Annotated in this window: 99 protein-coding genes and 1 riboswitch; of the genes, 48 read left to right on the top strand and 51 right to left on the bottom strand. The window is 71.8% G+C overall.

The annotated features are described in order from the left end of the window. Positions 1–149 precede the first annotated feature (149 nt). Positions 150–2,717 (top strand): AAA family ATPase, encoded by a 2,568-nt coding sequence (locus tag AB0E98_RS01645; protein WP_361697416.1) that lies wholly within the window; start codon positions 150–152, stop codon positions 2,715–2,717. Positions 2,718–2,812: 95 nt separating this feature from the next. Here AB0E98_RS01645 and AB0E98_RS01650 read toward each other — a convergent pair whose 3' ends face one another. The 3 genes from AB0E98_RS01650 to panB all read right to left on the bottom strand — a co-directional run bounded on the left by AB0E98_RS01650 (position 2,813) and on the right by panB (position 5,684). Continuing rightward, positions 2,813–3,637: an ABC transporter permease gene (locus AB0E98_RS01650; protein WP_361697418.1), complete on the bottom strand. Its 825-nt coding sequence runs from the start codon at positions 3,635–3,637 to the stop codon at positions 2,813–2,815. Then, a complete protein-coding gene (locus AB0E98_RS01655; protein WP_361697420.1) occupies positions 3,634–4,674 on the bottom strand; it encodes an ATP-binding cassette domain-containing protein in 1,041 nt (346 codons plus the stop codon). The genes AB0E98_RS01650 and AB0E98_RS01655 overlap by 4 nt, the downstream gene beginning before the upstream one ends. Before the next feature lie 140 nt (positions 4,675–4,814). Then, positions 4,815–5,684 carry a 3-methyl-2-oxobutanoate hydroxymethyltransferase gene (gene panB, locus AB0E98_RS01660; RefSeq protein WP_361697422.1) on the bottom strand — a complete coding sequence of 290 codons (870 nt, stop codon included), beginning with the start codon at positions 5,682–5,684 and terminating at the stop codon, positions 4,815–4,817. 206 nt (positions 5,685–5,890) lie between these two features. On the opposite strand from panB, the gene AB0E98_RS01665 reads away from it, so the two are divergent. From AB0E98_RS01665 to AB0E98_RS01685, 5 genes are all read left to right on the top strand, one after another. Beyond that, complete coding sequence (locus AB0E98_RS01665; RefSeq protein WP_361697424.1) at positions 5,891–7,522, top strand: MFS transporter; 1,632 nt, start codon at positions 5,891–5,893, stop codon at positions 7,520–7,522. 59 nt (positions 7,523–7,581) lie between these two features. Then, complete coding sequence (locus AB0E98_RS01670) at positions 7,582–8,259, top strand: TetR/AcrR family transcriptional regulator C-terminal ligand-binding domain-containing protein (protein ID WP_361697426.1); 678 nt, start codon at positions 7,582–7,584, stop codon at positions 8,257–8,259. 303 nt (positions 8,260–8,562) lie between these two features. After that, complete coding sequence (locus AB0E98_RS01675) at positions 8,563–9,597, top strand: endonuclease/exonuclease/phosphatase family protein (RefSeq protein WP_361697428.1); 1,035 nt, start codon at positions 8,563–8,565, stop codon at positions 9,595–9,597. Between the two features lie 149 nt (positions 9,598–9,746). Further along, a complete protein-coding gene (locus AB0E98_RS01680; protein ID WP_361697430.1) occupies positions 9,747–10,982 on the top strand; it encodes an MFS transporter in 1,236 nt (411 codons plus the stop codon). Then, a complete protein-coding gene (locus tag AB0E98_RS01685; RefSeq protein ID WP_361697432.1) occupies positions 10,930–11,160 on the top strand; it encodes a DUF2277 domain-containing protein in 231 nt (76 codons plus the stop codon). Before AB0E98_RS01680 ends, AB0E98_RS01685 begins: the two co-directional genes overlap by 53 nt. 179 nt (positions 11,161–11,339) lie before the next feature. Here AB0E98_RS01685 and AB0E98_RS01690 read toward each other — a convergent pair whose 3' ends face one another. After that, the gene (locus AB0E98_RS01690) at positions 11,340–13,091 is read right to left on the bottom strand and encodes an NAD+ synthase (protein ID WP_361697435.1); all 1,752 of its coding nucleotides are present in this window, start codon (positions 13,089–13,091) and stop codon (positions 11,340–11,342) included. A gap of 246 nt (positions 13,092–13,337) precedes the next feature. On the opposite strand from AB0E98_RS01690, the gene AB0E98_RS01695 reads away from it, so the two are divergent. After that, positions 13,338–14,027, top strand: a complete 690-nt coding sequence (locus AB0E98_RS01695; protein ID WP_361697437.1) for a DUF4234 domain-containing protein — start codon at positions 13,338–13,340, stop codon at positions 14,025–14,027. 42 nt (positions 14,028–14,069) lie between these two features. On the opposite strand, the gene AB0E98_RS01700 is transcribed toward AB0E98_RS01695, so the two are convergent. Further along, entirely contained in the window at positions 14,070–15,677 is a 1,608-nt protein-coding gene (locus AB0E98_RS01700; RefSeq protein ID WP_361697439.1) for a multicopper oxidase family protein, read from the bottom strand. Between the two features lie 86 nt (positions 15,678–15,763). After that, entirely contained in the window at positions 15,764–16,252 is a 489-nt protein-coding gene (locus tag AB0E98_RS01705) for a hypothetical protein (RefSeq protein WP_361697441.1), read from the bottom strand. A 198-nt stretch (positions 16,253–16,450) separates the two neighbouring features. Between AB0E98_RS01705 and AB0E98_RS01710 the strand changes: the two genes are divergently transcribed. Both AB0E98_RS01710 and AB0E98_RS01715 read left to right on the top strand, forming a co-directional pair. Beyond that, positions 16,451–17,923 carry an APC family permease gene (locus AB0E98_RS01710; RefSeq protein WP_361697443.1) on the top strand — a complete coding sequence of 491 codons (1,473 nt, stop codon included), beginning with the start codon at positions 16,451–16,453 and terminating at the stop codon, positions 17,921–17,923. Positions 17,924–18,078: 155 nt separating this feature from the next. Further along, complete coding sequence (locus AB0E98_RS01715) at positions 18,079–18,921, top strand: alpha/beta hydrolase (RefSeq protein WP_361698121.1); 843 nt, start codon at positions 18,079–18,081, stop codon at positions 18,919–18,921. Positions 18,922–18,951: 30 nt separating this feature from the next. On the opposite strand, the gene AB0E98_RS01720 is transcribed toward AB0E98_RS01715, so the two are convergent. Next, positions 18,952–19,533: a Uma2 family endonuclease gene (locus AB0E98_RS01720; protein WP_361697445.1), complete on the bottom strand. Its 582-nt coding sequence runs from the start codon at positions 19,531–19,533 to the stop codon at positions 18,952–18,954. A gap of 224 nt (positions 19,534–19,757) precedes the next feature. On the opposite strand from AB0E98_RS01720, the gene glnA (AB0E98_RS01725) reads away from it, so the two are divergent. The 5 genes from glnA (AB0E98_RS01725) (at position 19,758) to AB0E98_RS01745 (ending at position 26,605) form a co-directional block, all read left to right on the top strand. Further along, entirely contained in the window at positions 19,758–21,119 is a 1,362-nt protein-coding gene (gene glnA, locus AB0E98_RS01725) for a type I glutamate--ammonia ligase (protein ID WP_361697447.1), read from the top strand. Positions 21,120–21,156: 37 nt separating this feature from the next. Continuing rightward, positions 21,157–24,258, top strand: coding sequence for a bifunctional [glutamine synthetase] adenylyltransferase/[glutamine synthetase]-adenylyl-L-tyrosine phosphorylase (locus tag AB0E98_RS01730; RefSeq protein WP_361697449.1), 3,102 nt, complete (start codon positions 21,157–21,159; stop codon positions 24,256–24,258). Between the two features lie 1,056 nt (positions 24,259–25,314). Next, the gene (locus AB0E98_RS01735) at positions 25,315–26,166 is read left to right on the top strand and encodes a helix-turn-helix transcriptional regulator (protein ID WP_361697451.1); all 852 of its coding nucleotides are present in this window, start codon (positions 25,315–25,317) and stop codon (positions 26,164–26,166) included. Positions 26,167–26,187: 21 nt separating this feature from the next. After that, positions 26,188–26,400, top strand: coding sequence for a DUF397 domain-containing protein (locus AB0E98_RS01740; RefSeq protein WP_361698123.1), 213 nt, complete (start codon positions 26,188–26,190; stop codon positions 26,398–26,400). Then, complete coding sequence (locus tag AB0E98_RS01745) at positions 26,390–26,605, top strand: DUF397 domain-containing protein (RefSeq protein ID WP_361697453.1); 216 nt, start codon at positions 26,390–26,392, stop codon at positions 26,603–26,605. Before AB0E98_RS01740 ends, AB0E98_RS01745 begins: the two co-directional genes overlap by 11 nt. Before the next feature lie 1,018 nt (positions 26,606–27,623). Here AB0E98_RS01745 and AB0E98_RS01750 read toward each other — a convergent pair. Next, positions 27,624–29,021, bottom strand: coding sequence for an alpha-amylase family protein (locus tag AB0E98_RS01750; protein ID WP_361697455.1), 1,398 nt, complete (start codon positions 29,019–29,021; stop codon positions 27,624–27,626). Positions 29,022–29,332: 311 nt separating this feature from the next. Here AB0E98_RS01750 and AB0E98_RS01755 point away from each other — a divergent pair, with 311 nt between their 5' ends. Genes AB0E98_RS01755 through AB0E98_RS01765 form a run of 3 tightly spaced genes read left to right on the top strand, consistent with a single transcriptional unit; the run spans position 29,333 to position 32,429 of the window. Beyond that, positions 29,333–30,634 (top strand): extracellular solute-binding protein, encoded by a 1,302-nt coding sequence (locus AB0E98_RS01755; protein ID WP_361697457.1) that lies wholly within the window; start codon positions 29,333–29,335, stop codon positions 30,632–30,634. A gap of 8 nt (positions 30,635–30,642) precedes the next feature. Next, entirely contained in the window at positions 30,643–31,584 is a 942-nt protein-coding gene (locus tag AB0E98_RS01760; protein ID WP_361697459.1) for a sugar ABC transporter permease, read from the top strand. Continuing rightward, entirely contained in the window at positions 31,581–32,429 is an 849-nt protein-coding gene (locus AB0E98_RS01765; RefSeq protein ID WP_361697461.1) for a carbohydrate ABC transporter permease, read from the top strand. The genes AB0E98_RS01760 and AB0E98_RS01765 overlap by 4 nt, the downstream gene beginning before the upstream one ends. A 176-nt stretch (positions 32,430–32,605) precedes the next feature. Here the strand turns inward: AB0E98_RS01765 and AB0E98_RS01770 are convergent, their stop codons facing one another. Next, positions 32,606–33,778 (bottom strand): transposase, encoded by a 1,173-nt coding sequence (locus AB0E98_RS01770; RefSeq protein WP_361697462.1) that lies wholly within the window; start codon positions 33,776–33,778, stop codon positions 32,606–32,608. Positions 33,779–33,961: 183 nt separating this feature from the next. On the opposite strand from AB0E98_RS01770, the gene AB0E98_RS01775 reads away from it, so the two are divergent. From AB0E98_RS01775 to AB0E98_RS01795, 5 genes are all read left to right on the top strand, one after another. Beyond that, positions 33,962–35,611: an alpha-amylase family glycosyl hydrolase gene (locus AB0E98_RS01775; RefSeq protein ID WP_361697464.1), complete on the top strand. Its 1,650-nt coding sequence runs from the start codon at positions 33,962–33,964 to the stop codon at positions 35,609–35,611. A gap of 25 nt (positions 35,612–35,636) precedes the next feature. Next, entirely contained in the window at positions 35,637–36,662 is a 1,026-nt protein-coding gene (locus tag AB0E98_RS01780; RefSeq protein ID WP_361697466.1) for a LacI family DNA-binding transcriptional regulator, read from the top strand. A 117-nt stretch (positions 36,663–36,779) separates the two neighbouring features. Beyond that, a complete protein-coding gene (locus AB0E98_RS01785) occupies positions 36,780–37,769 on the top strand; it encodes a phosphatase PAP2 family protein (protein WP_361697468.1) in 990 nt (329 codons plus the stop codon). Between the two features lie 294 nt (positions 37,770–38,063). After that, the gene (gene pulA, locus AB0E98_RS01790; RefSeq protein ID WP_361697470.1) at positions 38,064–40,616 is read left to right on the top strand and encodes a pullulanase-type alpha-1,6-glucosidase; all 2,553 of its coding nucleotides are present in this window, start codon (positions 38,064–38,066) and stop codon (positions 40,614–40,616) included. 987 nt (positions 40,617–41,603) lie between these two features. Next, on the top strand, positions 41,604–42,773 hold the full coding sequence (locus AB0E98_RS01795) for a helix-turn-helix transcriptional regulator (RefSeq protein WP_361697472.1): 1,170 nt from the start codon (positions 41,604–41,606) through the stop codon (positions 42,771–42,773). On the opposite strand, the gene AB0E98_RS01800 is transcribed toward AB0E98_RS01795, so the two are convergent. From AB0E98_RS01800 to AB0E98_RS01845, 10 genes are all read right to left on the bottom strand, one after another. Next, positions 42,746–43,486 carry a TetR/AcrR family transcriptional regulator gene (locus tag AB0E98_RS01800; protein ID WP_361697474.1) on the bottom strand — a complete coding sequence of 247 codons (741 nt, stop codon included), beginning with the start codon at positions 43,484–43,486 and terminating at the stop codon, positions 42,746–42,748. The genes AB0E98_RS01795 and AB0E98_RS01800 overlap by 28 nt on opposite strands. Positions 43,487–43,541: 55 nt before the next feature. Further along, positions 43,542–45,485, bottom strand: a complete 1,944-nt coding sequence (locus AB0E98_RS01805) for a hypothetical protein (RefSeq protein WP_361697476.1) — start codon at positions 45,483–45,485, stop codon at positions 43,542–43,544. 101 nt (positions 45,486–45,586) lie between these two features. Then, a complete protein-coding gene (locus AB0E98_RS01810; RefSeq protein WP_361697478.1) occupies positions 45,587–46,393 on the bottom strand; it encodes a tyrosine-protein phosphatase in 807 nt (268 codons plus the stop codon). Between the two features lie 51 nt (positions 46,394–46,444). Continuing rightward, positions 46,445–47,077 (bottom strand): rhomboid-like protein, encoded by a 633-nt coding sequence (locus tag AB0E98_RS01815; RefSeq protein WP_361697480.1) that lies wholly within the window; start codon positions 47,075–47,077, stop codon positions 46,445–46,447. Between the two features lie 4 nt (positions 47,078–47,081). Then, positions 47,082–47,729, bottom strand: a complete 648-nt coding sequence (locus tag AB0E98_RS01820) for a response regulator transcription factor (RefSeq protein WP_361697482.1) — start codon at positions 47,727–47,729, stop codon at positions 47,082–47,084. Then, positions 47,720–48,193, bottom strand: a complete 474-nt coding sequence (locus AB0E98_RS01825) for a cupin domain-containing protein (protein WP_361697484.1) — start codon at positions 48,191–48,193, stop codon at positions 47,720–47,722. The genes AB0E98_RS01820 and AB0E98_RS01825 overlap by 10 nt, the downstream gene beginning before the upstream one ends. Positions 48,194–48,227: 34 nt before the next feature. Further along, on the bottom strand, positions 48,228–49,487 hold the full coding sequence (locus tag AB0E98_RS01830; protein WP_361697486.1) for a sensor domain-containing protein: 1,260 nt from the start codon (positions 49,485–49,487) through the stop codon (positions 48,228–48,230). A 177-nt stretch (positions 49,488–49,664) separates the two neighbouring features. Then, positions 49,665–50,276, bottom strand: coding sequence for a winged helix-turn-helix domain-containing protein (locus tag AB0E98_RS01835; RefSeq protein WP_361697488.1), 612 nt, complete (start codon positions 50,274–50,276; stop codon positions 49,665–49,667). 357 nt (positions 50,277–50,633) lie between these two features. Further along, on the bottom strand, positions 50,634–51,566 hold the full coding sequence (sph, locus tag AB0E98_RS01840) for a sphingomyelin phosphodiesterase (protein ID WP_361698125.1): 933 nt from the start codon (positions 51,564–51,566) through the stop codon (positions 50,634–50,636). Between the two features lie 108 nt (positions 51,567–51,674). After that, the gene (locus tag AB0E98_RS01845; RefSeq protein WP_361697490.1) at positions 51,675–53,120 is read right to left on the bottom strand and encodes an MFS transporter; all 1,446 of its coding nucleotides are present in this window, start codon (positions 53,118–53,120) and stop codon (positions 51,675–51,677) included. A gap of 119 nt (positions 53,121–53,239) precedes the next feature. Between AB0E98_RS01845 and AB0E98_RS01850 the strand changes: the two genes are divergently transcribed. After that, positions 53,240–54,001 (top strand): helix-turn-helix transcriptional regulator, encoded by a 762-nt coding sequence (locus AB0E98_RS01850; protein ID WP_361697492.1) that lies wholly within the window; start codon positions 53,240–53,242, stop codon positions 53,999–54,001. A 4-nt stretch (positions 54,002–54,005) separates the two neighbouring features. Here AB0E98_RS01850 and AB0E98_RS01855 read toward each other — a convergent pair whose 3' ends face one another. The 3 genes from AB0E98_RS01855 to glnA (AB0E98_RS01865) all read right to left on the bottom strand — a co-directional run bounded on the left by AB0E98_RS01855 (position 54,006) and on the right by glnA (AB0E98_RS01865) (position 56,775). Next, entirely contained in the window at positions 54,006–54,377 is a 372-nt protein-coding gene (locus AB0E98_RS01855; protein WP_361697494.1) for an arsenate reductase family protein, read from the bottom strand. Between the two features lie 43 nt (positions 54,378–54,420). Continuing rightward, positions 54,421–55,191: an NAD(P)H-binding protein gene (locus AB0E98_RS01860; protein ID WP_361697496.1), complete on the bottom strand. Its 771-nt coding sequence runs from the start codon at positions 55,189–55,191 to the stop codon at positions 54,421–54,423. Between the two features lie 174 nt (positions 55,192–55,365). Beyond that, positions 55,366–56,775 carry a type I glutamate--ammonia ligase gene (gene glnA / locus AB0E98_RS01865; RefSeq protein ID WP_361697498.1) on the bottom strand — a complete coding sequence of 470 codons (1,410 nt, stop codon included), beginning with the start codon at positions 56,773–56,775 and terminating at the stop codon, positions 55,366–55,368. Positions 56,776–57,006: 231 nt separating this feature from the next. Here glnA (AB0E98_RS01865) and AB0E98_RS01870 point away from each other — a divergent pair, with 231 nt between their 5' ends. Next, a complete protein-coding gene (locus AB0E98_RS01870; RefSeq protein WP_361697500.1) occupies positions 57,007–57,474 on the top strand; it encodes an RDD family protein in 468 nt (155 codons plus the stop codon). 100 nt (positions 57,475–57,574) lie between these two features. Here AB0E98_RS01870 and AB0E98_RS01875 read toward each other — a convergent pair whose 3' ends face one another. The 4 genes from AB0E98_RS01875 to lipB all read right to left on the bottom strand — a co-directional run bounded on the left by AB0E98_RS01875 (position 57,575) and on the right by lipB (position 60,682). Beyond that, on the bottom strand, positions 57,575–58,261 hold the full coding sequence (locus AB0E98_RS01875) for a DUF4191 domain-containing protein (RefSeq protein ID WP_361697502.1): 687 nt from the start codon (positions 58,259–58,261) through the stop codon (positions 57,575–57,577). A gap of 10 nt (positions 58,262–58,271) precedes the next feature. After that, the gene (locus AB0E98_RS01880) at positions 58,272–58,532 is read right to left on the bottom strand and encodes a hypothetical protein (RefSeq protein ID WP_311613602.1); all 261 of its coding nucleotides are present in this window, start codon (positions 58,530–58,532) and stop codon (positions 58,272–58,274) included. A 206-nt stretch (positions 58,533–58,738) separates the two neighbouring features. Beyond that, complete coding sequence (gene lipA / locus AB0E98_RS01885; RefSeq protein ID WP_361697504.1) at positions 58,739–59,704, bottom strand: lipoyl synthase; 966 nt, start codon at positions 59,702–59,704, stop codon at positions 58,739–58,741. A 159-nt stretch (positions 59,705–59,863) separates the two neighbouring features. Further along, positions 59,864–60,682, bottom strand: coding sequence for a lipoyl(octanoyl) transferase LipB (gene lipB / locus AB0E98_RS01890; protein ID WP_361697506.1), 819 nt, complete (start codon positions 60,680–60,682; stop codon positions 59,864–59,866). Between the two features lie 301 nt (positions 60,683–60,983). On the opposite strand from lipB, the gene AB0E98_RS01895 reads away from it, so the two are divergent. Then, positions 60,984–62,438 carry a regulator gene (locus AB0E98_RS01895; RefSeq protein ID WP_311613605.1) on the top strand — a complete coding sequence of 485 codons (1,455 nt, stop codon included), beginning with the start codon at positions 60,984–60,986 and terminating at the stop codon, positions 62,436–62,438. Between the two features lie 194 nt (positions 62,439–62,632). Here the strand turns inward: AB0E98_RS01895 and AB0E98_RS01900 are convergent, their stop codons facing one another. The 3 genes from AB0E98_RS01900 to AB0E98_RS01910 form a co-directional block, all read right to left on the bottom strand. Further along, the gene (locus AB0E98_RS01900) at positions 62,633–63,955 is read right to left on the bottom strand and encodes an NAD(P)/FAD-dependent oxidoreductase (RefSeq protein ID WP_361697509.1); all 1,323 of its coding nucleotides are present in this window, start codon (positions 63,953–63,955) and stop codon (positions 62,633–62,635) included. A 176-nt stretch (positions 63,956–64,131) separates the two neighbouring features. Beyond that, positions 64,132–65,025, bottom strand: a complete 894-nt coding sequence (locus AB0E98_RS01905; protein ID WP_361697511.1) for a TIGR01777 family oxidoreductase — start codon at positions 65,023–65,025, stop codon at positions 64,132–64,134. Positions 65,026–65,027: 2 nt separating this feature from the next. Further along, positions 65,028–65,546 (bottom strand): DUF4240 domain-containing protein, encoded by a 519-nt coding sequence (locus AB0E98_RS01910; RefSeq protein WP_361697513.1) that lies wholly within the window; start codon positions 65,544–65,546, stop codon positions 65,028–65,030. A 193-nt stretch (positions 65,547–65,739) separates the two neighbouring features. On the opposite strand from AB0E98_RS01910, the gene AB0E98_RS01915 reads away from it, so the two are divergent. Beyond that, positions 65,740–66,669, top strand: a complete 930-nt coding sequence (locus AB0E98_RS01915; protein ID WP_361697515.1) for an SDR family oxidoreductase — start codon at positions 65,740–65,742, stop codon at positions 66,667–66,669. A gap of 301 nt (positions 66,670–66,970) precedes the next feature. Here AB0E98_RS01915 and AB0E98_RS01920 read toward each other — a convergent pair whose 3' ends face one another. The 6 genes from AB0E98_RS01920 to AB0E98_RS01945 form a co-directional block, all read right to left on the bottom strand. Beyond that, positions 66,971–67,936, bottom strand: a complete 966-nt coding sequence (locus AB0E98_RS01920; RefSeq protein WP_361697517.1) for a WYL domain-containing protein — start codon at positions 67,934–67,936, stop codon at positions 66,971–66,973. Positions 67,937–68,186: 250 nt separating this feature from the next. Beyond that, the gene (locus tag AB0E98_RS01925) at positions 68,187–68,810 is read right to left on the bottom strand and encodes a GntR family transcriptional regulator (protein WP_361697519.1); all 624 of its coding nucleotides are present in this window, start codon (positions 68,808–68,810) and stop codon (positions 68,187–68,189) included. Between the two features lie 126 nt (positions 68,811–68,936). Continuing rightward, the gene (gene sucB, locus AB0E98_RS01930) at positions 68,937–70,718 is read right to left on the bottom strand and encodes a 2-oxoglutarate dehydrogenase, E2 component, dihydrolipoamide succinyltransferase (RefSeq protein ID WP_361697521.1); all 1,782 of its coding nucleotides are present in this window, start codon (positions 70,716–70,718) and stop codon (positions 68,937–68,939) included. A gap of 50 nt (positions 70,719–70,768) precedes the next feature. After that, positions 70,769–72,157, bottom strand: a complete 1,389-nt coding sequence (lpdA, locus tag AB0E98_RS01935) for a dihydrolipoyl dehydrogenase (RefSeq protein WP_361697523.1) — start codon at positions 72,155–72,157, stop codon at positions 70,769–70,771. 309 nt (positions 72,158–72,466) lie between these two features. After that, on the bottom strand, positions 72,467–73,999 hold the full coding sequence (locus AB0E98_RS01940; protein ID WP_361697525.1) for a leucyl aminopeptidase: 1,533 nt from the start codon (positions 73,997–73,999) through the stop codon (positions 72,467–72,469). 133 nt (positions 74,000–74,132) lie between these two features. After that, a complete protein-coding gene (locus AB0E98_RS01945; protein ID WP_361697527.1) occupies positions 74,133–74,936 on the bottom strand; it encodes an adenosylcobinamide-GDP ribazoletransferase in 804 nt (267 codons plus the stop codon). A gap of 81 nt (positions 74,937–75,017) precedes the next feature. Between AB0E98_RS01945 and AB0E98_RS01950 the strand changes: the two genes are divergently transcribed. Beyond that, positions 75,018–75,755 (top strand): hypothetical protein, encoded by a 738-nt coding sequence (locus AB0E98_RS01950; protein ID WP_361697529.1) that lies wholly within the window; start codon positions 75,018–75,020, stop codon positions 75,753–75,755. Here AB0E98_RS01950 and AB0E98_RS01955 read toward each other — a convergent pair. The 7 genes from AB0E98_RS01955 to AB0E98_RS01985 form a co-directional block, all read right to left on the bottom strand. After that, complete coding sequence (locus tag AB0E98_RS01955; protein ID WP_361697531.1) at positions 75,715–76,473, bottom strand: hypothetical protein; 759 nt, start codon at positions 76,471–76,473, stop codon at positions 75,715–75,717. The genes AB0E98_RS01950 and AB0E98_RS01955 overlap by 41 nt on opposite strands. Continuing rightward, positions 76,470–78,245 (bottom strand): phosphatidylglycerol lysyltransferase domain-containing protein, encoded by a 1,776-nt coding sequence (locus tag AB0E98_RS01960; protein ID WP_361697533.1) that lies wholly within the window; start codon positions 78,243–78,245, stop codon positions 76,470–76,472. Before AB0E98_RS01960 ends, AB0E98_RS01955 begins: the two co-directional genes overlap by 4 nt. Positions 78,246–78,323: 78 nt before the next feature. Next, on the bottom strand, positions 78,324–79,370 hold the full coding sequence (gene cobT, locus AB0E98_RS01965) for a nicotinate-nucleotide--dimethylbenzimidazole phosphoribosyltransferase (protein ID WP_361697535.1): 1,047 nt from the start codon (positions 79,368–79,370) through the stop codon (positions 78,324–78,326). A gap of 114 nt (positions 79,371–79,484) precedes the next feature. Next, complete coding sequence (locus tag AB0E98_RS01970) at positions 79,485–80,171, bottom strand: response regulator transcription factor (RefSeq protein WP_361697537.1); 687 nt, start codon at positions 80,169–80,171, stop codon at positions 79,485–79,487. Next, positions 80,168–81,472 carry a histidine kinase gene (locus AB0E98_RS01975; RefSeq protein ID WP_361697539.1) on the bottom strand — a complete coding sequence of 435 codons (1,305 nt, stop codon included), beginning with the start codon at positions 81,470–81,472 and terminating at the stop codon, positions 80,168–80,170. Before AB0E98_RS01975 ends, AB0E98_RS01970 begins: the two co-directional genes overlap by 4 nt. 174 nt (positions 81,473–81,646) lie before the next feature. Next, complete coding sequence (locus AB0E98_RS01980) at positions 81,647–81,925, bottom strand: hypothetical protein (protein WP_361697541.1); 279 nt, start codon at positions 81,923–81,925, stop codon at positions 81,647–81,649. 43 nt (positions 81,926–81,968) lie between these two features. After that, complete coding sequence (locus AB0E98_RS01985) at positions 81,969–82,763, bottom strand: PspA/IM30 family protein (protein ID WP_311614372.1); 795 nt, start codon at positions 82,761–82,763, stop codon at positions 81,969–81,971. 277 nt (positions 82,764–83,040) lie between these two features. Between AB0E98_RS01985 and AB0E98_RS01990 the strand changes: the two genes are divergently transcribed. Both AB0E98_RS01990 and AB0E98_RS01995 read left to right on the top strand, forming a co-directional pair. Next, the gene (locus AB0E98_RS01990) at positions 83,041–83,634 is read left to right on the top strand and encodes a DUF3043 domain-containing protein (RefSeq protein ID WP_361697543.1); all 594 of its coding nucleotides are present in this window, start codon (positions 83,041–83,043) and stop codon (positions 83,632–83,634) included. An 83-nt stretch (positions 83,635–83,717) separates the two neighbouring features. After that, positions 83,718–84,425, top strand: a complete 708-nt coding sequence (locus AB0E98_RS01995; RefSeq protein ID WP_361698127.1) for a methyltransferase domain-containing protein — start codon at positions 83,718–83,720, stop codon at positions 84,423–84,425. A 38-nt stretch (positions 84,426–84,463) separates the two neighbouring features. On the opposite strand, the gene AB0E98_RS02000 is transcribed toward AB0E98_RS01995, so the two are convergent. Beyond that, positions 84,464–84,679 carry a hypothetical protein gene (locus tag AB0E98_RS02000; protein ID WP_361697545.1) on the bottom strand — a complete coding sequence of 72 codons (216 nt, stop codon included), beginning with the start codon at positions 84,677–84,679 and terminating at the stop codon, positions 84,464–84,466. Between the two features lie 109 nt (positions 84,680–84,788). Here AB0E98_RS02000 and AB0E98_RS02005 point away from each other — a divergent pair, with 109 nt between their 5' ends. Then, positions 84,789–85,994, top strand: coding sequence for a bifunctional adenosylcobinamide kinase/adenosylcobinamide-phosphate guanylyltransferase (locus AB0E98_RS02005; RefSeq protein WP_361697547.1), 1,206 nt, complete (start codon positions 84,789–84,791; stop codon positions 85,992–85,994). Positions 85,995–86,050: 56 nt separating this feature from the next. On the opposite strand, the gene nadA is transcribed toward AB0E98_RS02005, so the two are convergent. Then, the gene (gene nadA / locus AB0E98_RS02010) at positions 86,051–87,238 is read right to left on the bottom strand and encodes a quinolinate synthase NadA (protein ID WP_361697549.1); all 1,188 of its coding nucleotides are present in this window, start codon (positions 87,236–87,238) and stop codon (positions 86,051–86,053) included. 258 nt (positions 87,239–87,496) lie between these two features. Here nadA and erpA point away from each other — a divergent pair, with 258 nt between their 5' ends. Further along, positions 87,497–87,853 carry an iron-sulfur cluster insertion protein ErpA gene (erpA, locus tag AB0E98_RS02015; RefSeq protein ID WP_121798529.1) on the top strand — a complete coding sequence of 119 codons (357 nt, stop codon included), beginning with the start codon at positions 87,497–87,499 and terminating at the stop codon, positions 87,851–87,853. A gap of 71 nt (positions 87,854–87,924) precedes the next feature. Here erpA and AB0E98_RS02020 read toward each other — a convergent pair whose 3' ends face one another. Then, positions 87,925–89,490 carry a hypothetical protein gene (locus tag AB0E98_RS02020; protein WP_361697552.1) on the bottom strand — a complete coding sequence of 522 codons (1,566 nt, stop codon included), beginning with the start codon at positions 89,488–89,490 and terminating at the stop codon, positions 87,925–87,927. A 118-nt stretch (positions 89,491–89,608) separates the two neighbouring features. Beyond that, on the bottom strand, positions 89,609–89,836 hold the full coding sequence (locus tag AB0E98_RS02025; protein WP_229351237.1) for a hypothetical protein: 228 nt from the start codon (positions 89,834–89,836) through the stop codon (positions 89,609–89,611). Positions 89,837–90,017: 181 nt separating this feature from the next. Here AB0E98_RS02025 and AB0E98_RS02030 point away from each other — a divergent pair, with 181 nt between their 5' ends. Next, positions 90,018–90,992, top strand: a complete 975-nt coding sequence (locus AB0E98_RS02030) for a carbohydrate kinase family protein (protein WP_126913794.1) — start codon at positions 90,018–90,020, stop codon at positions 90,990–90,992. A 133-nt stretch (positions 90,993–91,125) separates the two neighbouring features. On the opposite strand, the gene AB0E98_RS02035 is transcribed toward AB0E98_RS02030, so the two are convergent. Beyond that, on the bottom strand, positions 91,126–92,514 hold the full coding sequence (locus AB0E98_RS02035) for an aminotransferase class V-fold PLP-dependent enzyme (protein WP_361697554.1): 1,389 nt from the start codon (positions 92,512–92,514) through the stop codon (positions 91,126–91,128). 338 nt (positions 92,515–92,852) lie between these two features. On the opposite strand from AB0E98_RS02035, the gene coxB reads away from it, so the two are divergent. The 4 genes from coxB (at position 92,853) to AB0E98_RS02055 (ending at position 97,316) form a co-directional block, all read left to right on the top strand. Continuing rightward, the gene (gene coxB / locus AB0E98_RS02040) at positions 92,853–93,824 is read left to right on the top strand and encodes a cytochrome c oxidase subunit II (protein ID WP_361697556.1); all 972 of its coding nucleotides are present in this window, start codon (positions 92,853–92,855) and stop codon (positions 93,822–93,824) included. After that, positions 93,821–95,548 (top strand): cytochrome c oxidase subunit I, encoded by a 1,728-nt coding sequence (gene ctaD / locus AB0E98_RS02045; RefSeq protein WP_361697558.1) that lies wholly within the window; start codon positions 93,821–93,823, stop codon positions 95,546–95,548. Before coxB ends, ctaD begins: the two co-directional genes overlap by 4 nt. Then, positions 95,545–95,943 carry a cytochrome c oxidase subunit 4 gene (locus AB0E98_RS02050; protein ID WP_229351300.1) on the top strand — a complete coding sequence of 133 codons (399 nt, stop codon included), beginning with the start codon at positions 95,545–95,547 and terminating at the stop codon, positions 95,941–95,943. Before ctaD ends, AB0E98_RS02050 begins: the two co-directional genes overlap by 4 nt. Before the next feature lie 119 nt (positions 95,944–96,062). Next, complete coding sequence (locus AB0E98_RS02055; protein ID WP_361697560.1) at positions 96,063–97,316, top strand: Ig-like domain-containing protein; 1,254 nt, start codon at positions 96,063–96,065, stop codon at positions 97,314–97,316. A 19-nt stretch (positions 97,317–97,335) separates the two neighbouring features. Here the strand turns inward: AB0E98_RS02055 and AB0E98_RS02060 are convergent, their stop codons facing one another. Beyond that, positions 97,336–97,737 (bottom strand): hypothetical protein, encoded by a 402-nt coding sequence (locus AB0E98_RS02060; RefSeq protein WP_361697562.1) that lies wholly within the window; start codon positions 97,735–97,737, stop codon positions 97,336–97,338. Positions 97,738–97,953: 216 nt separating this feature from the next. On the opposite strand from AB0E98_RS02060, the gene AB0E98_RS02065 reads away from it, so the two are divergent. From AB0E98_RS02065 to AB0E98_RS02090, 6 genes are all read left to right on the top strand, one after another. After that, positions 97,954–98,574 carry a heme-copper oxidase subunit III gene (locus AB0E98_RS02065; protein WP_311614361.1) on the top strand — a complete coding sequence of 207 codons (621 nt, stop codon included), beginning with the start codon at positions 97,954–97,956 and terminating at the stop codon, positions 98,572–98,574. 67 nt (positions 98,575–98,641) lie between these two features. Then, on the top strand, positions 98,642–99,451 hold the full coding sequence (locus AB0E98_RS02070) for a cytochrome c (RefSeq protein WP_311614360.1): 810 nt from the start codon (positions 98,642–98,644) through the stop codon (positions 99,449–99,451). Further along, positions 99,448–100,500, top strand: coding sequence for a Rieske 2Fe-2S domain-containing protein (locus AB0E98_RS02075; RefSeq protein ID WP_361697565.1), 1,053 nt, complete (start codon positions 99,448–99,450; stop codon positions 100,498–100,500). The genes AB0E98_RS02070 and AB0E98_RS02075 overlap by 4 nt, the downstream gene beginning before the upstream one ends. Next, complete coding sequence (locus AB0E98_RS02080) at positions 100,497–102,125, top strand: cytochrome bc complex cytochrome b subunit (protein ID WP_361697567.1); 1,629 nt, start codon at positions 100,497–100,499, stop codon at positions 102,123–102,125. The genes AB0E98_RS02075 and AB0E98_RS02080 overlap by 4 nt, the downstream gene beginning before the upstream one ends. A gap of 148 nt (positions 102,126–102,273) precedes the next feature. Further along, entirely contained in the window at positions 102,274–103,335 is a 1,062-nt protein-coding gene (gene trpD / locus AB0E98_RS02085) for an anthranilate phosphoribosyltransferase (RefSeq protein ID WP_361697569.1), read from the top strand. A 94-nt stretch (positions 103,336–103,429) separates the two neighbouring features. Continuing rightward, positions 103,430–103,546, top strand: a riboswitch (SAM riboswitch). A gap of 120 nt (positions 103,547–103,666) precedes the next feature. Then, entirely contained in the window at positions 103,667–104,962 is a 1,296-nt protein-coding gene (locus AB0E98_RS02090; protein ID WP_361697571.1) for an aminotransferase class V-fold PLP-dependent enzyme, read from the top strand. 88 nt (positions 104,963–105,050) lie between these two features. Here AB0E98_RS02090 and AB0E98_RS02095 read toward each other — a convergent pair whose 3' ends face one another. Together AB0E98_RS02095 and AB0E98_RS02100 are read right to left on the bottom strand one after the other, a co-directional pair. Then, on the bottom strand, positions 105,051–105,332 hold the full coding sequence (locus tag AB0E98_RS02095) for an Lrp/AsnC ligand binding domain-containing protein (protein ID WP_311614355.1): 282 nt from the start codon (positions 105,330–105,332) through the stop codon (positions 105,051–105,053). Next, positions 105,329–106,048, bottom strand: a complete 720-nt coding sequence (locus AB0E98_RS02100; protein ID WP_361697573.1) for a rhomboid family intramembrane serine protease — start codon at positions 106,046–106,048, stop codon at positions 105,329–105,331. Before AB0E98_RS02100 ends, AB0E98_RS02095 begins: the two co-directional genes overlap by 4 nt. A gap of 146 nt (positions 106,049–106,194) precedes the next feature. Here AB0E98_RS02100 and AB0E98_RS02105 point away from each other — a divergent pair, with 146 nt between their 5' ends. The 5 genes from AB0E98_RS02105 (at position 106,195) to AB0E98_RS02125 (ending at position 111,692) form a co-directional block, all read left to right on the top strand. Continuing rightward, positions 106,195–106,437, top strand: coding sequence for a hypothetical protein (locus AB0E98_RS02105; protein WP_361697575.1), 243 nt, complete (start codon positions 106,195–106,197; stop codon positions 106,435–106,437). 22 nt (positions 106,438–106,459) lie between these two features. Next, positions 106,460–107,830, top strand: coding sequence for an NYN domain-containing protein (locus AB0E98_RS02110; protein WP_361698129.1), 1,371 nt, complete (start codon positions 106,460–106,462; stop codon positions 107,828–107,830). 218 nt (positions 107,831–108,048) lie between these two features. Next, positions 108,049–109,125 (top strand): NlpC/P60 family protein, encoded by a 1,077-nt coding sequence (locus tag AB0E98_RS02115; protein ID WP_361697577.1) that lies wholly within the window; start codon positions 108,049–108,051, stop codon positions 109,123–109,125. A 280-nt stretch (positions 109,126–109,405) separates the two neighbouring features. Next, positions 109,406–110,479, top strand: coding sequence for an NlpC/P60 family protein (locus tag AB0E98_RS02120; protein ID WP_361697579.1), 1,074 nt, complete (start codon positions 109,406–109,408; stop codon positions 110,477–110,479). A 118-nt stretch (positions 110,480–110,597) separates the two neighbouring features. After that, positions 110,598–111,692 (top strand): hypothetical protein, encoded by a 1,095-nt coding sequence (locus tag AB0E98_RS02125; RefSeq protein ID WP_361698131.1) that lies wholly within the window; start codon positions 110,598–110,600, stop codon positions 111,690–111,692. 104 nt (positions 111,693–111,796) lie between these two features. Here the strand turns inward: AB0E98_RS02125 and AB0E98_RS02130 are convergent, their stop codons facing one another. Beyond that, a complete protein-coding gene (locus AB0E98_RS02130) occupies positions 111,797–113,038 on the bottom strand; it encodes a glycosyltransferase 87 family protein (RefSeq protein WP_361697581.1) in 1,242 nt (413 codons plus the stop codon). A 123-nt stretch (positions 113,039–113,161) separates the two neighbouring features. Here AB0E98_RS02130 and AB0E98_RS02135 point away from each other — a divergent pair, with 123 nt between their 5' ends. Beyond that, the gene (locus AB0E98_RS02135) at positions 113,162–114,304 is read left to right on the top strand and encodes a glycosyltransferase family 4 protein (RefSeq protein ID WP_361697583.1); all 1,143 of its coding nucleotides are present in this window, start codon (positions 113,162–113,164) and stop codon (positions 114,302–114,304) included. The last annotated feature ends 39 nt before the right edge of the window (positions 114,305–114,343 follow it).

Below are 114,343 nucleotides of genomic sequence, written 5' to 3' on the forward strand. Positions count from 1 at the left end.
GTACTGCCGATGCGCCGCGCCGACGGCACGGGCGACGACGGCGTACGGGCCGGGGCCCGGGGGGCCTGCCCCCCGGGAAACGGGAAGGGGCGGGACCGGGGCACCCCTCCCGCCGCGCCGGCGCGGAACCCGCACCGGCGGGCCCGGCGGTGCCGAACCCGCCGCGACCCGTCCGCGCCGTCACCCCCGCCCGCGGCAACCTCCGCGCCCGCCTCACCTCCTTCGTCGGCCGCGAGGACGACCTCGTCCTCATCCGCGAGGACCTGACGCGGCATCGCCTGGTCACCCTCCTCGGCCCCGGCGGCGCCGGGAAGACGCGGCTGTCGCAGGAGGCGGCGGAGGCGGCGGACGGGCCGTGGCCCGACGGCGTATGGTTCGCCGAGCTCGCGCCCGTCGAGGACCCGGAGAACGTTCCCGAGGCCGTCCTCACCGCCCTCGGCGCCCGCGAGACCGTGGTGCGCGGCACCGCCGCCGAGGGGCTGCGGGCGGCCACCGACGCCACCGCGCTCGACCCGCTGGCCAGGGTCGCCGAGCACTGCGAGCGGCGCCGGATGCTGCTCGTCCTCGACAACTGCGAGCACGTCGTCGACGCCGCCGCCCGGCTCGCCGAGACGCTCCTCGCCCACTGCCCCGGCGTCACCGTGCTCGCCACCAGCCGGGAACCGCTCGCCGTGCCCGGCGAGCTGGTGCGGCCCGTGGAGCCGCTGCCCGACCCCACGGCGTTGCGGCTGCTCGCCGACCGGGGCGCGGCCGCGCGGCCCGGCTTCCGGGTGGCGGACGACCCCGAGGCCTGCGCCGAGATCTGCCGCCGCCTGGACGGTCTGCCGCTCGCCATCGAGCTGGCCGCCGCCCGGCTGCGGCTGCTCAACCCCCGCGGCCTCGCCGACCGTCTCGACGACCGCTTCCGGCTGCTGACCTCCGGGAGCCGCACCGTGCTGCCGCGCCAGCAGACGCTGCGCGCGGTCGTCGACTGGTCGTGGGACCTGCTGACCGGCACCGAACGGGCGGTGCTGCGCCGGCTGTCCGTGTTCGCGGGCGGCTGCGACCTCGCGCTCGCCGAGGAGGTGTGCGCCGCCGGCGACGTCGGCGCGCGGGACGTGGCCGCGCTGCTCGGCTCGCTCGTCGACAAGTCACTGGTGGTCGCCGCGCCCGCCGCCGACGGCCAGATGCGCTACCGGCTGCTGGAGACCGTCGGCGAGTACGCGGGCGAGCGGCTGGACGAGGCCGGCGAACGGGCGGACACGACGGGCCGGCACCTGGTCGCCTTCCGGGAACTGGCCCGAACCGCCGACCCCTTGCTGCGCGGCCCGGAACAGCGCGCCTGGCTGGAACGGCTGGAGCTCGAACACGACAACATGCGGACCGCCCTGCGGCACGCCGTGGCGGTCCGGGACGAGCAGGAGGCCCTGTGCATGGTGCTCTCCCTGGGCTGGTTCTGGCAGCTGCGCGACCATCGCGTCGAGGCCCGCAACTGGGCCGAGGCCGCCGCGGCCCTGGGTCCGGACCCCTTCGCGGAGCCCGTGGAGCTCGCTCCGCCGCTGTTCGTCTCCTGCACCGACGCGCCGCCGCCGATGCCGCCGGACCTGCTGATGGAGGCGCGGCGCGGCGTCCGGCTGTTCGCCGTCATCCACAACGACGCCGACCTGCGCGGCATCGGCACCCCCGAGATGCAGCGACGGCTGCGCGGCATCATCGAGGCCTACGGCGACGGGCAGCCGCAGAACCTCCGGATGCCCGGGATGATGTGGTTCTTCGCGCTGCTGCTGACGAACGCCGTGGACGATCTGTGCACGGTCGTCGACGCCGCCGTGGAGCGCTGTCGCGAGCTCGGCTACTCCTGGGAGCTCGCCACCGCCCTCCAGTTGCGCGCCAAGCTCCTCAACGAGATTCCCGAACGCGCGGCCCTGGGCAGCCGGGACGCCGACGAGAGCCTGGAGATCTTCCGTCGCATCGGAGATTCCTGGGGCGTCGCCGAGGCGCTGTCGGGGCGGGCCGAGGCCCATGAGCGGGCCGGGGAGTTCGCGGCGGCGGCCGACGACTACCGCGAGGCCATCGAACGCGTCCAGGAACTGGGCTCACACGGGCAGGTGCCCCATCTGCGGTCCCGGCTCGCCGAAGTGCTCCTGGAGAGCGAGGCGATCAGCGCGGAGGAGGGCGAGCGGATGCTCACCGAGGCGCTCGGGGAGGCGGAGCTGTCACACCCCGACGGGGCGGCCTTCACCCGTGTCCAGCTCGGCATCCGGCTCGCCCGGGCCGGGCGGATCGCCGAGGCGAGAGAGCATTTCGACCTGATGGCGGAGGAGTTCGCGCAGCGGGCCCTGCCCTTGTTCGAGTGCATGATGCTGGGGCTGATGGGCTGGCTCGACACCCTGGAGGGCCGCCCGGCCGACGGCCTGGTCAAGCTCCGCGGGGCGATGGGCCTGGTCGACGACCCGCTCGTCGGGCTCGTCGCCTCGCACCTGCCGATGGTCCATATGCAGCAGGCCGCGCTCGCCCACGCCGTCCTCGGCGGCGAGGAGGACGCGCTGACGGCGGCCCGGCTCATGGGCGCCGCCGTGACGGCGCGGCCGGAGGGCCACTTCGTCGTCTCGCAGGAACGGGAGATCCGGGAGCGGACCGAGGAGCTGGCCCGGGCGGCGCTCGGCCCCGAGGCGTACGAGCGCGCGTACGCCGAGGGCGCCCGCCTCTCCCCCACGGAGGCGGCCGCCCTCGTCTGAGCCCGCGGTGGATCCGGACCGGCAACGCCCGGATCCACCGCCGTATGAGCTGTATGAGCTGTATGAGTCGTATGACGCGACCGGTGGACGCGCCGTCAGGTTTTGCGGCGGAACTTCGACACCGCCAGCGGAGCGGTCACCAGCGTGATCGCCGCCGCCCAGGCCAGCGTCATCCACACCGAGTGGGCCACCGGGCCGCCGTTGATCAGATTGCGGGAGGCGTCGGCGAGGTTGGAGAGCGGGTTGTACTCGGTGAAGGACTCCAGCCAGCCCGGCATCTTCTGGGTCGGGGCGAAGATGGAGCTGCCGAATTGCAGGGGCATGAGCACGAGCATGGCGACCCCCTGGACGGCCTGAGCCGTCTTCATGGTCAGACCCAGCAGGATGAAAATCCACATCAGCGAGGCGCCGAAGACCATCGCGAGCGCCACGGCGGCCAGCAGGTGGAACACGGAGGTGTGGACGGTCAGGCCGATGGCGAAGCCCATCCCCAGGAGGATCGACGTCGCGACGAGCATCCGGCCGACCTCGACGACGATCTTCGCCAGGAGGACGGAGGACCGGGCTATCGGCATCGTGCGGAAGCGGTCCATCACCCCCTTCTTGAAGTCGTCGTGGATGCCCGTGCCGACGGCCATGGCGATGTTCATGCCCATCATCGCCATCAGGCCCGGCACCAGGTAGTCCACGTACTCCTGCTCATGGCCCTTGCCGGCGATGTTGCCGCCGAAGACATAGGTGAACAGCAGGATGAAGATGATCGGCATCAGGACGGCGTCGAACATCGACTCCGGGTCCTGCTTGATCTGGAGCAGATTGCGGCGCGCGAGCGCGCCGATGTGCCGCAGATTGGCCCGCAGACCGATCCGTCCCTCGTCGGCGTGCGCCGCCGCGGGCGCTTCGATCGTCGCCGCGCTCATGCCGCGACCTCCTGGGGCTCGTCGGTACGGGTGGTGCCGGTGGCGTCGAGGGGCTCGGCCCCGATGGACGTCTTCTGGCCGGTGACGGCCAGGAAGACCTCGTCCAGGCTGGGCAGATGGGTGCTGATCCCGGCGATGGCGAAGCCGTGCCCGCCCAGCAGCCCGACCACGGCGGTCAGCTGCTCGTCGCTGACGATCGGGACGTTGACCACGCCCTCCGCCTCGTCGGCGGTCGCACCCGCGATCCCCGCCAGCCCGGCCAGCTCCACGGCCTCGGCCATCCGCGCCAGCTCGGCGCGGTCGGAGGGGCGTATCTGGAGGGTGCGGCCGCCGACCTTGGCCTTGAGCTCGTCGACCCGGCCGCCCGCGATCACCTTGCCCCGGTCGACGACCGTCAGCTCGTCGGCGAGCTGCTCGGCCTCTTCCATGTACTGGGTGGTGAGCAGGACGGTCGCGCCCTCGCGCACCATCCGCTGGACCTCGGTCCACACCTCGTTGCGCGTGCGCGGGTCGAGGCCGGTGGTGGGCTCGTCCAGATAGAGCACCGACGGCTGCCCGATCATGGAGGCGGCCAGGTCGAGACGGCGGCGCATACCGCCCGAGTAGTGCATGGCGGGGCGCTTGGCGGCCTCCGTGAGCGAGAAGCGCTCCAGCATCCCCTCGGCCCGGCGCCGGGCGTCCTTGCGGGAGAGGTCGAGCAGCCGCCCGATCATGTAGAGGTTCTCCAGGCCGGAGAGCTTCTCGTCGACCGAGGCGTACTGGCCGGTCAGCCCGATGACCCGGCGCAGCTGTCGGGGCTGGGTCAGCACGTCGTACCCGGCGACCCGGGCGCTGCCGGCGTCCGGCCGGAGCAGCGTGGACAGGCATCTCACGAGAGTGGTCTTGCCGGCGCCGTTGGGGCCGAGGACACCGAGGACGGTGCCCTCGCGTACGTCCAGGTCGACCCCGTCGAGGGCCTTGGTGGCACCGAAGTGCTTGACCAGGCCCCGTACTTCCACCGCGTTGCCGCCGCGGCGGGGGATGTCGTTTCGCGTCATGCCGTCCACGGTGCCAGGGGGCACTGACATCGGGCCGACAGCCTGCCGACGCCCCTGGTGGGGCGCCGACAGATCACCGACAGATCGCCGACACGGACCGCCGACAAGGGGGGCCGGAGGCGAAGCCCCCGGGAACGCTCCTAGTGGAAGGAGTGCTCCTCCGCCGGGTAGGCGCCGCCGACGACGTCCTCCGCGAAGGCCTTCGCCGCGTCGCCGAGCGCCTCGCGCAGCTTCGCGTACTGCTTGACGAAGCGCGGCATCCGGCCGGGCGTCATGCCGGCCATGTCCGTCCACACCAGGACCTGCGCGTCGCACTCCACGCCCGCGCCGATGCCCACGGTGGGGATGTGGAGGATGCGGGTGACCTCGGCGGCGAGCTCCGCCGGGACCAGCTCCAGGACGACCGCGAAGGCGCCCGCGTCCTGGACGGCCTTGGCGTCGCGCAGCAGCTGCTGGGCCGCCTCCTCGCCGCGGCCCTGGACCGGGTAGCCCCCGTAGGCGTTGACGGACTGCGGGGTGAGGCCGACGTGGGCCATGACCGGGATGCCGGCCTGGACCAGCAGCTCGATCTGGTGGGCCGAGCGCTCGCCGCCCTCCAGCTTGACCGCGCCGACCCCGGCCTCCTTCACCAGCCGGGTGGCGTTGCGCAGCGCCTGGACCGCGCCCTCCTGGTACGAGCCGAAGGGCAGGTCGCCGACGATGAGGGCCCGCTTGGTGCCGCGTACGACGGCCGCCGACAGCAGGGTCATCTCGTCCATGGTGACCGGCACCGTGGACTCGTAGCCGAGGTGACAGTTGCCCATGGAGTCGCCGACGAGCATGACGGGTATGCCGGCCTCGTCGAAGACGGAGGCGGTCATCGCGTCGTAGGCGGTGAGCATGGGCCACTTCTCGCCGCGCTCCTTGGCGGCGGCGATGTCGCGGACGGTGATGCGCCGGGAACTCGTACCGCCGTACAGCGCCTTGTTGCTCTTCTGGCTGCTGTCGGGGGTCTTCAAGGCATGCGTCATGGCGGTGGCTCCTGTGTTCGTCGTCTCGAGGCGCCCTGACGGCGTCCCCGGATCACCTCCCATGCTGACACGCCCTTTCCGGGGGCGGTAGTGACCCCCCGGGAAACTTCTTGTACGACACATGCGGTGTGCCGCGCCCCGCTCACGGGCGTAAAGACTGCTCAATACGGAACGGGTCCGTCTCGAAATAACCGTAGGGTGTGTGCATGGCAACCCCAGAGGCCGCGCCGTCCCCCTCCCGCCGGGTCCCCGAGGCCGTCCACCGCAGACGCTGGGCGGTCCTGGCCGTGCTGCTGCTCAGCCTGCTCATGGTCGTCCTGGGCAATTCCGTGCTCAATGTGGCGATGAAGACGATCGCCGCGCCCGCCCCCACCGGGCTCGGTGCCACCCAGGGCGAGCTGGAGTGGGCGATCAACGCCTACACGCTCGTCTTCGCCGGAATACTGTTCACGGCCGGCCTGCTGGGCGACCGGCTGGGCCGCAAGAAGGTCCTGCTCTTCGGCATGGTGGTGTTCGGCGTCGGCTCCGCCCTCGCCTCCATGGCCGGCTCGCCCGGCGAGCTGATCGCCTACCGGGCGGTGATGGGCTTCGGCGGCGCGTTCGTCATGCCCGCCACCCTCGCGATCATCATGAACGTCTTCGAGCGCGAGGAGCAGCCCAAGGCCATCGGCATCTGGGCGGGCGCGGTCGGCCTCGCCATCGCCATGGGGCCGATCGCGGGCGGCCTGCTGCTGAGCCGGTTCTGGTGGGGCTCGGTCTTCCTGATCAACATCCCGATCGTGGCCATCGCCCTCGTCGCGATGACGATCCTGGTCCCCGACTCCAAGGACCCCCGCCCGGGCCGGCTCGACCCGCTCGGCGTGCTGCTGTCCGTCGTCGGGCTCGTCCTGCTGGTGTACGGCATCATCAAGGGCGGCCAGCTCGCCGACTTCACCGTCCCCGAGGTCTACGGCACGGCGGTCGCCGGCCTGCTCGTACTGACCCTGTTCGTGCTGCACGAGCGGCGCAGCGAGCACCCCGCCCTGGACGTGCGCTACTTCCGCAACCCGGCCTTCTCCGCCGCGGTCACCTCGCTGGGGCTGGTCTTCTTCGCCCTGATGGGCGTCACGTTCCTCATGGTCTTCTACCTCCAGAGCGCCCGCGGCTACAGCCCGCTGCACAGCGGACTGCTGATGCTGCCGCTGGCCGCCGCCCAGATGGTCTTCGCGCCGCGTGCCCGGCTGGCCGTCGCCCGCTTCGGGGCCCGGGCGGTGTGCGCCGCCGGCATGGTGATGATCGCGATCACCATGGCGGGCTACGTCCTGCTGGACCGGGACGGGCCGGTCTGGCTGATGGAGGTGCTCTTCTTCTGCCAGGGCACCGCGATGGCCCACATCAGCCCGCCCGCCACCGTTTCGATCATGCAGTCGCTGCCCCGGGAGAAGGCCGGCTCCGGCTCCGCCGTGAACAACACGTTCCGGCAGCTCGGTGCCGCGCTCGGAGTGGCCGTCCTCGGCTCGCTCCTCTCCACCGTCTACCGCTCGGGCATGCGCGACCGGCTCGACGCCGTACCCGGCCTGAGCGCGGAGGCCCGGCACGCCGCGGGCGAGTCCATCGAGGCCACCCTGACCGCCGCCCGGCGGCTCGGCCCGGCCGGGCACGAGCTCGTCGGCCCGGCCCGCGACGCCTTCGTCCACGCCATGCACGTCACCGTCCTCGGCGCCGCCGCCGTCGCCCTGCTGGGCGCGCTCGTCGCCGTGCTCTTCCTGCCGCCGGGGCGGCCGGGGCGCCCCGGCGGGGGCGGTGCCCGGCCGGGCACCGCGGAGAAGACGGAAGAGGGCGCGGGGGCGGGCCAGTGAGCGGCGTGTCCGGGGCGTCCGGGACGCCCGGGGCCCGCCGGGATCCCGGGTCTGCCGGGGTGTCCGAGGCGGCGTCCGCGCAGGTGGTGGCGCCCTCGCCGGGTCCCGCTTCCGCGACGGGTCGGGCTTCCGAGACGGGTCCCGCTTCCGCACCGGGGGAGCGGCGCGGGCGGCCGCGCAGCGCCGCCGTCGACCGGGCCGTCATCGAGACCGTGCTGCGGCTGCTCGAGGACGGGGTGACGGTCGCCGAGCTGTCCATGGAACGGATAGCCCGCGAGGCGGGCGTCGGCAAGGCCACCGTCTACCGGCGCTGGGCGGGCAAGGAGCCGCTGATGCTCGACGTGCTGCGCTCCCTCGACGACAGCGCCCCCGAACTCGCCGGCGGCCCGGCCCGCGACGACCTCGTCGCCCTGCTGGAGTTCCTGCGCCGGCGCGGCCTGGCCAAACGCTCCTCGGCCGTGCTGCGGACGGCCATCGCGCAGGTCCGCGCCCACCCCCGGCTGTGGCAGGAGTACCACGACACGGTCGTCGCGGCCCGGCGCCGCGCCTTCCACGAGGTGCTGCGGCGCGGCATGGCGGCGGGGGAGATCCGGGCCGACCTCGACGTCGACCTCCTCACCGACCTCTTCGTCAGCCCCATGCTCTCCCGCGCGATCCTCCACGACTGGCAGGAGCTGCCGGAGGGCCTGGCCGAGCAGATCGTCGACACGGTGCTGGACGGCGTGCGCGCCCGGTAGACGGCCCTCGCCCGGTAGACGGTCCAGGCGGTTCGTCCAAGCGGTTCGTCCAGGCCGTACGACCCCGCCGTACCGGGCCGGAAGTCCTGGTTCCAGGGGGTTCCGGGTGGCCTGGGACGTCCTCATGTGCCCGTTCTGTCACAGCACCCCGTGCCGGGCCCGTATCGAGGAACCCGGTGGGACCGGACGGTCGTCCTCCCACCCGACGCCCCCGCCAGGAGCGTTCCGGTCAGCCCCGCGTGCCATGATCACCTATCGTCCGGTACCGGGGGCGAGCAGCAGATGAAGCAGTGAGGACAGCCGATGCCGCAGGCGCACATGGAGGAGACGGGCCTTGAGGGAGCGGGCCCCGCGCGGACCGATTCCGGGGCCCCGGCGCTCCGGAGCCGGCTGGATCGCTGGCGCGGCCAGTGGCAGGGCCCCGGCATCTGGCGGCGCGGCGCCGTGCTCGCCGTACTGGCCGTCCTGCTCGGCCTGCTGATGCTGATCCACGCCGACCTGCCCAACAAGGTCGGCAACCTCGGCAGCCTCACCGAGACCTTCCTGCCGTGGCTGGGCCTGTTCGTCCCGGTGCTGCTGGGCCTGGCGCTGCTGCGCCGCTCGGCGACCGCGCTGATCGCCCTGCTGCTCCCCGCCGTCGCCTGGGTCAACCTCTTCGGCGGGCTGCTGACCGACAAGTCCGGCAAGGGCGGCAACTTCACCGTCGCCACCCACAACGTCAACGCCGAGAACCCCGACCCGGCCCGTACCGCCCGGGCCGTCGCCGCCTCCGGCGCCGATGTCGTGGCCCTGGAGGAGCTCAGCGACGCCTCGCGCTACGAGAAGGCGATGGCGGGCACGTACAAGTACCACTCCGTGCAGGGCACGGTCGGCGTGTGGAGCAAGTACCCGCTGACCGACGCCGGACCGGTCGACATCAAGATGGGCTGGACCCGCGCGCTGCGCGCCACGGTCCAGACGCCGCAGGGCCCGGTGGCCGTCTACGTCGCCCACCTGCCCTCGGTGCGGGTCAAGTTCAACGCCGGTTTCACCGCCGGGCAGCGCGACAACAGCGCCCAGGCGCTCGGCCAGGCGATCGCCCACGAGCCGGTGAAGAAGGTCGTCCTCCTCGGCGACCTCAACGGCACCATGAACGACCGCTCCCTCGCCCCCGTCACCTCCCAGCTCCGCTCGGCCCAGGGCGCGGCCGGCGACGGCTTCGGCTTCAGCTGGCCCGCGAGCTTCCCCATGGCCCGCATCGACCAGATCATGGTCCGCGGCGTGGACCCGGTCTCCGCGTGGACCCTCCCCGCGACGCCCAGCGACCACCTTCCGGTGGCGGCACGCGTCAAGATCTGAGCCACAGGATCTGAGTCACAAGATCCGACGCCACCGGAATCCGACCCGTACGGGCCCGTACCCGGGGAGTTCACCTCCCGGGCACGGGCCCGTCCGCGTACCCCGTAGGCTGGAAGGCTGCTCCGTACACCCTTTCCGAAAGGCCTCTCATGCCTCTGGCGCTGCTGGCGCTCGCCGTCTGTGCCTTCGGCATCGGAACGACCGAGTTCGTGATGATGGGCCTGCTGCCCAATGTCGCGGACGACCTCGGCACCTCCGTCCCCACCGCCGGCTACCTGGTCTCCGCCTACGCCCTCGGCGTCGTCTTCGGCGCGCCCCTGCTCACCGCGCTCGGCTCGCGCATCCCCCGCAAGCGGATGCTCGTGCTGCTCATGGCGGTCTTCACGGTCGGCAATCTCGCCTCGGCCCTGGCCCCGAACTTCGGGCTGCTCGTCGCCGCCCGGGTGCTGGCGGGGCTGCCGCACGGAGCGTTCTTCGGCGTCGGCTCGGTCGTCGCCGCCCGGCTGGTGAGCGAGGGCCGCCAGGCGCGGGCCGTCGCCACGATGTTCCTCGGCCTGACCGTCGCCAACATCATCGGCGTCCCCACCGCCACCCTGCTGGGCCAGCACCTGGGCTGGCGCGCCACGTTCCTGGTCGTCACCGTCATCGGGCTGGTCGCCATGGCCGCCCTCGCCCGCCTCGTCCCCGACCTCCCCCGGGAACGGAACGGCGGCCTCGGCCAGGAGTTGCGCGCCCTCGGCGGCCGCCAGGTGCTGCTGGGCCTGCTCACCGCCGTCTTCGGTTTCGCCGGCGTCTTCGCCGTCTACAGCTACCTCGCCTCGATGAGCACCGAGGTCACCGGCTTCTCCGAGACCTCGGTGACGGTCGTCCTCGCGCTCTTCGGCACCGGTATGACCCTCGGCGCACTCGTCGCCGGCCCCCTGACGGACCGCGCGCTGCGCCCCACCCTGTACGGCTCGCTGGCCGCGCTGGCGGGGGTGCTGGTCCTCTTCGACTTCACCGTCCATGTGAAGTGGGCGGCGCTGGCCACGGTGGTGCTGCTCGGCGCGCTGGGATTCATGACCACCACCCCGCTCCAGATGCTGGTGATGAACAAGGCCCGGCACGCGCCCACCCTGGCCGCCGCCTCCAACCACTCGGCCTTCAACCTCGCCAACGCGGGTGGCGCCTGGCTCGGCGGCGTCGCCATCGCGGCGGGCTGGGGCTGGACCTCACCCACGCTGGTGGGCGCGGCCCTGGCCGTGGTGGGACTGGCGATCGCGGTCCTCGCGGGCCTGCTCGACCGGGGCGGCGACGAGGCCTCGCGGGTGGTTGCGGGGGCACACTTGGAGCATGTGCCGCAGCATCAAGACGCTCAGACCGCCGGTCACGCCCGAGGCGACTGAGGCCGACGTCCGCGCCGCCGCCCTCCAGTACGTCCGCAAGATCTCCGGCTTCCGCGCCCCCGCCGCCCACAACCGTGCCGTCTTCGACGAGGCCGTGGACGCGGTGGCGGAGGCGACGGCCCGGCTGCTGGACGGGCTGGTGGTGCGGGGCGCGCAGCGAGCCGCCCCCACCGACTAGCGGACGCGGCCGTCCCAGCGCCGGCCCACGCGGCGCGGCCGACGACGCCACCCTCGAGACCCGCCTCGAGGCCCTCAAGTACCTCGCGTTCCAGAAGCCGCAGGCGTAACGCCTCACGGTCGCAAGGCCTCGGAGGGTCCACGGCAGCACGCCGTGGACCCTCCGGCCGTTGACGTGGATCAGGCCTCGCGCCAGCCGTTGGTGATGGGGAGGCGGCGGTCCTTGCCGAAGCCCTTCGCGGAGATCTTCGTGCCCGGCGGGTACTGGCGGCGCTTGTACTCCGCCGTGTCGACCAGCCGCAGGATGCGGGTGACGAGCTCCGGGTCGTAGCCCGCCGCGACGATGTCGGCGCGGCCCCGGTCGCGGTCGACGTAGAGCTCCAGGATCCGGTCGAGGACGTCGTAGTCCGGGAGGGAGTCCGTGTCCACCTGGCCGGGGCGCAGCTCGGCGCTCGGGGGCTTGGTGATGGAGTTCTCCGGGATCGGCGGGGTCTCGCCGCGCTCGGCCGCCGCCCGGTTGCGCCAGTTGGCGAGGCGGAAGATGCCGGTCTTGTAGACGTCCTTGATCGGGCCGTACGCGCCGACCGAGTCGCCGTAGAGCGTGGAGTAGCCGCAGGCCAGCTCGGACTTGTTGCCCGGGGCCAGGACGATGTGGCCCTCCTGGTTGGAGACGGCCATCAGCATCGTGCCGCGCAGCCGGGACTGGAGGTTCTCCTCGGCGAGGCCGGTGAGGCCCAGCGAGCCCATGTACGCGTCGAACATCGGGGCGATCGGCACGGTCCGGAAGTGGAGGCCCGTCCGGCGGGCGAGCTCCTCGGCGTCGGCGATCGAGTGGTCGGAGGAGTAGCGGGAGGGCATGGCCACGCCGTACACGTTGTCCGCGCCGACCGCGTCGCAGGCGATGGCGGCGACCAGCGCCGAGTCGATGCCGCCGGACAGCCCGATGAGGACGCTCCGGAAGCGGTTCTTCTCCACATACGCGCGCAGGCCCGTGACCAGCGCCTTGTAGACCTCCTCGTCGTCGCCCAGGTGGGGGGCGAGGCCGCCGGTGAGCTCCGGCTCGTAGGCGGGCAGGGGGGCGTCGGAGAGCGTGACGTGCTCGATGCGCAGGCCGTCGTCGACGACGCCCGAGGGGGCCGCCGCCGGGGCGGCCGGCAGGTCCAGGTCGAGGACCAGGCAGGTCTCCTCGAACTGCGGGGCGCGGGCGATGACCTCGCCGTCGCGGTCGACGACGATGGAGTCGCCGTCGAAGACCAGCTCGTCCTGGCCGCCGGTGGTCGCGAGGTAGGCGGTGACGCAGCCCGCCTCCTGGGCGCGCTTGCGCACCAGCTCCAGACGGGTGTCGTCCTTCTCGCGCTCGTAGGGGGAGGCGTTGATGGAGAGCAGCAGCCCGGCCCCGGCGGAGCGCGCGGCGGGCACGCGGCCGCCCTCCTGCCAGAGGTCCTCGCAGATGGCCAGCGCCACGTCCACGCCGTGGACGCGCAGCACGGGCATCGTCTCGCCGGGCACGAAGTAGCGGAACTCGTCGAAGACGCCGTAGTTCGGCAGGTGGTGCTTGGCGTAGGTCAGCACGGCCTCGCCCCGGTGGAGGACGGCGCCGGCGTTGCGCGGGGCCCCGGCGGGGCGGCCCAGCCGCGGACGGGCCTCCTCGCTGCGGTCCAGATAGCCGACGATCACGGGGAGCTCGCCCAGGCCCTCGGCCTGGAGGCGGGCGGCCAGCGCGTGCAGCGCGTCCCGGCTGGCCGTGACGAAGGAGGAGCGCAGGGCGAGGTCCTCGACGGGGTATCCCGTCAGCGCCATCTCGGGAAACGTCACCAGGTGGGCGCCCTGCTCGGCGGAGCGCCGGGTCCAGTGGACGATCCGCTCGGCGTTCCCGGCGATGTCGCCGACGCGGGAGTCGATCTGGTTCAGGGCGAGACGAAGTTGAGCCACGCGCCTCAGTGTAATCGTCTGACTGACGCGATGTGGTGTGAGGGCCGCCACGGAGGGCCGGGACGGATGCGTGCGGATCTGGCCACGGAATGTGATCTTGTGACAAGCTGCGCGATCTGCCCATGGGGTGTGGTGCCGTGGGTTTTGGTGATGTCTTGTCAGCAATGATCCCAAGGAGATCCGTTGAGTACGCAGCCGCCGCAGTGGGGTCCACAGCCTTCCGACAACGGCCCCTACCCCCCGGCAGTGCCCGCTCCCCAGGGTGCTCCCAGCCCGTACCAGGGCGGTTACCCGCAGCAGCAGCCCTATGGCGGGCAGCAGCCTTACGGTGGCCAGCAGTCTTATGGTGGCCAGCAGCCTTACGACGGGCAGCAGCAGCCCTACGGTGGTCAGCAGGCGTACGGCGGCCAGTCGCCCTACGGGGAGCCGCAGCCCTACGGCGGCCAGCCGCAGCCCTACGGCCAGCAGTCCGGCTCCGGCTACCCGGCCGCCGCCCAGCCCCCGGCCCCCTACGGCCGGCCGCAGGGCGCGGCCCACTACGGCCTGGCCATGAAGCGCCGCAACATCTTCGGCGTCTGGCTGGGTCTGCCGATCATCACCTTCGGGATCTACCTTCTGGTCTGGTACTACAAGATCCATAAGGAGATGGCGGAGTTCGACAGCCGCCGCAAGATCAGCCCGGGTGGCAGCCTGCTCACCATCATGTTCGGCGGCATCCTGCTGATCCCGCCGTTCGTGTCCATCTACAACACCGGCAAGCGCATAGCCGACGCCCAGCGCGCGGCCGGTCTCCAGCCCAGTTGCAGCGGCGGTCTCGGCCTGCTCCTCATCTTCGTCTTCGGCCTGTGGCCGCTGTACTACCAGAACGAGCTCAACAAGATCGTCGACCACTACCAGGGGGCCGCGCCCGGCACCCAGGTGCCGCTGGCGGTCTGAACCGATGAGGGGGAGGGCCCGGTGCGGGCCCTCCCCCTTCCGCTACGCGCGGTAGCCGAGGACCGCCATCATCCCCGACTCCGCGTGGTAGACGTTGTGGCAGTGGATCATCCACAGCCCCGGGTTGTCCGCGTCGAAGTCGACCTCCAGCCGCTTGCCCGGCAGCACGATGGCCGTGTCCTTGCGCGCACCGCCGCCCGGCAGCGCGAACGTGTGCCCGTGCAGATGCATGGGGTGCCACATCGTGGTGGCGTTGACGAAGGCGAGCCGGACCCGCTCGCCCGCCGCCACCGGATGGCGGTACGAGGGCGAGTACGTCCGCCCGTTGATCGCCCAGTCGTACTTCGCCATCGAGCCCGTCAGCTTCAGCGTGAGCGTGCGGTCGGGCCGGCGCTCCTTGAGCGCGACGCCGCCTGCGGCCTTCAGCCGGTCCGCGGTCAGCGGGGCGTTCTCCAGCTCCCGGGGGCGTACGTCCGCCCCGGGCGCCGAGCCGCCGCCCGTCCGCAGCAGGGCCAGCGCGGTGCGCTTCTTGCCCTCGGCCAGGGCGGTCAGCGGGAAGACGCCGTCCTTGACCTCCACCAGGACGTCATAGCGCTCTCCCATACCGAGCAGGAGCGCGTCCGTCTGCATGTGCTCGACGGGGAAACCATCCGTATGGGTGACGGTCATCCGGTGATCGCCGAGGGCGACGCGGAAGGCGGTGTCACCGCCCGCGTTGATCAGCCGGATCCGGACCCGGTCGCCGGGCTTGGCGGTGAAGGTCTCCGGATTCTCCGGCGTCCGCCCGTTGACCAGGTAGTACGGGTAGGCGACATCGCCGGCGTCACCGCCGAGGACGTCACTGGTGGCGCCCATCAGCATCCGGGGCGGGCCGGTGGGGGAGGGGGAGGAGGCCGTCGTCATCGACATGTGCGACATGTCGTGGCCACCCCCGCCGTGGCTCATACCGCCTCCGCTGTTGCCTCCGCCGTGGTCCATGCCGCCCATGTCCATGCCCTTGGCGAGCTCCGCGAGCACCGCGTCCGGAGTGCTGCCGTCGACCCCGTCGACCCAGTCGTCGAGCACGACGACCCACTCCTTGTCGTACGACAGCGGCTCCTTCGGGTCCTCGACGATCAGCGGCGCGTACAGCCCCCGGTCCTGCTGGGTGCCGGAGTGGGGGTGCAGCCAGTACGTGCCCGGGTGCGTGACCGCGAAGCGGTAGTCGTGCGACGCCCCCGCCGCGACCGGGCGCTGCGTCAGCCCCGGGACGCCGTCCATGTCGTTGCGCAGCGCCAGCCCGTGCCAGTGCACGGACGTGGGCACGGGCAGGTGGTTGGCGAGGGTGAGCGCGAGGGTGTCACCGGCCGTGACACGGACCTCCCGGCCGGGCAGCGCGTCGCCGTACGCCCAGCTCGCGACGGTACGGCCGCCGCCCAGGTCCAGCCGCGCGGGGGTCGCGGTGAGCCGCACCTGGCGGACCGGTCCCGTGCCGCGCCGGGCCTCGGCGGCGGCCACCTCGCGGCCGTCGGGGGAGACGAACCCGGCGGGGGCGCCGGAGGGAGAGGCGGAAGGGCCGTCGCCGGTGCCCTTCGAGCAAGCGGCCAGCAGTCCGCTTCCGGCAGCGGCGATCCCCGCGCCGAGCACGGCGCGGCGGGTGGTTGTGCGCATGGGAGTGCACCTCTGTGGTGTCGGTGGGTGTGCGTGATGACGAGCGCGTGCGCTGCCGCCGACGAGGCGGGCAGCGGAACGCGCCCCTATACGCGCAGCACCGACAGCCGGGCGAGGGCCTTGTGCCGTGGCGGGGGCGGGATCGGCCACAGCGCGCGCGAGAACCACGCGCGGGCGGCCACCGGGCCCGTACCGGGCCGGTCGCGGAAGCGGGCGACGAGGGAGAGGAGGAAGGCCGCGGCCCAGCCCGCGCCGAGCACGGCGAGGCAGACGGACAGCGGGTCCATGCCGCCGTGACCGCCGCGGTGGGTGGTGGACGCGGCCGGTCCGGAGAGGTGGTCGTCCAGGGCGGAGGCGGACGCGTGCGTACCCGGCATGGCGTCCGGCATGGCGTGTGCGACGGCCTGCGCGTGCCCGGCCGTCATCGCGTGAACCCCCGGCGCGGCATCGGCCGTCACCCCCGGCGCGTGGTCACGAGGGTGCCCGAGTGTGTGCATCGTCACGATGCCGAGCAGCAACGCGGCGAACAGCAGCAGCCGGCCGCACCACGCGGCGACCCTCCGCGGTCCGTGCATCGCCCGCCTCCACAAGCCCGTTGACCTTCGGGCACCCTACCCCCACGGGGTATCCGCCCTCCAGGCGGGCGGAGGAACGGGCGAACGGACCGGATGTGCGAACGGCGGCGCGAAGCCCCGATTATGGGACGAAAACCCTTGACGTAAACCTTGACGAACATTCTTGACGCACAGCCCTGAAGGACGCTCTCCCCAACAATGACCATCACGGAACAGGTCCGGGACGAACGTCCCCCCACGGCTGCCCCCGCCCCCGGAGCCGGCGCCACCCGTACGCAGTTCATCTCGTGGGCGACCCTCGCGATGATGACCACGGCCTCCGTGGCCAACCTCCGCCCGGCCCCCTCCATGGCCCTCTACGGCCTCGCCGCCGTCTTCCTCTACCTCCTCCCCGCCGTCGTCTTCCTGCTGCCGACGGCCCTGGTCTCGGCCGAGCTGGCCTCCGGCTGGACCGGCGGCATCCACCGGTGGGTGAGCGAGGGCCTGGGCAAGCGGCTCGGATTCCTCGCCGTCTGGTGCCAGTTCGCGATGACCATCGCGTACTACCCCAGCCTGCTGGCCTATGTGGCGAGCACCTTCGCCTACGTCATCGACCCGTCGCTGGCGAACAACGGCCTCTACGTCGCGCTCGTCATCGTCGTCGTGTACTGGGCCGGGGTACTGATCTCCACGCGCGGCACCAAGGCCGTGGCCGGGCTCTCCAGCGTGGGCCTGGTCGTCGGCACCCTGATCCCGGGCGTCGTGCTCGTCCTCCTGGGCATGGTCTTCCTCGCCCAGGGCAACCCGTCGGCCGCGCCCATGGACACCGGCCACGTCCTCCCGCCCTGGACCGGGCTCGCCAGCCTCGTGCTGATCGTGGGCAACTTCCTGTCGTACGCGGGCATGGAGATGAACGCCGTGCACGTCTCCTCGCTGCGCGAGCCCGGCAAGGAGTACCCGCGCTCCGTCTTCGCCGCCACCGGACTCGTTCTGCTGATCTTCATCCTGCCCGCGCTGGCCATCAGCTGGGTGATGCCGGGCAAGGACCTGAGCCTGACGGCCGGCGTGATGCAGGCCTTCCAGGGCTTCTTCGACCACTTCCACGTCGGCTGGCTGACCAAGGTCGTCGGCGTCCTGCTCGTCGCCGCGGCGCTCGGCGGAATGCTCACCTGGCTGGCCGGACCGTCCCGGGGCCTGCTGATGGTCGCCCGCCAGGAGGGCTATCTGCCGCCCGCCCTCCAGAAGCTGAACAAGAACGGCGTACCGCGCAACATCATGGTCGCCCAGGGCGCCCTGACCACGCTGATCGCCCTGCTCTACGCCTTCATCCCCGATGTCTCCAGCGCGTACTGGATCTTCTCGGTGGTCACGACGCAGATCTACCTCGTCGTCTACCTGCTGATGTTCGCCGCCGCCCTCCGGCTGCGCCGGACCCGTCCCGACCAGCCGCGCGGCTTCAGGGTCCCGGCCCTGGGGCTCGTCGCCGGCGTCGGCTTCGCCGCCTCCGTGGGGGCCATGTTCATCGGCTTCGTACCGCCGGAGCAGTTCGGCGGCCAGCCGCTGTGGCGCTATCTGCTCATCGTCGGCGGCGGGCTGCTGACGCTCGGCTTCCTCGTGCCGCTGGCCTTCCTCGCCCTGCGCAAGCCGCACTGGGTGACGGCCGGGCACCGGGAGACCACCCCTGTCGAGTAGCTTGTCCGTGCTCTCCGAAGCCGGCCGACGACGACGTCGGCCGGCGGGGACGGACCGAGGGGGACTCGATGAGCGCTACGGGCGGCGACACGCACGGCACGGAACGGCCACCGGGACAGCCACCGGGGCAGCCACCGGGGCAGCCACCGGGCCGGATGCTGCGGGTCGGCGGCGTGCCCCTGCACGTGCTGCGCGAGGGCTCGGGGCCCGTGTGCGTCCTCAGCGCCGGCCTCGGCATGGGCTGGTTCGACTGGGAACCGGTCGTCCCCCTGCTCACCCCGCACCGCACGGTCGTCCGCTTCGACCGCCCCGGGCTGGGCTTCAGCGCCGCCCCGCTGGAACCCCCGACCGCCGCCGCCGAGGCCGCCCGGATGACGGGCGTCCTCGACGCGCTGGGCCTGCCGGGCCCGGCCACGGTCGTCGGCCACTCCCTGGCCGGCTTCCACGCCGAGGCCTACGCCCGGATGTACCCCGAGCGCACGGCCGGGCTCGTCCTCGTCGACGCGAGCGTCGTACCGGACGCCCGGCCTGTGCCCGGCCGTGAACTGCGCACCGCCGCCGCCCGGGTACGCGGCCGGGCCCTCGCCGCCGCCGGGCTGCCGCGCGCCCTCGGCCCCGTCCTGCGCCGCCTCGCCGTCCGCGCCGCCTCCGTCACCCGCCTCGACCCCGCCCCCGAGGACCTGGTGCGCCGGACGTACGGCACCGCGCGCGTAGCGCGCGCCATCGTCATGGAGAACGCCCGCTACCGCGACGTCGCCGCCGAACTGGAGGACCTGCGCGCCCACCACGGTCTGCCGCCCGTCCCCGTCACCGTCCTCGCCGCCTCCCCGGGCACCGGCTCCGCCGAGGAACGCCGCTGGCTGGAGCGCCAGCGCGCCCTCGCCGACCGCCTCGACGGCCGCTTCGAGGCCGTCGCTCCGGCAGGCCACCTGCTGATGTACGACCGCCCGCAGGCCATCGCGGCGGCCGTGCTGGCGACCCCGTTCATACGGGCGTGACACCCGGTCGGCGGAGGCCGACCGGTCGGCTCAGCGCACCCAGTCCTTGAGGGGCTCGGTGTCCAGCTCGATGCCCACCGGGTCGGGGAGGGCCAGCGGCTTGCCGAAGGGGACGGTCCGGGTCTGCTCGTAGCGGACGCCGTCGGGGTCGCTGTACACGACGGCCTCGCAGGTGTCCCGGTCGATCAGGAGATACACCGGGATCCCGGCCTCGGCGTAGGCGCGGGGCTTCTCGGTGCGGTCCCGCCGGTCGGTGTCCGAGTCGTAGGAGGTGACCTCCACGACCATGAGCACGCCCTCGGTGGAGGCCCACTCGCCCTGGCCGACAAAGGCGTCGCTGGGCGCGAGGGTGCCGTCCGGGCGGGCATTTCCCTTGCGGTAGGTGGAGAGCTTCAGCCCTTGGCCGTGCAGGAACAGCTCGGGACGCGCCTGGATGCAGACGCGCGTCAGCCACTGGACGATCCGGCCGTGGTCGCCGTCCGGCACGGGCTTGACGCCCAGCTTCCCGTTGATGAACTCCAGGCGTGGCCCCTCTATGGTCCGGGCGGCCAGGCGCGCCAACTCCTCGAACTCCTCGGGCAGCATCTGCGGCCGGTCGGAAATCGCGGTCATCAGGCGTCCTCCCTTGCTCCGTCTCGGACGATAGCGGACTGCATACCGGTATGCGCTCGCCGGCGGCATTCTTCGTACAGGCATAAGTACGATGACCGAAGGAAGCCGAAGGGCAAGCGGCGTCGTCCGGAAACCCACAGGTAACCCGGGGACGTGATACTCAAGGTCCAGCCCGTGCCCGCACCCGGTGAAACGAGCCGTCTGACCTGCAAGGATAGGTAGCTATGGATAAGCAGCAGGAGTTCGTGCTCCGCACGCTCGAAGAGCGCGACATCCGGTTCGTCCGGCTGTGGTTCACCGACGTCCTCGGCTACCTGAAGTCCGTGGCCGTGGCCCCCGCCGAGCTGGAGCAGGCCTTCGACGAGGGCATCGGCTTCGACGGCTCCGCGATCGAGGGCTTCGCGCGGGTGTATGAATCGGACATGATCGCCAAGCCGGATCCGGGCACCTTCCAGATCCTGCCGTGGCGCGCCGAGGCCCCCGGCACCGCCCGGATGTTCTGCGACATCCTGATGCCGGACGGGTCCCCGTCGTACGCCGACCCGCGCTACGTCCTCAAGCGCATCCTGGCCAGGACCTCCGACCTCGGGTTCACCTTCTACACCCACCCCGAGATCGAGTTCTTCCTGCTCAAGGACAAGCCCGTCGACGGCACCCGCCCCGTGCCCGCCGACTCCTCCGGCTACTTCGACCACACCCCCACCGGCGTCGGCATGGACTTCCGCCGCCAGGCCATCACCATGCTCGAATCCATGGGCATCTCGGTCGAGTTCAGCCACCACGAGGGCGCCCCCGGCCAGCAGGAGATCGACCTCCGCTACGCCGACGCGCTCTCCACCGCCGACAACATCATGACCTTCCGCATCGTGATGAAGCAGGTGGCGCTGGAGCAGGGCGTCCACGCGACGTTCATGCCCAAGCCCTTCTCGGACTTCCCGGGCTCCGGCATGCACACCCACCTCTCCCTCTTCGAGGGCGACCGCAACGCCTTCCACGAGTCCGGCGCCGAGTACCAGCTGTCCAAGGTCGGCAAGTCCTTCATCGCCGGACTGCTGAAGCACGCGGGCGAGATCTCCGCCGTCACCAACCAGTGGGTCAACTCCTACAAGCGCATCTGGGGCGGCTCCCAGCGCACGGCCGGTGCCGGCGGCGAGGCCCCCTCGTACATCTGCTGGGGCCACAACAACCGCTCCGCGCTCATCCGTGTGCCCATGTACAAGCCCGGCAAGACCGGCTCCACCCGGGTCGAGGTCCGCTCCATCGACTCCGGCGCCAACCCCTACCTGACCTACGCCGTCCTCCTCGCGGCGGGTCTCAAGGGCATCGAGGAGGGGTACGAACTCCCCGCGGGCGCCGACGACGACGTGTGGGCGCTGTCCGACGCCGAGCGCCGGGCCATGGGGATCGAGCCGCTGCCGCAGAACCTCGGTGAGGCCATCGAACTGATGGAACGCAGCGAGCTGGTCGCCGAGACCCTCGGTGAGCACGTCTTCGACTTCTTCCTGCGCAACAAGAAGCAGGAGTGGGAGGAGTACCGGTCGGAAGTGACCGCGTTCGAGCTGCGCAAGATGCTGCCGGTGCTCTGACCCCGGCCGCCCCGCACCACCAGCGAGAGGACCGGCGATGACCGTGCCCGACGGGCGGCGGAGCAGTACCTACAGCCGGCTGCTGCGTTGCGGGTTCACCGCCGTGCCCGAGGCCGAGCGGCTCCTGGGGACCCCCGCGCTGGGGTCCCTGGGCGTCGGCCCGGTGCTGCTCGACGCCCTCGGCACCACGGCGGACCCCGACCTCGCGCTGCGCGGGCTCGTCCGGCTTGCCGAGTCCCTCGCCGCCAGGGACGACGCCGACCGGCAGGCCCTCCTCGACACCCTCGCCGCCGCCAAGCCGCTGCGCGACCGGCTGCTGGGCGTGCTCGGCACCTCCGAGGCCCTCGGCGACCACCTCGCCCGGCACCCCGGCGACTGGCACGCCCTCGACAGCTTCGAGGCCACCGACCTCCACCCCGCGGTCCCCGAGTTCGAACGGTCCCTCGCCACCGGGGCCCGCCGGGGCCGGGAGGCCGGGCTGCCGCCCGCCGACGCCCTGCGCGCCGCCTACCGGCGCGCCCTGCTCGGGATAGCGGCCCGCGACGTCAGCGGCAGCACCGACGTCGCCGAGGCCGCCGCCGAACTCGCCGACCTGGCCACCGCCACCCTCCGCGCCGCCCTCGCCATCGCCACCGAGGAACAGCCGGCCGACGCCGCCGCCTGCCGGCTCGCCGTCATCGGCATGGGCAAATGCGGCGGCCGCGAGCTCAACTACGTCTCCGACGTCGACGTCATCTTCGTGGCCGAGGCCCGCGACGGCACCGCCGAGGCCACCGCCCTGCGCTCCGCCACCCGCCTCGCCTCCCGGATGATGCGGATCTGCTCCGACGTCACCCCCGAGGGCACCATCTGGACCGTCGACGCCAACCTCCGCCCCGAAGGCCGCAACGGCCCCCTGGTGCGCACCCTCTCCAGCCACCTCGCCTACTACCAGCGCTGGGCCAAGACCTGGGAGTTCCAGGCCCTCCTCAAGGCCCGGCCCGTCGCCGGCGACCTCGCCCTCGGCCAGGACTACGTCGACACCCTCTCCCCGCTCGTCTGGCAGGCCGCCGAGCGCGACAACTTCGTCACCGACGTCCAGGAGATGCGCCGCCGCGTCGTCGACTCCATCCCCGCCGCCCAGGTCGACCGCGAGATCAAACTCGGCCCCGGCGGCCTGCGGGACGTGGAATTCGCCGTCCAGCTCCTCCAATTGGTGCACGGACGCAGCGACGCCACCCTGCGCTCCGGCTCCACCCTCGACGCGCTCGACGCACTCGCCGCCGGCGGCTACGTGGGCCGCACCGACGCCAAGTCCCTGGGTGACGCCTACCGCTTCCTGCGCACCATGGAGCACCGCATCCAGCTCCACCGGCTGCGCCGCACCCACCTCGTGCCCGACCGCGAGGCGGACCTGCGACGCCTGGGCCGCTCCCTGGCCCGCACCTACGAGTGGGCCCCCGGCAAGGAACCGGTCGCCGAATTCGGCAGACAGTGGAAGCTCCACGCCCGCGAGGTGCGGCGGCTGCACGAGAAGCTGTTCTACCGGCCGCTGCTCGACGCCGTCGCCCAGCTGGAACCCGGCGAGATCCGGCTCAGCCCCAAGGCCGCCGGCCAGCGCCTGGCGGCCCTCGGCTACGCCGACCCCGCCGCCGCCCTCCGCCACCTGGAGGCCCTCGCCTCCGGCGTCACCCGCAAGGCCGCCATCCAACGGACACTGCTGCCCGTGCTGCTGGGCTGGTTCGCCGACTCCGCCGACCCCGACGCCGGGCTGCTCAACTTCCACAAGGTCTCCGACGCCCTCGGCAGAACCCCCTGGTACCTGCGGCTGCTGCGCGACGAGGGCGCCGCCGCCGAGAACCTCGCCCGGGTGCTCTCCGCCGGCCGGCTCGCCCCCGACCTGCTGCTGCGCGCCCCCGAGGCCGTCGCCCTCCTCGGCGACTCCGGGGGCCTGCGCCCGCGCGGCCGCGAGGCCCTGGAGCAGGAGATCCTCGCCGCCGTGGGCCGCGCCGAGGACGCCGAGGCGGCCATCGTCGCGGTGCGCGGCGTACGCCGCCGCGAGCTGTTCCGCACCGCGGCCGCCGACATCATCGGCGCCTACGGGCACGCCGGCCCCGCCCCCCGGGCCCACGCCTCCGGCGAGCACGGCACCGGCTCGCGCGGCGCCGCCGAGACCGCCGGGAACGACCACGCCGCCCGCGCCGGCATCGTCGGCGACGCCGTCTCCGACGTCAACGCCGCCGCCGTCGCCGGCGCCCTGCGCGCGGCCGTCCGGGGCGAGTGGGGCGACACCCTGCCCACCCGGTTCTCGGTCATCGGCATGGGCCGCTTCGGCGGACACGAGCAGGGCTACGGCTCCGACGCGGACGTCCTGTTCGTCCACGAGCCGCGCGACGGCGTCTGTGACGAGGACGCCGCCAAGGCCGCCTTCGCCGTCGCCGGGGAGATGCGCAGGCTGCTCCAGCTTCCCACCACCGACCCGCCGCTGCTCGTCGACGCCGGCCTGCGGCCCGAGGGCAAGTCCGGGCCGATCGTCCGCACCCTCGCCTCCTACGCCGCCTACTACCGGCGCTGGTCGTTGGTGTGGGAGAGCCAGGCCCTGCTGCGCGCCGAGCCCGTCGCGGGCGACCCCGACCTGGGCCGGCGGTTCGTCGAGCTGATCGACCCGCTGCGCTACCCCGCCGAGGGCCTCGGCGAGGACGCCGTCCGCGAGATCCGCCGGCTGAAGGCCCGGATGGAGTCCGAGCGGCTGCCGCGCGGCGCCGACCCCACCACCCACACCAAGCTGGGGCGCGGCGGGCTGTCGGACGTCGAATGGACCGTCCAGCTGCTCCAGATGCGGCACGGCTGGGCCGAGCCCGGCCTGCGCACCACCCGCACCCGCGACGCCCTCGCCGCGGCCCACGCGGCCGGGCTGCTCACCGCCGAGGAAGCCCGCATCCTCGACGAGGCGTGGGTGCTGGCGACCAGCGTGCGCAACGCGGTGATGCTGGTGCGGGGGCGGTCCGGCGACACGTTTCCGGGCGAGGCCCGTGAACTGGCGGCCGTCGGGCGGTACCTGGGGTATGCGCCGGGGCACGGTGGGGAGATGCTGGACGACTACCGGCGGACTACGCGGCGGGCGCGGGCGGTTGTCGAGGACCTGTTCTACGGGGCGTAGTCGCTGCCGCTGGGCGCGTGGGTGAAAAAGCCCGGGCCCCGCTGAGTGGGGACCCGGGCGTTCGGGGCAGTGGTCGCTACTTCCTGGTGGCCCGCCAGTATCGGTCCATGGCCTCACGGAAGGCGGTGTGCGACGGGTTCCGGACGACGTGCGTGGCCGCCCAGTCGCGGGCTCCCTCGAAGTCGAACCGAAGACCCGAGTTCTTCTTACAGATGCGGCACTCCATCGTGTAGCCGTTGGGTGGCGCTTGGGGTACGCCCTCGGGGCTGATCGTCCAGTCTCCGAACGGGATTACGGTGTGCGGGCCGTTCACGGGAGTCGCCCTTCCGAGATGTCGTTGGTGGCTTTGACCTTGGCGCTCAGTACTTCGTGGAACGTCGCGGGGCGCACCTGTTCGGGTTGGGCGTCCCACTCTGTCCCGCCCCGTAGCGGCCGGAGTTGAATCCGACCCCCTTCGAAGCCCATCACGTCGCCGATTTCGTTCCGCTTTGTGTCTACGGCTTGGGAGCCGAGGGCCACTTCTGGATTCCGCTTCACCGATCCGCCCCCGAGCGCTGCCGTGGCACGACGTTGAGGCCGTGGACGGTCGCGACCAGTACGTACTCGCCGCCGTCGCGGCCCCGGAAAGGGGCCTGCTGGTAGGGCTCGGGGGCGGGGTGACAGGGCTTCTCGGTGCGGTTGGGCGGCGGGGGAACCCGGCGGGGCGTGGAGGTGGTGGCGGGGGGGTTCGAGGTCCAGGCTGAGGAGCTTCCTCAACCATCCCGTCAACCGAGAGCTAAGCTGCCTCACGTCGACGCTCCTTCTTCTTAGCGTTGGCCATGCCCCGGGGCCGGTAGGACGGCCGCCGGGGTTTTCGTTCCTGCGTGCGATGGGAATCGGGGCACAAGGGTGTCTTTGTAGCGACCCCTCAAGATCACTGAAAGCGATCGGCGGAACCACTCCGCGTAGCATCCACCGCACAGAACACGTCGCGCAACCTGAACGCTTGGAACATGTTCCAAGATTTTTTGGGGCCGGTAGTCTGATCAACTCCCCGGCAGGTGAAGGGACTCCGTGATGCCAGAGTCACGTCCGACCGTGCGTCAGCGTCGGCTAGCGAAGACGCTTGCCAAGTTGAGAGAAGACGCCGGCAAATCACCCGAGGAGGCTGCTGAGCGCATCGGTTGCCACCGGTCGAAGATCAGTCGAGTTGAGAACGCTCGCCTCGGGATCTCCCTGGGGGAGGTCCGGGATCTGCTCCGCTTCTATGGCGTGGAGGACCAGGACTACGCGGAGGAGGTTGTGGACCTCGCGCGTCGGCGCAACGAGCGTGGGTGGACGCGGAAACTCAGCCTCAAGATCCCGTCCTACGCGGACTTCATCGACTACGAGGAGAGCTCGGACTACATCCGCTCGCTCGAACCCATGATCGTCGCTGGGCTGCTACAGACAGCCGACTACGCCAGGGCGCTCCTCAGGGCCGATCCATCGATGCTGTCGAGTGAGCGCATTGATGAGCTCGTTGAGGTTCGCATGCGCCGACAAGAGCTCCTGGACAGGACTTCACCGCCTCGCGTCTGCGTAATCCAGGGTGAAGCCGCACTGAGAGCTCAGGTAGGCGGGCCGGCGGTCATGGCCGGCCAGCTCGATCACTTGGCGAAGGTCTCGGAACGCCCCAATGTCGAGGTTCAGGTCCTGCCGTTCGACGCGGGCGCTCATGCGGGGGTCATGGGCACATTCGTCCTGTTTACATTTCCGACCCCCGCTTTCTCCGACATCGTGTGCGTGGAACATCGAACGGGAAACCTCTACATGGAGACCCCCGAGGATATCGACGCATACACGATCACTTTTGACTCTCTGCGGTCAGCGGCCTTGAGCCCTGCCGAAAGTCTCGACATGATCAACCGGGTGAAGCGTGATCTGTGAACTGTAGTGGGAGAGATGGCGATGTGTGCCAGTGAAATATCCGGCCTTGGGTGGCGAACGAGTACATACAGCGGCAACTCAGGCCAATGTGTCGAAGTATCCCTAACGGATTTTGATGAGGTTTTTATACGCGATTCCAAGAATCCGGGCGGCTCGATGCTGGCGGTTCTCCCTAGGGTATGGGCTTCCTTTGTGGAGGCCGTTAAGCTGAAGGATCGGAAAAGTGGGCACTAACACTCATGTATCGCCAATCGCGGGTATTGCGTGGATTAAGTCCAGTTACAGCGCAAGTCAGAGTAATTGCGTTGAAGTAGGTGCACTTGGCGGCAGTGTGGCGGTCCAGGACTCGAAGGCCCCACGTGGATCTTTCCTGCACCTTCCTAAAAGAGCATGGCGTGAATTCGTGTCGGGCGTAAAGATTGAAGACCCCCCTGCCTGATCCCAGAGGAATACAGATAGCCCCGACCGCCTTGACGGCCGGGGCTTGTCTACAGCAATGGGCGCGCACAGGCGCTACCGCCGCCGAGGTCACCCACCCTCGTAACCATTGTTGCAGTACGAATCTGAGGAACGGGCACGCCGGGCGTGCCACCAACTCCAGATTGTGTGGCCCACTAGAGCCAACGCAACAGCGCCTGCGACGAACCGAATCGCATTCCAAGTCATTCTGACAGCCAGGCCTTGCCCATCCGCCTCTACCGTCAGCCGCATAGAGGCCTCGAAAAAGGCCACGAGCGGAACAATCAGCCGGAATGGAAGGCCTGCAACACCTGGCACTCGCGCCAGGTTGCCCAGGAGTCCCATAGGTGCCCCAAGAGCAAAAGCGACCATTCCCCACACGAGAATCCTGGAGGAAAGACCCGTGCTGGAGGCGCCAGTTTCCAGTCCTGTCGGGATGGAGGGGCTTATGTCCTTAAACAGGTAGTATGCGGCCACGCCGATGGTCAACCCCAGAGCCGACAGTAACGCCGACTCGATTTTGGATCGGCGGAAATAGCCCACGAAGAATGCGTAACAGGCCCACGACCACCCACTCGAAAAGACAAGGCTCAGGGTGACGCAAACGGGGTTGTCCCATTTTCCGGCAACGGGACCCACTATGCCGAGTAGCAAACCCACCCCGAGAGACGCTGCGAGCGGCGCAACACGAGCGCGCGGGAAGTGTACGTTTTCCCTTCCCCGTTCCGTAATTAAGCCGGAGTTGGAGATGGCGCCACTCCGAGGCCGCGCGGGTGACCGAACAGACCGTGAGTGGCGCCCCAACCTGCCCACCTACCGAGGAGTCACCGCTTGATGCGGGGAGGGGATCAGAATCTACTCGACGCTGTAGTAGGTGTAGGCCAGACCCGCCGTGGCGGTTGGCATTGGAGCAGCCCGCGACCCGCACGAGCTCCGCGAGCGGGATGCCTATGGGTGCGTGCACCCGGTAGTAGGCCAGCTCGCCTGTTGTTGCGGTATCAGCCACAACCACGCGCGCCCACATGCAGCGCCAGCGCCGTGTTCGGCGCGACGGTGGCCGTGAAGCGGCCGTCCGCGCCCACCCGCACCGCGCGCCCGCTCTGCACGTCGCAGTAGTCCCCACCCGGCAGCGACGTCTCGAAGACGCGACTCACCGCGTACCCCTCGTGGTTGACCACCGCATACCCCTTGTTCCCCCGCCCGAAGGCGATCGCCTGATACCCGTTGTCCCACCACCCGGTGACCGGCGCTCCCCGCACCGCGTTGCGGAACGCCACCATGCTCCGGATCTCCGGCCACTTGTGCTGGCACTTCCAGCCGTCCTGCCAGCACTCGCCCACCGCGCCCCCGCGAGGCGGCCCCGCGTCGCGGTCGGTGAACTCGTAGCCGGAGTGGACGTCCGGCGAGCCGTACGGCCAGGCGAGCATGAAGACCTGGGCCAGCGTGTAGTCGGCGCCGTCCTTGTAGGAGAGGGTGTCGCCGTTGCGCTCGGTGTCGTGGTTGTCGACGAAGACCGACGCCTGGGTGCTCGGCAGATAGGCCCAGCCTTCGCCGTAGTTCTTCAGGTAGGCCAGCCGTTCGCGCTGGAAGACGCGCTTGAGGTCGCGGGCGTAGCGGAATTCCTGGACGTCGCCGGTGCGGACGTATTCCTCGGGCCGGACGGCTTCACCCGAGCCGTAGATCGTCTCCTGCTTCCAGTAGACGCCGGGGCGGCTGAGCTTTGCCTTGATCGCGGCGAGGTCGTCGGCGGCGATGTGCTTGGCGGCGTCGACGCGGAAGCCGTCGGCGCCGAGGGAGAGCAGGTCGTCGAGGTAGCCGGCGATGGCGGTGCGGACGTGGTCGCTGCCGGTGTCGAGGTCGGCGAGGCCGACGAGTTCGCAGTTCTGGACGTCGGTGCGGCTGGTGTAGTCGCTGATGGGCTTGCGGCAGGTGTGGAAGTCGGTGTCCGCGTAGAGGCCGGGGTAGCCGTACTTGGTATACGAGGTGCCGCCCGTGCCCACGCCCGTGCCGGCCGCCATGTGGTTGACGACGGCGTCGACGACGACCTTCACGCCCGCCGCGTGGCAGGAGCGGGTCATCTCCGTGAAGGCGGCGCGGTCGCCGAGCCGGCCGGCGATCCGGTAGCCGACGGGCTGGTAGGACGTCCACCACTGGGGTCCCTGGATGTGCTCCTGGGGCGGGGATACCTGGACGTAGCCGTAGCCGGCGGGGCCGAGGGTGCTCGCGCACTCGCGGGCCACGGACTTGTAATCCCATTCGAAGAGGACGGCCGTGACGTCCTTCTCGCCGGGGGCGCTTGCCTCTGCCGGAGGTGCGCAGATGGCCGTCCCGGCCAGAAGAGCGGCCGCGGCGTACAGGATTCTTCGGGTGATTCCGGGCATGCCGGTGGGGGGCATGGTTCCTCCTGGCGTGGGGGGTCGGGGTGCGGCGGACGACCCCGCGCGGCAAACCGCCTTGCCCGTAAGGCCCATGAAGTTCATGAAGGTTCTTGCAGCAAGGTTGCCCGCACGAGTGCAACCGCTTGCCGGTCGAGACCGTACGAGCCCCAACCGCACCGGTCAACCCTCCGGACACGGGATGGTTACAACCGCGAAATCTTGGGATTGCCTCCTTGCAAGGTCTTTCGCAAGAGATTGCAGCCTGTTAGCTTCCTCCTCAGCTCGGGCCGCCCTCCCCTCAGGCGGCCTCCTGGAAGAGGAGCATCCATATGCGAAGAGGCATATCGGTCGCCGCCGTTGTCGGTGCGCTGGCCCTGACCATGACCGCGTGCGGCGGTGGCGGCGACAACGGCGGTGACGGCTCCAAGGCGGCGAACGATCCGGGCGCCGTGAGCGGCACCATCACCTGGTGGGACACCTCCGACGCGACCAATGAGGCTCCGGCCTTCAAGAAGCTCGTCAAGGACTTCGAGGCGAAGTACCCGAAGATCAAGGTCGATTACGTCAACGTCCCCTTCGACCAGGCGCAGCAGAAGTTCAAGACCGCGGCCTCCACGGGCAAGGGCGCCCCGGACGTGCTCCGCTCCGATGTGGGCTGGACCCCGGGCTTCGCCCAGCTCGGCTACCTCAAGGACCTCACGGGCACCCCGGCCCTGGAGAAGACCGAGGACTTCCTTGAGGGCCCGCTGAAGAACGCCGCGTACCAGGGCAAGACCTATGGCGTCCCCCAGGTCACCGACACCCTCGGGCTCCTCTACAACAAGGAGCTCTTCCAGAAGGCCGGCGTGGAGAAGGCCCCGGCGAACTGGCAGGAGGTGAAGGAGGCAGCCGCGAAGATCAAGGAGAAGACGGGCGCCGAGGGCATCGGCCTCAGCCCCGACAGCTACTACTCGCTGCCCTTCCTCTACGGCGAGAAGAGCGACATGGTCGACGCCGCCAAGAAGAAGATCACCATCGCGAACGCCGCCTCCCTCAAGGGCATCGAGACCGCCGTCGACCTGGTGAAGTCCGGTGCCGCACCCAAGCCCGCCGGTACCGACGGCTACAACGTCCTCAAGACGGACTTCAAGAACGGCAAGCTGGCGATGCTGGTCGACGGTCCCTGGGCGACCAAGGAGATCTTCGGCGGCGACGCCTACAAGTCCCGGGACAACCTGGGCATCGCCCCCGTTCCGGCCGGTTCCACCGGTACGGCGGGTGCCCCGGTCGGCGGCCACAACCTCGTCGTCTACGCCGGGTCCAAGAACTTCGACGCCTCCTACCTCTTCACCCGGTTCATGACCGACGCCGCCCAGGAGGAGAGCATCTCCACCGCCATCGGGGTGCTTCCGACCCGTAAGTCGGCCTACACCCAGGCCGTGCTGGCCGACCCGGTGCGCAAGTCCTACTACGAGGCGCTGAGCAAGGCCCACCCGCGGCCGCCGATCCCGCAGGGCGGCGACCTCTTCACCGAGTGGCTCCAGCACTACACCAAGATCCTGACGCTCAAGGAGGAGCCCAAGGCGGGCCTGACGGCCACGGCCAAGGCCTGGCAGTCGGCGCTCCTCAAGGACTACGGGGTCGAGGAGTAGAGACCCCCATGGCCACAGTCGTCACCCGGGTCAAGCGCTCCTTCGGCACGCACTGGTACGCGTGGGCGATGGTGCTGCCCGTCGTCATCGTCCTGGCGGTCCTCGTCGGCTATCCGCTGGGACGCGGCATCTACCTGTCGTTCACCGATGCCAACGAGGCCAACATCGGCCGCACGATCGGCGTCAACCACATCCCGTCGACGTACCGGTTCGTCGGCCTCGACAACTACTGGAAGGTGCTCTCCGGCCAGGAGGGCCACTTCTACTCGCGGCTGGGCTGGACGGTCGTATGGACGGCGTCCTGTGTGGTGCTGCACTACGCCATCGGCCTGGGGCTGGCGCTGCTGCTCAACCGGCAGATGCGGTTCCGGACGCTGTACCGGGTGCTGCTGGTACTGCCGTGGGCGGTGCCGGCGTTCGTCGCCACGTTCTCCTGGCGGCTGATCTTCAACGAGAAGTACGGCGTCCTCAACTCCTTCATGACCACCCTGGGCCTGGACCCGGTGGACTGGCTCGGCGACAGCTTCCTCCAGAAGGTGTCGGCCGTCGCCGTCAACGTCTGGCTGGGCGTGCCGTTCATGATGGTGGCCATCCTCGGCGGGCTCCAGTCGATCCCCGCCGAGCTCCACGAGGCGGCCGAGATGGACGGCGCCTCGCCGTGGCAGCGCTTCCGTCATGTGACGCTGCCGGGGCTGCGCGAGGTGAGCGGGACCGTGATCCTGCTGGGCGTCATCTGGACGTTCAACATGTTCCAGGTCATCTACCTGCTGATCGGCGCGGGGGCGAGCTCCGACAGCGAGATCCTGGTGACGTACTCCTACCGGCTCGCCTTCCAGGGCATCCGCGACTACGCGGGCTCGGCGACCTACGGGATCCTCATCCTCTCCCTCCTTCTGGTCTTCGCCGTCTTCTACCGCCGGACGCTCGCCCGACAGGAGGCCTCGCGATGACGAGCACCACCCCCCGCCCCCGCGGCGAGCGCTCCCGGGCGGCCTCGGCCGGGCTGCACACCGCGCTGATCGTCGCCTCGGCCGTGGCACTGTTCCCCGTGCTGTTCGTCGTCTTCGTCTCGCTGCGCGGCCGCGACGGCTGGCAGGAGCCCACCCGCTTCGTGGGCTTCAGCCTGGACAACTACACCCATGTGCTGGGCGAGACGAAGTTCCTGACGTGGTTCGGCAACTCCGTGATCGTCGCGCTCGGGGCGACCGTGCTGGGCGTACTGGTCGCGGCGAGCGCGGGCTACGCCGTCTCGCGGATGCGCTTCCCCGGCCACCGGCCGCTGATGTGGACGTTCCTCGTCGTCCAGATGTTCCCGATGGCGGTGCTGATCGTGCCGCTCTACAACCTCCTCGGACAGCTGGAGCTCCTGGACTCCTACGCCGGCCTGATCGTCACCTACTGCTCGGTCTCGGTGCCGTTCTGCGCGTGGATGCTCAAGGGCTACTTCGACACGATCCCCGCCGAGATCGACGAGGCGGGCCGGGTGGACGGGCTGACGCCCTTCGGCACGTTCTGGCGGCTGATCGTGCCGCTGGCCCGGCCGGGGCTGGCCGTCACCGCGTTCTACTCCTTCGTCACGGCCTGGGGCGAGGTCGCCTTCGCCTCCCAGTTCATGAGCAGCGAGGAGCACTACACGCTCGCCGTGGGCCTCCAGACCTTCGTGGGCCAGCAGAAGGCCGAGTGGGGGCTGATGACGGCGGCGGCCGTGCTCATCACCGTCCCGGCCGGCGTGGTCTTCTTCCTCGCCCAGCGGCACCTGGTCGCCGGGCTCACCGCGGGCGGCACCAAGGGCTGACCCCCTCGGCCCGTGGACGACGCACCGCACGAACCCAGCACCGCACGAACCGACAGGGCACCAGCGACCCTACGAACCGATAGGACGTACTTGACTCCTCCCCCTCGTAAGCGAGGGGGATTCCTAGCTCACGTCGCCTGACCCCCGGCGGGGGTGCGGGTCTTACACGATCAGCACTAGCCGGGTACGAGACCAGCCCGGACCAGCATCACGCGGGCGGAGTTCTTGTCCCTGGGGGAGACGGCTCCGCACGCCGTGCAGGCATATGTCCTTGTCGAAAGGGGGAGTGCGTGCTTGGTTCTCGCTCCGCACTGCGCGCAGTCCATCGTGGTGTGCGCGGGGTGCACAAGGCGGACATCCCGCCCGTGCTTGCGGCCCATCTCGATCAGGGCCTTCTTCGTTGCGCTGATGGCCGCGTCCGCGGCCTTGCGGGCCATGGTGGTCTTCGCGAGGAACTTCGGGCGGAAGTCCTCCACCGCGATGGCGTCATGGTCGCGGACGACCTTCTTGGCCCACTTTCGGCCGGTGTCCTGCCGCTGGGCTGCCACCTTCCGGTGCAGCTCCGCTGTCTGCCGCTTCGCCTCGCGGTAGCCCTTCGATCCAGCCTGCCCCTTCGGGGGCCTGCGGCGGGCCATCATCCGCTGATAGCGGGCGAGTTTCCGATCGGACGAGCGGCCGTGCTGGGGGTGGGGAAGATCGTGGCCGTCGCTGGTGGTGGTCGCGGTCTCCTTCACGCCCCAGTCGATGCCGATCACACGCCCGGTGGGCGCAAGCTCCTCGGTCACCGTGGCCACGACGAACGATGCCCACCAGTGACCCACCGCATCGCGGTACACGCGGACGCTGGACGGCGGCCCGGGAAGCTCCCGGGACCACACCGGCCGAACCGCGATCCCGCCCGCAAGGTGCAGACGGCCGTCCTTCAGCCGGAAGCCGCGCCTGGTGTATTCGAGGGTGGGCAGCGCCTCGCGCTTCTTCTTGTACTTCGGCATCCCGGCCCGCTGCCGCATCGGCAACCGCGCCTTGATGTCCTTGAGCGCCTTGGCGCGGGATTTGCCGAAGTCGCGGATCAGCTGCTGCTGAGGAACGCGGGCGCCCTCCCGCAGCCATGGCGTGCGGGCGCGGGCCTCGGTCAGCATCGCCGCGAGCTGCACAGGCCCGCACGTCGCCTTCTCGCCGGCCGCCTTGTTGCGCTGGTGCATGGCTTTGGACTTGGCGACGCACTCATTCCAGACCCAGCGGCAGCGGTCCCACTCGGCATCGAGTGCACGCCGGGCCGTGGACGACAGGCGAAGCCGGTAGGTGTACCGGGTGTGCCCGGCCGCCTCCGTGGTCGCTTCTGTCGTCATGCATCCGAACCTACCGTGCAGGACTGACACTTGACCCTTATTGATCTTTGCAGTGTCTCTCACCTGCGGAGATGGTGAACGCAGGATCGCCCTGACGGCGATCCTGCCATCCCTGCCCCGCTACGCGGGGAGCTTCGTTTCCTCCCCCGGCTGAAGCCGGGGGTATCCACGAAGGAGTACCTGATGACCCAGGACCTCGCGCCCTCCGTCCGCCCGGACGCCCACGCCGACGCCGACGCCGCGCGGGCGGCGGACGGCTGGTGGCGCAGCGCCGTCATCTACCAGGTGTACGTGCGCTCGTTCGCCGACAGCGACGGCGACGGCATCGGCGACCTGCGCGGGATCCGCGAGCGGCTGCCGTATCTGTCGGGGCTGGGCGTGGACGCGCTGTGGCTGACGCCGTTCTACGCCTCGCCGCAGGCGGACGGGGGCTACGACGTCGCGGACTACCGGGCGGTGGACCCGCTGTTCGGGCAGCTGTCGGACGCGGACGACCTGGTACGGGAGGCGCACCGGCTGGGTCTGCGGGTGATCGTCGACATTGTGCCCAACCACACCTCGGACCGGCACTCCTGGTTCGAGGAGGCGCTCGCGGACCGTCCGGGGGGGACGGCCCGCGAGCGCTACCACTTCCGTCCGGGCGGGGGCGCGGCCGGGGAACTCCCGCCGAACGACTGGGAGTCCGTCTTCGGCGGCCCGGCCTGGACCCGTACGACGGACGCGGACGGCACGCCCGGCGAGTGGTACCTCCATCTGTTCGCGTCCGAGCAGCCGGACCTCAACTGGGAGAACCCCGAGGTCCGCGAGGAGTTCGCGTCCGTGCTGCGGTTCTGGCTGGACCTGGGAGTGGACGGCTTCCGGATCGACGTGGCCCACGGCATGGTCAAGGCGCCGGGGCTGCCGGACATCGGGCTCACCGAGCAGGCCAAGCTGATCGGCGCGCAGGTGCTGCCGTTCTTCGACCAGGACGGGGTGCACGAGATCCACCGCGACTGGCGGCGGCTGCTGGACTCCTACCCGGGCGAGCGGATCGGCGTGGCCGAGGCGTGGGCGCCGACGCCCGCGCGGCTGGCGCTGTACGTCCGGCCGGACGAGCTGCACCAGGCGTTCAACTTCCAGTTCCTGACCTGCGACTGGGAGGCGGCGGAGATGCGGGCCGTCATCGACGCCTCGCTGGCGGCGACGCGTTCGGTGGGGGCGCCCACGACCTGGGTGCTGTCCAACCACGACGTGGTGCGGCACCCCACGCGCTACGGCGCCGGCGACGCGGAGCTGGGGCTGCGCCGGGCGCGGGCGGCGGGGCTGCTGATGCTGGCGCTGCCGGGCTCGGCCTATGTCTACCAGGGCGAGGAGCTGGGGCTGCCGGAGGTCGTGGAGCTGCCGGACGAGGTGCGGCAGGACCCGGCGTTCTTCCGGGGCGACGGCCAGGACGGGCTGCGCGACGGCTGCCGGGTGCCGCTGCCGTGGTCGGGCGAGGAGGCGCCGTACGGCTTCGGGTCCGGCGGCAGCTGGCTGCCGCAGCCCGCGGAATGGGCGGCGCTGTCGGTGGAGGCGCAGTCGGGGGACCCGCGCTCCACGCTGGAGCTCTACCGTTCGGCGCTGGCCGTGCGGCGGGAGCTGCCGGGGCTGGGCGACGGGGAGATGGCCTGGCTGGACGCCCCCGAGGGGGTGCTGGCGTTCTCCCGGCCGGGCTTCGTGTGCACGCTCAACACACTGGGCGACGAGGTGACGCTGCCGGTGCCGGGCCGTCCGGTACTGGCGAGCACTGCCCTCGAATTCACTGGGGGTATCGTGCGGATCCCCTCGGATTCATGCGTGTGGTGGGCAGTCTGACATGCGACCGGTACAGTCACCTCCTGTGACCGCCCGGCTCTCCGACATCGCAGCCCAGGCGGGTGTCAGCGAAGCAACCGTCAGCCGCGTCCTCAACGGAAAGCCGGGGGTCGCCGCCTCCACCCGCCAGTCCGTGCTGGCCGCGCTCGACGTGCTCGGCTACGAGCGGCCGGTACGGCTGCGGCAGCGCAGCGCGGGCCTGGTGGGACTGATCACCCCGGAGCTGGACAACCCCATCTTCCCGGCTTTCGCGCAGGTCATAGGGCAGGCGCTGACCCGCCAGGGCTATACGCCGGTGCTGGCGACCCAGACGCCGGGCGGCTCCACGGAGGACGAGCTCACGGAGATGCTGGTCGACCGGGGGGTCGCCGGGATCATCTATGTCTCCGGGCTCCACGCGGACACCTCGGCGGACACGCAGCGCTATGCCCGGCTGCGTGCCCAGGGCGTGCCGTTCGTGCTGATCAACGGCTTTTCGGCGGAGGTCCGGGCGCCCTTCGTCTCCCCCGACGACCGGGCCGCCGTGCAGCTGGCCGTCACCCATTTGGCCGCACTGGGTCACCGCCGGATAGGGCTGGCCCTCGGGCCCCGCAGGTACGTTCCCGTGCAGCGGAAGATCGAGGGCTTCCTGGACAGCATGCGGGAGCGGCTCGCCATGGGCCGCGAGGAGGCCGAGGAGCTGATCCAGCATTCGCTGTTCACTCTTGAGGGTGGTCAGGCGGCGGCCGCCGCGTTGATCGACCGAGGGTGCACGGCGGTGGTGTGCGCCAGCGACATGATGGCGCTGGGGGTCGTCCGGGCGGCGCGGCAGCACGGTCTCGAAGTCCCGCGCGACATCTCGGTGGTGGGCTTCGACGACTCCCCGCTGATCGCGTTCACCGATCCGCCGCTGACCACGATCCGGCAGCCGGTCCGGTCGATGGGGCAGGCCGCGGTGCGTGCGCTGCTGGAGGAGATCGGCGGGACGCCCGCGCCGTACGGCGAGTTCGTCTTCCTGCCCGAACTGGTCGTCAGGGGCTCCACGGCCTCGGCGCCGGGAGCGCGTACCTAAGCCTCGTACCGCCGCCCGGCCCCGACCGCCCGAAGGAGGACGAACCGGGGCGTAGGTGGCGTGAACCGGACGGGTGGCCGATCTGCCGTCGACCGCCATCTGGCAGACTCTTTCCCTATGGGTGAAGCGACAGCAAAGACCCTGGAAGGCCGCACGGCCGACGCGCCACCCACCGAGGCGGGTGGCGCGTCGGGCGCGGTCCGGCTGCGGGCGGACCGCTTCCGTCTGCGGCGGCCCCGTGCGCCGAGGCGCCCACGCCTGTGGTTCGAGGTGCTGCTGATCGCGGTGAGTTACTGGACGTACTCGCTCGTCCGCAACGCCGTGCCGGAGCAGAGAGCCGCCGCGCTGCGCAACGCCGACTGGGTCTGGCAGGCCGAGCAGAGCCTCCACATCGCCGTGGAGCACACGGTCAACCGGGCCGTGAATTCGGTGACGTGGCTGATCGTGGGCATGAACTACTACTACGCGACGCTCCACTTCGTGCTGACCATCGGTGTGCTGGTCTGGCTCTACCGCTGGCACCCCGGGCGTTACGCGGCGGCCCGGCTGACATTGTTCGCCACCACGGGTGTGGCCCTGCTCGGCTACTACCTGTATCCGCTCGCTCCACCGCGGCTGATGGAGGACCTCGGCTTCGTCGACACGGTCGTCGTCCACCACACCTGGGGCTCGATGGCCTCGGGCAATCTCGCGGACGTCTCCAACCAGTACGCGGCGATGCCCTCGATGCACATCGGCTGGTCGACCTGGTGCGGCGTCATCATCGCGTCGCTGGCGCGGCCGGTGTGGGTACGGGCGCTGGGGACGCTCTACCCGGTGGCGACCCTGGTGGTGATCGTGTCGACCGCCAATCACTTCTGGCTGGACGCGGTGGGCGGCCTGCTCTGCCTGGCGCTCGGCCTCACCCTGTCCCGGGCGTGGTTCGGGGCGCTCCCCCACCGGCTGCCCCGCCATGTGGCGATCAAGGCCGACCGGCGGGACGCTGGTCCGAACACGGGAAACCCCACCGGCCGGGCCCCGAGGCAACGCCGCCGGGCCCCGTCCCGGCCGGAGCCGGTGGCCCCGGGAGGGCGGCGTCCCCGCACGACGACGGAACGGGTGCGCTAGGGGATCGGCCCGCGCGGCGCCCTGGGGCGGGTCGCGCCGGGAGGCCGGGGCTTCGCATGACGCTCACGGGGAGCCTTGCCGGATCGCTTGCCCATCAGCCCAGCGCAATTCGCCATTCGGGCTCTGGGGGAAGCGGGCGAAGCGCTGGCACAAGACGTACGCGCAATTCGGGACGGCGTGAAGCGATACATCTGCCACTGACCGGCGGCGCCGACGACGAGCTTCCTGACCAGAGGAGTCCCCGGGTACCCCCGGGGACTCTTTCGTACCTCCGAACCGAAGGAGCACCCTCCCATGAGACGCCTGGCCGTCGTCCTTACGGCCCTGATACCCCTCCTGGGGACGGCTCCGGCGCACGCCGAGCCGCCCACCCCGCAAAAACCCGACGCGAGGGTCCAGTGGCTCGACAGACAAACCGTCGCCTGGCCCAAGAACCTCGGCGACCCCACCCGCCCCCACCGCCTCGTCCATGAACGCGGAGCGTTCACACTCACCCCCCAGCCCGGCGGGCGCACCGCCGCCTATGACACCTTCCGCGTCGAGGCGACCCCGGAACAGGTGCGCTCCGCGCTCCGGGGCCCCCTCACCGCCGAAACGGACGACGGCGTCCGCACCGGCGTCCAGATCCCCGGCGTCCTGGACGACCTCTACGCCCCCGCCGCCACCAAGGCCCACCTGGGCCCCGTCTTCCGGGACGGCCGCCCCACCCTCTCCGTCTGGGCGCCCACCGCCAAAACCGTGGAGCTGGAACTCGACGGCCGTACGCTCCCCATGCGCCGCGACGCCGCCAGCGGCGTCTGGAGCGCGCAAGGAACCCGCTCCTGGGCCGGCAAGCCCTACCGCTACGCCGTCACCGTCCACGCCCCCACCCTCGGCGAGACCGTCGTCAACCACGTCACCGACCCCTACTCCACCGCCCTCACCGCCGACTCCACCCACAGCCTCGTCACCGACCTGTCAGCGCCCACCCTCGCCCCCGCCGGCTGGCAGAGCATCCGCAAGCCGAAGCCCGTCCCCTTCCGCGACGCCCGCATCCAGGAGCTGCACGTCCGGGACTTCTCCCCGCGCGGCGACTACCTCGCCTTCACCGATCCCGCCTCGCCCGGCATGCGCCACCTCAAGAGCCTCGCCGACGCCGGGACCTCCTACGTCCACCTCCTCCCCGTCTTCGACTTCGCGACCGTCCCAGAACGCCGCGCCGACCAGGCGACCCCGCCCTGCGATCCGGCTGCCTTCCCCGCCGACTCCGACGAGCAGCAGAAGTGCGTCGCCCGCACCGCCGCCCACGACGCCTACAACTGGGGCTACGACCCGCTGCACTACACCGTCCCCGAGGGCTCGTACGCCTCCGACCCCGACGGCCCCCGCCGCACGGTCGAGTTCCGGCGGATGGTGCAGGGGCTGGCGGGCGCCGGGCTGCGCACGGTCATGGACGTGGTCTACAACCACACCGCCGCCTCCGGCCAGGACGACAGGTCCGTCCTCGACCGGATCGTGCCCGGCTACTACCACCGGCTCCTCGACGACGGCGCCGTCGCCACCTCCACGTGCTGTGCCAACACCGCGCCCGAGCACGCCATGATGGGCAAGCTCGTCGTCGACTCCGTCGTCACCTGGGCGAAGGAGTACAAGGTCGACGGCTTCCGCTTCGACCTGATGGGGCACCACCCCAAGGCGAACATCCTCGCCGTGCGCGCGGCCCTCGACGCGCTGACCCCCGCCAAGGACGGCGTCGACGGCAAGTCCGTGATCCTCTACGGGGAGGGCTGGAACTTCGGCGAGGTCGCGAACGACGCCCGCTTCGTCCAGGCCACGCAGAAGAACATGGCCGGCACCGGCATCGCCACCTTCTCCGACCGCTCCCGCGACGCGATCCGCGGCGGCGGCCCCTTCGACGACGACCCCCGCGTCCAGGGCTTCGCCTCCGGGCTCTTCACCGACCCCAACGCCTCGCCCGCCAACGGATCGCCCGTCGAACAGCGGGCCCGCCTCCTCCACGCCCAGGACCTGATCAAGGTCGGCCTGACCGGCAACCTCGCCGCGTACCGCTTCACCGACTCCACCGGCCGGTCCGTGCGCGGCGCCGACATCGACTACAACGGCTCTCCCGCCGGATACGCCGCCGCGCCCGGCGACGCCCTGTCCTACGCCGACGCCCACGACAACGAGACCCTCTACGACGCCCTGGCCTACAAGCTCCCGCCCGCCACCTCCGCCGCCGACCGGGCCCGGGCCCAGGTCCTCGCCCTGGCCGCCGTCACCCTGTCGCAGGGACCGGCGCTCTCCCAGGCCGGTACGGACCTGCTGCGCTCCAAGTCGCTGGACCGCAACTCCTACGACAGCGGCGACTGGTTCAACGCGATCCACTGGAACTGCGCCGAGGGCAACGGCTTCGGACGGGGCCTGCCGCCCGCCGCCGGCAACGCGGCCAAGTGGCCGTACGCCCGCCCGCTGCTGGCCGACCCGGCCCTGCGGCCCGGCTGCGGGCCGATCGTCGCGGCCTCGGCGGCCTACCGGGACCTGCTGCGCGTCCGCACCACCGAGAAGGCCTTCAGTCAGCCGACCGCCGAGGCCGTGCAGACCGCCCTGTCCTTCCCGCTCTCCGGCAGGGACGAGACCCCGGGCGTGATCACCATGCGTCTGGGCGACCTGGTCGTCGTCCTCAACGCGACCCCGCAGGAGCGCGCCCAGACGGTCCCGGCCCTCGCGGGTTCCGGTTACAGCCTGCACCCGGTGCAGGCACACGGCTCGGACCCCTTGGTGAAGTCCGCGTCCTACGCGAGGGGAACGGGCACCTTCACCGTGCCGGGCCGGACGGTCGCGGTCTTCCGGGGCGCGACACTGTAGCGCCGTCGGAACCGGGCATGGGTAAATGACGGAAAGTGAACGCTGATTGCAGGGTCGCGATCACCGGCATTCGTGCTCTGAGCGCGGCCCTCCAGGGGTGCTCGACTCGCTTCCGCCCTACTTGAAGGTAACAAATCCTTTTGTTTCACACGTAGTTGCGTGCGCCCCCCTTGCGATGAAAGGCCTCGCGCCGCTCTGACGATGGGCTTAAGGGCTCTCGGTCCAGGGTGCATCCACCAATCGAAAGGCCTTGGGGCGCCCGCGCGTTGATGACCTTTCAGGGCTTCGCGCTGCTGGGCGTTGCGCGCTCGTGACACCCTGTAGGCTCTTGCCCAGCTCTCTCCGGAACCAGTGCCGGTTGATTCCGTACGGGTCGGCCGACCCGGTTTCCCCGAAGAGAGTGAGGTTCACATGGCTGACTCCGAGCGGTCACGCGACCCGGGCGAAGAGGGAGCCGTCCCGCAGGGTGATCCCGATGCGGGCCGGAACCGTCGGGCCCCGGAATGCCGGTGCCACGAGGAGTCGGACCGAGGTGTCGCGCCGTCGAGGATGCGAAACCGGATGATCCTCGAAATGATCCTCTGGATCATCAGGATCGTCCTCGACCTCGACGGCACCGGCGGATGAAGGGCTGACCCCTCACCCGCCGGCTGATACCCAGCCGGCTGATGGGCCCGCGCTCTGGCTCGCTACCGACGCGGGCCCATCGTGAATGTCACTGGGTACGTACTGCTTGAGTGCCCCCGATTGCGCGAGAAGCAACATGCCCGCGCAAGGATGAACTCCTTCGCCGGCGTTTCCGCCGACCCCTCGACCCTCCCGCCCAAGAGCCGGTAACGGAACGAGGATTAGTCCTAAACGGTACCAGTAAACCCGGCCCGACCAGGGGAGCGGGGGGAACCCCTGAGGGTAGTGTCCCTGGAGGGGAGTTGACCTAAGCGGTACCGTGGCCAGACCTTTCGGTTCCCGTACGGGGAGGCGCTGTCGGTGGCACGTGGGAGGGCGGACTTCGACGGGCACGCCCTGCGTGTGCTCCGCGCGACCCGGCCCGTCGACGGCCGGCTGCTGAGCGCCGCGGCCCTCGCCGCGCGGGTGGGGACGTCCAAGGCCCGGATCCTCGCCTACGAGAACAACCACTCCGTGCCGGAGCCCGCGCGCATCGCCGAACTGGCCCGGGTCTTCAGGATCCCCCCGGACCGGCTCTCGGCCTCCGACGCCCGCCATCTGTCCGTCCGCGACCTACGGGTCCACGCCGGCCTGACCGCCGAACAGGTCGCGGTCTCCCTCGGGGTCAGCCGCAGGACCTACCGCGACGTCGAGAGCATGGCCCGTCTCCCCGTCCGGGACGACGGCACCCTCCGCATCCGGCTCGCCGCCTGCCTGGGCGTCCCCCTCGGCCGGATCAACCGCGCGCTCCACCACCACCCCCTGGCCATCGCCCGCCGGGCCCAGATCGCGGACCACCTGACGGCGCTGTTCGAGCGGGCCCACGAGACGCGCTTCCCCGCCGTCGTCCCCCCCGACGACGAACGGCTGCGGGCCGTCGCCGCCCTCGTCCAGCGCGTGCCCACCGTCGTCTGCCGGCTCGTCAACAACGAGCTGGTCCGCTACCGGCGGCTCCTGCGGGGCCAGGCCATGGCCGAGCTGGAGGCGGCCTACGCCGAGGACGAGCACGCGGCCAGAGCCGCCAAGGAGCGGCGGCGCAGATTCACGGGGCTCGTGGAGACGGCCCCCGCCCGCTCCGCCGAGGTCCTCAGCTCCTTCCTCGCCGAGGCGATGAGCGCCCGGCAGTGGCGCGCCATGGTCTCCCTGGTGGACACCGGGGCGGAGGGGATCGCCGTGCGCCACCCGTCCGACGCCAACGCGGACGTCTGGAGCGCCCTGCTGGAGCGGTCCTTCGTCACCCGCATCGTCCACGTCGAACAGGGCGTCCACGTGTATGTGCTCAGCGCCCGGGGCCTGAACGCCATGCGCGGCGAGTTCCGCATGTACGCGTGCCTCTATCCGCGCATCGCGACGCCCCTGCTCTTCCGCCATCTGCTGGTGGCCACGCAGGGACGGTCGCAGGGACGGTCGCAGGGACGGGGGAAACGGTCGCCGCGGCGCGAGGACCGGGTACGGAAGGAACCTCAGCCGATCACGACGGCCGAGGGCTGACCGGCCCCGGCGGGCAGCCGGGCGGGGCCGGGCACGCCGCTCCGGGCCGTGAACCGGACGAAGGGCCCGTCCACCGGCTCGTCCCCGAGGACCCGGACCAGCACCGCCGCCGTCCCCTCGTCGTAGGCGGCGCTCACCGCGACGAGCGCCGCGAAGGCGTGCGTCAGCTGCCGCTCCAGCTCCGCGCGCGGGACATGGCGGCCGTCCAGCCACAGCAGCGCGGTGCTCTCCGCCAGCGAGATCCACGATCGCAGGAGCAGCTCCAGCCGGGGCGACGGCTCCCGCACGCCCAGGTGCGTCAGCAGGTGGCCGTACGCGGCCTGCCGCACCCCGTCGATCATCGCGCAGGACGGGCCGGTGCCCGCCATCGCCGGGCCGCCGCGCAGCAGGGCGGCGAAGCCCGGGCCGTGGGCCTCCACGAAGTCGAAGAAGCGCCGCAGCCCCCGTGACAGCCGGCCGCCGGGCAGGCCCTCGCACGGCTCGGCGAGGCGGGCGGCCAGCTCGTCGGCCGCGTGGCGCAGCGCGGCCTCGTAGAGGCTCTGCTTGCAGGGGAAGTAGTGATAGACGAGCGGCCGGGAGATCCCGGCCGCGGTGGCGATGTCGTCGACGGAGACGGTGTCGGGCGGGCGGTGCCCGAACAGGTCGAGGGCGACCGCGATCAGTTGCTCGCGGCGCTGCTCGACGCCCATCCTGCGGCGTACCCCGGTCGTCATGGCGGTCATCCTAAACCGGTACGTACCGGGGGCCGTTCGGCCCGGGCCGGACGGCTCAACGCAGCTGTGTCAGCTTGGTGCCGTCCTCCAGACGGGCCGTCAGGTCGGCCTGGGCGCCCTGGTGGGCGGGCGCGGCCAGGAAGGGGCCCTGGGCGCTGCCGCGCACCCCGCCGGTCGCCGTGACGGAGGCGACGTCGCCGCCGCCCGCCGCCAGCGCGTACCAGGTGCCGCCCGGGGACTTCCACAGGGCGCCCGCCAGGACGTGGGGGTCGCGGGCCCCGCAGGCGAGCGTGGACTCGGCGCGGCCGACGACCGCGGCGGACGCGCCCGCCCGGTCGCCGGGGGCCAGGAACTGGGCCAGTACCCGGCTGCCCGCGCCGCGCCAGGTCTCGGCCCGGGTGCAGAACCACTCCGCGCTCCCGGCGGCCCCGGGCAGCGTCTGGGTGGCGAACTGCCAGGCGTTCACCGAGCGCACGCCCTGCCCCCGTACGGTCGTCAGCCGGCAGGCCGTACGGGCCCAGGCCGTACGGTCCCTGGCGCCGGTCGCGTCGTGCGGGGAGGCGGGGGCGCCCGCGGTGAGCCGGGCGGGGAGCAGCTCGCCGAGGTCGGTGACCAGGTGGTCGCCGAAGCGCAGGGCCGTCCAGGTGTGGCAGTCGCTCGCGCCGACGGGGCTGGGCACGGAGTCGGTGACGCCGTCGGCGGCCCGGTGCAGCGGCTCGTCGGCCGCGCCCGGGGCGCGCAGGTCCCGTACGGCGGCGTCGGCGATCCAGGGGGCGGTCAGGTAGCGGACGTTGCCGTCGGTGCGGCCGACGACGAGCGCGGCGGCGGTGGCGGTGTCGGCCGCGTCGGCGCGGGCGAAGTCCAGGGCGGCCGCGCCGGTGCCGCCGTCCTTGGACTCGGCGTAGCGCACGACGCGCAGCCCGTCGTGGAACAGCACGACCGTCGCCGCGTCGGCCTCGCCCGCGTACAGCAGCTGCGGGGGTCCGGCGGCGGGCCCGGTGGCGGTGCCGGGCGTCGCGGTGACCTGCACGGAGGGGCCCGGCCGGGCCCAGACGGCCAGGGCCCGGCGCAGCAGTTCCTTGTCGCCGGTGCGGCTGCCGCGCGCGGGCCAGGAGGCGAAGCCCGGGTGGTCGGCGCTCTTCCAGGCGGTGGGGGCGGCGGTGATCAGGCGGGCCGGGTCGAGGGCCTGCTCGGCGGCCGTGTTCCGGGTGTACGGGGGTGCGGCGGCGCCGTCCGGGCCCCAGCCGCTGTCGGGCAGGGCGATCAGCGTCCCGCACACCACGACCGCCGCGGCGGCGGCCAGCGCGGCCCTGGTGTGCTGGCGGCGGCGCATCAGGTCGGTGGGCCGGGCCTGGAGGGAGCAGGGGTCGAACTCCACCGACTCCAGCAGCGATGCGTCCCGGCTGCCCGGCGGGATCCGTACCCCGTCGGCCTCGGCCAGCGCCGCGCCCGGCTCCATCACCCCGGCGGCGGCCAGCATCCGCACCACGTCGCGCTCGTCCGGCAGCTCCAGCGCGCGCAGCACATAGGCGGCGCGGCCGGGCGCGGAGAGCGCGGAGAGCGCCTGGTCGAGCACGAGCTCGTCGGCGCCGCCCGAGCGCGGGAACAGCCGCAGCCCCCACACCTGCGGCAGCGGCGGCGGCAGCTGCCCGGGGCGCGGCAGCCGGAACCGGCCGCGCGGGCGCGCCGCGGCCAGCGCGGAATCCAGCACCCGCTGCCGGACGTAGGCGTACCCCGGGTCCTCCGGCGACCCGTGGGAGCCCCGGGGCCCCGGCAGGATGGTCTCCTCGTCCTGTGCGCCCGCCCTGCCCCGGGGCAGGGCCCGCTGGACGAGGGCGTGGGCGGTCAGCACGCGGCGGTTCCGGCCCAGCGACGGCGGCAGCACCAGGTAGGCGAGCCGTACCAGACGCGGATAGTGCTCGATGAGCGCGGCTTCGGCCTGCTCGACGTCGACAGTGGGCGGGGCGGGGGGCCGGGAGGCCGTTGCTTGCTGCTGCACGTAGGTAGAACGAGTGAATGATGCGATGGTCACTTCACCTGTCACCCGAGTGGGCGGCTCACCCGACCGGGCGGCACGGGCCCCCGCCGGGGGTGTCCGTGCTACGCGATGCAGCGCGCCCGGATCCGGTCCACCGCCGCGTCCGGGATGCCGAGCCCGTCGCGCACGTACCCCGTCACCCCGCCGTACGTCCGGTGCATCTCCTCCAGCGCCACCGCCAGGTAGCCGGGCCGCACGCCGAGGATGGCGTCGACGATGGCGGGGTCGCCGCCGGCGGCCGTGAAGCGGTCGATGACCGGCTTGAACGCCGCCCGTACGGCCGGCTCCACCGCCAGGTACTCCCGCTCGGCCGTCGCCTCGTCCGCCCCGAGCAGCAGCAGGACGACCGTCGCCGCCCAGCCCGTGCGGTCCTTGCCGGCCGTGCAGTGGAAGAGCAGCGGCCCGCAGTCCGGCTCGGCGAGCGTGGTCAGCAGCGTCCGGAAGGCCTGGCAGGCGGACTCGGAGGTGACGAAGGAGCGGTAGACGTCGCTCATCACCTTCTCGGCCTTGCCGCCGCCCAGGTGCTCCTCGGCGGCGGCCGGGCTGCCCAGGACGTCCTCCAGCTTGCCGGGCACCGCCTCGCCGCCGCCCGGGTGGGTCGCGCCGGGCCCGGCGAAGACGTCCGCGACGATCAGGCGGGCGCCCTCGGGCAGCCGGTCGGGGCGCTCGCGGCGCTCGTTCTCGCTGCGCAGGTCCACGACCGTGTGGATGCCGAGGGCGGCGACGGCCGGGTCGGCCACCGGGTCGAGGCGGTCGAGCCCCGCGGAGCGGAGGAGCAGCCCGGGGCGGACGGCGGAGTTGCCGACGAGCGCGATGCCGCCGAGGTCGCGGAGGTTCGTGATCGTCGAGGCGTCGAACTGCTGGGGCATGGGCCGGTCTCCCTCATCCGCTTTTCGCGGCTTATCGCATTTTCTGCCCTCTTATTGTGAGGAACGCCGGCCGAGTCCGCGACGGCGCCCCCTGATCAGCGCCGGGCCCAGCCCCAGGCCCAGCGTCAGCGCCAGCAGATGGCCCACGTCCGTGAAGGTCGTCCGGCCCCGCCCCTGGAGGCAGGGGCGGACACCGAGCGTGAGCAGCGCCGTGCGGGCGGCCGTCCGGGCCGGGCCGCGCGGCAGGGCGGCGGCCAGGGCGCCCGCGACGGCGTTGAGGCCGTAGCTGACGCCCACGTCCGTCGCGGACCGGGTCCGGGGACCGGCGCGCAGGGCGCGCAGCCCCGCGTAGACGAGGAGCGAGGCGCCCATGTGCCCGTAGGCGAACGCCCCCGCCGCCCACCACGCTCCGTAGGCGTACTCCGTGTACCCCAGCACCGCCAGCAGGAGCAGCGCGTACGGCAGCTCCATGGGGGCCTCGACGAGGAAGGCGCTGCCGGCGAGGGTGTCCCAGCGGCCGGCGGCGAGGTTGTCGACATTGGTGGAGCACCGGCGCAGCAGGCGCTCGCGCGCGTCCGGCGTGAGCAGGCGCCGCACGGCGTACGCGCCCAGCTGCACGCCCCCGACATAGGCGGGAGCGAACAGCGGCAGAGCACGAGGTGTCCGGGACGGAATCCGGGACACTTCCTCACCCCTTGTCGAGATAGGCCAGCACGGCCAGCACCCGGCGGTTGTCGTCGTCGGACGGCGGAAGCGCGAGCTTCCCGAAGATGTTGGACGTGTGCTTGGCGATCGCCCGCTCGGTCACCGTCAGCCGTTCGGCGATCGCCGTGTTGGACCGGCCCTGCGCCATCAGCTCCATCACCTCGCGCTCGCGCGGCGTGAGCCTCGCCATCGGCCGGTCCTTCTCACGCCGCGTCAGCAACTGCGAGATGACCTGCGGATCCATCGCGGTGCCGCCCGCCGCCACGCGCCGTACGCCGTCGACGAACTGCTCCGCGTCGAATACCCGGTCCTTCAGCAGGTAGCCGATGCCACCGCTGCCGTCCGCGAGCAACTCCCGCGCGTAGAGCTGCTCCACGTGCTGCGACAGCACCAGCACCGGCAGCCCCGGCGTGGCGCGGCGGGCGGCCAGGGCGCACTGGAGGCCCTCGTCGGTGAAGGACGGCGGCAGCCGCACGTCCACCACCGCCACGTCCGGCCGCTCCTCGGCCAGGGCCCGGGTCAGCTCCGGGCCGCTGGCGACCGCCGCCGCGATCTCGAAGCCGTACGCCTCCAGCAGCCGGACCAGACCGTCCCGCAGCAGGAACAGGTCCTCGGCGAGCACTACGCGCACGGGCCCTCCGCGAGCGTGAAGTCCTCTTCGTCGAAGCCGGGGGCGACGACGCAGGTCACCAGGGTCGGCTCGGTACCCGCCGGCTCGGCGCACTGCCACACCCCGCCGGGAACCAGCGCCTGCGGCACCTCGCCCCGCTCGACGCCGGCGCCCAGGACGAGTTCCTCGGCACCGGCGTCGTCGGGCTCCGGGCCGTCGCCGCCCAGGCGCAGCCGCAGCGGACCGCCCCGGTGCCAGAGCCACACCTCGTCCGAGCGGACCCGGTGCCAGCGGGAACGTTCACCCGGGTGGAGCAGGAAGTAGATGCCGGTGGCGTGGGCGCGCGGACCCGGGTACCCCTCCGGGACGGCCGTGCCGGAGGTCCGCCAGGTCTCCCGGAACCAGCCGCCCTCGACATGCGGCCGCAGGCCGAGGAGGGAGACGAGCGCGGAGCGTTCGCTGAAGCTTTCGGAGGCTTCGGTCATGGCCCCACTCTCCCACCGGCTTCCGCCGGCGGGGTCACCGGGTGAGCACGCAGGGGATCTCCATCGTGACCATCGTCGGGCCGCCCACCGGGCTGTTGACGGCCAGCAGACCGTCGAAGGCGCCCAGCCGGCGCTCGATGCCGCGCAGCCCCGTGCCGCCCGCCGGGTCGGCGCCACCGCGCCCGTTGTCGGTCACCGCGATCCGCAGGGTGCCCTCCACATGCCGGACGTCCAGCCAGATCCGTTCGGCGCCGGAGTGCTTGGCCGCGTTGGTGAGGGCCTCGCTGATCGCGAAGTACGCGGCGGACTCGACCGGTTCGGCGGCCCGCCCCGCCAGCTCCACGTCCACCTCGACGGCGAGCGGCAGCCGCAGCGCCAGGGCGCGCACGGCGTCGGCGAGCCCCCGCTCGGCCAGCACCGGCGGGTGGATGCCCCGGACGAGGTCGCGCAGCTCCGTGAGGGTCTCCGCGGTACCGGCGCGGGCGGCCGCCAGCAGCCGCCTGGCCTCGGCGGGGTCCTTCTCCATCAGCGCCTCGATGGTGCCCAGGCTCATGCCCATGGCGACGAGCCGGGCCTGCGCCCCGTCATGCAGGTCGCGCTCGATACGGCGCAGTTCGGCGGCGGAGCTGTCCACGGCCTCGTACCGGGTCTCGGTGAGCCGGTCGACGCGCCGCGCCAGCTCGGTCTCCCGGGTGGGCCGCAGCAGGGCCGCCGCCAGCCCGAAGTGGAAGCGCAGCAGACGCGGGTTGACGAACAGTCCGAGGACGCCGAGGGCGAGGCCGAGGCCGGCCGCCATGTTCGCCGAGGTCTGGTCGGTGATGTGGATGAACGCGAACCACTCGTTGCCCCCGGCGTTCACGATCGGCTTCCAGACGCCGAACGCCAGCACCGGCCCCCAGATCGCGTACACCAGCAGGACGGCCGGGAGGATCGCGGTGAGGATGCCCCCCGTCATCTGGACCAGCAGCCACTGCGCGTCCCGCCAGGTGGTGCGGTCCTTGAGCAGGGCCAGGCACAGCTCGACCCGGCCGAGGAACCCGTCCCTCGTCACGGGCGGCGGCCCGTAGGGGACCGGGATGCGCACGCCGGACCAGTCCAGCGCCTGGGCCCGGCACTGGTTGGCGTGGGCCCGGACGGCTCTCAGCATGAGCGGGGTCGTGAACAGCCCCACGCCCAGCAGGATCAGAACGGCCGACACCACCGTGAACGAGAACAACACGGTCGCCGTCACCGCCCCGGACACCGCCAGCCAGAATCCACGCGCCCCGGCCAGCAGGCCTTCCCGGACCTTCATTCTTCCCTCTCCCCACGGATCGTCCCGCGCGCCGTGCACCGGCCCGCGGGTACAAGTCTGCGGGGTCCGGCCGCGCCCGGTCACGGGGGCTGGGCGACGGCCGGGGGTGTACCCAGCACCACCATGGCCGGGAACCATGGCCGGGAAGGCCGGGTCGGAAAGGCCGGGCCGGGAAGGTCAGAGGGCCGCCGGGGGCGCGTACTTGTAGCCGACGCGGCGGACGGTGACGATCGACGAGCGGTACTCGGCGCCCATCTTGCGGCGCAGCCGGGCCACATGGACGTCGACGGTGCGCCCGTCGCCCACGTGCCCGTAGCCCCACACGGTCGTCACCAGCTGGTCGCGGGTGTGCACCCGGTGGGGGTGGGCGACGAAGTGGGCCAGCAGCTCGAACTCGAGGTAGGTCAGGTCCAGCGTGCGGCCCGCGACGCTCGCCGTCCGCTGCTCGGGGTCGATGCTCACCAGCGCGTCGCCCTCGGTGACGGGCGCGGCCTCCGGGTCGGCCGGTCCGGCCTGCCCCGGCCGCCCGCTCGGCCCGGCCTGTCCGCTCGGCCCGGCCTCGGCGTGCTCGGCCGGTACGAGCACCAGGTACCCGATCATCGGCGGGCGGCCCGGCAGGGTGGGCAGCGCGTGCTGGGGCGCCGGCAGCCAGGTCGCCCCGGCGTGAAGCAGCTCGGCGACGGGCGGCACCTCGTCCGGGGCCACGGCTCGCAGCCGGTGGCGGCGGTCGGTACGGCCGGCCTGGGCGGGGATCTGCGGGGACGCGGTGAGGGTGCGGAGGTTCGTCATGGAGAGCTCAGCTCTTTCGCGCGAGAAGCCGTCGAGAGGACGTGCGGGCGCGGGCCGCTTGGCCGGAACGGTACCGGCGGCTGACTTCGACGCGGGTCAGCGGGGGGAGTGGGCCTGCGCGGGAATCGCGCGACAACACACTCGGTCGAAGTCGTGGTGCTGACGGGAAGGCCAGAAGGGCTCGAGGTCGAAGCGACCCGTCGCGGAGTTCTGGTAGCTGGCCATGCCCCCTATTGAAGCATGGCCGGCGACGGGACAGGAGCTCTGCCGACCAGTGAATACGGAACCTTGGCGATCTTGGATGTTGCTACGGGCCGGGTTACCGCCGGTCGGCGGGCAAGGTGATCGACAAGGTGATCAACTCGCCGAGGCGGCCACCGGGTAGTGATCGCTGAGGTTGGTGTACGTGTACTCCTTGCCCCAGCTGGAAACCTTCCAGGGCGCCGAGCTCTCCTTGATCACGGAGTTCGTCCAGCCCCGGGGCCGGACGTGACCGTTGCGGTGGAGGACGTAGTCGAGGTCCTCGCGGGGGTCGGTCGGGTAGCGGTAGGCCGCGATCGAGTTCTCCTTGGTGTCGAAGGAGTACGGGTGGCCGGTGCGGCCGTCCGCCGGGGCCAGATCGGCGTCGGCGAGCATCGAGCCGTACTCCTCGCTCCGCGAGTCCACGTTCAGGTCGCCCGCGACCATCACCTGCTCGTCCGCCGGGATGTTCTTGGCGTCGAGGAACGCGTCGATCTGCCGGAACTGCTTGGCGCGGTCGGCCTCCGCCTCGCCCGCCTTGCAGCCGCTGTCCGTCGACTGGGCGTGCGTCCCCACCAGGTGCACCTTGGTGCCGTTCACGTTCAGGACGACATAGGCGAAGCCCTTGTTGGACCACCAGTCGGCGCCGCACGCGTCCTTGTAGATCACCTGCTCCTTGCGGACGATCGGCCACTTGCTGAGCACGGTCACCCCGCCGTCCTCCGGGGTCGTCGTGGAGTAGGAGCCCCCGGTCGCGTCCCAGCCGTCCTTGCTCCGGCCGACGACGGGCGTCTGGTACGGATAACCCGCGGCCGCCCGGGCCTTCAGATCGTCCGAGGCGGCGTTGTCGAAGGCCTCCTGGAGCACCACGACGTCATTGCCCTGGAAGAAACCGGCGGCGGCTATCTCCTTGGCGCGGTGCGCCTGGCCCCAGTTGGGGTAGAGGCTCGTGCTCATGAGGAACGTGTTGTAGGTGAGTACCTTCAGCCGCGGTGTGTCGGCCCTCTCCGCCGCCTGGGCCTGCTGCGGCAGGACGGCGGCGGTGAGCAGGGCGGCGGCGGACAGGGCGATGGATCCGGCGGTCTTCGTGAAAGGCACGGTGACTCCCTCGACGGTCGGTGATCCGAAAGCGGGCCCGCCACATCAGATCAGTTGCCGTTAGCACCCGATGGCGGACAGGTTTCCGTCAGCCGACGCGCGGGACAAGAGCCGTCGCCGCCGTACCTCCAGCAGAAGCGCCATGGCGAGCACCCCGCCCGTCAGGAACGCGGCCGCCGCGAGCACCGCCGACACCCGCAGACCGGCGGTGAGGCCGCCCGCCGCCGTGGTCACCGTGCCGAACAGCGCCACCCCGGCGGCGCTGCCCACCTGCCGGGCGACGTTGAAGACCGCGGTCGCCACGCCCGTACCGTCCGCCGGCGCCGCCTCGATGACGGCGGCGGTGGCGGCGAGCGCCGTCGTCGTCTGGCCCAGACCCGTGGCGGCGAGCGCGAACAGCAGCGCGGGATACGGGACGCCCGGCCCGGCGACCAGCCAGCCCAGGAAACCCGCCGCCCCCAGGAACAGCCCGGCGGCCATGGGCACGTACGGTCCCGTACGCGCCGTCACCCGGCTCAGCAGCGGCGCCGCGACCAGGCCCATGCAGACCGAGGGCAGCAGGGCCAGGCCGGTCTCGAGGGCGTCGTAACCGCGCTCCTGCCGGAAGTAGAGCGTGGAGAGGAACAGCATGCCGTAGTAGCCGAAGCTGATCAGGAAACCGACGGCGGCCGTGGCGGAGAACGCCTTCCGCCGGAACAGGGACGGCGGCAGGAGCGGCCGCCGGCCCGAGGGGGACGCCGCCGTCCCGGCCTCCAGCCGGTGCTCCACGACGGCGAACGCGGCCAGCGCCACCACGCCCGTCCCGGCCGCCGCCCACACCGGGGGAGCGGACCAGCCGGCCGTCCCCGCCTCGTTGAGCGCCCCGGCCAGCGCCACGAGACCGACCACACCCAGCACCTGACCGGCGGGGTCGAGCCGCGGGGCCTCGGGGCCGGAAAGGCCCCGGGAGTCAGGAATGTGATGATGGATCAGGAACATGGTGAGGCCCCCCACCGGCAGGTTCAGCCAGAACACCGCCCGCCAGTCCAGCCCGGCCACCAGCAGCCCGCCCACCACGGGTCCCGCCCCGAAGGCGATCGAGGCGACGGCTCCCCACACCGCGACCGCCCGGGCCCGCGCGGCCCGGTCCGGATGGGCGGCCCGCAGCAGCGCCAGCGAGGCCGGCACCAGGAACGCCGCCCCCGCGCCCTGCGCCAGCCGCCCCGCCACCAGGGCGCCCGCCGTGGTGGCCAGCCCGCAGGCGGCCGACGCGGCGGTGAAGACGCCCAGCCCCCACAGGAACACCCGCCGGTGCCCGAACCGGTCGCCCAGCCCGCCGCCGAGCAGCAACAACCCCGCGAAGACGGTGCTGTAGCCGTCGACGCACCACTGGAGGGCGGTCGGCCCGGCGTGGAGCGAGGCGCCGATGTCGGGGACGGCCACCGTGACGACGGTGACGTCCAGCATCACCAGGAAGTAGCCGAGGCTGAGGGAGACGAGGGGGAGTCGCGTGGGTGTTGTGGTCACAACGGTGAGTCTCGCTCCCGCACACTTCGCCACTGCCCGAAATATGCTCGTCGTAGATTGACCCCGTGAGCCCTGTGACCCCCATGCCCCCCACGACTCCGGTGACCCCAGTGACTCCAGTGACCCCGGTTATCAATCACCAGCCCGATGTCGCCCGCGCCGCCGCCCTGATCGCGGACCCGTCCCGCGCCCGGATCCTCAAGGCGCTGTGCGCCGGCCGGGCCCTGTCGGCGGGCGCCCTCGCCACGGAGGCGGGCGTGAGCGCCCCCACCGTCAGCGCCCACCTCGCCCGGCTCACGGAGGGCGGCCTGATCGCGGCCGTCCACGAGGGCCGGCACCGCTACTACCGCCTCACCGGCCCCGACGTCGCCACCGCGCTGGAGGCGCTCGCCCTCATCGCTCCGCCCCTGCCGGTGCGCTCCCTGCGCGAGAGCGGCGTCGCCAACGCCCTCCACCGCGCCCGCACCTGCTACGACCACCTGGCCGGCCACCTCGGCGTCGCCCTGATGCGCGCCCTCCTCGACCGCGGCCTGCTCACCGGCCACGACGGCACCCACCGCCCGGACACCGCCGTCCGCGACCGCCCCGCCGCCTACGGCCACGACACCGCGTACCGGATCACCGCCCCCGGCCGCACCGCCCTGACCGCCTTCGGCGTGGACGTCGAGGGCCTGCCCCGGCGCCGCCCGGCCATCCGCTACTGCGTGGACTGGAGCGAGCACCAGCACCACCTCGCCGGCGCGCTGGGCGCCGCCCTCACCGCCCGGCTCTTCACCCTCGGCTGGCTCCGGCACGGCGCGAGCCCACGCGTCGTCCACCTCACGGAGGCGGGGACACGCGGGCTCGCGGACGCGTTCGGCGTGGGCGGCCCAGCCGTGTGACGGTCTAGCCGTGTGACGACCGGGCCAGCGCCTCCCGTACGGCCTCCTCGGTGCGCCCCACCACGGCCGAGCCGTCGTCGGCGGTGATGATCGGCCGCTGGATCAGCTTCGGATGCGCCGCCAGCGCCTCCACCCACCGATCGCGTGCCGCCGCGTCCCGGGGCCAGTCCTTGACCCCGAGCTCCTTGGCCGCGTCCTCCTGCGTCCGGGTGATGTCCCAGGGCTCCAGCTTCAGCCGCTCCAGGACAGCGCGAATCTCCTCGACGGTGGGCACGTCCTCGAGATAACGCCGGACGGAATAACCGGCTCCCTCGGCGTCGAGCAGCGAGATGGCGCTGCGGCACTTCGAACAGGCGGGATTGATCCAGATCTCCATGACCCGACCCTAGAGCCTGGCAGGCCTGCCAGGCCTGGCAGGCCTAGCGGCCGCCCACCCGCTCCGCCAGGAAGTCCTCCCAGGTCCGCTGCCCCGTGACGGCCCCGTCGAGGACGAGGTTCTCCCCGGCCCGGTAGGCGCGGCCGAACCCGCCGGGCACCCGGACCGGCACCATCGGCCGGCGCCTGCCCGTGGCCCGCAGATAGCTGCGGCTCAGCTCGGCCAGCTCGAACACCTCCGGCCCGGCGAGATCGGGCACCGCGCCGGCGGGCTCGCCGAGCGTCAGCTCCACCAGCCGGGCGGCCACCTCGCGCGCGTCGACCGGCTGCCACCGCACCCCGCCGGGGGCCGGGACCAGCGGCAGCTTCGTCATCTTCGCCACCACGGTCAGGGCCAGATCATGGAACTGGGCGGCGCGCAGCGTCGTCCACGGCATCCCGGACTCCGCCACGAGCCGCTCGGCCTCCAGCTTGGCCCTGAAGTAGCCCAGCGGGATCCTGTCCGTCCCGATGACGGAGATGTACACAAGATGCCCCACCCCGGCCCGCCGCGCGGCCCGCACCAGATTCCGGGTCGCCACATCGTCGCCCTTGGCCCCGCCCGCGAGATGCAGCACGATCCCGGCCCCCTCGACGGCGGCCTCGATCCCCTCGTCCTTGAGCAGATCGCCGGTCACATAGGTGACGCCGTCCCCCGACTCGCGCTCCCGCCGGCTGAACACCCGCACCTCGCGCCCGGCCTCCCGCAGCATCGGTACGACCAGCCGCCCGAGCGTGCCCGTGCCACCGGTGACCAGGATCGTGGATGTCGTCATGGCTTCTTCCCGTTCGCTTCCCGCGCGCCCCGGCCGGCAGTCGATCCTCCCGCCGGGGTGGCTGTCTCGTGGTCTTCGCTGACATGACGTACGGCGAGGAAGAAATGTGACGCGTGGACGAAACGCAAAGGGCCGCCACCTCCTTCCCGGAGGTGGCGGCCCTGAACACGCTCTTTAGATGTCGAAGTACATCTCGAACTCGTGCGGGTGCGGGCGCAGCTGGATCGGGGCGATCTCCTGGGTGCGCTTGTAGTCGATCCAGGTCTCGATCAGGTCGGAGGTGAAGACGCCGCCGGCCTGGAGGTACTCGTTGTCGGCCTCAAGGGCCTCGAGGACGGCCGGGAGGGAGGTCGGGACCTGGGGGACGTTCGCGTGCTCGTCGGGGGCGAGCTCGTAGAGGTCCTTGTCGATCGGCTCGGCGGGCTCGATCTTGTTCTTGACGCCGTCGAGGCCGGCCAGGAGGAGGGCCGAGAAGGCGAGGTAGGGGTTGGAGGACGGGTCCGGGGCGCGGAACTCGACGCGCTTGGCCTTGGGGTTGGAGCCCGTGATCGGGATGCGCATGGCGGCGGAGCGGTTGCGCTGCGAGTAGACCAGGTTGACCGGGGCCTCGAAGCCCGGGACCAGGCGGTGGTAGGAGTTCACCGTGGGGTTGGTGAAGGCCAGCAGCGACGGGGCGTGCTTGAGGATGCCGCCGATGTAGTAGCGGGCGGTGTCCGAGAGGCCCGCGTAGCCCTGCTCGTCGTAGAAGAGCGGCTCGCCGTTGCTCCACAGCGACTGGTGGACGTGCATGCCGGAGCCGTTGTCACCGAAGATCGGCTTGGGCATGAAGGTCGCGGTCTTGCCGTTGCGCCAGGCGACGTTCTTCACGATGTACTTGAAGAGCATCAGGTCGTCGGCGGCGGCGAGCAGCGTGTTGAACTTGTAGTTGATCTCGGCCTGGCCGGCGGTGCCGACCTCGTGGTGCTGGCGCTCGACCTGAAGGCCGGCCTTGTCCAGCTCCAGGGAGATCTCGGCACGCAGGTCGGCGAAGTGGTCGACCGGCGGGGCCGGGAAGTAGCCGCCCTTGTAACGGACCTTGTAGCCGCGGTTGTCGCCCTCCGCACCGGTGTTCCAGGCGCCCGCCTCGGAGTCGATGTGGTAGAAGGACTGGTTCGCGCTGGTCTCGAAGCGGACGCTGTCGAAGACGTAGAACTCGGCCTCGGGGCCGAAGAACGCGGTGTCCGCGATGCCGGTGGAGGCGAGGTAGGCCTCGGCCTTCTTGGCGATGTTGCGCGGGTCGCGGCTGTACTGCTCACCCGTGATCGGGTCGTGGATGAAGAAGTTGATGTTCAGCGTCTTGTCGCGGCGGAACGGGTCCATACGGGCCGTGGAGAGGTCCGCGCGCAGCGCCATGTCGGACTCGTGGATGGCCTGGAAGCCGCGGATGGAGGAGCCGTCGAAGGCCAGCTCCTCGTCGGGGTCGAACGCCGTGGCCGGGATCGTGAAGTGCTGCATCACGCCCGGCAGGTCGCAGAAGCGGACGTCGACGAACTTGACGTCCTCATCCGAGATGAACTTCTTGGCCTCGTCGGCGTTCTGGAACATCCAAGTCCTCCTAGCCCGGCCGCTCGCGGTCGGGGATTGCTTCGGTGGCGCGTGTACCGCATGGACGCGCTGTCGCCGACCCTAGAGAGACGGGATTTCTCAAGGATGACCCATTTGTTTCGCCGAGGTTAACCGGTCGTGGGGTGGTCTCGTGGGGTTCGCCGGGTAAGAGGGGCCTCCTCCGGGGACCCGGGACCCGGGAAACGTATGCGGGCCCAGTACCGTGGACGGGTGGACAACAGGCAAGCAATCGGATCATGGCTCTCCGGGCCCCGCGCGGCCGCGGAGGACATGGGCATCGAATTCGGCCACCGGGGTGAACGCCTCGGTCTGCCGGAGAGCGGGCCGGGCTCCGTCGCCCCGCTCGGACGGCGGTTCGGCGCCCTCGCCATCGACTGGGCGCTCTGCATGCTCATCGCCTTCGCGTTCCTCGCCCAGGGGAACCAGCAGCGCGCCGGCAACTGGGCACTCCTGATCTTCCTTGTACTCAGCCTGCTCACCGTGGGTACGGTCGGCAGTACGCCCGGGAAGCGCGTCTTCGGCCTGCGCGTCATCGCCGAGGACGGTACGCGGCTCTCCCTGCCGCGGGTGCTGGTGCGCAGCGTGCTCCTGCTGCTCGTGATCCCCGCCGTCATCTGGGACCGGGACACGCGCGGGCTGCACGACCGGCTCGCCCGGGCCGTTCAGGTCCGGATCTGAGCACGTCCGACTACGGCGCCTCCCACTCCGTGGAAACGCGAGGGCGGCCGGAACCATTCGGTTCCGGCCGCCCTCGCGTTTCGGTCGTCTCGTGTCGTCGTCAGCGGCCCTTCGGCATCCGCATGCCCTTGCCCGGGATCGGGCCCTTCGGGATCGGCATGTTGCTCATCAGGTCGCCCAGCGCCCGGAGGCGGTCGTTCACAGCCGTCACCTTCGCGCCCGGCAGTACGCGCGGCAGCTTGAGCAGGGTGGTGTGGAGCTTCTTCAGCGACACCTGGCCCTCGCCCTCGCCCACGACGATGTCGTGCACCGGAACGTCGCCGACGATGCGCGACATGCGCTTCTTCTCGGCGGCCAGCAGGGCCTTCACCCGGTTCGGGTTGCCCTCGCCGACCAGCACGATGCCCGCCTTGCCGACGGCCCGGTGGACGACGTCCTGGTTGCGGTTCATCGCGACCGCGGGCGTCGTCGTCCAGCCACCGCGACGGATGTTCTCCAGGACCGCGGCAGCGGCTCCCGGCTGGCCCTCCATCTGCCCGAAGGCAGCGCGCTCGGCGCGGCGTCCGAAGACGATCGCCATCGCGAGGAAGGCCAGCAGGAAGCCGAGGATGCCCAGGTAGACCGGGTGGTCGAGCCAGAAGCCGATGGCAAGGAGTACACCGAAGGTGACAATGCCCACAGCCGCGACGACAAGACCGACCTTCGAGTCGACCTTCTTGGTCATCTTGTAGGTCTGGGCGATCTGCTTCAGTCGCCCGGGGTTCTCGGATGTTTCCTTCCTCGCCATACGGCGCAGTTTACGTCGCTTGCGGACCGGGGGCCGCCATGGCCTCCAGCACATGCTGGGCCTCGCGCCGGTCCTTGGCCCGGCGGCGGTCCTCCAGCACGGCGGTCCACGCGTTGCGCCGTGCTGTGCGCTGGCCACCGCGCATCAGCAGCCGTTCCAGCGCGCGCAGGGCCCCGGTGACGGACGGGGGGCGTACGGAGAGCGTGGACGGCAGAGCGGAGGAGGCGCGTGTGGCGGTCGCCAGGACTGCGTTACCGGGCGCGACCTGCATGTCGATGTCCCCTCGGGAGCGGAAGGAATTCGGTTGCGTGGAGGGTGTCGCACTGCTGTGCGTGGTCCCATCGTCACCGACTGGTGTTACCAACGCATGACCTCTTGGTCAAACACCTATGAAACGTTGACGCGGCCCGTACCGTTCGCTTGCTTTCGCAAGGAACGGTACGGGCCGCGTCAGGGTCCGGAGCAGGGCCGAAAGGGTCAGACCGCCTGGGTCGAAGCGGCCGCCGCGCGCTTCTCGATCGCCTGCTGGTGCAGTCGGCCGGCGCGGTACGAGGACCGGACCAGCGGGCCCGACATGACACCGGCGAAGCCGATCTCGTCGGCCTCCTCCTTGAGCTCCACGAACTCCTGCGGCTTCACCCAGCGCTCCACCGGGTGGTGGCGCACCGACGGGCGCAGGTACTGGGTGATCGTGATCAGATCGCAGCCCGCGTCGTGGAGGTCCTGGAGGGCCTCGCTGATCTCCTCGCGGGTCTCGCCCATGCCGAGGATCAGGTTGGACTTCGTCACCAGGCCGAACTCGCGGGCCTTGGTGATGACCTCGAGCGAGCGCTCGTAGCGGAAGCCGGGGCGGATGCGGCGGAAGATCCGGGGGACGGTCTCCACGTTGTGGGCGAAGACCTCGGGGCGGGACTCGAAGACCTCCTGGAGCAGCTCCGGCACCGCGTTGAAGTCGGGCGCGAGCAGCTCGACCTTGGTGCGGCCGGCCTCGCGGCCCGCGGTCTGCTCGTGGATCTGGCGCACGGTCTCGGCGTACAGCCAGGCGCCGCCGTCCTGAAGGTCGTCGCGGGCGACGCCGGTGATCGTGGCGTAGTTCAGGTCCATCGCGACCACGGACTCGCCCACGCGACGGGGCTCGTCACGGTCCAGCGCCTGCGGCTTGCCGGTGTCGATCTGGCAGAAGTCACAGCGCCGGGTGCACTGGTCGCCGCCGATGAGGAACGTGGCCTCGCGGTCCTCCCAGCACTCGTAGATGTTGGGGCAGCCCGCTTCCTGGCACACCGTGTGCAGGCCCTCGCGCTTCACGAGGCCATGGAGCTCCTTGTACTCGGGGCCCATCTTCGCGCGGGTCTTGATCCACTCGGGCTTCCGCTCGATGGGGGTCTGGGCGTTCCGGACCTCCAAGCGCAGCATCTTGCGTCCGTCGGGTGCGACAGCGGACACGTCCGGCTCCCTATGACTTCGATTCCTCGGCGGACACCAGGGTACGCCCGTTATTTCCTGTGCTCTTACTTCTGCGCCCTGGGTAACCGATGGATCCCGGTGCGCATTCCCCGCCGAGCGGCTCGCTGGGCGGCCGGCTCGGCGGTTTCGGTTCTCCGCTCAGCCGGCGGTGGCCGGCACCGGCTCGGGCTTCGGGTCCACGGCGCGGGGGCTGGGCGCCTCCTCCACCAGGACCTCCCGCAGGTGCTTCTCCACCAGCGGCACCACCTCGGCCACCGCCACCCGGCGGCCCAGCTCGTTCGACAGCGACGTCACGCCCGCGTCCCGGATGCCGCACGGGACGATCCGGTCGAACCAGGTGTTGTCGGGATCACAGTTGATCGCGAAGCCGTGCATGGTGACGCCCTTGGCGATCCGGATGCCGATCGCCGCCAGCTTGCGGTCCTCACGGCGCTGGCCCGCGTTGGACGGGGCGTACTCCGGGCCGTTCAGGCGGGGGTCGAACTCCTCGTCCGTCAGACGGGGGTCGAAGTCCAGGCTGAGGCCGCCGATCGCGGGGCGCTGCTCCAGCGGGTCGCCCAGGACCCAGACGCCGCTGCGGCCCTCGATCCGGGTCGTCTCCAGCCCGAGCTCGGCGCAGGCGCGGATCAGGGCCTCCTCCAGACGGCGGACGTGCGCTATGACGTCCACCGGGCGGGGCAGCTTGAGGATCGGGTAGCCCACGAGCTGGCCGGGGCCATGCCAGGTGATCTTGCCGCCGCGGTCCACGTCGACGACCGGGGTGCCGTCCAGGGGGCGCTCGCTGTCCTCCGTGCGCCGTCCGGCCGTGTAGACCGCCGGGTGCTCCATCAGCAGACAGGTGTCCGGAATCTCGTCCGTGAACCGGGCCGCGTGGGTCTCGCGCTGCTTCTGCCAGGCCTGCTGGTATTCGACCGCGTCCGCACCGAAGCCCAGATGGACAAAGCGCAGCTCACTCACGGCAGCTCCTCCTCGAACCGGTTCCGAACCCGTTCCGGCCCGGTCTGGTGGTCTTGAGGGCGTGCCCGTCGCGTGCCGTCGCGCCTCGCACGCCCGTGCCCACTGTACGACCGCCTCAGGTGCACCCCGCAGCCGGTCGGGGTCTGGGTGATCTTCCCTGGGAGGTCCGGCGGCCCTTTTTCGGGATTCTGCCTGTCCTCACACGATCGGATGAATGCGGGGCGAAGGCGGCTTTCGGGGCGAGGGAGACCGCTAAATTCACGCCGTTCCAGGAACAAAGATCAGGGAGACCGGCAGGCTGATGACGGAACGACCCCCACAGCGCATCCCCAACCGTCAACTCGCCGCGCTCATCGCGGAGGCCGGCTTTTCCAATGCGGGCCTGGCCCGCCGCGTCGATCAGCTGGGGCTCGAACACGGCCTCGATCTGCGCTACGACAAAACCTCCGTCACGCGGTGGCTGCGCGGGCAGCAGCCGCGTGGCACCACGCCCGCGCTGATCGCCGAGGTGTTCACCCGGCGGCTCGGGCGGCGGCTGTCCGCCCAGGACCTCGGGCTGGACGCGTGCGCGCCCGTGTACGCCGGGCTGGAATTCGCCGCCTCGCCCGAAGAGGCCATCGACATCGTCAGCGGCCTCTGGCGCAAGGACTCCGGCAGTCACACCGAACTGCGGAAGATCGCTTTCACTCCGGCCGGGCTCGTGGTGCCGAGCCGCGACTGGCTGATCGGGCGCGCGGACGAACGGGTGGCGCGCGGTATGAGCCCCGCGCCCTCCGGCGAGGGCGCGCGCCTGCCGCTTCAGGCGCGCGGCGGGCAGATGCCGCGCCAGCGGGCCGCCGAGCGCGCTCCCGGAGGGCGGGTGTCCATGGGCGACATCGCCGCCCTGCGGTCGGTGGGTGAGCTCTTCCGGACGATCGATCACGCGTACGGGGGAGGACACGCCCGGCAGGCGCTGGTGCGGTACCTCGAGCACGAGACCGAGCCCATGCTGCGCGGCACGTACGGGGAGACCACCGGGCGGCGGTTGTTCGCGGCCGCCGCCGATCTCACGCGGTTGGCCGGGTGGACCTCCTACGACATCGCCGCGCACGGGCTCGCCCAGCGGTACTACGTCCAGGCGCTGCGGCTCGCCCAGGCCGCCGGGGACCGGGCTTACGGCAGCTATGTGCTCGTGACCATGAGTCGGCAGGCGGTCTACCTCGGGCATGGGCGTGAGGCCGTGCAGCTGGCGCGGGTCGCCCAGCAGGGTGTCGGGTCCGGGGCGCCGCCCGTGGTGCAGTCGCTGCTGCACGCGGTGGAGGCGAGGGGGCACGGGGTGCTCGGCGAGGTACGGGCCTGCTCGGCCTCGCTGGCGCGGGCGGAACGGGCCCTGGAGAGCTCGCGGGCGGGCGACGACGTGCCGTACTGGGTGCGGTACTTCGACGAGGCGCAGCTGGCGGACGAATTCGCCCACTGTCACCGGGACCTTCAGCAGTACCGCGCCGCCGCGCAGCACGCGGAGCGGTCGTTGCAGCTGCGGTCGCCCGCGTACGCGCGGAGCCGGCTGTTCTGCCGGGTGGTGCTGGCGTCGGCGCGGCTGGGGCTGGGTGAGCTGGAACAGGCGTGCGCGCTGGGGGTGGAGGCGGCGCAGGCGGCGGCGGAGATGCGGTCGGTGCGGGCGCTGGAGTATGTGCGGGACTTCGAGCGGCGGCTGGAGCCTTATCGGGACGCGGCGGCGGTGCGGGGGTATCGCGAGAAGGTGGCGGGGCTGCTCTGACGGTTGGGTGTCCGCCGGTGCGTCGTGGGCCGGGGCGGGGTGGGGTGGCCCTCGGCGTGCACCCCCTGCCCCGGCCGATCCGTGCCGGGCAATCGGGCTGGTGGCACCTCCCAGCGGTAGCTGGGGGAGGGCGGGCGAAACCCCGCGCCGTCAGGCGCGGGGCGAACCCACGGCGGGCAGCCGGAGTCGTAGGGCTACGCCGCCCGCAGGGCGGGCGTGCCGTGGCCCGGGCGGATGCCCAGGTCGCGCAGGACCGCCTGCGCGGCCCGCCGCCCGGAGAAGAGCGCCCCCTGGACCGTGCTCGTGTCGCGGTGGTCGCCGCAGACGTAGAGCCCCGACAGCAACCGGACCTGACGGCGGACGTCGTGGGGCGCCGGCATGGCCGGGACCGCGTCCGGGTCGTGGTGGGCCGTCAGCAGGCGCCAGGACGACGTCGACGTGCCGTAGACGTGGGCCAGCTGCTCCTTGGCCAGCCGGTCCAGCTCGGCCGTCGGCATGGACGCGGCCGCCCCCAGCACCGTGGAGCTGATCAGCACGCGGCCCAGCGGCGCCCGGTCCGGGTCCACCTCGCTGGCGACCGTGGTGTGGGCGACCGGTCCCCGACGGGTCCCGGTGAGGATCAGTGAGGCGTCCCGCAGCGGCGGCTCGTCGGCCGTGTGGTGGAGGACCGTCACCGGGTGGAAATCGGGGAGCCGGAGGCCGGGGATGAGTTCGGCCGCCGCCCGGGCGCCCGTCGCCACGATGACGGAGCGGCAGGTGAACGTGCCGTGCCCGGCGGTGCCGACGGTCGTGGTGCCTACGGATACGGCCTCCACCCCCGTACGGACCGTGCCGGGCGGGAGCTGGGCGGCCATCAGTTCGGGGATGACGCCGGAGCCCCCGGCGGGCAGGCAGAGCCGGCCCCGCGCGTAGCCGCGCAGCACCAGGTCGGCGCAGCGGCTGGACGTGGTGAGGTCCGGGTCGGAGAGCAGGGATGTCAGGAGGGGGCGCAGGAAGCCTTCCACCGTGCGGGTCGGCAGCCCCCGGGAGGTGAGGGTCGCCGCCGTGGGACGGTCCGGCCGGGCCAGCATCCGGTCGATGGGCAGCGCGGCCAGGCGGGCCAGCGCCGCGCCGAGCCGCGCTTGATCGAGGCCGGCGCTCCGCGACGCGCGGGCCGCCGCGAAGGCGCGGGCGGTGGTGAAGGCGCGCTTGGCCCCGCGGAGTTCGCCGGTGCGGTGGTTGCGTCCGTCGGCGTGGACCAGCACCCCGGGGGTGAAGGGGCGCAGCTTGAGCGCCTCCAGGCCCGGGGTGCGGATCAGCTCCGGGAAGGAGGTGTTGAGCAGCTGGCCGGAGCGGTCGAGCAGGAACCCGTCGGCCTTGTCGGTCGTCATACGACCGCCGGTGCGGTGGGCCGTCTCCAGGACGGTGACCGTCACCCCGGCGGCGGTGAGCTGTTGGGCCGCGGAGAGACCGGCCAGGCCGGCTCCCACGATGACGACGTCAGCGTGGTGTGCGGTGTGGCGTGCGCTGTCGAGCACGTGCCCTCCCGGGGTCGGTCCGCTCGCTGGGGGCCTGATGCCCCCAACGGGCGGCGCCAATGCGCGAGTTCGCCTCGACCGTAGAGAGAAATCCGGTCAATAACAGTCGCGCACGGGGCGAGCACGGTCGCACGGCGGTCGCACGGTCGGGGTTCTTGAAGCTTGGACCGGAGGCGTCAGCTGTCGGTCAGCGCCGCGCGTACGGCGCTCTCGACGTCCGGGCAGGCGAAACGGAACCCGGAGTCCAGCAGCCGGGTGGGCATCGCACGGCAGCTGGCCAGGACTTCCGTGGCCATCTCGCCCAGGGCCAGCCTGAGCGCCGGAGCGGGCGCGGGCAGCAGTGCCGGACGCTTCAGCGCGCGCCCCACCGCCTCGGTCACCTCCCGGTTGGTGGCCGGGTGGGGCGCCGTGAGGTTCACCGGGCCGGACACGTCCGCCTCCAGGAGGTGCCGCAGGGCCGCGACGTGGTCCCGCAGGGCGATGAAGCTCCAGTACTGGCGGCCGTCACCGAGCCGGCCGCCGAGACCCGCCCGGAACAGCGGGAACAGCTTCGCCGCCGCGCCGCCGTGCCGGGAGAGGACGATCCCGGTGCGCAGCAGGACCGTCCGTACGCCCGCCTCCGTCGCCGCGCCGGCGGCGGCCTCCCAGTCCCGGCAGACCTCGGCGAGAAAACCGCTGCCGGGCGGGCTGTCCTCGTCAACGGCACGGTCGCCCGTGTCGCCGTAGAAGCCGATCGCGCTGCCCGAGAGGAACACGCGGGGCGGGTTGGCGAGGGAGGCCAGCGCCTCCGCGAGGGCTCCCGTGCCGTGCACCCTGCTGTCGCGGATCTCCTTCTTGTACGCGGCCGTCCAGCGGTGCGAGGCCACCCCGGCGCCCGCCAGGTGCACGACGGCCGTACAGCCGGCCAGGGCCTGGGGATCGACCCTTTGGCGACCGGGATCCCACTCGGCCTCCCCGGCGCTCCGGGGCGCGCGGCGCACCAGCCGCACCACCTGGTGGCCGTCGTTCTCCAGCGACCGGATCAGCGCCGAGCCGATGAGGCCGGACGACCCGGTGATCGCGACACGCATCGTCACTCCCGGAAGCGGTCCCAGAGGGCGGGGAAGCGCTCGGCCAGCACGGCTTCGTCCTCCAGGTCGAAGGGGCTGCCCACCGGTTCCGGGGGCGGGGGCGGCAGGCCCAGGTCCGGGGTCTCCGCGCCGGTCAGCTGCTCGTACGCCTCGTCCGCCGCGTAGCCGAGGTCCTCGCCGTCCCCGTCGACCTCGTCGTCGAAGTCGTCCAGGAGCTCGGCCAGGTTGTCCGGATCGTGCACCGCGCCCTCGAAGACCTCCCTGCCCTGGCCGATGAGCCAGCACCGGAAGTAGTCGAACACGTCGTCGCTCGCCCCGTCGAGGAGGACGGCGGCGGCCCCCCACAGGTCCCAGAGGTAGGCGCGGTTGTAGCGCGCCTCGAAGTGCCGGGCGAAGTCCAGCACGGCGTCCGGGTCGAGCTGCATCAGCTTTTCGACCAGGAGGTCCGCCTGATCCTCGACGTCTCCTTCGGCGGCCTCGCGAGTGCTGTCCAACAGCTCCCAGAACTCGGTCTCGTCCATCACGGCTCCAGCATCGGTCCTGCCGGGGGGCCACGCACCCGGAGGGGCTCGGATGCGGCCGTGTTGTTATCGGCGAGTACCGGGGAGGGTGATACCGGATGCCGTTTATCCGCTCGGATACCCGACACAAGGTGTCCGGTATCGGTGCGAACGTCATGTCCGTCGCACGGAACGAGTGAGAGGACATGTTGTCGTGACTGCATCGGAGAGCGCGGTTCGTCCCCTTGACGGCAAGGTCGCCCTGGTCGCCGGGGCCACCCGGGGCGCGGGACGGGCCATGGCCGTGGAGCTGGGGCGCGCGGGCGCCGTCGTCTACGCGACGGGGCGCACCACACGCGAGCGGCGCAGCGAGGTGGGCCGGCCCGAGACCATCGAGGAGACGGCCGAACTGATCACGGCGGCGGGCGGCACGGGCATCGCCGTGCCGGTCGACCACCTGGAGCCGGAGCGGGTACGGGCGCTGGTCGAGCGGATCGACGAGGAACACGGGCGGCTGGACATCCTCGTCAACGACGTCTGGGGCGGGGACCACCTCCTCGAGTTCGACAAGAAGGTATGGGAGGTGAAGCTGGCGGACGGGCTGCGGATGCTCCGGCTCTCGCTCGACGCCCACGCCATCACCAGCCACTTCGCCGTGCCGCTGCTGATCCGGCGGCCCGGGGGACTGCTCGTGGAGATCACCGACGGCACGGCGGAGTCCAACCGGACCTACCGGGGCAATCTCTTCTTCGACCTCGCCAAGTGCGGCCCGATCCGGATGGCGTTCGGGCTGGCCCAGGAGCTGAAGGAGTACGGCGGCACGGCGGTGTGCCTGACGCCGGGGTTCCTGCGGTCGGAGGAGATGCTCGACCACTTCGGCGTCACGGAGGCGACGTGGCGGGACGCGGTCTCGAAGGAGCCGCACTTTGCCATCGCCGAGTCCCCGGTGTTCATCGGCCGGGCGATCGCGGCCCTGGCCGCCGACGCGGAGCGCTCTCGCTGGAACGGGCAGTCCGTTTCCAGCGGGCAGCTGGCGGAGGCGTACGGGTTCACCGACGTGGACGGGTCGCGGCCGGATTGCGACGGGTACTTCCGGGACGTCGTCTTCGGGGACGTTTCCGCGTCCGCGGAGGAGTACCGGTAAGGGTGCCGGTCGCCGCCCGCGCGGGGTTCCGTGGACTTTCCGGCGCCCGCCGGTGGGGGTTTCCCGCGCCTTCGGCGCGGGGTTTCGCCCACCCGCCCGCCCGATTGCCCGGAAGCGCAGACCCCGAGGTAGTGACGGAAGGGGGCGGGGTGGGGCGGATGGGCCCTGGTAGGGGCGTGAAGAGCTCTTCGCCGCTGGAGCCAAATACGGGGCACCCAACACAGCGATACCAGGCACCGCGAAGAGGTCAGCCCCGTAAGGGCCCGTCCACCCCACCCCGCCCCCGATCCACCCACCGGCCTCAGCCGTACAGCCGTGCTGCCCGCCGCGCCGCCTCCGCGAACTGCACCCGCAAACCCGGTGGCCCCAGCACCTCCGCCTCCGGCCCCAACGCCAGCAACTGCGTGTACGCCACCTCCAGCGACTCCACCGCGAGCGTCACGGTCACCCCACCCCCGTCGCCCGGCGCGCCCGCCGCCAGCGACTCCTCCGCCGCCCGCCGGTCCGTGACGTGCGGCAACAGCCGCGCGCCCGCCGGCGTGAGCCGCACCTCCACCCGTTCGCGCAGGATCGAGCGGGCGAACTCCGCCGCCCGTTCCTCCCAGAAGGCCGGCAGGTCGAAGGACCCGGACCGCGGGAACCGCTCCTCTCCCACCGTCACGGCCGTGAAACGGTCCACCCGGTAGACACGGAACTGCTCACCCGCCCGCGCCGCCAGGTACCAGACCCCCGCCTTGAGAACCAGCCCGTACGGCTCCAGGTCGCGCTCGACCTCGTCCCCGCCCCGGCGGGCGTAGCGCGCCGTCATACGGCGGTCGTCCCAGACGGCGTCGGCGACGGCGGGCAGCAGCTCGGGCGGTTCGCCGGACCGCCACCACGCGGGGGCGTCCAGGTGGAAGCGCTGCGCGGCACTCGCGGAGGCGTCGCCGAGCGACGGGATCAACGCGGCGGAAACCTTGAGCCGGGCGGCGGACGCGGCGTCGGCCAGGCCCATGTCGTGCAGCGCGGCCGGTACGCCGGAGAGGAAGAGGGCCTCGGCCTCGGCCCGGCCCAGGCCGGTGAGCCGGGTGCGGTAGCCGCCGATGAGCCGGTAGCCGCCCGCGCGGCCGCGATCGGCGTAGACGGGCACGCCGGCCTCGGAGAGGGCGAGGACGTCCCGCGCGACGGTGCGCTCGGAGACCTCCAGCTCGCGCGCCAGCTCACCGCCGGTCATGGACGGGCGGGACTGGAGCAGCAGAACGAGCTTGATCAGACGGGCCGCGCGCATGGCCCCATGATGACGGGGACCACCGACAACGCGGCGCGTGGCAGTGAGTGGTGGGGCGCGACGACAGGAACCCGCGTGCCAGCCAGGGCATCGGATCGAGCGCGCGGGGTCCTGTCGTCACCCCTGAGCCGTACCGCGACACAGGACAGGGCGGCGCGGTGCGGCTCCAGCGAGAGACGATACGCCTTTGATCGATGATCGATCAATCCTTCCCGGAAAGTTCCGGGGCCGGACCAAGGCGACAGAGACCTCAGATCTGCGGCGCGCAGCTCAGCACGTGCCGTTTGAGCAGCTCGCCGATGCCCGGGTCGCGCTCCCGGAAGGCCCGGACGATGGCGGCGTGGTCCTCCGCGTGGGGCCGTGGCTCCGGGCTCAGCCAGCGGATCGACAGGGTGGTCCACACCTCGATGCCCAGGGATTCCCAGGTGTGGAGCAGCACGGAGTTCCCCGAGGCCCGCACGATCTCGCGGTGGAAGGCCACCGTGTGGCGCGCCTGGGCCTCGCTGTCGTGCGCCAGGTCGGCCGTCCGCAGGGCGGCCACCTCGCGCTCCAGCGCGGAGACGTCCCCGGCCAGGGTCTCCGCCGCCAGTTCGGCGGCGACCGCCTCCAGGCCCGCCCGGACCGGGTAGCTCTCCTTGAGGTCGGCGGCGGTGAGGTCGCGCACCCGGACGCCCTTGTTGGGGGCGGACTCGATCAGCCGCAGCGACTCCAGCTCCCGCAGCGCCTCGCGCACGGGGGTCTGGCTGACGAGCAGCTCGGCGGCGATCCGCCGCTCCACGATCCGCTCGCCCGGCTGCCAGCGGCCGCTGACGATCCCTTCGAGGATGTGCTCGCGGATCTGCTCGCGCAGCGAATGGACAACGGGCCGTGACATGCGGTGCTCCTCGGCGGGGGATCTGACCCCATTATCCCGGCAGGGGTGCACGCGAAAGGGCGCGGCCCCGGCTCGTACGAATACGAAACCGGGGCCGCGCCCACGCGATGCCGTGGCGCGCCGTGCTTACAGACCGATCTCGGTCTCGAACTCGGCGGACTCCAGGATCTGCTTGACCGTGGTCAGGTAGCGGGCGGCGTCGGCGCCGTCCACCAGACGGTGGTCGTAGGAGAGCGTCACGTAGGTCATGTCGCGGACGCCGATGGTGGTGCCCTCCTCGGTCTCGATGACCACGGGGCGCTTGACCGTGGCACCGATGCCCAGGATCGCGACCTGGTTCGGCGGCACGATGACCGTGTCGAACAGCGCACCGCGCGAGCCGGTGTTGCTGATCGTGAAGGTCGCGCCGGCCAGGTCGTCCGGGCTGATCTTGCTGGAGCGGACCTTGCCCGCCAGCTCGGCCGTCTTCTTCGCGATACCCGCGATGTTGAGGTCACCGGCACCCTTGATGACCGGGGTCATCAGGCCCTTCTCCGAGTCGACGGCGATGCCGACGTTCTCGGAGTCGAAGTAGGTGATGGTGTTCTCGTCCTCGTTGATCCGGGCGTTGATGACCGGGTGGGCCTTCAGCGCCTGGACGGCGGCCTTGACGAAGAACGGCATCGGGGAGAGCTTGACGCCCTCGCGGGCGGCGAAGCCGGCCTTGGCCTTCTCGCGCATCCGCATGATCTTGGTGATGTCCACCTCGATCACGGAGCTCAGCTGAGCCTGGCCGTGCAGCGCCTTCATCATGTTGTCGGCGATGACCTTGCGCATGCGCGGCATCTTGACCGTCTGACCGCGCAGCGGCGAGATCGCGAGGGCCGGGGCCTTCGGGGCGGCAGCGGCGGCCGGGGCGGCGGCCGGAGCCGGAGCGGCGACCTTGGCGGCCTCGGCGGCGGCGATGACGTCCTGCTTGCGGATGCGGCCACCGACGCCGGTGCCCGCGACGTTGCGCAGGTCGACGCCGGACTCGGCGGCGAGCTTGCGCACCAGCGGGGTGACGTAGGCGCCGTCCGTCGCCGGAGCGGCGACCGGAGCCGGGGCGGCAGCCGGAGCGGCCGGGGCGACCGGCGCGGGGGCCGGGGCGGCGACCGGAGCCGGGGCGGCGGGCGCGACCGGAGCGGCGGCGACCGGAGCCGGAGCGGCCGGGGCGGCAGCCGGGGCAGCGGCCGGAGCCGGAGCCGGGGCGGCAGCCGGGGCCGGGGCGGCGGCGGGGGCCGGGGCAGCGGCGGCGGCACCGGCGACGCCGATGACGGCGAGCTTGGCGCCGACCTCGGCGGTCTCGTCCTCGGCGACGAGGATCTCGAGCAGGACACCCGAGGTGGGGGCCGGGATCTCGGTGTCGACCTTGTCGGTCGAGACCTCGAGCAGCGGCTCGTCCTCGGAGACCTCCTCGCCGACCTCCTTCAGCCAGCGGGTGACGGTGCCCTCGGTGACCGACTCGCCCAGCGCGGGCAGGACGACGTCGGTGCCGGCGGCAGCGGCGGCCGGAGCGGCCTCGGCCGGAGCCTCGGCGACGGGGGCCGGAGCGGCGGCGGGGGCCTCGGCCACGGGGGCCGGAGCGGCCTCGGCGGCCGGGGCCGGAGCCTCGGCGGCGGCCGGGGCGGGGGCAGCGGCGGGGGCGCCGGTGCCGTCGTCGATGACGGCCAGCTCCGAGCCGACCTCGACCGTCTCGTCCTCGGCCACCTTGATGGAGGCGAGGATGCCGGAAGCGGGGGCCGGGATCTCGGTGTCGACCTTGTCGGTGGAGACCTCGAGCAGCGGCTCGTCGGCCTCCACTCGCTCACCCTCGGCCTTCAGCCAACGGGTGACGGTGCCCTCGGTCACGCTCTCGCCGAGCGCCGGCAGGGTTACGGAAACCGCCATGATTGCGGTTGCTCCTTACGAGTAGTGCGGATGCTTGGTGCGCTCGGGACTCAGTCGTGCGAGTGCAGCGGCTTGCCGGCCAGGGCGAGGTGGGCCTCGCCCAGGGCCTCGTTCTGCGTCGGGTGCGCGTGGATGAGCTGGGCGACCTCGGCGGGCAGCGCCTCCCAGTTGTAGATCAGCTGGGCTTCGCCGACCTGCTCACCCATGCGGTCGCCGACCATGTGGACGCCGACCACGGCACCGTCCCGCACCTGGACGAGCTTGATCTCGCCCGCGGTCTTCAGGATCTTGCTCTTGCCGTTGCCGGCGAGGTTGTACTTCAGGGTGACGACCTTGTCGGCGCCGTACAGCTCCTTGGCCTTCGCCTCGGTGATACCGACGGAAGCGACCTCGGGGTGGCAGTACGTGACGCGCGGCACGCCGTCGTAGTCGACCGGCACGGGGTTCTGCCCGGCCAGACGCTCCGCTACCAGGATGCCCTCGGCGAAGCCGACGTGCGCGAGCTGGAGGGTCGGGACGAGGTCACCGACGGCCGAGATGGTCGGCACGTTGGTGCGCATGTACTCGTCGACGAGGACGTAGCCGCGGTCCATGGCGACCCCGGCCTCCTCGTAGCCCAGGCCCTGGGAGACCGGGCCGCGGCCGACGGCGACGAGCAGCAGCTCGGCCTCGAAGGTCTTGCCGTTCTCCAGGGAGACCTTCACACCGTCGGCGGTGTACTCGACGCCGGAGAAGCGGGAGCCGAGGGCGAAGTTGATGCCGCGCTTGCGGAAGGCGCGCTCCAGCAGCTTGGAGCTGTTCTCGTCCTCGACCGGGACGAGGTGCGGCAGCGCCTCGACGATGGTGACGTCGACGCCGAAGGACTTCCACGCGGAGGCGAACTCGACGCCGATGACGCCGCCGCCCAGCACGATGGCGGACTTCGGGACGCGGTCCAGGACCAGCGCGTGGTCCGAGGAGATGACGCGGTCGCCGTCGATGGTCAGGCCCGGCAGCGACTTCGGCACGGAGCCGGTGGCCAGCAGGACGTGGCGGCCGGTGATGCGCTGGCCGTTGACGTCGACGGAGGTGGGGGAGGACAGGCGGCCCTCACCGGTGATGTAGGTGACCTTGCGGGAGGCGACCAGGCCCTGGAGGCCCTTGTACAGGCCCGAGATCACGTCGTCCTTGTACTTGTGGACGCCCGCGATGTCGATGCCCTCCAGGGAGGCCTTGACACCGAACTGCTCGGCCTCGCGAGCCTGGTCGGCGATCTCACCGGCGTGCAGCAGAGCCTTGGTGGGGATGCAGCCGCGGTGGAGGCAGGTGCCGCCCAGCTTGTCCTTCTCGATCAGGGCGACGTCGAGACCCAGCTGGGCTCCACGCAGGGCGGCGGCGTAACCACCGCTACCGCCTCCGAGGATCACTAGGTCGAAAACGGTGCTGGCGTCGTTCGCCACGTCACGTCCTCCATGCATGGTGCGCCGTCCGGTCGTCGGTGACCGGGCGGCGGCTGTCGTACGGCCGCTTTAGCTTCGGCCCTGTGATGGGTGGGCCCTGTCCTGCCGGGACAACATCTTCGCACTTGTTGACGGAGGGCGGGACGCCGGGCCGGGCCTGAGTGACGACTGATGCGTCACCTTCGGGGGTTACCAGTGCGTAGAAATGTGAGTTTTCGCCCCCAGCGAACACTCGCCGGGATCCGCCGGGAGGGAACGCGACGCGGCCCCGGGACATTCCCGGGGCCGCGTCGCCGGTGCCCCGGGGCCTCAGCCGAGGTCGCCGTCGGCGGTGCGCTCCGCCAGCCGGACCAGGGTGCGGACGGCCGAGCCGGTGCCGCCCTTCGGGGTGTAGCCGTACGGGGCCTTCTCCCAGAAGGCCGGGCCCGCGATGTCCAGGTGGGCCCAGGTGATGCCCTCGCCCACGAACTCCTTCAGGAACAGGCCGGCCACCAGGCCGCCGCCCATGCGGTCGCCCATGTTGGCCATGTCGGCGATCGAGGAGTCCATGGTCTTGCGGAGCTCGGCGGGGAGCGGCATCGGCCACGCCTGCTCGCCGACCTCCTCGGCGATCTCGTGGATCGCGGCGCGGAAGGCGTCGTCGTTGGCCATGACGCCGAAGGTGCGCTCGCCGAGCGCCAGGACCATGGCGCCGGTGAGGGTGGCGACGTCCACGATCGCGTCCGGGTTCTCCTCGGAGGCGCGGGTCAGGGCGTCGGCGAGCACCAGGCGGCCCTCGGCGTCGGTGTTCAGCACCTCGACGGTCTTGCCGCTGTACATCTTCAGCACATCGCCCGGACGGGTGGCGGTGCCGGAGGGCATGTTCTCCGCGAGGGCCAGCCAGCCCGTGACGTTGACCCGGAGACCGAGCTTGGCGACGGCCACGACCGCGGCGAACACGGCGGCGGCACCGCTCATGTCGCACTTCATGGTCTCGTTGTGGCCGGCCGGCTTCAGGGAGATGCCGCCCGAGTCGTAGGTGATGCCCTTGCCGACCAGGGCGAGGGTCTTCTCCGCCTTCGGGTGGGTGTAGCCGATGCGGACCAGGCGGGGCGGGTTGGCCGAGCCCTGGCCGACGCCCATGATGCCGCCGTAGCCGCCCTTGAGCAGCGCCTTCTCGTCCAGCACCTCGACCTTGAGACCGTGCTCCTTGGCGGCGGTCTGGGCCTCGGTGGCGAAGCTCTTGGGGAAGAGGTCGTTGGACGGGATGTTGATCAGGTCGCGGGCGCGGTTGACCTCGGTGGCCACGGCGGCGGCCCGCTCGACGGCGGCCTTGAAGGCCTTGTCGCGGGGCTTGCCGCCGAGGACGGCGGCCTCGGCCAGCGGCGCGTTCCGGTCGGCCTTGGCGGTCTCCTTCTTGCCGTCCGAACCCCGGTACGACGTGAAGGAGTACGCGCCCAGGATCGCGCCCTCGCCGATGGCGGCGACGGACTCGGCGTCCTCGACGGGCAGGGCGAAGGCGGCCTTCTTGACGCCGGCCAGCGCGCGGGCGGCGGTGCCGGCCGCGCGGCGCAGCGTCTCCTCGGCGAAGCCCTCGTCCTCGGCGGGCAGCTCGCCGAGACCGACAGCCAGCACGACCGGGGCCTTCAGGCCGGACGGGGCGGGCAGCTTGGTGGCCTCGCCCTCGCCGCCGGAGGCGCCGAGGGTCTCCAGGACGGCGGCCAGCTTGCCGTCGAACGCCTGGTCCACGGCTTCGGCGCCGGGCGCGACGACGGGGCCCTTGGGGCCCTTCGCCACACCGACGACAACGGCGTCCGCGCGCAGCGTCGCCGCACTGGAAGTGCTGAGAGTCAGAGCAGTCACGGTGGTGGGTGTCCCTACTTCCGTTGAATTCTCGGCCGATAGTGGTGGGCCGGCCGCACCCAGTGATCGTATGCGCCGTGCACGGACCGTCCGGGCCCGGGCCGCCCGGCACGCGAGAGCGTATCCCCGGCGGTCACGCCCGGCCCAGGGCCAGGACGAGCAGGGCCGCCGTCGCGGCGGTCTCCGCGAGGGCCCCGAACACGTCGCCGGTGACCCCGCCGAACCGCCGTCGGCAGTGCCGCAGCAGTGCCTCGCCCGAGGCCAGGGCGAGGAGTACGGCCAGGGCGCAGCGCACCGCGTCGTACGGGCCGAGGAGCGCGCCCGCCCCGGCCGCGGCGGCGGTGACGGCGGCGGCCGTCGCGCGGGCGGCCGCCCGGGGGACGGCGCCCGCCACGGCGGCGCCCAGCCCCTCCGGGCGCGCGGCCGGTACGCCCGCGCGGGAGGCGAGGGTGAGGGCGCAGCGGGCCGCCAGGGCCGCCGTCACCGCCGCGAGGGCGCCACGGGCCGGGTCCGTCTGGAACGCCCGGGCGAGGGCGGCGGTCTGGCCGAGGAGGGCCAGCAGCAGGGTGATGACGCCGAACGGGCCGATGTCCGACTGCTTCATGATCCGCAGGGCGTCCGGGGCGGGTCTGCCGCTGCCCAGTCCGTCGGCGACGTCGGCGAGCCCGTCCAGGTGGAGTCCGCGGGTGAGCGCCGCCGGGACGGCGACGGCGGCCACGGCCGCGAGCAGCGGGCCGCCGCCCAGCCACAGGAGTGCCAGTCCGGTGGCGGCGGCGCAGCCGCCGACGGCCAGTCCGGCCAGTGGCGCCGCCAGCATGCCGCCGCGGGCGGCGGCGCGGTCCCAGCGGGTGAGGCGCACGGGGAGGGCGGTGAGGGTGCCGAAGGCGAAGCGCAGGGCGTCCCCGGCGGTGGCGCGGGTGGAGGTCGTGTCGGTCATCGCGGGCAGGGTATCCGGCCACCGTCGGCAGTATTTTTGCCTGGAGGCCTGGTCGAGGCGGGTGCGGGAGCGGAGAGTCCGATGGGTCACTGGCTGGCACGCAATATCGTCGAGCCGGGCAAGCTGCCGCTGTTGCTGGCGCTCGGGGCGTTCGTCCTGACGTTCCTGGTCACCCGGGTCATCACCCGGCTGATCCGGGCGGGCAGGGGCCCGTTCCGCAATATCCGTCCGGGCGGGCTGCACGTCCACCATGTGGTGCCGGGTGTGGTGCTCATGGTGGTCGGCGGTTTCGCGGCGGTCGCGGAGGGTCGGCACGGCTTCGGGGCGGCGGTCGCGGCGGTGCTCTTCGGCATGGGCGCGGGGCTGGTGCTGGACGAGTTCGCGCTGATCCTGCATCTGGACGACGTGTACTGGACGGAGCAGGGCCGCAAGAGCGTGGAGATCGTGGTGCTGACGGCCGCTCTGGTGGCGCTGGTGCTCGCCGGTTTCTCCCCGTTCGGGGTGAACGAGCTGACTCCCGACGAGCTCCAGAACCGCACCATCGTGGTGACCAACACCCTGGTCAACTTTCTGCTGGCGCTGGTCTCCCTGGCCAAGGGCAAGCCCCGGCTCGCCCTGATCGGCGCGGTGGTGCCGCTGGTGGCGATCGTGGGCGCGGTACGGCTGGCCCGGCCGGGCTCGCCCTGGGCCCGGCGCTTCTACCGCGCCCGGCCCCGGGCCCGTCGCCGGGCCCGGGTGCGGGCCTACCGGCACGACGCGCGCTGGGCGGCCGTGCGCATCAGGATTCACGACCTCCTGGCGGGCGCGCCGGATCGCTGAGCGCGCCCCCGACGGGTGCGCCGGGCCGCCGGTCGCGCTCGCGGTGGGCGTCCCGGCGGGGCTTGTGCCGCCGGCGCAGCTCGTCGACGGCGCAGACGGCCAGGATCGCCGTCATGGCGGCGATGTGCTCCTTGCCCGCGAGGTTGGGCTTGACGATCACCTCGGCCACCATGGCCGCCACCACCAGGCCGCAGGTGAACCAGGCCCGGTAGCGCCAGGAGACGTAGATCGCGAGGCCCACGACGGCCGCCGAGGGGCCGGTGTCGATGACCTTGGCGGCCTCCGGCGGCAGCCCCAGCGGCGATCCGGGGCCGAGGTCGACGCCCAGCCGGGCGTACATCGTCCCCGCGAGGGTGGCGATGTAGGCCACGGTCAGGGTGCGCCATTTGCCCAGGCACGCCTCGGCCAGGCCGAAGACGATCAGGATCTGGGCCAGCGCCCCCCACACCGGGAGGTCCAGCGCGGGCACGAACAGCGACAGGGGAGTGCGCAGCAGCGCGACCCACCAGGTCAGCTGCGCCTGGACGGAACCGAGCCGCTGCACGGGCTCATAGCCCCAGGACTGGTTCTGGATCACCTGGAAGACCGCCGTGAGGGCGACGGCCGTGAGCGTCATCGGGACGGCCGCGAGCCGCTTACGGGCGAACGTCCCCCGTACGGCCGCGTACAGCGGGCCCCATTCGGTGCGCGCGGCGCGGAGCAGCGCCGCGCGGGTCATCGCCGGCTCTCCAGGTGTTTGCGATTGAGCCACTTGGGCAGGCCGGGCGCCTCCAGGAAGCCCTCGGCCCGGCCGGCGGCCACGCCGATCCGCAGCAGGTCACTGCTCTTCTCGAACAGCATGAAACGAGGCTCCCAGATGGGGCGGTATTTCGCATTTGCTCGGTAGAGCGACTCGATCTGCCACCAACGGGAGAAAAAGCTCAGCAGCGAGCGCCACAGCCGCAGCACCGGGCCGGCGCCGAGCCGTGAGCCCCGTTCGAAGACGGACCGGAACATCGCGAAGTTCAGCGACACCTGGGTGACGCCGAGCTCCTTCGCCCGCTGGAGCAGTTCGATGACCATGAACTCCATCAGGCCGTTCTCGGAGTCCCGGTCACGGCGCATCAGGTCCAGCGACAGGCCCTTGGGACCCCAGGGCACGAAGCTGAGCACGGCGCGCAGCTCGCCGTCGCCGTCATGGCACTCCAGCATCACGCAGCGGCCGTCACCGGGGTCGCCGAGGCGGCCCAGCGCCATGGAGAAGCCGCGTTCGGTCGCGCCGTCGCGCCAGTCGTCGGCGCGGCGCAGCAGTGTGGCCATCTCCTCGTCGGGGATGTCCTCGTGGCGCCGGACGGTGACGGTGTATCCGGCGCGCTTGACGCGGTTGTACGCCTGGCGGACGGTGCGCATGGCCCGGCCTTCGAGGGTGAACTCGGCGGTGTCGACGATCGCCTCGTCACCGAGCTCCAGGGCGTTCAGGCCGTGCCGGGCGTAGATCGTGCCGCCCTCCTCGCTCGCGCCCATCACGGCGGGGATCCAGCCGTGCTCGCGGGCCTCGGCGAGCCAGGGCTCGATGGCGCCGGGCCAGGCCTCGGGGTCGCCGATGGGGTCGCCGGAGGCCAGCGAGACGCCGCCGATGGCGCGGTAGGTCACCGCGGCCTTGCCGGAGGGGGACCAGATGACGCTCTTCTCGCGGCGCAGCGCGAAGTAGCCCAGGGAGTCGCGGTCGCCCCACCGGCCGAGGAGCTCGCGCAGCCGCGACTCGTCCTCGGGGGTGAGCGGGTCGGCGGCGCGGCGGGAGCGGAAGGCCGCGAACGCCACGACGACCAGCAGGGCGGCGCTCATCACGTTGATGGTGACGTCGACCCAGCCGGGGGTGGCGATGCCCGCGTAGCGGGAGTCGTCGGCGGCGATGGAGATCAGCCGCATCACGCCGTAGTGCCAGCGGTCCAGGAAGGTGGAGCGCTGCTCGTCCGTGGACTCGTTGGTGATCGTCACCAGCCCGGCCGCCAGCAACGAGGTGACCAGCAGGCCCACCGCCGCGACGGCGCTGGCCAGCTTGGGGTTGGAGCGGTCGCCCTTGGCGTAGAACTCCCGGCGGCCCACCACCAGGGCGAGCGTGAACAGGGCTGTGACGATCAGGGAGAACCAGTTCAGCGGGTGCCGGCGGAACTCCGGGAAGAACATCACGAACGCCAGCACCAGCAGGAGCAGCCCGGCCAGCACCAGGTTGAGGATCCACGCCGCCCGCTTGCGCCGGCGCATGGTGATCGCCATGAACAGCGACACCACCGCCGGTGAGAAGCCCGCCGTCAGTAGATAGGGCGTGAAGAACTCGTCGACGTTGTGCCTGCGGATGTCGGCGCCGAAGGACACCCAGACCGCGCCGAGCAGGTTGACGAACGTAACGGCACGCAGGTACCAGACGGCGAAGCCGGCGGCTCGCCGCCGCCGGACCACGCCTCGGTCGCTGTGGACGCCCTCATCCGGAGTCAAGCGGACTTCTCCCATGAAAAGTGAGCATATGGGGCACCTTCTGCGGGGAATTCCGTGCGCTCACCATGATCCGCCGGCCTGTCACGGCCGGCGTCAGGAGCGCTCGGGAAGCTCCGCCGCCAGGGCCGCGGCCGCCTGCACCAATGGCAGGGCGAGCAGCGCCCCTGTCCCCTCGCCCACAGTGACGCCCTGATCGAGGAGAGGGTTGAGCGCCATCCGCTCCAGTGCCTTCGTCTGCGCCGGGTCACCACCGGTCTGACCCGCCAGCCACCAGTCCGGCGCCCGGAAGGCCACCCGCTGGCCCACCAGCGCGCACGCGGCGGAGACCACACCGTCGAGGATCACCGGCGTCCGGCGCACCGCGCTCTGGAGCAGGAACCCGGTCATCGCGGCCAGGTCCGCGCCGCCCGTCGCGGCCAGCAGCGCCAGCTGGTCGCCCAGCACCGGGCGGGCCCGGCGCAGCGCGTCCCGGATCGCGGCGCACTTGCGCATCCAGGCCAGGTCGTCGATGCCGAAGCCGCCCCGGCCGGTGACCACGGACGCGTCCGTGCCGCACAGCGCCCCGATCAGGGTGCCCGCCGCCGTGGTGCCGCCCACGCTCAGATCGCCCAGGACGACCAGGTCCGTGCCGGAGTCGGCCTCCTCGTCGGCCAGCGCCATGCCCGTACGGAACGCCCGCTCGGTCTCCTCGGCGGTCAGCGCGTCCTCGGTGTCGATCCGGCCCGCGCCGCGCCGCACCCGGTGCCGGGTGACCTCCTCGGGCAGCTCCTCCGGATCGCAGTCCACCGACATGTCGATCACGCGCAGCCCCACGCCGAAGCGGCGGGCCAGGATCGCGACGGTGCTCGTACCGTCGAGGGTCGCCCGGACGAGCTCGGCCGCCCCGCCCTTCGGCCCGCCCGACACACCCAGGGACGCGACCCCGTGGTCGCCCGCGAACAGCAGCACCCTGGGCCGCTCGACCGGCTTCACCGGCACCGCGCCCTGGGCGGCGGCGAGCCACTCGCCCAGCTCGTCCAGCCGCCCCAGCGCGCCGGGCCGGGGGCCGAGACGCGCCCGCCGCGCCTCGGCGTCGCGCCGGGCGGCGGAGTCGGGGCGCTCGATCAGCGTGGCGAACTCATCCAGATTCAGACCGCTCATCCGCGACACACTACCGTTCCTGTGCAAGTTGGCCAGTGCCGTCCAACTTGCCCTATTCCAGGCGCCACTGGGCCGGCGCTCCGGCGGAGCCGCCACGGCAGGCCCCGCCGCAGGTCAGCCCGCCCCCGGCCGCACCAGCCCAGACTCGTACGCGACGACCACGAGCTGCGCCCGGTCGCGCGCGCCGAGCTTGGCCATCGCCCGGTTGACGTGCGTCTTGACCGTCAGGGGGCTGACCGCCAGCCGTCCCCCGATCTCCTCGTTGGACAGCCCCGCGGCCACATGCGTCAGCACCTCCCGCTCGCGGCCGGTGAGCGTCGCCAGCCGCTCGGCGTGCTCCGCCGGGGGAGCGGCGGGGCCACCGCCCTGCGCCAGGAACGTCGCGATCAGCCCCTTCGTCGCCGCGGGCGACAGCAGCGCCTCGCCCGCCGCCGCGATCCTGATCGCCGCCAGCAGCTCGTCGGGCTCCGCGCCCTTGCCGAGGAACCCGGACGCGCCCGCGCGCAGCGACTCCACCACGTACTCGTCGACCTCGAACGTCGTCAGCATCACCACCCGCACGGCCGCCAGCGCCGGGTCGGAGCAGATCGCCCGGGTCGCGGCCAGACCGTCCGTGCCCGGCATCCGGATGTCCATCAGGACCACGCCGGGCGTGTGCGCGCGGGCGAGCTCCACCGCCCGTTCGCCGTCCGCCGCCTCGCCCACCACCCGCATGTCCGGCTCGGAGTCCACCAGTATCCGGAACGCGCTGCGCAACAGCGCCTGGTCGTCGGCCAGGAGAACCGTGATCGGATCGCTCATGCGCTCACCCTAGGGGCGGGCGCGCCGGGGCCCGGCAGGGGCAGCACCGCGCACACCCGGAAGCCCGGTGTGCCCGGCCCGCGCGGGCCCGCCGCGCAACTGCCGCCCAGCGCGACGGCCCGCTCCCGCATGCCGAGCAGCCCGTGCCCGCCCGCGCTTTCCTTCTTGTCGGCTGGTTTGTCGGCGGGCGCGGGCGGCTTCCCGCCGTCGTCCACCACCGTCAGCTCCAGGGCGTAGGAGCCGCGGCGCAGCGTGACCTCGGCCCGTGCGCCGGACCCCGCGTGCTTGTGCACATTGGTCAGCGCCTCCTGGAGGACCCGATAGGCCGTCAGGTCGACCGCCCCCGGCAGCGCCCCCACGACGGCCGCCGCCGCGTCCGCGCCTGTGACGGTCGCGCCGGGCGGTGCCGGGACGGCCACGACGTCGACGGACAGGCCCACCCGGACGAAGCCCTCGACGAGCCGCCCGAGGTCGCCGAGGCCCGGCGCCGGCTCGGTCGGGGCCGCCGGGTCGCCGTACTGCCGCAGCAGGCCGACGGTCGCCCGGAGCTCGGCGAGGGCCGAGCGGCCGGCCTCCCGGACATGCGCGAGGGCCTGTTTGGCCTGCTCGGGGCGGCTGTCCATGATGTGCGAGGCCACGCCCGCCTGGACGTTGACGAGCGCGATGTGATGGGCGACGACGTCGTGGAGCTCACGGGCGATGCGCAACCGCTCCTCGGCCACCCGGCGGCGGGCCTCCTCCTCACGGGTGCGCTCCGCCCGTTCGGCCCGCTCCTCGATGGCCGCGACGAAGGCCCGGCGGCTGCGCACGGCGTCCCCCGCCGCGCCGGCCAGCCCGGTCCAGGCCATGAGGCCGAAGTTCTCCTGGGCGTACCAGGGCGGGGCGCCCAGGAGCATCACCACACCGGTGAGCGCGGTGACGGTGGTGACGACGGTCCGCAGCGCGGCGGGGCGCTCGCTGCGGACGGCCAGCGTGTAGAGCGCGACGGCGGCGCTCATGGCGATCGTGGTGCGCGGGGGCCCGTCGCCGCCGGTGAACACGACGGCCACGACCGTCAGCGCGCACGTCGCCGCGAGGACCGTACGGGGCGCCCGGCGGCGGAGCACCAGCGCGCCGCAGGCGGCGACGGACAGCAGGAAGAAGACGGCGCCCGGCGGATGCCGCTCGGCGCGCGGCGCCAGAAACGCGCCCACGACGACGAGGCATAAGACGAGGCAGGAGAGGAGGCTGTCGGCGGCGAGCGGATGGCCGCTCAGCCAGCGGCGCGGACGGGCGAGGCCCGTGGCGGCGAGGGAGTTCATCGCGATCCCATCGGGGGCCGTCGCGGAAGGCGCGGAAGGCGCGGAAGCGGGGAAGGAGAGCGGGGGAGAAGGGTGTGCGGAGACCGGCCGCGCCCCCGTCCCCGCAAGGGAACGAGGGCGCGAAGGCATGCCGGAATGCCGTGGTGACGCGCTGCCCGGTGGGGGCCGGCGGGCTCAGCCGGGGATCAGGCCGTCGTCGCTGAGCATCTGCCGGACCTCGTCGAGCGAGGCGTCGGGCGCGGGCAGGATCAGCTCGGAGGGCTCCAGCGCGTCGTCGGGCAACGGAGTGCCCAGCCGGCGCACGGCGTCGAGCAGCGCCCCCAGCGTGCGCCGGAAGCCCTCCTCGTCACCGCTCTCCATCTCGCCGAGCAGCTCGTCGTCCAGGCTGTTGAGCTCGGCGAAGTGGCTGTCGGCCAGCCTCACCTGGCCCTCCCCCATGATCCGTACGATCATGACGGTCTCTCCCTTGCTCGGGTCGGCTCCCACTCGGGGCGGCTCAGCTCTTGTCGAAGCGCGGCCGGTCCTGTGGCTGGGCCTGCCGCTCCTGCCCCGGCGCCCCGCCCTCGATGGCCGGCTTGGCGGCCGTGCCACCGGCCAGCTCGGCCTTCATCCGCTGAAGCTCGATCTCGACGTCCGAACCGCTCGAGAGCCGGTCCAGCTCGGCGGTGATGTCGTCCTTGGCCATGCCGGTCGGGTCGTCGAGCGCTCCCGAGGCCAGCAGCTCGTCGATGGCGCCCGCGCGGGCCTGGAGCTGCGCGGTCTTGTCCTCGGCCCGCTGGATGGCCAGGCCGACGTCGCCCATCTCCTCGGAGATGCCGGAGAACGCCTCGCCGATCCGGGTCTGGGCCTGGGCGGCCGTGTAGGTCGCCTTGATGGTCTCCTTCTTCGTCCGGAAGGCGTCCACCTTGGCCTGGAGGCGCTGGGAGGCGAGCGTGAGCTTCTCCTCCTCGCCCTGAAGCGTCCGGTGCTGCGTCTCCAGATCGCTGACCTGCTGCTGAAGCGCGGCCCGGCGGGTCAGCGCCTCACGCGCCAGATCCTCCCGGCCGAGCGCCAGGGCCTTGCGGCCCTGCTCCTCCAGCTTCCCGGACTGGCTCTGGAGCTGATTGAGCTGGAGCTCCAGGCGCTTGCGGGACGTGGCCACGTCGGCCACGCCACGCCGCACCTTCTGAAGCAGCTCAAGCTGCTTCTGGTACGAGTAATCGAGGGTCTCGCGCGGATCCTCGGCCCGGTCCAGGGCCTTGTTGGCCTTCGCGCGGAAGATCATCCCCATCCGCTTCATGACACCGCTCATGGGCCTCGCGCGCCCCCTTCTGACCGACCTTGGCTCGGGCTTAGGCTCCGGCACATCTTTCAGAACCCACAGTACGGGCCCCGCTTCCATTACCGCACTGTCCGGGCCCGGATGCGCTCCTCCTCCAGGACGATCAGGACCGCGCGGCCTCACGCGCAAGGAGGAGTGGAAAACCCGGGGGAGGGGAGGCGTGAGCGCCGGGGCGCACGCCGGTCGTTGCCGGATCGTGCCCGGCCGGACCGCGATCAGGGGCCGGAAGCCCGTACCCTTGGGTCCCGTGTTCCGAAGCCGTTCGAAAGCGCAGGCCGCGTCCCCCGAGGTGACCGCGGACCAGCCCAAGCAGCCCCGTGACCCGCAGGCGCCCAAGGGCCGCCCCACGCCCAAGCGCAGCGAGGCCAACTCCACGCGCCGCACTCTGGCCTCGACCCCGGCCAACCGCAAGGAGGCCTCCAAGCGCGCCCGCGAGGCCCGCCGCGTGGACATGGCCAAGCAGCGCGAGGCCCTGGCCAGCGGTGACGAGCGCTATCTGCCCGCCCGTGACAAGGGCCCGATCCGCTCCTACGTCCGCGACTTCGTCGACGCGCGCTACTCCGTCGCCGAGTTCTTCCTGCCGCTGGCCGTGCTCATCCTCGTACTGAGCATGATCAACCGCGGTGCCTTCCAGGCGTACGTCCTGCTCGCGTGGCTGGTGGTGATCCTCCTGATCGTCATCAACTCCGTGATCACGGGCCTCACCCTCAAGCGCGCCCTCAAGCAGCGCTTCCCCGACGAGAACCTGCGCGGAGCCGTCCCCTACGGCCTCATGCGCACTCTCCAGATGCGCCGGCTGCGCCTGCCCAAGCCCAAGGTCAAGCGCGGGGAGAAGCGCTGAGCGCCTTCACATCGGGCTTCGGGGGCGGCGCCGCGGCATGGTGCGGCGGGCTCGGGGGGTTGCGGAACACCGTTCGTCAGGAACTGGTCGCCCGCCAGATCGACGAGCAGATAGCCGGCCGGTTCCCGGTCGGCCGGCGGCTGCGCGTCCTCGACGTCGGCCTCGGCCAGGGCACCCAGGCGCTGCGCCTGGCCCGTGCCGGCCACGAGGTCACCGGCCTGGAACCGGACCCCGAGATGATCGCCGCGGCCCGCGCGGCGCTGGCGGCCGAGCCCGAGGGCATCCGGGAACGGGTGCGGCTGATCGAGGGCGACGGCCGGGACACGGGCGCCCACTTCCTGCCGGGCGCCTTCGACGTCGTGCTCTGCCACGGCGTCCTGATGTACGTACCGGAGCCGGACCCGCTGCTCGCGGGGCTGGCCCGGGTGCTCGCCCCGGGCGGGCTGCTCTCCCTGCTCGTCCGCAACGCGGACGCGCTGGCGATGCGGCCGGGTCTGTCCGGTGACTTCGCCACGGCGCTGGCGGCGTTCGACTCACCCGCCTACACCAACCGCCTCGGCCTGGAGGTCCGCGCGGACCGCCGGGAGACGCTGGCGGCGACGCTGGCGGGGATCGGGACGCCGCTGCGGGCGTGGTACGGGGTGCGGGTGTTTTCCGACCTGGCGGGGGACGGGGTGGCCGCTCCGGCGGACCTGGACCGGCTCCTGGCCGCGGAGGAACGGGCCGGGCGCACGGATCCCTACCGGGCGGTGGCCGCACTGCTGCACCTGTGCGGGGTGCGGGGCGGCTGAGGTTTCCGGGGGCTCCGCCCCCGGACCCCCGAAAATCGTCAGCCCTCCGCCGCCGCGTGGAGGCTCATCGGCGACGCGTAGATCTCCGTGTCGTCCTCGAAGAGCCGCACCTGGTCCACCCCGCCGTCCAGCAGGGCGCGCCACACCTCGCCGACCCAGGACTCCGCGTCCCCCTGCGTCGTGAACTCCTCCGGCTCCACCGCCGGCACCGTCTCCGTCCCGTCGGCCTTCTCGAACCGCCACGTCCACGCCATGTCCGCCTCCTGGGGGATCGGGAACCTCTGCGGTCGCAGCCTAACGGTCACCGGTGACTCGGAGTAGTGATGGATCGCGCCGGGCCCGTCGACGCGAGACGATCAGGGGGTGGAACTGACTCTCCTCGGCACCGGGGCCCCCGAGGGCCTGCCGCGCCCCGAATGTCCCTGTGCCGCCTGCGCCTGTGCCGTGGGCGACGAGGCGCGGGCCGCCACGTCCCTGCTCGTCGACGGCGCGCTGCTGCTGGACCTCACGCCGGGGCCCGCCTTCGCCGCCGCCCGCGCGGGGCGGTCGATCGCCGGGGTGCGCCAGGTGCTGCTCTCCCACCCGCACGACGGGCCCGCCGTGGAGTTCCCGGCGGGGCTGCCCGCGCCGGTGCGGGTGCCGGACGGGCGCGAGCTGTCGGTGATCAGCGGGCACCGGGTCCGGGCGATGGCGCTGGACGCGCCGGGCACGGGGTACGAGGTGACGGCGCCGGACGGCGAGCGGCTGCTCTATCTGCCGCCGGGCGCCGCGCCGGCCGGGCTGTCGCAGGCCCCGCGCCCGGGCCCGTACGGGATGGTGCTGCTCGACGTGCTCGGGCGGCCCGACGCGCTGGCCCGGCTGCGGGAGGCGGGCGCGGCGGGCTCGACGACCGACGTCATCGGCGTGCACCTGGACCACGACGTGCCGCCCGGCCGGGAGCTCCACCGCCGGCTGGCGGCGGCGGGGGCGCGCACCGTGCCGGACGGCACCACGCTCGTCGTCGGCGACTACCACGCCGTACCGGACCTGCCCCGGCGGACGCTCGTCGTGGGCGGCGCCCGGTCGGGCAAGTCCGTGGAGGCCGAGCGGCGGCTGGAGTCCTTCCCCGAGGTCCTCTACGTGGCCACGAGCGGCACCCGCGAGGACGACCGGGACTGGGCGGCGCGGGTCGCCCACCACCGCGATCGCCGGCCGGGCTCCTGGCGCACGGCCGAGACCTGCGATCTCGTGCCGCTGCTGGCCGCCGACGGCCCCCCGATGCTGATCGACTGCCTGGCGCTGTGGCTGACCGACGCGATGGACTCCGTCGGCGCGTGGGACGACGAGAAGTGGGCGAACGGCGGCGCGGAGGCCCTGGCCGGGCGGATGGCGGCGCTGGTCGCCGCGATACGGGCCACCCGGCGGACGGTGGTGCTGGTGAGCAATGAGGTGGGCTCGGGCGTGGTGCCGGCGACGGCGTCGGGGCGGCGCTTCCGCGACGAGCTCGGCCGGCTGAACGCGGCGGTCGGCGACGAGTGCGAGCACGTGCTGCTGGTGGTGTCGGGGCAGGCGCTGCCCCTGCGGGGGTAGCGGAACGGCCCCGCACCTTCCCGGAAGGCGCGGGGCCGTCTTCGAGCCGGCGTCGGCTACGGCAGCGCCAGCATCCGCTCCAGCGCCAGCTTCGAGTAGCGGGCGACCTCGGGGTCGACCTGGATGCGGTTGACGAGCTTGCCCTCCGCGAGGGACTCCAGGGCCCACACCAGGTGCGGCAGGTCGATCCGGTTCATGGTCGAGCAGAAGCAGACCGTCTTGTCGAGGAAGACGATCTCCTTGCCCTCACTGGCGAAACGGTTCGCCAGGCGGCGGACCAGGTTCAGCTCGGTGCCGATGGCCCACTTGGAGCCGGCCGGGGCGGCCTCCAGCGCCTTGATGATGTATTCCGTCGAGCCGACGTAGTCGGCGGCGGCCACGACCTCGTGCTTGCACTCGGGGTGCACCAGCACGTTGACGCCCGGGATGCGCTCGCGCACGTCGTTGACCGAGTCGAGGGAGAAGCGGCCGTGCACCGAGCAGTGCCCGCGCCACAGGATCATCTTCGCGGCGCGCAGCTCCTCGGCGGTCAGCCCGCCGTTCGGGCGGTGCGGGTTGTAGACGACGCAGTCCTCCAGCGACATGCCCATGTCGCGGACGGCGGTGTTGCGGCCCAGGTGCTGGTCGGGCAGGAAGAGGACCTTCTCGCCCTGCTCGAAGGCCCAGTTCAGGGCGCGCTCGGCGTTGGAGGAGGTGCAGATCGTGCCGCCGTGCTCACCGGTGAAGGCCTTGATGTCGGCGGAGGAGTTCATGTACGAGACCGGGACGGTCACCTCGGCTATGCCGGCCTCGGTCAGCACGTCCCAGCACTCGGCGACCTGCTCGGCCGTGGCCATGTCGGCCATCGAGCAGCCCGCGGCCAGGTCCGGCAGGACGACCTGCTGGGCGTCGGAGGTCAGGATGTCCGCGGACTCGGCCATGAAGTGCACACCGCAGAAGACGATGTACTCGGCGTCGGGCCGGGCGGCCGCGTCGCGCGCGAGCTTGAAGGAGTCACCGGTGACGTCCGCGAACTCGATGACCTCGTCGCGCTGGTAGTGGTGGCCGAGGACGAAGACCTTGTCCCCGAGCTTCGCCTTGGCCGCGCGGGCGCGCTCCACCAGGTCCGGGTCGGACGCCGCCGGCAGGTCGCCGGGGCACTCCACGCCGCGCTCGCTCCGCGGGTCGGACTCCCGCCCGAGCAGCAGGAGGGCGAGGGGGGTGGGCTGGACATCCAAGGGCTGGGCGGTGGTCACGACACGCACCCTTTCTGTTCTGCGGACTGGCGCGGGCGGACCTCCCGCCGAGCCTTGTCGTCAATTTGACGTTATCTATCATAACTGGTTCATGTCACTTTGACGACGGCCATCGCGTCGATGTGACGCATTCCCGTTCGGCCGACCGGTGTGCGAGCATGAAAGACGGACATCACAGTCCACGCCCGGAATGAATCCGGGAACTCGGCGGTTGCTGGCGAGAGCAAGCAGTCCGCACCCGTACCGAACGACCCGGGAGTGAAGCAGATGTCCGTTCAGGACGAGAAGACCACGGTGAGCGACGGCATTCTCCTGTCCGACGCCGCTGCCGCGAAGGTCAAGACCCTGCTGGAGCAGGAGGGCCGCGACGACCTCGCCCTGCGCGTCGCCGTCCAGCCGGGCGGTTGCTCCGGTCTGCGCTACCAGCTCTTCTTCGACGAGCGCTCGCTCGACGGCGACGTCGTCAAGGACTTCGACGGTGTGAAGGTCGTCACCGACCGCATGAGCGCCCCGTACCTGGGCGGCGCCTCCATCGACTTCGTCGACACCATCGAGAAGCAGGGCTTCACGATCGACAACCCCAACGCCACCGGCTCCTGCGCCTGCGGCGACTCCTTCAGCTAGGACTGCCGCGAAGGGCGGCACCCCCACCCGGGGGTGCCGCCCTTCGCCGTTCCCGCACCGCCTCCGTCGCGCTACTTCTGCTGCTGCTCCCGCACGGTCTCGCCCGTCCCCAGGTCCACGACCTTGCGGTCGTCCAGCGGCCGGTCCAGCGTCACCGTCGTGTCGAAGTGCTTGAGCATCATCACGCAGTACCGGCCCGGCTCCTTCTCCGTGCCCGTGACCTTCACCGTCACCGCCGCCCCGGACTCCTCCTTCGCCGCCGTGTAGTCGTTGCACACCCCGCCCCAGAAGTGCAGGACCAGCTTCCTGCCGCCGTCGGTCGCGGTGTACGACTCCACGCGCATCACCCCGGACTTCGCCGGGCCGGACCCCGGCGTCCCGGCCGGGCCGCCCGGCGGGGGAGCGCTCTGCCGGGCGATGAACCCCGGGTCCACGGCCGGCTGGGCGATCGTGACCGTGTCGCCCTTGCCGCCGCCCGGCAGATCGGCCGTGAACAGCCACGAGGGCACCAGCGCCGGGCGTCCGCCGACGTACTGCGCGGACAGCCCCGCCACCGCGCCGCGCACGGTGACCGTCGCGGGCCCGGCCGGCTTCCCCTCGCAGGGCGCCGCGGCGTCGTCCTTGTACGGCACCGGCGTCGCGCAGCCGCCGACGGCCGGAGTGCCCGGCGCCGGAACCTTGTTGAGCTCGTCCAGCGCCCGGTCCGCGGTCACCAGCGGATAGCTCGTGCCCTTCGCCGGGAGCAGCAACCGTCCGCTGCCGCCGACCAGTTGCGCGTCGGCCCCGACCCGCAGACTGGTCTGCCAGCCGTACGTGGGCAGGGAGTCCACCACCGGGTCGGCGGTGACGATCCGTACGGCCCCGTACGTCTTGCGGGCGTCCGTCCTCGCGCCGTCCAGGCCCAGGGCCTTGAGCACGGGCGCGGCCACGCTCTTCGCCCTGTCCTCCGGCACGGGCTGCGAGGCCGCCGGGTCCGGGGGGAGGGACGGGGCGCCGTCACGGAAGGACGGACAGGCCGGCCCGGGGGAGGACTCCGGGGCCGGCCCGGGGGAGGACTCCGGGCCGGTCTCCTTCTTCGGGCCCGCGCCCGGCGGGTGCTCGCAGTGCGCCCCGCCGGGCACGCCGTAGCGCGAGTACGCCCAGTCGCCCGGCCCCTTCCGGCCCACCTGGAGGGTGGGGCCCGCCGCGTCGGGGGAGCCGCCGACCGTCCAGGTGTCCTGGACCAGCCGGGGCGTGCCCGGGACCCCGAGGGCCTTGGCGAGCGCCGCCACCTGGCCGGCGGTCACCTCGCGGTCGGCGACGCGCACGGCGCCGGTCCGCGGCCCGTCGGGCAGCTTCCCCTCCGCCCGGTAGCGCACCCCATGGGGGTCCGGCTCGCCGACCGCGATGCCCTGGGACGGGCCGCCGGAGCCGCTCGTACGGCCATAGCCGTCCAGCGCGAGCGGCGGGGGAGTGCCTGTGGCATCGGTCGCCCGGGGCGGGGCGCCGCCGCCACCGCCCGATGCCGTCGTCGCCCAGTACGCGCCTCCTCCGCCCGCCAGCAGCACCGCCGCCGCCACCGACGCCACCGCCAGAGGCGAGTGCCTGCGCCGCCGATTTCCGGGGCTGCCGCCCGGACCGCCGCCCTCGGTGCTCACCGCATCGCTCCTTCGCTCCGCTCAAAGTGATGTACAGCCGCATCCCCCTGGAAGGGGACGCCGCTTGGACGGAGCGCAGGAGCGAGCGGTTCCACCGGGATGGGCCCCGGCGGCTGTCTCAGTCGCCGTACTCGGACATTCCGTCCAGCAGCCGGGCCGACCGGGCGGGTACGGAGACCCCGTGGATGAGTGAGATCGGTGTTCTCCCCACTCGCCGGGTCTCCCGGGAGGCGGGGGGAACGGTCCAGTCGCGTGCCATCCGGGCGCAGTCCTCGCGCAGCTCGGCCAGTGACTCCGGGTCGGGTGCGGAGACGTGCGGAGTGACGTCCTTCACAGTCTTCGGCATATCCGCACCGTACGCATGGGAGAGCCCGCGATGAAAGACCTACTATTAGGTAGATTTACGTATTGAGTGGCGGGAAGCGGACCTGGTCATCCGTCCGGGACCCGGTAGCGTGGTGTGGCTCTGCTTGAGAGCCGTCGTTCTTTGTCACCCACCGTTACCGCCCCCAGGGAGCAGACCCGTCGTGCGTATCGCTGTCACCGGCTCCATCGCCACCGACCACCTGATGACCTTCCCCGGCCGTTTCGCCGATCAGCTCGTGGCGGACCAGCTGCACACGGTCTCCCTCTCCTTCCTCGTCGACGAGCTCGACGTCCGGCGTGGTGGCGTGGGCCCGAACATCTGCTTCGGCATGGGTCTGCTCGGTCTGAAGCCGGTCCTGGTGGGCGCCGCCGGCGCGGACTTCGCGGACTACCGCGCCTGGCTCGACCGCCACGGCGTCGACACCGCCTCCGTGCACATCTCCGAGGTCCTCCACACCGCCCGTTTCGTGTGCACCACGGACACCGACCACAACCAGATCGCGTCCTTCTACACCGGCGCGATGAGCGAGGCCCGCCAGATCGAGCTCCAGCCCGTCGCCGACCGCGTCGGCGGTCTGGACCTGGTCCTGATCGGCGCGGACGACCCCGAGGCGATGCTCCGCCACACGGAGGAGTGCCGCGCCCGCGCCATCCCCTTCGCGGCCGACCCCTCCCAGCAGCTCGCCCGTCTCGACGGCGACGACATCCGGGTGCTGATCGACGGCGCGGCCTACCTCTTCACCAACGAGTACGAGAAGGCGCTCATCGAGTCCAAGACGGGCTGGACGGGCGAGGAGATCCTGGCCAAGGTCGGCACCCGCGTCACCACGCTGGGCGCCCAGGGCGTGCGCATCGAGCGCCTGGGCGAGCCGGTGATCGAGGTCGCCCCCGCCCAGGAGGAGGCCAAGGTCGACCCGACCGGCGTGGGCGACGCCTTCCGCGCGGGCTTCCTCGCGGGCGTCACCTGGGAGCTGTCGCTGGAGCGCGCGGCCCAGCTGGGCTGCATGCTCGCGACGCTCGTCATCGAGACGCTGGGCACGCAGGAGTACGAGCTGCGGCGCGGGCACTTCATGGAGCGGTTCGCGAAGGCGTACGGGCACGAGGCCGCCGCCGAAGTCCAGGCCCACCTGGCCTGACCCTCCCCTGTGGGGGCTCCGCCCCCACACCCCCGGTTTTCGCCCACCCGCCCGCCCGATTACCCACACACGTCATGACGTTTCCGGGCAATCGGGCGGGCCGGTGGGGATCACCGCCGCGGTAGCGGCGGCGTCAGGCGCGGCGCCGCACCGTATACGCGACCCCGCGCTCCGCCGGACGTTCCCCGACGTATTCCTGCGAACGCATCTCGCACCACGCGGGAATGTCGAGCCGCGCCGCCTCGTCGTCGGACAGCACGGTCACGAGCCCGCCCACCGGCACATCCCCGATGACCTTCGCCAGCTCGATGACGGGAATCGGACACCGCTTCCCGAGCGAGTCGACGACGAGTTCGGCGGACGTACCGCCCCCGCCACCACCCCCCGCGGGGGACGGCGCGCCGAGGCGGTCACGCACCTCCGCGACCACCCCCGGCAGGACGCCGAGGAACTCCTCCACGTCCTCCGAGGAAACCCCCCGCGGCAGCGAAACCCGTACGTTCCCCTCCGACAGCACCCCCATCGCCCGCAGCACATGGCTCGGCTCCAGCGTGCTGGACGTGCAGGACGAGCCGGACGAGACCGAGAAGCCCTCGCGGTCCAGCGCGTGCAGCAGCGCCTCCCCGTCGACGTACAGGCAGGAGAACGTCACCAGGTGCGGCAGCCGCCGTACCGGGTCGCCGACGACCTCCACGTCGGGTACGAGCTCGGGCACCCGGGCGCGTACCCGGTCCACCAGCGCCCGCAGCCGCGAGGCCTCCTCCGCCGCCTCCGCGCGCACGGCCCGCAGTGAGGCCGCGGCGGCGACGATCGCCGGGAGGTCGGGAAAGCCCGGGGCGCGGCCGGACTCCCGCTCGTCCACCGGGCCGCGCGCCGCGAACCGCACTCCCTTGCGTACGGCCAGCAGGCCCACCCCCGCCGGGCCGCCCCACTTGTGCGCGCTCGCGGTCAGCAGTGACCAGCCCGGGTCGACCGGGCCCCAGCCGAGCGACTGCGCGGCGTCCACCAGCAGCGGTACCCCCGCCGCCCGGCACGCCTCGGCGACCTCGGCGACGGGCTGCTCGGTGCCCACCTCGTGGTTGGCGGACTGGAGGGCCGCGAGCGCGGTGTCGGGGCGCAGGGCCGCCGCGTAGCCGGCGGGGTCCACGCGGCCTGCGCGGTCCACGGGGACCCGGGTGACAGTGCCGCCCTCCGCCTCCAGTGCTTCGCACGAGTGGAGGACGGCGGAGTGCTCCACGGCCGACACCACCAGATGGCGGCCGGTCCGGCGGCGTCCGGCGAGCGCGCCGGCAATGCCGTCGTGCAGGGCGCGGGTACCCGAAGGAGTGAATGCGAGCTCGTCGGGCCGGCAGCCGACGGCCTCGGCCGTCGCCTCGCGCGCGGCGTCCAGCAGCAGCCGGGCGCGGCGGCCCTCGCGGTAGAGGCGGGCGGGGTCGGCCCAGCCCTCGTCGAGGGCTGCGAGCAGCGCCTGGCGGGCGACCGGGTGGAGGGGGGCGGCGGAAGCGGCGTCGAAGTAGGGCACATATGAACGCTAACCCCGGCCGAGGGCCATCGGCGGGGGGCGTTCCCGCCCTGCCGCGGCACCCCCGCCGACCCCTGCCGCCGAGGGCCGCCCGCAGGTGCTCTGGGCTGCGCGGACGTCCCCTTCTGACGGTCCTCCAGATGGCCTCCGGAGCCCTGGATTCCACCCCTTCGGGGACCGGACCGGCGCGTTGGGCACCCTCCCCGCGCGACCCCAAATAGCGTCCAGTAGGGTTTGGTCCGCATAAACATCCAAACCCCTGCCCGCAGCGGGCCGGCGACCGACCAGCGAGACGGCCGCAGCCGGCCGCACGGGCGAGACTCTCGGGAAGGCGCTACGTGAGTCCCAACGGCTCCGACCGCTCGTCGCGGCGCCCGGTGCGGCGGAAGCTGCTGCAGGCGCTGGCCGCGGGCGCTGTCCTGGCGACCGCCACCGGTTGCACATCGAAGGACTTTCCCCGCCTGGGCATGCCAACGCCCGTCACGGAAGAGGCGCCGCGGATCCTCTCCCTCTGGCAGGGCTCCTGGGCCGCCGCTCTCGTGGTCGGTGTCCTGGTGTGGGGCCTGATCATCTGGAGCGTCATCTTCCACCGGCGCAGCAAGTCGAAGGTGGAGATCCCCACGCAGACCCGGTACAACATGCCCATCGAGGCGCTGTACACCGTGGTCCCGATCATCATCGTTTCGGTGCTCTTCTACTTCACGGCGCGTGATGAGAACAAGCTCCTGACGAACCCTGACAAGCCGCAGCACGTCGTCAACGTGGTCGGCTTCCAGTGGAGCTGGGCGTTCAACTACATCGAGAACGTCGACGGCAACACCGCCACCCCGGCGACCCCGCTCCGTGAGAACAAGGAGCTCAACGCGATCCCGGACCGGTTCCTGAAGAAGGCGCCGCAGGGAGCGGAGGGTGTCTACGAGGTCGGCGTCCCCGGTGACCGCAACCCGCAGACGGGCAACCCGGGTCCGACCCTGTGGCTGCCCAAGGGTGAGACGGTCGAGTTCGTCCTCACTTCGCGGGACGTCATCCACTCCTTCTGGGTGGTGCCGTTCCTGATGAAGCAGGACGTCATCCCGGGCCACACCAACAGCTTCACGGTGACCCCCAACAAGGAGGGCACCTTCCTGGGCAAGTGCGCCGAGCTCTGCGGCCAGGACCACTCCCGGATGCTCTTCAACGTGAAGGTCGTCTCCCCGGAGCGGTACAAGGCGCACCTCAAGGAGCTGGCGGCCAAGGGCCAGACCGGTTACCAGCCGGCGGGCATCGCGCAGACGGATCACGCGAAGAACGCGGAGACCAAGAACAAGTGAGCATCCTCAACGAACCCCAGGGTGCCGCCGCCGCAACAGCCTCGGCAGCACCGCCCGTACGCCAGAAGCAGCCCGGCAGTCAGGTGATCAAGTGGCTCACCACCACTGACCACAAGACCATCGGCACGATGTACCTGGTCACGTCGTTCGCGTTCTTCTGCATCGGCGGCCTGATGGCGCTCCTCATGCGCGCCGAGCTGGCCCGTCCCGGCACGCAGATCATGTCGAACGAGCAGTTCAACCAGGCGTTCACGATGCACGGCACGATCATGCTGCTGATGTTCGCGACGCCGCTGTTCGCCGGATTCGCGAACTGGATCATGCCGCTTCAGATCGGCGCGCCCGACGTGGCGTTCCCGCGGCTGAACATGTTCGCCTACTGGCTCTACCTCTTCGGCTCGCTGATCGCGGTGGCCGGCTTCCTCACTCCGCAGGGCGCCGCCGACTTCGGCTGGTTCGCCTACTCCCCGCTGTCGGACGCGGTCCGTTCGCCGGGTGTCGGCGCCGACATGTGGATCATGGGTCTGGCCTTCTCCGGCTTCGGCACGATCCTCGGTTCGGTCAACTTCATCACCACGATCATCTGCATGCGCGCTCCGGGCATGACGATGTTCCGCATGCCGATCTTCACCTGGAACGTCCTGCTGACCGGTGTGCTGGTCCTGCTGGCCTTCCCGGTGCTGGCCGCCGCGCTGTTCGCCCTGGAGGCGGACCGTAAATTCGGGGCCCAGGTATTCAGTGCGGAAAACGGCGGAGCACTGCTCTGGCAGCACCTCTTCTGGTTCTTCGGCCATCCCGAGGTGTACATCATCGCGCTGCCGTTCTTCGGCATCATTTCCGAGGTCATTCCGGTGTTCTCCCGGAAGCCGATGTTCGGTTACTGGGGCCTGATCGCGGCGACGATTTCCATCGCCGGTCTTTCGGTCACCGTGTGGGCGCACCACATGTATGTCACCGGTGGCGTACTCCTGCCGTTCTTCTCCTTCATGACCTTCCTGATCGCGGTCCCGACCGGTGTGAAGTTCTTCAACTGGATCGGCACCATGTGGAAGGGCTCGCTGTCCTTCGAGACCCCGATGCTGTGGGCCGTCGGCTTCCTGATCACCTTCACCTTCGGTGGTCTGACCGGTGTCATCCTGGCCTCGCCGCCGATGGACTTCCACGTCTCGGACTCGTACTTCGTCGTCGCGCACTTCCACTACGTCATCTTCGGCACCGTGGTCTTCGCGATGTTCTCCGGCTTCCACTTCTGGTGGCCGAAGTTCACCGGCAAGATGCTGGACGAGCGCCTGGGCAAGATCACCTTCTGGACGCTGTTCGTGGGCTTCCACGGCACGTTCCTGGTGCAGCACTGGCTGGGTGCCGAGGGCATGCCGCGTCGTTACGCGGACTACCTCGCCTCCGACGGCTTCACCACGCTGAACACCATCTCGACCATCAGCTCGTTCCTGCTGGGCCTGTCGATCCTGCCGTTCTTCTACAACGTCTGGAAGACCGCCAAGTACGGCAAGAAGGTCGAGGTCGACGACCCGTGGGGCTACGGCCGCTCGCTGGAGTGGGCGACCTCCTGCCCGCCGCCGCGGCACAACTTCCTCACGCTGCCGCGCATTCGCTCGGAATCCCCGGCGTTCGACCTGCACCACCCTGAGATCGCGGCCCTGGAGCTCGAAGAGAACCTCGCGGCCGAGAAGGCCCTCGCGGGTGGCAAGGAGGCCGGCAAGTGAAGATCCAGGGCAAGATGTTCATCTGGCTCTCCGTCTTCATCCTCGCCATGGCGATCGTCTATGGCGTGTGGTCGAAGGAGACGGTCGGCACGACCGCGCTCTTCATGTCCTTCGGTCTGTGCATCATGGTCGGCTACTACCTGGCGTTCACCGCTCGCCGGGTGGACGCGGGTGCCCAGGACAACAAGGAGGCGGACGTCGCCGACGACGCCGGCGAGCTGGGCTTCTTCGCCCCGCACAGCTGGCAGCCGCTCTCCCTGGCGGTCGGTGGCGCCCTCGCCTTCATGAGCATCTGCTTCGGCTGGTGGCTCATGTACTTCTCGGCCCCGGTCATCCTGATCGGCCTCTTCGGCTGGGTGTTCGAGTTCTACCGCGGCGAGAACCAGAACCAGTAGGTTCCGCGCAGCACGCGACGGGCCCCACGCACCTCACGGTGCGTGGGGCCCGTCGCGTTGTTCACCCGTGTGCAGTCGCACCGGAAGCCGCGCGCGTCGATCCTTCCTACGGTGTGACCATGAGTCAGTCACCCCGACACAGCACGGTGCCGTTCTGGACCCTGCTGCTGTCCTCCGTGGCCCTGGTGGTGGTCACCGCGTGCGGCGGCTCGTCGAACCCGCTGGCCGACGAGCCCTACGACGCCACGGACGTCGGCCTGGCCGGCGGCGCCGGGGACGGTCAGAAGGCGGATCCCGGCAAACCCATCGAGGTGACCACCGAGGGCGGCGACCGGATCACGGACGTGACGGTCACGGACGCCTCGGGACGGCGCGTCAAGGGCGATCTGGACCCCGACGGCTCCCGCTGGCACAGCACCGGCGCCCTGTCCGCCGGGGTGCGCTACACCGTGCGCGTCAGCACGGAGGACGAGGACGGCGCCCAGGGCCGCCGGACGATGGATTTCGAGACCAGCCGGGCCAACAGGGTGCTCCGGGTCGCGTTCGGCCCGCAGAACGGCACCTACGGCGTCGGGCAGCCCATCACGGCCGAGCTCAGCGAGCCCGTCCAGGACCCCGCCGCGCGCGCCGTCGTCGAACGCACCCTCAAGGTGGAGTCCGAACCCGCCGTCCAGGGCTCCTGGTACTGGGTGGACAACAAGACCCTCCACTACCGCCCGCAGGAGTACTGGCCCGCCCACGCCACCATCGACGTGCGCGCCACCCTGGAGGGCATCAAGGTCGGCAGCGGCCTCTACGGCGGCCCCGTCAAGGGCGTACGGCTCACCACCGGCGACCGGGTGGAGGCAGTCACCGACGCCAGCGCCCACTACATGGCCGTCCTCAAGAACGGCCAGGAGATCCGCTCCATCCCCGTGACCACCGGAAAGCCCGGCTACGCCACCCGCAACGGGGTCAAGGTCATCCTGGGCCAGGAAGCCTTCGTACGGATGCGCGGCACGAGCATCGGCATCTCCGAGGGCAGTTCGGACGCCTACGACCTGCCCGTCTACTGGGCCACCCGGGTGACCTGGAGCGGTGAATACGTCCACGCCGCCCCCTGGTCCGAGGGATCGCAGGGGGCGGACAACGTCAGCCACGGCTGCACGGGCATGAGCACCGCCAACGCCAAGTGGTTCTTCGACAACGTGCGCGTCGGCGACCTCGTCAAGGTCGTGGGGAGCGCCGGGGCGACCATGACGCCCTTCGACAACGGCTTCGGCGACTGGAACATGCCCTGGAAGCAGTGGCGCGAGGGCAGCGCCCTGACCGCCGGGAAACGGGAGGGCGGCACCAGCCCGGCCGACACGGCCCGGCTGCGCCCCCGGCTCTAGCCGCGCCCGCCCGCGGCCGTCAGGCGCCCACCGACTGCCGCTGCCTCAGCAGCCCGGCCAGCGCGTCCACCAGGGCCACCGGGTCCACCGGATGGGTGACCGCCGCGTCGGCCCGGCTCCAGGTGGCCAGCCAGGCGTCCTGCGGACGGCCGATGAGCAGCAGCACCGGCGGGCAGCGGAACACCTCGTCCTTCAGCTGCCGGCACACCCCCATGCCGCCCGCGGGGGCCGTCTCGCCGTCCAGGACGCACACGTCCACCCGGTGCTCCTCCAGGGTCCGCAGCAACGCGGGCAGGGTCGCGCACTCCAGATACCGCACCTCGGGCACGTCGGCGGCCGGCCGCCGCCCCGCGGCCAGCCGCACCTGCTCCCGCTTGCTCGCGTCGTCGCTGTAGACCAGCACCGTGGCGGTCGTCCGCATCGTTCCTCCATGCTCGTGGGCAGGCAGGGCTGTTGTGCGCGGATGCTACTCCGCGAACACCGCCCGGGAGGAGGGGTCGGTGGCCCCCGCGGGGCGCCCGAAGTGCCGCTTCCTCCCTTTGGGGGACCATCCCAATGGGCCATACGAGCTGGGCATACGGTCTTGACACACCGAACGGCACCCCCCGGGGTGAGCGCGAGATAAGCGACCGACATAATGTCGGTCGTGGCGACAGCAACAGCAACAGATACCGGGCACGCGCACCCGTCGGTCAATCGACCGAACCTCACCAGCGTCGGAACCATCATCTGGCTGAGTTCCGAGCTGATGTTCTTCGCGGCCCTCTTCGCGATGTACTTCACCCTGCGATCGGTGACCGGCCCCGACCACTGGAAGGAAATGGCGTCCGCGCTGAACCTTCCGTTCTCGGCGACCAACACCACGATCCTGGTGCTCTCCTCGCTCACCTGTCAGCTCGGCGTCTTCGCCGCCGAGCGCGGTGATGTGAAGAAGCTGCGCCTGTGGTTCATGATCACCTTCGTGATGGGTGCCATCTTCATCGGCGGCCAGGTGTTCGAGTACACCGATCTGGTCAAGGAGAAGGGCCTCTCCCTCTCCTCCGACCCGTACGGCTCGGTGTTCTACCTGACGACCGGCTTCCACGGCCTGCACGTGACGGGCGGTCTCATCGCCTTCCTGCTGGTCCTGGGCAGGACGTACGCGGCCAAGAGGTTCACCCACCACCAGGCGACGGCGGCCATCGTCGTGTCCTACTACTGGCACTTCGTCGACGTGGTGTGGATCGGCCTCTTCGCCACGATCTACTTGATCAAGTAATCGGTCCTGTCCCGCACCGGACCAACAGTCCAGATCGACGCAGAAGATCCTGACACCGGGGTAATCCGTGAAAAAGCTCTCCGCACGACGACGCCATCCGCTGGCGGCGGTCGTCGTCCTACTCTTCGCGCTGGCGGTAACTGGGGGGCTGTACGCCGCGTTCGCGCCGGCCGACACGGCCAAGGCCGATGACAGCGCCCAGTCCCTCGCCATCGAGGAGGGCAAGAAGCTCTACTCCGTGGGCTGCGCAAGCTGCCACGGCACCGGCGGTCAGGGCACCACCGACGGGCCGAGCCTGGTCGGCGTGGGCGCCGCCGCCGTCGACTTCCAGGTCGCCACCGGCCGTATGCCGCTTCAGCAGCAGGGCGCCCAGGCGCCCCGCAAGAAGGCGATCTACTCCCAGGCCGAGATCGACCAGCTGGCCGCGTACATCGCCTCCCTCGGCGCGGGTCCGTCCCAGCCGACGAAGAGCCAGTACAGCCCGGAGGGCGCCGACATCGCGAAGGGCGGCGAGCTCTTCCGTACGAACTGCGCCCAGTGCCACAACTTCACCGGCAAGGGCGGCGCGCTCTCGAACGGCAAGTACGCCCCCTCGCTCGAGGGCGTCAACCCGAAGCACATCTACGAGGCCATGCAGACGGGCCCGCAGAACATGCCTTCCTTCCCCGACACCACGCTGTCGGAGAAGAACAAGAAGGACATCATCGCGTACCTCGACACGGTCAACAGCGACAAGACCAAGAGCCCGGGCGGCCTTGAGCTGGGCGGGCTCGGCCCGGTCAGCGAGGGTCTCTTCGCGTGGATCTTCGGTCTCGGCGCGATGATCGCCGTCGCCATCTGGGTCGCGGCCCACACCGCTAAGGCCAAGAAGTCATGAGTAGCCAAGACATTCCTGAAGAGACCCTGCCCGCCGCGCAGGGCGACGCGCACGGCGCCGTAGCCACCGCCGACGACCCGTTCGCCGACCCGGGGCTGCCGCCGCACGAGCACCGCAAGCAGGACATCGACGAGCAGGCCGCCGCGCGCTCCGAGCGTGTGGTCGCGTTCCTGTTCCTCCTGTCCATGCTGGCCACGGTCGGCTTCATCGCCGCCTATGTGTCCCTCCCGGTCGACAAGAGCATCTACGTCTTCCCGATCGGTCACATCAGCGCCCTGAACTTCTCGCTGGGCCTGACCCTCGGCGTGGCGCTGTTCTGCATCGGCGCGGGCGCGGTCCACTGGGCCCGCACCCTGATGTCCGACGTCGAGACCGCCGACGACCGGCACCCGATCGAGGCCTCCCCGGAGGTCAAGGCCAAGGTGCTGGCCGACTTCAAGGCGGGTGCGGAGGAGTCGACCTTCGGCCGCCGCAAGCTGCTGCGCAACACCATGTTCGGCGCGCTGGCCCTGGTGCCGCTCTCCGGTGTGATGCTGCTCCGCGACCTCGGTCCGCTGCCCGGCACCAAGCTGCGCAAGACCTCCTGGTCCGAGGGCAAGATGCTCATCAACCAGAACACCCTCCAGCCGCTGCGCCCGGAGGATGTCCAGGTCGGGTCCCTCACCTTCGCCATGCCCGAGGGCATGTCCGAGGAGGACCACGACTTCCAGAAGGAGATCGCCAAGGCCGCCCTGATGATCGTCCGGCTCCGCCCGGAGAACATCAAGGACAAGAAGTCCCTGGACTGGTCCGCCGACGGCATCGTCGCGTACTCCAAGATCTGCACTCACGTCGGCTGCCCGATCAGCCTCTACGAGCAGCAGACGCACCACGTGCTGTGCCCGTGCCACCAGTCGACCTTCGACCTCGCCGACGGCGGTCGAGTGATCTTCGGCCCGGCCGGCCACGCCCTTCCGCAGCTGCGGATCAAGGTCAATGACAAGGGCTACCTTGAGGCCATGGGCGACTTCTCCGAGCCCGTCGGTCCTGCGTACTGGGAGCGCGGATGAGTACTGCCACCACTGACAACCGCCGCAAGGCACCCGCTGGTGAGCGGGTCGCCGACTGGGCCGACGGCCGACTGGGCATCTACAGCCTGGCCAAGGTCAACATGCGGAAGATCTTCCCGGACCACTGGTCCTTCATGCTGGGCGAGGTCTGCCTCTACAGCTTCATCATCATCATCCTCACGGGTGTGTATCTGACGCTGTTCTTCCACCCGAGCATGAACGAGGTCGTCTACCACGGCTCGTACGTCCCCATGCAGGGCATGCGGATGTCCGAGGCGTTCAAGTCGACCATGGACATCAGCTTCGACGTCCGCGGTGGTCTGCTCATCCGGCAGATCCACCACTGGGCGGCGCTCATCTTCGTCGCGGCCATGCTCGTGCACATGATGCGCGTCTTCTTCACCGGCGCGTTCCGCAAGCCGCGTGAGGTCAACTGGCTGTTCGGCTTCCTGCTGCTGGTCCTCGGCATGTTCACCGGTTTCACCGGTTACTCGCTGCCGGACGACCTGCTCTCGGGCACCGGTGTCCGGTTCATGGAGGGTGCGATCCTCTCCATCCCGATCGTCGGCACCTACGTCTCGATGTTCCTGTTCGGGGGCGAGTTCCCCGGCTCGGACTTCGTGCCGCGGTTCTTCTCGATCCACGTCCTGCTGCTGCCGGGCATCATGCTCGGCCTGCTGGTGGCGCACCTGATCCTGGTCTTCTACCACAAGCACACGCAGTTCCCCGGCCCCGGCCGGACGAACAACAACGTGGTCGGCATGCCGCTGCTGCCGGTCTACATGGCCAAGGCCGGAGGCTTCTTCTTCCTGGTCTTCGGTGTGATCGCGGCCATCGCCGGCCTCGCGTCGATCAACCCGATCTGGGCCATGGGCCCGTACCGGCCGGACCAGGTGTCCACCGGCGCCCAGCCCGACTGGTACATGGGCTTCTCCGAGGGCCTCATCCGTGTGATGCCGGGCTGGGAGATCAACCTGTGGGGCCACACGCTCGTCCTGGGCGTGTTCATCCCGCTGATGATCTTCCCGCTGGTGCTGGCCGCCATCGCCGTCTACCCGTTCATCGAGTCCTGGGTCACCGGCGACAAGCGTGAGCACCACCTGCTGGACCGCCCGCGCAACGCCCCGACGCGCACCGCGTTCGGTGTCGCCTGGCTGACCTGGTACATGGTGCTGCTCGTCGGTGGTGGAAACGACCTGTGGGCCACCCACTTCCACCTGTCGATCAACGCCATCACCTGGTTCGTCCGGATCGGCTTCTTCGTCGCCCCGGTCGTCGCCTTCATCGCCACGCGCCGGATCTGCATGGGTCTCCAGCGCCGCGACAAGGAGAAGGTGCTGCACGGCCGCGAGTCGGGCATCATCAAGCGCCTGCCGCACGGTGAGTTCGTCGAGGTCCACGAGCCGCTCTCGCAGGAGCAGATGCACACCCTCACGGCGCACCAGCAGCCCGAGCCGCTCGAGCTCGAGCCCGAGGTCGACGAGAACGGCGTGGCCCGCAAGCTCGGGGCCGGCCAGAAGCTCCGCGTGAAGCTCTCGAAGGGCTTCTACGGCGAGGGGACCCACATCCCCAAGGCCACCGCGGACGAGTACCGGGAGATCACGAGCGGCCACGGCCACCACTGATCCCCCCAGCTGATCACTGATCGCCACGGCAAGAGCCCCGTCCAGTACTGGACGGGGCTCTTCGCCGTTCCCGGACGTGGATAGGCTGGACCGCGTAACGGGGGCCCTCGGAGGTCCCCACCAGGGACCGACCACAGGAGTGTGGACCATGAACGTGACCCCCGCAGGCGGCGAGCGCTCGGTGGCTCACACCTGGCCCGGCCTCCTGGACACCCTGCTGCGTGGAGTGGACCTCGGCGCCGACGACACGGCCTGGGCCATGGACCGGATCATGCGTGGGGAGGCCACCGACGCCCAGATCGCCGGTTTCGCGGTCGCCCTGCGGGCCAAGGGCGAGACGGTCGCCGAGATCTCCGGCCTGGTCCGGGCGATGTACCGGCACGCCAATCTCATCGAGGTGCCCGGCCCCAGCGTCGACATCGTGGGCACCGGCGGCGACGGAGCCAAGACCGTCAACATCTCCACCATGTCCTCGATCGTCGTCGCGGGCGCCGGGGCGAAGGTCGTCAAGCACGGCAACCGCGCCGCGTCCTCCGCGAGCGGCGCCTCGGACGTCCTGGAGAAGCTCGGGGTCAATCTGGAGCTGACCCCGCGCCGGGTGGTGGAGGTGGCCGAGGAGGCCGGCATCACCTTCTGCTTCGCGGTGAAGTTCCACCCCGCCCTGCGCTACGTGGCCCCCGCCCGCCGGGAGCTGGGCATCCGCACGACGTTCAACGTGCTGGGCCCGCTGACCAACCCCGCGCGGGTGAAGGCCCAGGCGACCGGCGTAGCGGACGCCCGGATGGCGCCGATCCTGGCCGGGGTGCTGGCCGAGCGCGGCTCCTCGGCGCTGGTCTTCCGCGGTGACGACGGGCTCGACGAGCTCACCACGACGGCCACCTCGCGGGTGTGGATCGTGGGGGACGGCCGGGTGCGGGAGGAGTCCTTCGACCCCCGGGACGTCGGCGTCGACCTGGTGCCCATCGAGGCGCTGCGGGGCGCCGACGCCTCGTACAACGCGGATGTGGCCCGCCGGCTGCTCGCCGGGGAGACCGGCCCGGTCCGGGACGCGGTGCTGCTCAACTCCGCCGCCGCGCTGGCCGCCCTGACGCCGACGGACGCGCCGCTCACGGAGCGGATCCGGGCCGGGATGGAGCGGGCGGCCGAGTCCATCGACTCGGGCGCGGCCCGGCGGGTGCTGGAGAAGTGGGTGGAGGCGAGCAACGCGTAGCCGCCTGCGGCGCGCTTTGTCCGGTGTCCGGTGGGCGGGATTTTCCCCGCTCACCGGGCCGTTGACCCGAAACGTATGCCATACTCCTGGCCAAGGTCACGAGTGACAGCAAATCGGCCCCGGCCTGCTGTCCGGCAACCCTCCTTCCGTGGCGGGGTGCCCCGGGTGATGACCAGGCCGCAGGCAGCGACGTCTGCGGCAAGCGCGGATCCCTCGCCAGGGATCCTGGTTGTCGAGGGAGATCCTTCCGTGTTGCAGCGAATGCGATAGGGCCGCTTCGGCCCCTTCTCCGGTACGCCTTCATCCATCGCCCTTACCGGGAGAATTCGCCATGTCCGCATGCCCTGTCGCCACCCTTACCGAGCCGCTGCCCGTCCTCGGTCGCGACGTCCGCGTCCCGCTCGCCGCCGGGGGCGAGGTGACCTACGCGGCGCTCGACTACGCCGCCAGCGCACCGGCGTTGCAGCGGGTGTGGGACGACGTCGCCGCCTACGCGCCGTACTACGGCAGCGTGCACCGGGGCGCCGGGTACCTCTCGCAGCTGTCGACCGACCTGTTCGAGGGCTGCCGGGCCACCGTCGCCTCCTTCCTCGGCTGCCGCGAGGACGACCAGGTGGTATTCACCCGCTCCACCACGGACTCGCTGAACCTCCTGGCGTCCGTACTGCCCGCCGGCTGCCGGGTGTTCGTCTTCGAGACCGAGCACCACGCCGCCCTCCTGCCGTGGCGGGGTGCCGAGGTCACCTGCCTCGACGCCCCCCGTTCGCCGAGGGAGGCCGTCGAGACGCTGGAGCGGGCGCTGGCCGACCGGGACCCTTACGGCCCGGCGCTGGTCTGTGTGACCGGCGCGTCCAATGTGACCGGTGAGCTGTGGCCCGTGAGGGAGCTGGCGGCGGCCGCGCACGCGCACGGCGCGCGCATCGTGCTGGACGCCGCCCAGTTGGCGCCGCACCACCCCGTGGACGTCGCCGAGTGGGACGTCGACTGGGTCGCCTTCTCCGGGCACAAGCTGTACGCGCCGTTCGGCGCGGGCGTGCTCGCGGGGCGCGCGGACTGGCTGCGGGAGGCCGAACCGTATCTGGCGGGCGGCGGCGCCAGCCGCAGGGTGGCCCGGAACGCGGAGGGCGGGGTCGAGGTCGAGTGGCACGACACCGTGGCCCGGCACGAGGCGGGCTCGCCCAACGTCATCGGCGCCTACGCCATCGCCGCCGCCTGCAAGGCGCTCCAGGAGGCCGGCTTCGACCGGCTGGTGGAGCGGGAGCGGGAGCTGATCGCGAGGGTGCGGGCCGGGCTGGCGGACGTCCCGGGGGTGCGGGTGCTGTCGCTGTTCGGCGAGGAGGCGCCGCGCGTGGGCGTCCTCTCCTTCGTCGTGGACGGCTGGAACAGCTCCCGCTTCGCGGCCGCGCTCTCCGCCGAGTACGGGATCGGGGTCCGCGACGGGCTGTTCTGCGCCCATCCGCTGGTGCGGGTTCTGCTGGACGGGGACCGGGACGCGGACGGCGAGTGCGGGTCCCCTGACGAGGGGCGCTCGGTGCTCAACGCGGTTCGGGTGAGCTTTGGGGCGGGTACGCCCGATGAGCATGTGGAGCGGTTTGTGCGGGCTGTGCGGGAGCTTGTTGTTCCGTAGTTCTTTGGGTGCGGGCCGACGTCGGCCGGTCGCGCCTACGCGGCGCCAGCCGCATTCGACACTGCCCCGCGGCCCTGCGGGGCGTCGGCTAGTTGTCCAGGCCGATCGCGAAAGCCGCTTCCAGATCGTGCTGGGAGTACGTGCGGAAGGCGATGTGGGTCTCCGTCGAGGCCACGCCCGGCACCTTGCTGATCCGGCCCGGGATGAGGTCCGCGAGGTCGTCGTGCCGGGCCACTCGCACCATCGCGATCAGATCGGCGCCACCGGTGACCGAGTAGACCTCGCTCACGCCCTCGATGGCGGCGATGCTCTCGGCGATCTCGGGGATCCGGTCCACGTCGGTCTTGATGAGCACGATCGAAGTGATCACGTCGGTTTGTCTCCTTCGATGGACCTGGCTGCGTCCTTCACTCTAGCCGCAGGTGTCCGAAGGCCCCAGGCGTAGCCGAATCCGAGTGCGAATCCCACGACGTGGGCCAGATAGGCGACCCCGGGGCGCCCGGCGTCCGTCCCCGTCGCCAGCCACTGGAGCGCGAACCAGAACAGCAGTACGGCCCAGGCGGGAAAGCGCAGCGGCAGGAAGAACAGGAACGGGAAGAGGCTGGTGACCCGCGCCCTGGGGAAGAGATAGAGGAACGCGCCGAGCACCCCGGAGATGGCCCCCGACGCCCCCACGAGCGTGCGTTCGGAGTGGGCGTGCACAGCCGCGTAGCCGAACAGGGCCAGATAGCCGGTGAGGAGGTAGCAGCAGAGGAACGCGGCACGGCCCAGATGGGCCTCGGTCATGGCGCCGAAGACGTGGAGGAAGAGCATGTTGCCCAGCAGGTGCAGCCAGTTCCCGTGGACGAAGAGCGCGGTGAGCGGGGTGCACAGAGCCCAGGGGGAGCCGTGGAGGAGCTCCTGGGGCACGACCCCCCAGCGCGCGAAGTAGTCGGTCTGGGCGGACAGCAGTCCGGGTCCGGTGCCGTAGGCCGGATTCAGGCCGGAGACGGGGCCGATCAGGAAGACCGCGCCGCAGACGGCCAGGACCGTCCAGGTCACCCAGGGGGTGCCGGCGTGGCTCGGGCGCCCTGCCGTTTCGATCATGGCCAGATCATGGCGTACCGGGCGCAACCCGTGCAGAGCGCCTCGCCGGGCCGTCCGTGCGGGCCGCACGCCCCGCGCCCGGCGACCGGCAGGCCGTAGGGTTACGGGGAGCACCCCGCGGACCACAGACGAGGACGGACGACACGATGGGCGTTGTTCCCCAGCCGACAGCCGGGACCCGGTGGCGCTGCACCCTGTGCGGCAACCTCACGCGTTTCGACGTCACGCGGACGACCAAGGCCGTGGAGTTCACGCACCTCGACCTGGCGGGGGAGCCCGCGGTGGAGGAGCGCGAGATCGTCAGTGAGACGATCGAGTCCGTGCGTTGCCGCTGGTGCAACGCCGTCGACCAGATCGAGCTGGTGGCCCGGCCGGGCGCCGATGCCTGACGAACGGGAGCGATAAGCGGTGGTGGAGCACACGGACGGCGTGGAGGCGGCCGGTGACGCCGGCGGGGCCGACGACGGCGTCGGCGAGGTGCTCGACCGCCCGCTGCCCGAAGGCATCAGGCGGCGGGTCATCGGGCTTGTCGCGGAGGCGTTCGGCGGACTGACGGTCGCGGAACTGCCGTCCCAGTTGCGGCAGTACGCCCGGTTCACCCCGTCCCGTCGGGCCAAGTTCGCGGGGAACGCCATGGCCGCCGCCGTGGAGAGCGACACGGCTTTCCGGCAGCGGATCTCCGCACGGCTGCGGGAGACCGGCTCGGAGCTGGCGGAGGCCCTGGAGGCCGGTTCGCCGCCGGCGGCGGCCGATCCGGAGGACGTGGCCGCCATGGCGTTCGTGCTGCGGCCGGCCGGCTGGGTCAAGCTGGTCACGGCCGCGGGCGAGGAGGCGGCCCGGGCGAGCGCCGAGCGGGCCGACGAGGAGGCCCGGCACGAGCTGACGCGGCTGCGCGAGGAGCTGGCCGCGGCGCGGGCGGAGGCGAAGGCCGAGGCCGACCGGGTCCGGGCCGAGCTGGAGGTCGTCCGGCGGGACACCGAATCGTTGCAGCGCAAGCTGCGCAGCGCGCAGAGCGACGTGCGGCGCGGCGAGGCGGCGCTGCGCAAGGCCCAGGGCGAGCTGGAGGCGCTGCGCGCCGAGGCCGCCGCCGAGAAGGCGGCGGCGCAGGGCGAGGCGCGGCGGACCAAGGCCCGGCTCACGGAGGCCGAGGCGGCCCTGGAGGCGAGCCGCCGGGCGACGCGCGAGGGCCGCAGCGTGGAGGACGTCCGGCTGCGGCTGCTGCTGGACACCGTGCTGGACGCGGCCCAGGGGCTGCGTCGCGAGCTGGCGCTGCCGCCGGTCTCCGTGCCCCCGGCGGATACGGTGGACGCGGTGCGGCCGGGCACGATGACGCCCCGGGACATCGCGACGCGGGCGCTGTCGGAGACCGATCCGGCGCTGCTGGACCAGTTGCTGGCGCTGCCTCAGACGCATCTGCTCGTCGACGGCTACAACGTCACCAAGACCGGCTATCCGACGATGCCGCTGGACAAGCAGCGGCTGCGGCTGCTGGGCGGGCTGGCGATGCTGGCCGCGCAGTCCGGCGCCGAGGTCACGTGCGTCTTCGACGGCGCGGAGCTGGCCGCCCCGGTGCTGCTGGCGCCGCCGCGCGGGGTACGGGTGCTGTTCAGCAAGCCGGGTGTGACGGCGGACGAGCTGATCCGTCAGCTGGTGCGGGCCGAGCCGCCGGGCCGGCCGGTCGTGGTGGTCTCCACGGACCGCGAGGTGGCGGACGGGGTGGCCAAGGCGGGGGCGCGGCCCGTGGCATCGGCCCTGCTGCTGAAGCGACTTGCACGCACCTGACCGTCAAGTGGTCATTACCGACTGTGTCAGGTTGGTAAAGGATGCGCCGCTGACCAAGATTTTTCGCACGAAAATTTGAACGGTGGCGACGGTGGTCACTAGGGTCGTGCCTCGAACCTTCATCCGGCAGTTCATCCGTTCGGGATGCGCGATGAAGGTCCCGCCGCGCCCCAGGACTTCGCGCGGCGGGCGGCCCAGAGAAGAAGGAGCTCGTCTCCGTGGCGTCCCACCGTCGTCCCAAGAAGCCGAGCCGCACTCGGGCCACCGTGCTCACCGCGACCGCGGCCATGGCCGTCGCCCTCTCCGCGCAGGCCGCGCACGCCGACACCAAGCTGTCGAAGTCCGAGGCCAAGGACCAGGTCGACAAGCTCTACGAAGAGGCCGAGCAGGCCACCGAGAAGTACAACGGGGCCAAGGAGCAGCACGACAAGCTGGAGAAGCAGGTCGGCGAACTCCAGGACAAGGTCGCGCGCGGCCAGGACGAGCTCAACCGGATGCGCGGCGCCCTCGGCCTGATAGCCACCTCGCAGTACCGCACCGGCTCGATCGACCCCACGCTCCAGCTGCTGCTCACCTCGGACCCGGACACCTACCTGGACCGGGCCTCAAGGCTCAACCAGCTGAGCGCCAAGCAGGCCGACACCCTCCGGCTGATGGCCGCCAAGCAGCGCGTCATCAAGCAGGACCGCGCGCAGGCCGCCGGCAAGCTCACGGACCTGGAGTCCACCCGCAAGGCGCTCGCGGACCGCAAGGACGAGATCCAGGGCAAGCTGGCCGACGCCCAGAAGGTGCTCAACCAGTTCAGCGAGAAGGAACGTGCCGAGATCAGCGGCGCGGACCAGAAGGGCTCCTCCTCCGGCGGTAAGACGTCCGGCGGCGGTAAGAGCGATGACAGCGGCCGCGCCAACCGCTCCGAGACCCGCCCGAACATCCCCGCGGGCTCCGGCCACGGCGCCGCCGCCCTGGCCTACGCGCAGAGCCAGGAGGGCAAGTCCTACGAGTACGGTGCGACCGGAATGTCCACCTGGGACTGCTCCGGCCTCACCCAGTGGGCATACGGCCAGGCCGGCGTCTCCCTCCCGCGCATCTCCCAGGACCAGGCCAACGCGGGCACCCGGATCTACGACCAGAGTCAGCTCAAGCCCGGCGACCTGGTCATCTTCTACGGCGACCAGCACCACGTCGGCCTCTACGCGGGCAACGGTCAGGTCTTCCACGCGCCCCGTACGGGTGCCTATGTGCGCTACGAGGCGATGGGCAACATGCCGTTCCAGTTCGGTGTGCGCATCGGCTGATCCGATCGACGTCGATGGGATCAACACCTCTGCTGAACCTCCGCCGTTCATCACTTCCGCCGCGCCATGCCGCCCTTTCGGGCGAATCGCGACTACGGCAAGTGACACCGCGCCCCGCCGATGACCTGCGTCTGACGGCGGGGCGCCGCTTTTCCCGCCCGCGAGGTCTTTGAACCGGGGGTGAGCGCGCCGCTACTGTCTGGCGCGCGGTACCCGGCCGTCGTCCGCCCGTCGACCGGGCGGCAGGGTCCGCACACAGTGGAAGGGAGTGCGGCACCCCGTGGCGTCCCATCGCCGTTCGCAGTCCGGTCTCACCCAGAGTGTCCGGGTCACCGTCCTGTCCGCCGCCATGGCCACCGCCGCGGCCGCCTTCTCGGCGGCCCCCGCGCTCGCCCGGCCCGGTGCCCCCGCCGACGACTCCAAGGCCCCCGGGACGGTGAAGGCACAGCTCGACCGGCTCTACGAACAGGCCGAGCGGGCCACCGAGAAGTTCAACGCGGCGGGGGAGCGGGCCGACGCCCTGCGGGAGCGCGTGGAACAGGTCGCCGACCGCGTCGCGCGCGGCCAGGAGAAGGTCAACCGGATGCGCGACGCCCTCGGACTGATCGCCACCGCCCAGTACCGCCACGGTGCCGTGGACCCCGCCATCGAGCTCATCCTCTCCTCGGACCCCGACGGCTACCTCGACAAGGCCGCCACCCTCGACCGCGTCACGGGCCGTCAGGCCGAGCGGCTGCGCGCCCTGCTGGCCGCCCAGCGCACCCTGCGCCAGGAGCGCCAGGAGGCCGCCCGCACCCTCGCCGAGCTGGAGGACAGCCGCCGGGCGGTCGAGCAGCACAAACGGGAGGTCGAGGACAAACTCGCCACCGCCCGCCGGTTGCTCAACTCCCTGCCGGACGCCGACCGCGAGCAGTACGCCCGCGCCTCGCGCTCCGAGGAGCGCTCGGGCGGCCCGCTGCGGGCCGCCGCCCTGCCGTCCCTCGGCGACGTCACCGAGGCCGTCGGCTCCGGCCGGGGCCTCGCCGCGGCCATGGCGGTCCGCCAGGCCGTCGGCTCGCCCTACGCCTGGGGCGCCACCGGGCCGGGCGCCTTCGACTGCTCCGGGCTGATGCAGTGGGCGTACGGGCGGGCCGGGGTGGGCCTGCCGCGCACCTCGCAGGCGCAGCGCAACGCCGGGCGGCACGTCTCCCTCTCCCATGCCCGCCCCGGAGACCTGGTGATCTACCGCGACGACGCCAGCCACGTGGGGATGTACGTGGGCAACGGCCAGGTCGTGCACGCGCCCTACCCGGGGGCGCGGGTGCGCTACGACCGGGCCGACATGATGCCCATCTCGTCCGTCACCCGCCCCTGAGGGCGGCCGCCCGCACGGTGCGTACGATGCGGGGGTGACGGACGGTGACGGTGGCGGCGGCAGGCCGATCGGGCGGCGGGCGGTGTGCGGCCTCGGACTCGGGCTCGCCGCGGCCGCGCTGACGGGCTGCGGTCCCGGCGCCCCCGCCGATCCCCCCGAGCCGGACGAGGCGTCCGTGCGGCGGCTGCTCGACCGTTGGGCGGCGGCGGTACGGCAGCGGGACGAGAACGCGTACCTCGCCGTCATCGACCCCGCAGCCGACGGCTACCGCGCCGAGCGCCGCCTGGTGTTCGCCAATCTCGCCGCCGTGCCGCTGGCCTCCTGGGAGTACCGGCCGGTGCGGCTCGCGGGCACGGTGGCCGAGGCGGAGGTGCGCTACCGGCTCGCGGGGTACGACACGGCTCCCGTCGCCGCCCCGCTCCGGCTGACGCTGACGCGGCGGGACGGTCGCTGGTACGTGGCCGGGCAGGAGGCCGGGCACGTGGCGGGGCAGCTGTGGGAGCAGGGCCGGGTCACGGCCGTCCGGGGCGGGCGGAGCCTCGTCCTGGGCGTGGGCCAGGACGAGCGACTGCTGCGCGAGGTGGCAGGCCTCGCGGACGCCGCGGTACCGGCGGTGGACGCGGCGTGGGGCGGGCGCTGGGCGAAGTGTGTGGTGGTCGAGGTGCCCGCCTCCCTGGAGCGGATGGGCGCCCTCCTGGAGACGCCCGCCGCGAACTACCGGGGGATGGCGGCCGTGGCCACGGGCGACCGGGTCGTCGTCAATCCCGAGGCGTACGGGGAGCTCGGCGACTTCGGCCGGCGGATCGTGCTCACGCACGAGACGGTGCACGTCGCGACGCGGGCGGTGACGACGGCGGCCACGCCGAAGTGGCTCTCCGAGGGCTTCGCCGACTGGGCCGCGTACCGGGGCACGGACCGCACGGCCCGGCAGGCCGCCCCCGAACTCGCCGCGTCCGTCGACGCGGGCGACCTGCCGTCGGGGCTGCCCGCGAACGGCGACTTCGCCTTCACGGGCGAGGCGGGGCGCTTGGCGCGGGCCTACGAGGGGGGCTGGCTGGCCTGCCGCCTGATCGCGGAGGGGTGGGGCGAGGGGACGCTCGCGGCGTTCTACCGGGGGGCCGGGGAGGGGAAGGACGGCTTCCGGGAGGTGTTGGGGGTGAGCGCGGGGGACTTCACGACACGGTGGCGCTCGTATGTGGCGGGCGCCTTTTGAGATGCCGCGCGTTGTGGGCAGGCGTTCCGCAGGGCTGGGGGCACCTCCCAGCGGTAGCTGGGGGAGGGTGGGCACAACGCGACCACCGGCCCGCACCCGGGCTACTAGCTGGGCACGAGCGCCGACTCCCGCTCCGCCGGCGGCTCCGGCTCCCCTTCCGGCTGGTGACCTTCGGTCACCGTCTCGCGCCACAGCCTGGCGCACGCCACAACCGTCGCCGCCACCAACAACCCGTTCCGCAACGTAAGCGTCGCCACCCCCAACTTGTCGCTCGCCACCACATGCGAGAACCAGATGGGAAACTCCAACTGCGTCAGCGGCGCGGCCAGCAGCACCAGCAGAATCGGCAACCGCTGCCGCGGCGTCCGCATCGTGACGCAGACCGCCGCCAGGCCGATCAGCCAGATCATGTACTGGGGGCTGATCACCCGGCTCGTGGTGGTGAACAGCAGCACCGCCGTGAACGCCGCGTCGTACGGCGTCGTCGGTGTGAAGCGGCGGGCCCGCAGCCGCCACAGGAGCAGCCAGCCGAACGCCAGCACGCTCAGCCCCAGGGCCAGTGCGCTCACCGCGTGGACGTGCCGGCCGAGGAATTCCACCGAGCCGTAGTTGAGGCGTGCCTTGCCGTGCCAGCCGATGTGCCGGGCCAGATGGAAGACCAGCGATCCCAGGGACTCCACCTCGGTGCCCCGGTCGCGCTGGAAGGTCAGGAACGCCAGCGCCCCCGGCATCGCGGCCGTGAAGAACATGCCCAGCACTCCCGCCGCCACCAGGGCCGCCCTCCAGACGGACCGGGTGGCGCGGCCGCGCGGGGTGCCGATGACCAGCAGGACCGGCCAGATCTTGAGCAGCGCGCCGAATCCCATCAGGGACCCCGCCAGCCGGGTGCGGCGGCCCACCGCCAGCAGGGCGGCGACGGCGACGGCGGTGACCATCACGTCGTAACGGGCGTAGACGATCGGCCCGAGCAGCGGTACGCCCGTCACCCACACCCAGACGCCCAGCGGGCCGCGCCGGCCGTCGCGCACCGAGTAGAGCAGCATTCCCATGACGGCCGCGTCGGCCGCGAGGCAGAGGATGAAGAACGCCGGCGCGTAGTGGAGGAACGGCAGCAGTCCGGGGGCGAGTACGGCCAGCGCGGCGGCCGGCGGGTACTGCCAGGTCACGTCGTCGTACGGGAAGATTCCGCCGCGCAGGACGCCGTACCAGCCCTGGTAGATCACCTCGATGTCGACGGACACGTCCGAGCCGGGCATGTCCCAGACCCGGAACACGCACATCATCAGAACGGCCCGGGTGACGGCCCACACCCCGATCGAGAGCCGCAGACCAGTGCCCGCCACCATCACTTCACCTCATCCCGCCGTAGGCGCGTGGTAACTGAGAGGAATCATGCCGGTCGAGGGGGCCCGCGCGCGCGGCGACGCGGCGCGGTTGACGGCTGTTCGAACCCGGTACTGTCGGCGGCGATGCACAAGACCCTGATCGTCACGAACGACTTCCCGCCCCGCCCCGGCGGCATCCAGGCCTTCCTGCACAACATGGCGCTGCGCCTGGACCCGGCGAGCATCGTCGTCTACGCCTCCACCTGGAAGCGGAGCGAGGAGGGCCGTGAGGCCACCGCCCGCTTCGACGCCGAGCAGCCCTTCCCGGTGGTCCGCGACCGGACGACGATGCTGCTGCCCACGCCCCGGGTGACCCGGCGCGCGGCCGAGCTGCTGAGGGAGCACGGCTGTACGTCGGTGTGGTTCGGGGCGGCCGCGCCGCTGGGGCTGATGGCGCCCGCGCTGCGGCGGGCCGGGGCCCGCCGGCTGGTGGCCACCACCCATGGGCACGAGGCGGCCTGGGCCCAGTTGCCGGGTTCGCGGCAACTGCTGCGCAGGATCGGCGAGGGCGTCGACACGATCACCTATCTGGGGGAGTACACGAGGTCCCGGATCGCCTCCGCGCTGACGGACGAGGCGGCGGCACGCATGACGCAACTGCCGCCCGGCGTGGACGAGAAGACCTTCCACCCCGCCTCCGGCGGCGCCGAGACCCGGGCCCGGCTCGGGCTCGCGGACCGGCCGGTCGTGGTGTGCGTCTCCCGGCTCGTCCCCCGCAAGGGCCAGGACACCCTGATCGAGGCCATGCCCCGGGTCCTCGCGGCCGTGCCCGACGCGGTGCTGCTGATCGTCGGCGGCGGCCCTTACGCCGAAGACCTGCGCGAGCTCGCCGCCAAGACCGGTGTCGCCGATGCCGTCCGCTTCACCGGGCCCGTCCCCTGGGAGGAACTGCCCGCCCACTACGGCGCGGGCGACGTCTTCGCGATGCCCTGCCGCACGCGCCGGGGCGGCCTGGACGTCGAGGGGCTCGGCATCGTCTACCTGGAGGCGTCGGCGACGGGCCTGCCGGTGGTCGGCGGGGACTCGGGGGGTGCCCCGGACGCGGTGCTGGAGGGGGAGACGGGCCATGTCGTCCGCGGCGGCTCCGCCGAGGAGGCGGCCGACCGGATCGTCACCCTGCTGAAGGACCCGGAGCTGCGCCGCCGCATGGGCGAGCGCGGGCGCGCGTGGGTCGAGGAGCGGTGGCGCTGGGACCTGCTGGCGGAACGCTTGAAGGAACTCCTCTAGTCATGGGTAAGGGGCTCGCGCATTGGCGCGAGCCCCTTA

It is taken from the genome of Streptomyces sp. NPDC037389, assembly GCF_040636475.1.
In the GTDB taxonomy this organism is placed as follows: Bacteria; Actinomycetota; Actinomycetes; order Streptomycetales; family Streptomycetaceae; genus Streptomyces; species Streptomyces hesseae.

Coding starts and splice junctions, on each gene's coding strand:
- AB0E98_RS01650 (WP_361697418.1), bottom strand. CDS start 3,637: ATGAGCGCGGCGACGATCGAAGCGCCCGCGGCGGCGCACGCCGACGAG.
- AB0E98_RS01655 (WP_361697420.1), bottom strand. CDS start 4,674: ATGACGCGAAACGACATCCCCCGCCGCGGCGGCAACGCGGTGGAAGTA.
- panB (WP_361697422.1), bottom strand. CDS start 5,684: ATGACGCATGCCTTGAAGACCCCCGACAGCAGCCAGAAGAGCAACAAG.
- AB0E98_RS01665 (WP_361697424.1), top strand. CDS start 5,891: ATGGCAACCCCAGAGGCCGCGCCGTCCCCCTCCCGCCGGGTCCCCGAG.
- AB0E98_RS01675 (WP_361697428.1), top strand. CDS start 8,563: ATGCCGCAGGCGCACATGGAGGAGACGGGCCTTGAGGGAGCGGGCCCC.
- AB0E98_RS01680 (WP_361697430.1), top strand. CDS start 9,747: ATGCCTCTGGCGCTGCTGGCGCTCGCCGTCTGTGCCTTCGGCATCGGA.
- AB0E98_RS01685 (WP_361697432.1), top strand. CDS start 10,930: ATGTGCCGCAGCATCAAGACGCTCAGACCGCCGGTCACGCCCGAGGCG.
- AB0E98_RS01700 (WP_361697439.1), bottom strand. CDS start 15,677: ATGCGCACAACCACCCGCCGCGCCGTGCTCGGCGCGGGGATCGCCGCT.
- AB0E98_RS01705 (WP_361697441.1), bottom strand. CDS start 16,252: ATGCACGGACCGCGGAGGGTCGCCGCGTGGTGCGGCCGGCTGCTGCTG.
- AB0E98_RS01710 (WP_361697443.1), top strand. CDS start 16,451: ATGACCATCACGGAACAGGTCCGGGACGAACGTCCCCCCACGGCTGCC.
- AB0E98_RS01715 (WP_361698121.1), top strand. CDS start 18,079: ATGCTGCGGGTCGGCGGCGTGCCCCTGCACGTGCTGCGCGAGGGCTCG.
- AB0E98_RS01720 (WP_361697445.1), bottom strand. CDS start 19,533: ATGACCGCGATTTCCGACCGGCCGCAGATGCTGCCCGAGGAGTTCGAG.
- glnA (WP_361697447.1), top strand. CDS start 19,758: ATGGATAAGCAGCAGGAGTTCGTGCTCCGCACGCTCGAAGAGCGCGAC.
- AB0E98_RS01730 (WP_361697449.1), top strand. CDS start 21,157: ATGACCGTGCCCGACGGGCGGCGGAGCAGTACCTACAGCCGGCTGCTG.
- AB0E98_RS01735 (WP_361697451.1), top strand. CDS start 25,315: ATGCCAGAGTCACGTCCGACCGTGCGTCAGCGTCGGCTAGCGAAGACG.
- AB0E98_RS01740 (WP_361698123.1), top strand. CDS start 26,188: ATGTGTGCCAGTGAAATATCCGGCCTTGGGTGGCGAACGAGTACATAC.
- AB0E98_RS01750 (WP_361697455.1), bottom strand. CDS start 29,021: ATGCCCCCCACCGGCATGCCCGGAATCACCCGAAGAATCCTGTACGCC.
- AB0E98_RS01755 (WP_361697457.1), top strand. CDS start 29,333: ATGCGAAGAGGCATATCGGTCGCCGCCGTTGTCGGTGCGCTGGCCCTG.
- AB0E98_RS01760 (WP_361697459.1), top strand. CDS start 30,643: ATGGCCACAGTCGTCACCCGGGTCAAGCGCTCCTTCGGCACGCACTGG.
- AB0E98_RS01765 (WP_361697461.1), top strand. CDS start 31,581: ATGACGAGCACCACCCCCCGCCCCCGCGGCGAGCGCTCCCGGGCGGCC.
- AB0E98_RS01770 (WP_361697462.1), bottom strand. CDS start 33,778: ATGACGACAGAAGCGACCACGGAGGCGGCCGGGCACACCCGGTACACC.
- AB0E98_RS01775 (WP_361697464.1), top strand. CDS start 33,962: ATGACCCAGGACCTCGCGCCCTCCGTCCGCCCGGACGCCCACGCCGAC.
- AB0E98_RS01785 (WP_361697468.1), top strand. CDS start 36,780: ATGGGTGAAGCGACAGCAAAGACCCTGGAAGGCCGCACGGCCGACGCG.
- pulA (WP_361697470.1), top strand. CDS start 38,064: ATGAGACGCCTGGCCGTCGTCCTTACGGCCCTGATACCCCTCCTGGGG.
- AB0E98_RS01800 (WP_361697474.1), bottom strand. CDS start 43,486: ATGACGACCGGGGTACGCCGCAGGATGGGCGTCGAGCAGCGCCGCGAG.
- AB0E98_RS01810 (WP_361697478.1), bottom strand. CDS start 46,393: ATGCCCCAGCAGTTCGACGCCTCGACGATCACGAACCTCCGCGACCTC.
- AB0E98_RS01825 (WP_361697484.1), bottom strand. CDS start 48,193: ATGACCGAAGCCTCCGAAAGCTTCAGCGAACGCTCCGCGCTCGTCTCC.
- AB0E98_RS01830 (WP_361697486.1), bottom strand. CDS start 49,487: ATGAAGGTCCGGGAAGGCCTGCTGGCCGGGGCGCGTGGATTCTGGCTG.
- AB0E98_RS01835 (WP_361697488.1), bottom strand. CDS start 50,276: ATGACGAACCTCCGCACCCTCACCGCGTCCCCGCAGATCCCCGCCCAG.
- AB0E98_RS01855 (WP_361697494.1), bottom strand. CDS start 54,377: ATGGAGATCTGGATCAATCCCGCCTGTTCGAAGTGCCGCAGCGCCATC.
- AB0E98_RS01860 (WP_361697496.1), bottom strand. CDS start 55,191: ATGACGACATCCACGATCCTGGTCACCGGTGGCACGGGCACGCTCGGG.
- glnA (WP_361697498.1), bottom strand. CDS start 56,775: ATGTTCCAGAACGCCGACGAGGCCAAGAAGTTCATCTCGGATGAGGAC.
- AB0E98_RS01875 (WP_361697502.1), bottom strand. CDS start 58,261: ATGGCGAGGAAGGAAACATCCGAGAACCCCGGGCGACTGAAGCAGATC.
- AB0E98_RS01880 (WP_311613602.1), bottom strand. CDS start 58,532: ATGCAGGTCGCGCCCGGTAACGCAGTCCTGGCGACCGCCACACGCGCC.
- AB0E98_RS01895 (WP_311613605.1), top strand. CDS start 60,984: ATGACGGAACGACCCCCACAGCGCATCCCCAACCGTCAACTCGCCGCG.
- AB0E98_RS01905 (WP_361697511.1), bottom strand. CDS start 65,025: ATGCGTGTCGCGATCACCGGGTCGTCCGGCCTCATCGGCTCGGCGCTG.
- AB0E98_RS01910 (WP_361697513.1), bottom strand. CDS start 65,546: ATGGACGAGACCGAGTTCTGGGAGCTGTTGGACAGCACTCGCGAGGCC.
- AB0E98_RS01920 (WP_361697517.1), bottom strand. CDS start 67,936: ATGCGCGCGGCCCGTCTGATCAAGCTCGTTCTGCTGCTCCAGTCCCGC.
- AB0E98_RS01925 (WP_361697519.1), bottom strand. CDS start 68,810: ATGTCACGGCCCGTTGTCCATTCGCTGCGCGAGCAGATCCGCGAGCAC.
- sucB (WP_361697521.1), bottom strand. CDS start 70,718: ATGGCGGTTTCCGTAACCCTGCCGGCGCTCGGCGAGAGCGTGACCGAG.
- AB0E98_RS01945 (WP_361697527.1), bottom strand. CDS start 74,936: ATGACCGACACGACCTCCACCCGCGCCACCGCCGGGGACGCCCTGCGC.
- AB0E98_RS01950 (WP_361697529.1), top strand. CDS start 75,018: ATGGGTCACTGGCTGGCACGCAATATCGTCGAGCCGGGCAAGCTGCCG.
- AB0E98_RS01955 (WP_361697531.1), bottom strand. CDS start 76,473: ATGACCCGCGCGGCGCTGCTCCGCGCCGCGCGCACCGAATGGGGCCCG.
- AB0E98_RS01960 (WP_361697533.1), bottom strand. CDS start 78,245: ATGGGAGAAGTCCGCTTGACTCCGGATGAGGGCGTCCACAGCGACCGA.
- cobT (WP_361697535.1), bottom strand. CDS start 79,370: ATGAGCGGTCTGAATCTGGATGAGTTCGCCACGCTGATCGAGCGCCCC.
- AB0E98_RS01970 (WP_361697537.1), bottom strand. CDS start 80,171: ATGAGCGATCCGATCACGGTTCTCCTGGCCGACGACCAGGCGCTGTTG.
- AB0E98_RS01975 (WP_361697539.1), bottom strand. CDS start 81,472: ATGAACTCCCTCGCCGCCACGGGCCTCGCCCGTCCGCGCCGCTGGCTG.
- AB0E98_RS01980 (WP_361697541.1), bottom strand. CDS start 81,925: ATGATCGTACGGATCATGGGGGAGGGCCAGGTGAGGCTGGCCGACAGC.
- AB0E98_RS01985 (WP_311614372.1), bottom strand. CDS start 82,763: ATGAGCGGTGTCATGAAGCGGATGGGGATGATCTTCCGCGCGAAGGCC.
- AB0E98_RS02000 (WP_361697545.1), bottom strand. CDS start 84,679: ATGGCGTGGACGTGGCGGTTCGAGAAGGCCGACGGGACGGAGACGGTG.
- erpA (WP_121798529.1), top strand. CDS start 87,497: ATGTCCGTTCAGGACGAGAAGACCACGGTGAGCGACGGCATTCTCCTG.
- AB0E98_RS02025 (WP_229351237.1), bottom strand. CDS start 89,836: ATGCCGAAGACTGTGAAGGACGTCACTCCGCACGTCTCCGCACCCGAC.
- AB0E98_RS02055 (WP_361697560.1), top strand. CDS start 96,063: ATGAGTCAGTCACCCCGACACAGCACGGTGCCGTTCTGGACCCTGCTG.
- AB0E98_RS02060 (WP_361697562.1), bottom strand. CDS start 97,737: ATGCGGACGACCGCCACGGTGCTGGTCTACAGCGACGACGCGAGCAAG.
- AB0E98_RS02065 (WP_311614361.1), top strand. CDS start 97,954: ATGTCGGTCGTGGCGACAGCAACAGCAACAGATACCGGGCACGCGCAC.
- AB0E98_RS02075 (WP_361697565.1), top strand. CDS start 99,448: ATGAGTAGCCAAGACATTCCTGAAGAGACCCTGCCCGCCGCGCAGGGC.
- AB0E98_RS02080 (WP_361697567.1), top strand. CDS start 100,497: ATGAGTACTGCCACCACTGACAACCGCCGCAAGGCACCCGCTGGTGAG.
- trpD (WP_361697569.1), top strand. CDS start 102,274: ATGAACGTGACCCCCGCAGGCGGCGAGCGCTCGGTGGCTCACACCTGG.
- AB0E98_RS02090 (WP_361697571.1), top strand. CDS start 103,667: ATGTCCGCATGCCCTGTCGCCACCCTTACCGAGCCGCTGCCCGTCCTC.
- AB0E98_RS02100 (WP_361697573.1), bottom strand. CDS start 106,048: ATGATCGAAACGGCAGGGCGCCCGAGCCACGCCGGCACCCCCTGGGTG.
- AB0E98_RS02105 (WP_361697575.1), top strand. CDS start 106,195: ATGGGCGTTGTTCCCCAGCCGACAGCCGGGACCCGGTGGCGCTGCACC.
- AB0E98_RS02130 (WP_361697581.1), bottom strand. CDS start 113,038: ATGGTGGCGGGCACTGGTCTGCGGCTCTCGATCGGGGTGTGGGCCGTC.
- AB0E98_RS02135 (WP_361697583.1), top strand. CDS start 113,162: ATGCACAAGACCCTGATCGTCACGAACGACTTCCCGCCCCGCCCCGGC.